The sequence below is a fragment of the Pygmaiobacter massiliensis genome, assembly GCF_900199435.1.
In the GTDB taxonomy this organism is placed as follows: domain Bacteria; phylum Bacillota; class Clostridia; order Oscillospirales; family Ruminococcaceae; genus Pygmaiobacter; species Pygmaiobacter massiliensis.
Genome location: NZ_OAML01000003.1, coordinates 748544 through 863159, shown reverse-complemented (window position 1 = coordinate 863159; position 114616 = coordinate 748544). Strand labels below are relative to the sequence as shown.

The 114616-nt window shown below is 50.5% G+C and carries 107 protein-coding genes and 1 riboswitch (2 of these 108 cut by a window edge); of the genes, 60 read left to right on the top strand and 47 right to left on the bottom strand.

Translation table 11 applies throughout. The features are described 5' to 3' along the window. The 5 genes from gltS (C1A11_RS08605) to C1A11_RS08585 all read right to left on the bottom strand — a co-directional run. Positions 1–1058, bottom strand: partial view of a sodium/glutamate symporter gene (gene gltS / locus C1A11_RS08605; protein ID WP_102050069.1) — the 5' portion only. Its footprint begins 184 nt before the window's first position; the window shows 1058 of its 1242 coding nt (coding positions 1–1058); the start codon lies at positions 1056–1058; its stop codon lies beyond the left edge, outside the window. Between the two features lie 374 nt (positions 1059–1432). Further along, positions 1433–2419 (bottom strand): ABC transporter permease, encoded by a 987-nt coding sequence (locus C1A11_RS08600; RefSeq protein ID WP_102050068.1) that lies wholly within the window; start codon positions 2417–2419, stop codon positions 1433–1435. Further along, on the bottom strand, positions 2419–3531 hold the full coding sequence (locus C1A11_RS08595) for an ABC transporter permease (protein WP_102050067.1): 1113 nt from the start codon (positions 3529–3531) through the stop codon (positions 2419–2421). The genes C1A11_RS08600 and C1A11_RS08595 overlap by 1 nt, the downstream gene beginning before the upstream one ends. Next, on the bottom strand, positions 3524–5068 hold the full coding sequence (locus C1A11_RS08590; RefSeq protein ID WP_102050066.1) for an ABC transporter ATP-binding protein: 1545 nt from the start codon (positions 5066–5068) through the stop codon (positions 3524–3526). Before C1A11_RS08590 ends, C1A11_RS08595 begins: the two co-directional genes overlap by 8 nt. A gap of 104 nt (positions 5069–5172) precedes the next feature. Then, positions 5173–6423, bottom strand: coding sequence for a BMP family ABC transporter substrate-binding protein (locus C1A11_RS08585; RefSeq protein WP_102050065.1), 1251 nt, complete (start codon positions 6421–6423; stop codon positions 5173–5175). Positions 6424–6592: 169 nt separating this feature from the next. Further along, positions 6593–6692, bottom strand: a riboswitch (purine riboswitch). 563 nt (positions 6693–7255) lie between these two features. Between C1A11_RS08585 and C1A11_RS08580 the strand changes: the two genes are divergently transcribed. From C1A11_RS08580 to C1A11_RS08560, 5 genes are all read left to right on the top strand, one after another. Then, the gene (locus C1A11_RS08580; protein ID WP_102050064.1) at positions 7256–8329 is read left to right on the top strand and encodes an ABC transporter substrate-binding protein; all 1074 of its coding nucleotides are present in this window, start codon (positions 7256–7258) and stop codon (positions 8327–8329) included. 102 nt (positions 8330–8431) lie between these two features. Next, positions 8432–9511: an ABC transporter ATP-binding protein gene (locus C1A11_RS08575; protein ID WP_102050063.1), complete on the top strand. Its 1080-nt coding sequence runs from the start codon at positions 8432–8434 to the stop codon at positions 9509–9511. Next, positions 9505–11163: an ABC transporter permease gene (locus C1A11_RS08570; RefSeq protein WP_102050062.1), complete on the top strand. Its 1659-nt coding sequence runs from the start codon at positions 9505–9507 to the stop codon at positions 11161–11163. The genes C1A11_RS08575 and C1A11_RS08570 overlap by 7 nt, the downstream gene beginning before the upstream one ends. A gap of 61 nt (positions 11164–11224) precedes the next feature. After that, on the top strand, positions 11225–11860 hold the full coding sequence (locus tag C1A11_RS08565) for an HAD family hydrolase (RefSeq protein ID WP_102050061.1): 636 nt from the start codon (positions 11225–11227) through the stop codon (positions 11858–11860). Then, positions 11857–13278, top strand: coding sequence for a phosphoglucomutase/phosphomannomutase family protein (locus tag C1A11_RS08560; protein ID WP_102050060.1), 1422 nt, complete (start codon positions 11857–11859; stop codon positions 13276–13278). Before C1A11_RS08565 ends, C1A11_RS08560 begins: the two co-directional genes overlap by 4 nt. A gap of 16 nt (positions 13279–13294) precedes the next feature. Here C1A11_RS08560 and C1A11_RS08555 read toward each other — a convergent pair whose 3' ends face one another. The 5 genes from C1A11_RS08555 to C1A11_RS08535 form a co-directional block, all read right to left on the bottom strand. Beyond that, positions 13295–14050, bottom strand: a complete 756-nt coding sequence (locus C1A11_RS08555; protein ID WP_102050059.1) for a response regulator transcription factor — start codon at positions 14048–14050, stop codon at positions 13295–13297. After that, positions 14022–15752, bottom strand: a complete 1731-nt coding sequence (locus C1A11_RS08550; protein ID WP_102050058.1) for a cache domain-containing sensor histidine kinase — start codon at positions 15750–15752, stop codon at positions 14022–14024. Before C1A11_RS08550 ends, C1A11_RS08555 begins: the two co-directional genes overlap by 29 nt. After that, complete coding sequence (locus C1A11_RS08545) at positions 15749–16777, bottom strand: ABC transporter substrate-binding protein (RefSeq protein ID WP_180950298.1); 1029 nt, start codon at positions 16775–16777, stop codon at positions 15749–15751. Before C1A11_RS08545 ends, C1A11_RS08550 begins: the two co-directional genes overlap by 4 nt. Before the next feature lie 279 nt (positions 16778–17056). Continuing rightward, complete coding sequence (locus tag C1A11_RS08540) at positions 17057–17776, bottom strand: LytR/AlgR family response regulator transcription factor (RefSeq protein ID WP_102050056.1); 720 nt, start codon at positions 17774–17776, stop codon at positions 17057–17059. Beyond that, positions 17773–19467, bottom strand: coding sequence for a LytS/YhcK type 5TM receptor domain-containing protein (locus tag C1A11_RS08535; RefSeq protein ID WP_180950297.1), 1695 nt, complete (start codon positions 19465–19467; stop codon positions 17773–17775). The genes C1A11_RS08540 and C1A11_RS08535 overlap by 4 nt, the downstream gene beginning before the upstream one ends. A 349-nt stretch (positions 19468–19816) precedes the next feature. On the opposite strand from C1A11_RS08535, the gene C1A11_RS08530 reads away from it, so the two are divergent. The 5 genes from C1A11_RS08530 to C1A11_RS08510 all read left to right on the top strand — a co-directional run bounded on the left by C1A11_RS08530 (position 19817) and on the right by C1A11_RS08510 (position 24400). Then, positions 19817–20860, top strand: a complete 1044-nt coding sequence (locus C1A11_RS08530) for a TAXI family TRAP transporter solute-binding subunit (RefSeq protein WP_102050054.1) — start codon at positions 19817–19819, stop codon at positions 20858–20860. Between the two features lie 86 nt (positions 20861–20946). Continuing rightward, on the top strand, positions 20947–21441 hold the full coding sequence (locus C1A11_RS08525) for a DUF1850 domain-containing protein (protein WP_102050053.1): 495 nt from the start codon (positions 20947–20949) through the stop codon (positions 21439–21441). Continuing rightward, on the top strand, positions 21434–23407 hold the full coding sequence (locus C1A11_RS08520; RefSeq protein WP_242965886.1) for a TRAP transporter permease: 1974 nt from the start codon (positions 21434–21436) through the stop codon (positions 23405–23407). Before C1A11_RS08525 ends, C1A11_RS08520 begins: the two co-directional genes overlap by 8 nt. A 221-nt stretch (positions 23408–23628) precedes the next feature. Next, positions 23629–24000, top strand: coding sequence for a DUF134 domain-containing protein (locus C1A11_RS08515; RefSeq protein WP_102050051.1), 372 nt, complete (start codon positions 23629–23631; stop codon positions 23998–24000). 1 nt (position 24001) lies between these two features. After that, complete coding sequence (locus C1A11_RS08510) at positions 24002–24400, top strand: NifB/NifX family molybdenum-iron cluster-binding protein (protein ID WP_102050050.1); 399 nt, start codon at positions 24002–24004, stop codon at positions 24398–24400. Positions 24401–24661: 261 nt separating this feature from the next. Here C1A11_RS08510 and C1A11_RS08505 read toward each other — a convergent pair whose 3' ends face one another. The 7 genes from C1A11_RS08505 to C1A11_RS08475 form a co-directional block, all read right to left on the bottom strand. Continuing rightward, positions 24662–25264, bottom strand: coding sequence for an SOS response-associated peptidase (locus tag C1A11_RS08505; protein WP_102050049.1), 603 nt, complete (start codon positions 25262–25264; stop codon positions 24662–24664). Between the two features lie 102 nt (positions 25265–25366). Then, a complete protein-coding gene (locus tag C1A11_RS08500; RefSeq protein WP_102050048.1) occupies positions 25367–26728 on the bottom strand; it encodes a transglutaminase-like domain-containing protein in 1362 nt (453 codons plus the stop codon). Positions 26729–26823: 95 nt separating this feature from the next. Further along, complete coding sequence (locus tag C1A11_RS08495) at positions 26824–28008, bottom strand: DUF819 family protein (protein WP_207653948.1); 1185 nt, start codon at positions 28006–28008, stop codon at positions 26824–26826. A 137-nt stretch (positions 28009–28145) separates the two neighbouring features. Continuing rightward, positions 28146–29237: a dipeptide epimerase gene (locus C1A11_RS08490; RefSeq protein WP_102050047.1), complete on the bottom strand. Its 1092-nt coding sequence runs from the start codon at positions 29235–29237 to the stop codon at positions 28146–28148. 16 nt (positions 29238–29253) lie between these two features. Then, positions 29254–30627, bottom strand: coding sequence for a dipeptidase PepV (gene pepV / locus C1A11_RS08485; RefSeq protein ID WP_102050046.1), 1374 nt, complete (start codon positions 30625–30627; stop codon positions 29254–29256). Between the two features lie 115 nt (positions 30628–30742). Further along, positions 30743–31072, bottom strand: coding sequence for a DUF3870 domain-containing protein (locus tag C1A11_RS08480; protein WP_102050045.1), 330 nt, complete (start codon positions 31070–31072; stop codon positions 30743–30745). 754 nt (positions 31073–31826) lie between these two features. Then, positions 31827–32741, bottom strand: a complete 915-nt coding sequence (locus C1A11_RS08475; protein WP_102050044.1) for a DMT family transporter — start codon at positions 32739–32741, stop codon at positions 31827–31829. Between the two features lie 118 nt (positions 32742–32859). Here C1A11_RS08475 and C1A11_RS08470 point away from each other — a divergent pair, with 118 nt between their 5' ends. Next, positions 32860–33777: an AraC family transcriptional regulator gene (locus C1A11_RS08470; RefSeq protein ID WP_180950296.1), complete on the top strand. Its 918-nt coding sequence runs from the start codon at positions 32860–32862 to the stop codon at positions 33775–33777. Between the two features lie 206 nt (positions 33778–33983). On the opposite strand, the gene C1A11_RS08465 is transcribed toward C1A11_RS08470, so the two are convergent. The 4 genes from C1A11_RS08465 to C1A11_RS08450 form a co-directional block, all read right to left on the bottom strand. Then, on the bottom strand, positions 33984–34721 hold the full coding sequence (locus C1A11_RS08465; RefSeq protein WP_102050042.1) for an amino acid ABC transporter ATP-binding protein: 738 nt from the start codon (positions 34719–34721) through the stop codon (positions 33984–33986). Continuing rightward, the gene (locus C1A11_RS08460) at positions 34711–35376 is read right to left on the bottom strand and encodes an amino acid ABC transporter permease (RefSeq protein ID WP_102050041.1); all 666 of its coding nucleotides are present in this window, start codon (positions 35374–35376) and stop codon (positions 34711–34713) included. The genes C1A11_RS08465 and C1A11_RS08460 overlap by 11 nt, the downstream gene beginning before the upstream one ends. A 98-nt stretch (positions 35377–35474) precedes the next feature. Beyond that, positions 35475–36293, bottom strand: a complete 819-nt coding sequence (locus tag C1A11_RS08455) for a transporter substrate-binding domain-containing protein (RefSeq protein WP_102051047.1) — start codon at positions 36291–36293, stop codon at positions 35475–35477. Between the two features lie 187 nt (positions 36294–36480). Next, the gene (locus C1A11_RS08450) at positions 36481–37215 is read right to left on the bottom strand and encodes a gamma-glutamyl-gamma-aminobutyrate hydrolase family protein (RefSeq protein ID WP_242965885.1); all 735 of its coding nucleotides are present in this window, start codon (positions 37213–37215) and stop codon (positions 36481–36483) included. Between the two features lie 682 nt (positions 37216–37897). On the opposite strand from C1A11_RS08450, the gene C1A11_RS08445 reads away from it, so the two are divergent. The 3 genes from C1A11_RS08445 to C1A11_RS08435 all read left to right on the top strand — a co-directional run bounded on the left by C1A11_RS08445 (position 37898) and on the right by C1A11_RS08435 (position 41000). Next, on the top strand, positions 37898–38905 hold the full coding sequence (locus tag C1A11_RS08445) for a tripartite tricarboxylate transporter substrate binding protein (RefSeq protein WP_242965884.1): 1008 nt from the start codon (positions 37898–37900) through the stop codon (positions 38903–38905). Between the two features lie 70 nt (positions 38906–38975). Next, complete coding sequence (locus tag C1A11_RS08440; RefSeq protein ID WP_102050040.1) at positions 38976–39485, top strand: tripartite tricarboxylate transporter TctB family protein; 510 nt, start codon at positions 38976–38978, stop codon at positions 39483–39485. Positions 39486–39497: 12 nt separating this feature from the next. After that, positions 39498–41000, top strand: coding sequence for a tripartite tricarboxylate transporter permease (locus C1A11_RS08435; protein WP_102050039.1), 1503 nt, complete (start codon positions 39498–39500; stop codon positions 40998–41000). Between the two features lie 91 nt (positions 41001–41091). Here the strand turns inward: C1A11_RS08435 and C1A11_RS08430 are convergent, their stop codons facing one another. Continuing rightward, a complete protein-coding gene (locus C1A11_RS08430; RefSeq protein WP_102050038.1) occupies positions 41092–42036 on the bottom strand; it encodes a LysR family transcriptional regulator in 945 nt (314 codons plus the stop codon). 40 nt (positions 42037–42076) lie between these two features. After that, positions 42077–44266, bottom strand: a complete 2190-nt coding sequence (locus tag C1A11_RS08425) for an ATP-binding protein (RefSeq protein WP_102050037.1) — start codon at positions 44264–44266, stop codon at positions 42077–42079. A 208-nt stretch (positions 44267–44474) separates the two neighbouring features. Between C1A11_RS08425 and C1A11_RS08420 the strand changes: the two genes are divergently transcribed. Continuing rightward, positions 44475–45170 carry a response regulator transcription factor gene (locus C1A11_RS08420; protein WP_102050036.1) on the top strand — a complete coding sequence of 232 codons (696 nt, stop codon included), beginning with the start codon at positions 44475–44477 and terminating at the stop codon, positions 45168–45170. Positions 45171–45218: 48 nt separating this feature from the next. Then, positions 45219–47489 (top strand): hydratase, encoded by a 2271-nt coding sequence (locus C1A11_RS08415; RefSeq protein ID WP_102050035.1) that lies wholly within the window; start codon positions 45219–45221, stop codon positions 47487–47489. Between the two features lie 459 nt (positions 47490–47948). Here the strand turns inward: C1A11_RS08415 and gltS (C1A11_RS08410) are convergent, their stop codons facing one another. Further along, positions 47949–49172 (bottom strand): sodium/glutamate symporter, encoded by a 1224-nt coding sequence (gene gltS, locus C1A11_RS08410; RefSeq protein ID WP_102050034.1) that lies wholly within the window; start codon positions 49170–49172, stop codon positions 47949–47951. Between the two features lie 775 nt (positions 49173–49947). Between gltS (C1A11_RS08410) and C1A11_RS08400 the strand changes: the two genes are divergently transcribed. The 12 genes from C1A11_RS08400 to C1A11_RS08345 all read left to right on the top strand — a co-directional run bounded on the left by C1A11_RS08400 (position 49948) and on the right by C1A11_RS08345 (position 59533). After that, positions 49948–50247, top strand: a complete 300-nt coding sequence (locus C1A11_RS08400; RefSeq protein WP_102050032.1) for a phage holin family protein — start codon at positions 49948–49950, stop codon at positions 50245–50247. Between the two features lie 224 nt (positions 50248–50471). After that, on the top strand, positions 50472–50702 hold the full coding sequence (gene acpP, locus C1A11_RS08395; protein WP_102050031.1) for an acyl carrier protein: 231 nt from the start codon (positions 50472–50474) through the stop codon (positions 50700–50702). 9 nt (positions 50703–50711) lie between these two features. After that, on the top strand, positions 50712–51596 hold the full coding sequence (gene accD, locus C1A11_RS08390) for an acetyl-CoA carboxylase, carboxyltransferase subunit beta (protein ID WP_102050030.1): 885 nt from the start codon (positions 50712–50714) through the stop codon (positions 51594–51596). Beyond that, complete coding sequence (locus C1A11_RS08385; protein WP_102050029.1) at positions 51593–52513, top strand: acetyl-CoA carboxylase carboxyltransferase subunit alpha; 921 nt, start codon at positions 51593–51595, stop codon at positions 52511–52513. Before accD ends, C1A11_RS08385 begins: the two co-directional genes overlap by 4 nt. A 106-nt stretch (positions 52514–52619) precedes the next feature. Continuing rightward, the gene (locus tag C1A11_RS08380) at positions 52620–53582 is read left to right on the top strand and encodes a beta-ketoacyl-ACP synthase III (RefSeq protein ID WP_102050028.1); all 963 of its coding nucleotides are present in this window, start codon (positions 52620–52622) and stop codon (positions 53580–53582) included. Continuing rightward, a complete protein-coding gene (locus C1A11_RS08375; RefSeq protein WP_102050027.1) occupies positions 53569–54504 on the top strand; it encodes a nitronate monooxygenase in 936 nt (311 codons plus the stop codon). The genes C1A11_RS08380 and C1A11_RS08375 overlap by 14 nt, the downstream gene beginning before the upstream one ends. Then, positions 54498–55562 carry an NAD(P)H-dependent flavin oxidoreductase gene (locus tag C1A11_RS08370; protein ID WP_102051044.1) on the top strand — a complete coding sequence of 355 codons (1065 nt, stop codon included), beginning with the start codon at positions 54498–54500 and terminating at the stop codon, positions 55560–55562. The genes C1A11_RS08375 and C1A11_RS08370 overlap by 7 nt, the downstream gene beginning before the upstream one ends. After that, positions 55559–56491 carry an ACP S-malonyltransferase gene (gene fabD, locus C1A11_RS08365; protein WP_102050026.1) on the top strand — a complete coding sequence of 311 codons (933 nt, stop codon included), beginning with the start codon at positions 55559–55561 and terminating at the stop codon, positions 56489–56491. Before C1A11_RS08370 ends, fabD begins: the two co-directional genes overlap by 4 nt. 4 nt (positions 56492–56495) lie before the next feature. Then, positions 56496–57251 carry a 3-oxoacyl-[acyl-carrier-protein] reductase gene (fabG, locus tag C1A11_RS08360; protein ID WP_102050025.1) on the top strand — a complete coding sequence of 252 codons (756 nt, stop codon included), beginning with the start codon at positions 56496–56498 and terminating at the stop codon, positions 57249–57251. 11 nt (positions 57252–57262) lie between these two features. Further along, entirely contained in the window at positions 57263–58510 is a 1248-nt protein-coding gene (gene fabF / locus C1A11_RS08355; protein ID WP_102050024.1) for a beta-ketoacyl-ACP synthase II, read from the top strand. Next, positions 58510–58974, top strand: a complete 465-nt coding sequence (gene fabZ, locus C1A11_RS08350) for a 3-hydroxyacyl-ACP dehydratase FabZ (protein ID WP_102050023.1) — start codon at positions 58510–58512, stop codon at positions 58972–58974. Before fabF ends, fabZ begins: the two co-directional genes overlap by 1 nt. 100 nt (positions 58975–59074) lie before the next feature. Further along, on the top strand, positions 59075–59533 hold the full coding sequence (locus C1A11_RS08345; protein WP_102051043.1) for a MarR family transcriptional regulator: 459 nt from the start codon (positions 59075–59077) through the stop codon (positions 59531–59533). A gap of 70 nt (positions 59534–59603) precedes the next feature. Here C1A11_RS08345 and C1A11_RS08340 read toward each other — a convergent pair whose 3' ends face one another. Further along, positions 59604–60548: a magnesium transporter CorA family protein gene (locus C1A11_RS08340; RefSeq protein ID WP_102050022.1), complete on the bottom strand. Its 945-nt coding sequence runs from the start codon at positions 60546–60548 to the stop codon at positions 59604–59606. Between the two features lie 732 nt (positions 60549–61280). On the opposite strand from C1A11_RS08340, the gene C1A11_RS08335 reads away from it, so the two are divergent. The 6 genes from C1A11_RS08335 to C1A11_RS08310 all read left to right on the top strand — a co-directional run bounded on the left by C1A11_RS08335 (position 61281) and on the right by C1A11_RS08310 (position 67942). Further along, positions 61281–62963 (top strand): peptide ABC transporter substrate-binding protein, encoded by a 1683-nt coding sequence (locus C1A11_RS08335; RefSeq protein WP_102050021.1) that lies wholly within the window; start codon positions 61281–61283, stop codon positions 62961–62963. A gap of 141 nt (positions 62964–63104) precedes the next feature. Next, the gene (locus C1A11_RS08330) at positions 63105–64046 is read left to right on the top strand and encodes an ABC transporter permease (RefSeq protein ID WP_102050020.1); all 942 of its coding nucleotides are present in this window, start codon (positions 63105–63107) and stop codon (positions 64044–64046) included. Next, the gene (locus C1A11_RS08325; RefSeq protein ID WP_102050019.1) at positions 64043–65098 is read left to right on the top strand and encodes an ABC transporter permease; all 1056 of its coding nucleotides are present in this window, start codon (positions 64043–64045) and stop codon (positions 65096–65098) included. Before C1A11_RS08330 ends, C1A11_RS08325 begins: the two co-directional genes overlap by 4 nt. 10 nt (positions 65099–65108) lie before the next feature. Continuing rightward, entirely contained in the window at positions 65109–66188 is a 1080-nt protein-coding gene (locus C1A11_RS08320) for an ABC transporter ATP-binding protein (protein ID WP_102051042.1), read from the top strand. Beyond that, positions 66185–67129 (top strand): ABC transporter ATP-binding protein, encoded by a 945-nt coding sequence (locus C1A11_RS08315; RefSeq protein WP_102050018.1) that lies wholly within the window; start codon positions 66185–66187, stop codon positions 67127–67129. Before C1A11_RS08320 ends, C1A11_RS08315 begins: the two co-directional genes overlap by 4 nt. 498 nt (positions 67130–67627) lie before the next feature. Then, on the top strand, positions 67628–67942 hold the full coding sequence (locus tag C1A11_RS08310; RefSeq protein WP_102050017.1) for a hypothetical protein: 315 nt from the start codon (positions 67628–67630) through the stop codon (positions 67940–67942). 191 nt (positions 67943–68133) lie between these two features. Here the strand turns inward: C1A11_RS08310 and C1A11_RS08305 are convergent, their stop codons facing one another. Beyond that, entirely contained in the window at positions 68134–69261 is a 1128-nt protein-coding gene (locus C1A11_RS08305) for a DUF4317 domain-containing protein (RefSeq protein WP_102050016.1), read from the bottom strand. A 332-nt stretch (positions 69262–69593) separates the two neighbouring features. Between C1A11_RS08305 and C1A11_RS08300 the strand changes: the two genes are divergently transcribed. Further along, positions 69594–70649, top strand: a complete 1056-nt coding sequence (locus C1A11_RS08300) for a GH25 family lysozyme (protein WP_102050015.1) — start codon at positions 69594–69596, stop codon at positions 70647–70649. A 114-nt stretch (positions 70650–70763) separates the two neighbouring features. Here the strand turns inward: C1A11_RS08300 and C1A11_RS08295 are convergent, their stop codons facing one another. From C1A11_RS08295 to C1A11_RS08285, 3 genes are read right to left on the bottom strand one after another with little or no spacing between them, the layout of a single operon-like run. Next, positions 70764–71951, bottom strand: coding sequence for a M20 metallopeptidase family protein (locus tag C1A11_RS08295; protein WP_102050014.1), 1188 nt, complete (start codon positions 71949–71951; stop codon positions 70764–70766). A gap of 21 nt (positions 71952–71972) precedes the next feature. Beyond that, entirely contained in the window at positions 71973–73385 is a 1413-nt protein-coding gene (locus tag C1A11_RS08290) for an amidohydrolase (protein ID WP_102050013.1), read from the bottom strand. After that, on the bottom strand, positions 73372–74802 hold the full coding sequence (locus C1A11_RS08285; protein WP_102050012.1) for a sodium/glutamate symporter: 1431 nt from the start codon (positions 74800–74802) through the stop codon (positions 73372–73374). Before C1A11_RS08285 ends, C1A11_RS08290 begins: the two co-directional genes overlap by 14 nt. A gap of 194 nt (positions 74803–74996) precedes the next feature. Between C1A11_RS08285 and C1A11_RS08280 the strand changes: the two genes are divergently transcribed. After that, positions 74997–76307, top strand: a complete 1311-nt coding sequence (locus C1A11_RS08280; protein WP_102050011.1) for a hypothetical protein — start codon at positions 74997–74999, stop codon at positions 76305–76307. A 289-nt stretch (positions 76308–76596) separates the two neighbouring features. Here C1A11_RS08280 and C1A11_RS08275 read toward each other — a convergent pair whose 3' ends face one another. Next, a complete protein-coding gene (locus C1A11_RS08275) occupies positions 76597–77559 on the bottom strand; it encodes a LysR family transcriptional regulator (protein ID WP_102050010.1) in 963 nt (320 codons plus the stop codon). A gap of 287 nt (positions 77560–77846) precedes the next feature. Between C1A11_RS08275 and C1A11_RS08270 the strand changes: the two genes are divergently transcribed. The 12 genes from C1A11_RS08270 to C1A11_RS08215 all read left to right on the top strand — a co-directional run bounded on the left by C1A11_RS08270 (position 77847) and on the right by C1A11_RS08215 (position 88546). Then, positions 77847–79157, top strand: coding sequence for a CitMHS family transporter (locus C1A11_RS08270; protein WP_242965882.1), 1311 nt, complete (start codon positions 77847–77849; stop codon positions 79155–79157). Between the two features lie 52 nt (positions 79158–79209). Then, positions 79210–79509 carry a citrate lyase acyl carrier protein gene (gene citD, locus C1A11_RS08265; protein WP_102050009.1) on the top strand — a complete coding sequence of 100 codons (300 nt, stop codon included), beginning with the start codon at positions 79210–79212 and terminating at the stop codon, positions 79507–79509. Beyond that, complete coding sequence (locus C1A11_RS08260) at positions 79506–80408, top strand: aldolase/citrate lyase family protein (RefSeq protein ID WP_102050008.1); 903 nt, start codon at positions 79506–79508, stop codon at positions 80406–80408. Before citD ends, C1A11_RS08260 begins: the two co-directional genes overlap by 4 nt. A 1-nt stretch (position 80409) precedes the next feature. Beyond that, the gene (gene citF, locus C1A11_RS08255) at positions 80410–81966 is read left to right on the top strand and encodes a citrate lyase subunit alpha (protein WP_102050007.1); all 1557 of its coding nucleotides are present in this window, start codon (positions 80410–80412) and stop codon (positions 81964–81966) included. A gap of 105 nt (positions 81967–82071) precedes the next feature. Further along, positions 82072–83136 (top strand): AbrB family transcriptional regulator, encoded by a 1065-nt coding sequence (locus C1A11_RS08250; RefSeq protein ID WP_102050006.1) that lies wholly within the window; start codon positions 82072–82074, stop codon positions 83134–83136. Between the two features lie 30 nt (positions 83137–83166). After that, the gene (gene citC, locus C1A11_RS08245) at positions 83167–84225 is read left to right on the top strand and encodes a [citrate (pro-3S)-lyase] ligase (RefSeq protein WP_102050005.1); all 1059 of its coding nucleotides are present in this window, start codon (positions 83167–83169) and stop codon (positions 84223–84225) included. A gap of 82 nt (positions 84226–84307) precedes the next feature. Then, positions 84308–84763, top strand: a complete 456-nt coding sequence (citX, locus tag C1A11_RS08240) for a citrate lyase holo-[acyl-carrier protein] synthase (protein WP_242965880.1) — start codon at positions 84308–84310, stop codon at positions 84761–84763. After that, the gene (gene citG, locus C1A11_RS08235; RefSeq protein ID WP_102050003.1) at positions 84720–85676 is read left to right on the top strand and encodes a triphosphoribosyl-dephospho-CoA synthase CitG; all 957 of its coding nucleotides are present in this window, start codon (positions 84720–84722) and stop codon (positions 85674–85676) included. The genes citX and citG overlap by 44 nt, the downstream gene beginning before the upstream one ends. 274 nt (positions 85677–85950) lie before the next feature. Beyond that, positions 85951–86610, top strand: coding sequence for a fructose-6-phosphate aldolase (fsa, locus tag C1A11_RS08230; protein ID WP_102050002.1), 660 nt, complete (start codon positions 85951–85953; stop codon positions 86608–86610). Positions 86611–86760: 150 nt separating this feature from the next. Then, entirely contained in the window at positions 86761–87057 is a 297-nt protein-coding gene (locus C1A11_RS08225) for an AbrB/MazE/SpoVT family DNA-binding domain-containing protein (RefSeq protein WP_102050001.1), read from the top strand. Further along, complete coding sequence (locus C1A11_RS08220; protein ID WP_102050000.1) at positions 87054–87902, top strand: ABC transporter ATP-binding protein; 849 nt, start codon at positions 87054–87056, stop codon at positions 87900–87902. Before C1A11_RS08225 ends, C1A11_RS08220 begins: the two co-directional genes overlap by 4 nt. Then, positions 87899–88546, top strand: coding sequence for an ABC-2 transporter permease (locus tag C1A11_RS08215; protein WP_102049999.1), 648 nt, complete (start codon positions 87899–87901; stop codon positions 88544–88546). The genes C1A11_RS08220 and C1A11_RS08215 overlap by 4 nt, the downstream gene beginning before the upstream one ends. Positions 88547–88613: 67 nt before the next feature. Here C1A11_RS08215 and C1A11_RS13810 read toward each other — a convergent pair whose 3' ends face one another. Together C1A11_RS13810 and C1A11_RS08205 are read right to left on the bottom strand one after the other, a co-directional pair. Then, on the bottom strand, positions 88614–88784 hold the full coding sequence (locus tag C1A11_RS13810; protein ID WP_180950294.1) for a hypothetical protein: 171 nt from the start codon (positions 88782–88784) through the stop codon (positions 88614–88616). 97 nt (positions 88785–88881) lie between these two features. Then, the gene (locus tag C1A11_RS08205; protein WP_102049997.1) at positions 88882–89178 is read right to left on the bottom strand and encodes a DUF2089 family protein; all 297 of its coding nucleotides are present in this window, start codon (positions 89176–89178) and stop codon (positions 88882–88884) included. A 205-nt stretch (positions 89179–89383) separates the two neighbouring features. Here C1A11_RS08205 and C1A11_RS08200 point away from each other — a divergent pair, with 205 nt between their 5' ends. Further along, positions 89384–90325 carry a DUF3658 domain-containing protein gene (locus C1A11_RS08200; protein ID WP_102049996.1) on the top strand — a complete coding sequence of 314 codons (942 nt, stop codon included), beginning with the start codon at positions 89384–89386 and terminating at the stop codon, positions 90323–90325. 128 nt (positions 90326–90453) lie between these two features. Here C1A11_RS08200 and C1A11_RS08195 read toward each other — a convergent pair whose 3' ends face one another. Next, positions 90454–92001: an ABC-F family ATP-binding cassette domain-containing protein gene (locus C1A11_RS08195; RefSeq protein WP_102049995.1), complete on the bottom strand. Its 1548-nt coding sequence runs from the start codon at positions 91999–92001 to the stop codon at positions 90454–90456. A 215-nt stretch (positions 92002–92216) separates the two neighbouring features. Here C1A11_RS08195 and C1A11_RS08190 point away from each other — a divergent pair, with 215 nt between their 5' ends. Then, positions 92217–93023, top strand: coding sequence for an alpha/beta fold hydrolase (locus C1A11_RS08190; RefSeq protein WP_102051040.1), 807 nt, complete (start codon positions 92217–92219; stop codon positions 93021–93023). 124 nt (positions 93024–93147) lie between these two features. Here the strand turns inward: C1A11_RS08190 and dhaM are convergent, their stop codons facing one another. The 8 genes from dhaM to glpK all read right to left on the bottom strand — a co-directional run bounded on the left by dhaM (position 93148) and on the right by glpK (position 100819). Then, positions 93148–93531: a dihydroxyacetone kinase phosphoryl donor subunit DhaM gene (gene dhaM / locus C1A11_RS08185; protein WP_102049994.1), complete on the bottom strand. Its 384-nt coding sequence runs from the start codon at positions 93529–93531 to the stop codon at positions 93148–93150. Further along, positions 93531–94148 (bottom strand): dihydroxyacetone kinase subunit DhaL, encoded by a 618-nt coding sequence (dhaL, locus tag C1A11_RS08180; protein ID WP_102049993.1) that lies wholly within the window; start codon positions 94146–94148, stop codon positions 93531–93533. The genes dhaM and dhaL overlap by 1 nt, the downstream gene beginning before the upstream one ends. 163 nt (positions 94149–94311) lie before the next feature. Then, complete coding sequence (gene dhaK / locus C1A11_RS08175; protein ID WP_102049992.1) at positions 94312–95301, bottom strand: dihydroxyacetone kinase subunit DhaK; 990 nt, start codon at positions 95299–95301, stop codon at positions 94312–94314. A 77-nt stretch (positions 95302–95378) separates the two neighbouring features. After that, complete coding sequence (locus C1A11_RS08170; RefSeq protein WP_102049991.1) at positions 95379–95741, bottom strand: DUF1667 domain-containing protein; 363 nt, start codon at positions 95739–95741, stop codon at positions 95379–95381. Next, positions 95738–97018 carry an NAD(P)/FAD-dependent oxidoreductase gene (locus tag C1A11_RS08165; RefSeq protein ID WP_102049990.1) on the bottom strand — a complete coding sequence of 427 codons (1281 nt, stop codon included), beginning with the start codon at positions 97016–97018 and terminating at the stop codon, positions 95738–95740. The genes C1A11_RS08170 and C1A11_RS08165 overlap by 4 nt, the downstream gene beginning before the upstream one ends. Further along, positions 97015–98475 carry an NAD(P)/FAD-dependent oxidoreductase gene (locus C1A11_RS08160; RefSeq protein WP_102049989.1) on the bottom strand — a complete coding sequence of 487 codons (1461 nt, stop codon included), beginning with the start codon at positions 98473–98475 and terminating at the stop codon, positions 97015–97017. The genes C1A11_RS08165 and C1A11_RS08160 overlap by 4 nt, the downstream gene beginning before the upstream one ends. A 109-nt stretch (positions 98476–98584) precedes the next feature. Continuing rightward, positions 98585–99298, bottom strand: coding sequence for an MIP/aquaporin family protein (locus C1A11_RS08155; protein ID WP_102049988.1), 714 nt, complete (start codon positions 99296–99298; stop codon positions 98585–98587). Positions 99299–99328: 30 nt separating this feature from the next. Then, the gene (glpK, locus tag C1A11_RS08150) at positions 99329–100819 is read right to left on the bottom strand and encodes a glycerol kinase GlpK (protein WP_102049987.1); all 1491 of its coding nucleotides are present in this window, start codon (positions 100817–100819) and stop codon (positions 99329–99331) included. Positions 100820–101161: 342 nt separating this feature from the next. Between glpK and C1A11_RS08145 the strand changes: the two genes are divergently transcribed. The 4 genes from C1A11_RS08145 (at position 101162) to C1A11_RS08130 (ending at position 103784) form a co-directional block, all read left to right on the top strand. Further along, a complete protein-coding gene (locus tag C1A11_RS08145; RefSeq protein ID WP_102049986.1) occupies positions 101162–101707 on the top strand; it encodes a sigma-70 family RNA polymerase sigma factor in 546 nt (181 codons plus the stop codon). A gap of 134 nt (positions 101708–101841) precedes the next feature. Next, a complete protein-coding gene (locus C1A11_RS08140) occupies positions 101842–102120 on the top strand; it encodes a zinc-ribbon domain containing protein (protein ID WP_102049985.1) in 279 nt (92 codons plus the stop codon). A 477-nt stretch (positions 102121–102597) separates the two neighbouring features. Then, positions 102598–103173 carry a TetR/AcrR family transcriptional regulator gene (locus C1A11_RS08135; protein ID WP_102049984.1) on the top strand — a complete coding sequence of 192 codons (576 nt, stop codon included), beginning with the start codon at positions 102598–102600 and terminating at the stop codon, positions 103171–103173. A gap of 92 nt (positions 103174–103265) precedes the next feature. Continuing rightward, positions 103266–103784, top strand: a complete 519-nt coding sequence (locus C1A11_RS08130) for an HD domain-containing protein (RefSeq protein ID WP_180950293.1) — start codon at positions 103266–103268, stop codon at positions 103782–103784. Between the two features lie 67 nt (positions 103785–103851). On the opposite strand, the gene C1A11_RS08125 is transcribed toward C1A11_RS08130, so the two are convergent. Beyond that, positions 103852–104304, bottom strand: a complete 453-nt coding sequence (locus C1A11_RS08125) for a spore coat protein (RefSeq protein ID WP_102049983.1) — start codon at positions 104302–104304, stop codon at positions 103852–103854. A 293-nt stretch (positions 104305–104597) separates the two neighbouring features. Between C1A11_RS08125 and C1A11_RS08120 the strand changes: the two genes are divergently transcribed. From C1A11_RS08120 to C1A11_RS08110, 3 genes are all read left to right on the top strand, one after another. Further along, entirely contained in the window at positions 104598–105914 is a 1317-nt protein-coding gene (locus C1A11_RS08120) for a dicarboxylate/amino acid:cation symporter (protein WP_242965876.1), read from the top strand. Positions 105915–105999: 85 nt separating this feature from the next. After that, positions 106000–107001 (top strand): aminopeptidase, encoded by a 1002-nt coding sequence (locus tag C1A11_RS08115; RefSeq protein WP_102049982.1) that lies wholly within the window; start codon positions 106000–106002, stop codon positions 106999–107001. Between the two features lie 295 nt (positions 107002–107296). Next, entirely contained in the window at positions 107297–108271 is a 975-nt protein-coding gene (locus tag C1A11_RS08110) for a LysR family transcriptional regulator (RefSeq protein WP_102049981.1), read from the top strand. 11 nt (positions 108272–108282) lie between these two features. Here C1A11_RS08110 and C1A11_RS08105 read toward each other — a convergent pair whose 3' ends face one another. After that, on the bottom strand, positions 108283–109095 hold the full coding sequence (locus C1A11_RS08105) for a carbon-nitrogen hydrolase family protein (protein ID WP_102049980.1): 813 nt from the start codon (positions 109093–109095) through the stop codon (positions 108283–108285). 111 nt (positions 109096–109206) lie between these two features. Next, on the bottom strand, positions 109207–110322 hold the full coding sequence (locus tag C1A11_RS08100) for an ABC transporter ATP-binding protein (RefSeq protein ID WP_102049979.1): 1116 nt from the start codon (positions 110320–110322) through the stop codon (positions 109207–109209). Between the two features lie 240 nt (positions 110323–110562). On the opposite strand from C1A11_RS08100, the gene C1A11_RS08095 reads away from it, so the two are divergent. The 3 genes from C1A11_RS08095 to C1A11_RS08085 all read left to right on the top strand — a co-directional run bounded on the left by C1A11_RS08095 (position 110563) and on the right by C1A11_RS08085 (position 112947). Then, entirely contained in the window at positions 110563–111225 is a 663-nt protein-coding gene (locus C1A11_RS08095; protein ID WP_180950292.1) for a helix-turn-helix domain-containing protein, read from the top strand. A gap of 216 nt (positions 111226–111441) precedes the next feature. Next, on the top strand, positions 111442–112173 hold the full coding sequence (locus tag C1A11_RS08090) for a glucosamine-6-phosphate deaminase (protein WP_242965948.1): 732 nt from the start codon (positions 111442–111444) through the stop codon (positions 112171–112173). Between the two features lie 345 nt (positions 112174–112518). Next, positions 112519–112947: an Lrp/AsnC family transcriptional regulator gene (locus tag C1A11_RS08085; protein ID WP_102051038.1), complete on the top strand. Its 429-nt coding sequence runs from the start codon at positions 112519–112521 to the stop codon at positions 112945–112947. Between the two features lie 250 nt (positions 112948–113197). Here C1A11_RS08085 and C1A11_RS08080 read toward each other — a convergent pair whose 3' ends face one another. From C1A11_RS08080 to rsmD, 3 genes are all read right to left on the bottom strand, one after another. Continuing rightward, positions 113198–113656 (bottom strand): ATPase, encoded by a 459-nt coding sequence (locus C1A11_RS08080; protein ID WP_102049976.1) that lies wholly within the window; start codon positions 113654–113656, stop codon positions 113198–113200. 38 nt (positions 113657–113694) lie between these two features. Continuing rightward, a complete protein-coding gene (gene coaD, locus C1A11_RS08075) occupies positions 113695–114180 on the bottom strand; it encodes a pantetheine-phosphate adenylyltransferase (protein WP_102049975.1) in 486 nt (161 codons plus the stop codon). A 102-nt stretch (positions 114181–114282) separates the two neighbouring features. Then, positions 114283–114616 carry the 3' portion of a 16S rRNA (guanine(966)-N(2))-methyltransferase RsmD gene (rsmD, locus tag C1A11_RS08070; RefSeq protein WP_278335978.1) on the bottom strand. The gene runs 209 nt beyond the window's last position, so 334 of the gene's 543 nt are visible here — the last part of the coding sequence; its start codon lies beyond the right edge, outside the window; its stop codon occupies positions 114283–114285.

Genomic DNA, 114616 nt, shown 5'->3' with positions numbered 1-114616 from the left:
CACAAACCAGCGCACATAACCGCTGCATCGTAGTTTTTGCCAAGGATGCGGAACACGATAAAGTAGCTGACCAGCACCATAAAAGTAACCTGGCAGATAAGAACGATAAGTACGCCGCCGATGAGGCCTGCAAGTTCCCAAAGTTTCAGCGTCATAAGTGCAATCGAGAGATAGAGCGAAAGCATCACTTCGCCGATACCGTCTACCAATGCAAAATCGAATTTATAGAAGTGGAATTTTTCGTTGAGGTTACGAAGAATAACGGCGATAAACATTGCGCCGACATAGGTGGGGAAGCTCATGTTGATGAGTTTGCCAATCCAGCCGGAAACCATGGTGCCAACTGCCATGCAAACCAAAATAGCTGTGACGTTTTTCATAATATCAAGGCCGCTGAGTTTTTCTGCCGCCGCAGCATTGATAGAGTTGATGTCGGCATCAAAGTCTGCACTTTCATCGGGTTTCAAGTTGTATTTGACGATGAGGCGCCGCCCTACCGGGCCGCCAACGAGAACTGCGCTGATTAGACCAAAGGTTGCAGCTGCCACGCCGACCAGCGGTGCCGGTGCATAGCCCATCTCAGCAAAAGTTGTGCCGTAAGCGGTTGCTGCACCGTGTCCGCCAATCATCGAAATCGCGCTGGAAAGAAGTGCGTAGGGAGTTTCCAGCCCGACCAGTTTGCCCACGCCAATACCGATGATGTTCTGGAAAACAGAAATCACGCCTGCGACGAGCCAATAGATAATAAGTAAAAGGCCGCCTTTTTTCAGCAGTTTAAAGCTGGCCCCCAGCCCTACCGTAGTAAAGAACGCAAGCATAAACGGTGCCTGAAAGTAAGAATCAAACGAGAAAGAGAACGTTTTGGTCAGATGCCCGATAAATGTAATAAACATGAATAGGAAACCGCCCACCACTGGTGCGGGGATGCAATACTTGACCAGGAATTTCAATTTACTTTTCACAAAGTAGCCAACCAACAGCAGCACCGCCGCAAGTGCAACCGTCATCACCGCGTCTGTATTGATTGTCAGGACATTTTCGATGGTTTCAAAGCTCATTCTAATTACCTCCTCAAATCGTAAAGTCTTCCTCTGTGGAAGTCTGGAGCCGCCCAGCTTCCCCTTGCTTGCAGTATAACAAATGCGCGTCCAAAAAACGCCCAATTTTTTCAGATGCTTTATATGAGCAGGAAAATTAGTTATTATGTCCTTTTTAGCGTCTAAAAAATGTCACTTTCGCCCTCAAAATCTTGCTTGTTTTGCTTTTAAAATTAGACGCTTTGTTTTTTTCTTAAAAATAAGCCATTTTATTTTTGCAGGTATGTCCACTCTTCTCCCTCTATTTTTCTCAATGCCAATGCAACAAAAAGAAAAAAGAGATGCCATTAAAACAGGCATCTCTTTTTTGTCTTTATATCTATTTTGCTGCGCAATTATCTTTCTTCTCGGAAGTAAGACACGCCGAGGTGTGCAGGAGGCTGGTTTTCGCGGCTTTCGCGCATGCTGATGACCACCAGCACAATGATGGTAACCACATACGGCAGCATTTTAAATATCTCTTGCATGCTGACACTGAGGTTGGGGATGTAGTTGTGCACGATAAAAAGGCCGCCAAACAAAATGGATCCCAAAATGCTCACGTTGGGGCGCCACACTGCAAAGATAACCAGAGCGATGGCCAGCCAGCCGCGGTCGCCAAAGCCGTTGTTTGACCAAACGCCGCTTGCATAGTCCATAACATAATAAAGTCCGCCAAGCCCTGCCACCACACTGCCTACACAGGTAGCCGCGTATTTGTACAGGCTGACATTAATACCCGCAGCATCGGCAGTCGCCGGGTTTTCGCCCACAGCACGCAGGTGCAAACCAATACGGGTACGGTTAAGCACGTAGGAGGCAAGCAGCGCGATGATAATGGCTGCATAAACCAAAAAGCTATATGAAAAGAAGATTTTGCCGAACCAGCCAAGGTCATTTGCAAACGGCAGTGTCTGGCGGAAGCAGTTGCTGGTAGCTGTCAGGCTGATAGAAGGCATATCGCTTTTTGCCAGCTTAATCAGCGAGCCGCCAAAAAAGTTGCCAAAGCCCACGCCAAAGGTGGTCAGCGCAAGGCCGGTCACGTTCTGGTTGGCACGCAGCGTAACCGTCAGTACCGCATAGATGAGACCCATCAGCAGTGAGCCAAGAATCGAGCAAAACAGCGGAATGAACACTGCGAGAAACGGGTTGATGGCTGCGGGGCTTGCAAGCGACTGCTCATAGAGAAACGCGCCGATAACGCCACTGATGCCACCCACATACATGATGCCCGGAATACCGAGGTTGAGATTGCCGGATTTTTCGGTGATGATTTCACCGGTGGAGCCGAGCAGCAGAGGGATGCCCTGCACAACGGCACGCTGAATAAAAGTAACGAGCATTATGCATTCTCCCCTTTCTGTACGGTACGCGCTTTAATCGCGTAGTTGATAAAGAACTCACTGCCGATGATAAAGAAGATGATGATACCAGTCAGAATGTCCGAGAAGGAATCGTTCAAGCCAAACGTGGTGGAAATCTCCACTGCACCCTTCTGCAAAAAGACAATGAGAAACGAGGTCAGAATCATATACAGCGGGTTAAATTTAGCCAACCACGAAACCATAATCGCGGTAAAGCCACGCCCTGCGACGGTGTCGCGGGTAATGGTGTGGTCGGTGCCGCTTACCAGCAACAGACCGGCAATACCGCAGATAGCGCCCGAAAGCAGCATGGTGCGGATAATTACCTTTTTTACGTTGATGCCGATATAGCGTGCCGTGTTTTCACTTTCACCTACTACCGAAATCTCATACCCGTGTTTGCTATGGCGCAGGTAAAAATACATAAACACAGTAAGCGCAAGAACGACTAAGATATTCAGCAGATAGCTGTGGCCGCCGATTGCAGGCAGCCAGCCGATTTTGGTGGCGCGGTTGATAACGCCAATCTGCCCAGAGCCTTTGGGGACCGACCACTGGTAAGTAAAGAAAGATACCAGCTGGATGGCGATATAGTTCATCATCAGGGTAAACAGCGTTTCGTTGGTGTTCCAGTTTGCTCTGAAAAAGGCAGGGATAACCGCCCAAACCATACCGGCAAGAATACTTGCCGCAATCATCACGATAAACAAAACAGGGGTAGAAAGCGTTTCGCTGAAAAGAATCATACAGGCTGCCGTTGCAAGGCCGCCCACCAGCACCTGACCTTCTGCGCCGATATTCCAAAAACGCATTTTAAAGGCCGGGGTCACAGCAACACCCACACAAAGCAGCATTGCGATATTTTGAAAAAGGCTCCAGATACGGCGAGTGGTGCCGAAAGCACCGTCGATCATGGTGGCGTAAACGCCGATTGGGTTGAGGCCGGTGAGCAGCACAGTAATGATGCCGCTTACGACGAGTGCTGTCAAAACAGCACAGCCGCGGATGAGCCAGGCTTTCCACCAAACAAGAGCATCGCGCTTAGCGATATGAAAGCGCGGTTCACGCTTGTGTTTTTCGTTGTTATGCATTGCTGTCCCCTTCCTCGGTTTTGGTCATCAGCAGGCCCACCTGCTCTTTGGTTGCGCTGCGTCCGTCCACAACGCCGGTGATTTTACCGGAGCTAATTACCATAATGCGGTCGCAAAGCTCAAGCAGCACATCAAGGTCTTCACCGACAAAAACAACGGCCACGCCTTTTTCTTTCTGCTGGTTGAGTAGGTTATAAATAAGGTAAGAAGAATTGATGTCAAGACCGCGCACCGGGTAAGCTGCCATCAAAACAGTCGGGGCGGAGGCAATCTCTCGTCCGACCAGCACCTTCTGCACGTTACCGCCCGAAAGACGGCGCACCGGGGTGTTGGCATTCGGGGTAACAACGTCCAGCTGGTCGATAATGCGCTCGGCAAGATTGCGCGGGGCCTTGCGGTCCAGCATTGCCGATTTGCCCGAGCGGTAGCTGCGGAGCATCATATTATCGACGATATCCATATTGCCGACAAGGCCCATGCCAAGGCGGTCCTCCGGAACAAAGGAGAGGCGTACACCCAGTTCACGAATTTGCAGCGGAGTTTTGTCCCGCAGGTTTTCCACCGCACCGGTTTTGGGGTTGTGATAAAGAATTTCGCCGTTTTGCAGCGATTGCAGACCCGCAATGGATTCCAGCAGCTCGCGCTGTCCGCTGCCCGCAATACCTGCAATGCCCAGAATTTCGCCGGAGCGTGCAGTGAAGGATACGTCGTTGAGAATCTTCACACCGCTGCGATCCACGCAGTTGAGATGCTCTACAACCAGGCGATCCTGCGGATTTTCGGGTTCACTGCGATCAATGTTCAGCGAAATTTTCTTGCCAACCATCATCTCGGTCAGCTCTGCTTCGCTTGTTTCCGCTGTCTGCACAGTGCCGATGTATTCGCCTTTTCTAAGTACAGAAACACGGTCAGAAAGAGAAAGAACTTCATGGAGTTTATGTGTGATGATAACGATAGCTTTGCCAGTATCCCGCATGCGGCGCAAAATTGCAAACAGATTCTGCGTTTCCTGCGGGGTCAGCACTGCGGTGGGCTCGTCCAAAATCAAAATGTCCGCGCCGCGGTAAAGCACCTTGATGATCTCGACCATCTGCTTTTCCGAAACTGACATATCGTAGATTTTTTTCATCGGGTCGAGGTCAAAGCCATACTGCTCGCTGATATCTTTGATGCGCTGTGCTGAACGCTTGATGTTGAAGCCGTCCTTTTCGGGAAAGCCCAGCACGATATTTTCGGCAGCAGAAAACACATCTACCAGCTTAAAATGCTGGTGAATCATACCGATTTTGTAATCAAACGCATCTTTGGGAGAACGAATCACCGCCTCCTCGCCGTTGATGAAAATCTGACCGGCATCGGGAAAATAAATCCCCGAAATAATGTTCATCAGCGTGGTCTTGCCACTTCCGTTTTCCCCAAGGATGGAAAGAATCTCTCCTCGGTTCACCGTCAGGCAGATGTCCTGATTGGCGACAACCGACCCAAACGTTTTTACAATATGTTTGAGTTCGATTGCAGCAGCAGTATGTGCCTCCATGTTTCCTCCTGTTCTCAGCGTTACACAAACGAATGCTGAAACGCAAAATTAAAAATAATTCTGGGCGGGACAGTTTCTGCCCCGCCCAGTGATTGCGAATAAAATTAGAACTTCTCGTTCAGGGTGTTGATGCCGTCGATGCGAAGATCGAAGTACGGAGCAGAGCGTTTCTCAGACTCGTGGAAGTAGCCATCTTCGATAACCTCGGTGTCCGGGGTGTAGTTAGCATCGGTGTCAACATCAGCCATATAAGAGGTCAGTGTTTCGCCTTTCACAGTGAAAGTAGCGGTATCAAACACGTGCAGCTCACCAGCAACCAGTTTCTCTTTGGCTTCTTTCAGTGCATCAGCGGTGCCGGCAGCAGCGACTTTCTCGTTGAGGTCGGTGAGAACAACAGAGCCCTCGTCGAGGCCATGAGACCAGTCAGCGTCGATTGCTTCGCCGTTGAGGAAAGAAGTGATGATGTACTCAAAGTACGGTTCCCAATCGATACGGGAAGAAACGATGAAGGTGTTGGGGCAAGCAGAAAGGGTGCTGCCGTTGTAAGAGATGTTGGGAACGCCTGCGGTTTCGCAAGCGGTGGGAGCGCCCATCGAGTCAGCATGCTGGCTGATGAGTTTGCTGCCACGGCCGATCAGCAGGTTAGCAGCTTCTTTCTCGGCGGTCTCGTCATACCAGCTGCCGGTGAACTGCACGTCCATCGTTGCAGTGGGGCAGACAGATTTTGCACCAAGGTAGAAAGCGGTGTAGCCAGAGATAACCTCGGCATAGGTATAAGCGCCAATGTAGCCGATTTTGGCTTCTTCAGCGGTGAATTCGCCATTTTCAATCATCTCGTTGAGTTTCATACCTGCGGCGATGCCTGCAAGGTAACGGCCCTCATAGATAGAAGCAAATGCGTTGTGGAAGTTGGGCAGGTCTGCGGTGTGTGCGGTGGTGCCGGTAGCATGGCAGAACTGCACTTCGGGGAATTCTTCAGCTGCCTGAGCAATGTACTGCTCGTGGCCAAAGCTATCTGCAAACACAATGTCGCAGCCGCGGTCAGCCAGGTCAGCAGCAGCTTCGTAGCACTCGCTGCTTTCGGGGATGTTGGTTTTGAAGATGACCTGGTCATCAGAAAGACCGAGTTTCTCTTTTACCGCTTTTGCAGCATCGATGAAGTTTTTGTCGTAAGTAGAGTTTTCATCGTGCAGGAAGATGAAGCCGATTTTGACATCCTTCGCAGCCTGAGAACCTGCGGCAGAAGTGGCACCGCTTGCAGAGGGGGCCGCCGAGCTGCTGCTCGCGCCGCCGCAACCGGTGAGAACAGACACTGCCATCGCAGCTGTCAGAAGCAAAGTGAGCAATTTTTTCATGTTTGTTCCTCCTGAAAATTTTTATGTAAAGATTACATACGGACGAAAATGTGTTTGCCATCCAGGCTTTGGGCACACCTCTACCAGTTTCTTTACATGGCTGTTTGGAACAAACAAAAAACAGACTTAAGTAACTTAAGTCTGTTGCCAGCATAATTCACCCATAACGGGCAAATTTCAAGAAACCAATAGTCGCAACTTACGGCGTGCGGTAGAAACATTTGGGCCAGATTATCCAAACCTATATTGGCAACGTTATATTCAATTGAGGTCTTCATCATAGCATATCGTCGAAAGAAAGTCAATAAAACCTGTCGAGTTCTGCGCTTTCTGCGAGCTGCTAAAAAAGTCGAAATTGCAAAGCCTGTTTTTTGTGTTTTTTGCCGGTAGTCTTAGGCTTTCTAAGGTTTCGTTGTATTACCTTGAGTTGATATCGCCAGGATTTTCGAACCGTATTACCATAAAATACCTCTTATCTCGTGGCACAGTTTTTTGTTGTTATTTACTTCTCATAAAAAGTACAACTTATATTACATCTATAGTATCCTGTAGCACCTTATGGAGAAGAGCACAGCAGGCCAATGCTTTTCTCTCTTGTCATTCACGTCTCCGCCGTTTTGCTTATCTTACAGTTAGTCCATCCCACATCACGTATTGTGCATATTGCACACATCTCATCTTATACTTTTTATTCCGCTGTGTATTATGGTCATTTTTGCAGATGAAATATCATTTTTGTCCTGTTCTCACCTCGCGACAGCTTTTCTATAATAGAAGCAAGAGAAAACACATTGGAGAAAATGTGTTACACAAAAAAAGGAGAGAAGATAACATGAAAAGGTTTTTTGCACTGTTTCTTGCTGCTACCCTTGCGTTAAGTCTTTCGGCTTGTGGCGGTTCTGCCTCCAGCACGCCTGCCAGCACACCTTCTTCCCAAGCGGCACAAAGTACCGCGTCCAAACCCTCCAGCGGAGAGCCTTCGGGCAAACTGGTGGTTTACAGCCCGCACGACGCTGACCCTTTGAATGACGGCGTGAATATGTTTATGGAAAAATACCCGGGCATTCAGGTAGAGGTAGTTGCCGCCGGTACCGGCGAACTTTGCAACCGTATCAAGGCCGAAAGCGCAGCCCCCATCGCCGATGTACTTTGGGGCGGCGGTGCTGACAGTCTGGCTGCTTTCAAAGATTACTTTCAGCCGTATGTCTGCGCCAATGACGCTGTCATCGACGAAGCTTACAAAGACAAAGACGACCTGTGGATTGGCGAAAGCCCGCTGCCGATGGTTATCTTTTATAACAAAGATTTGATTGAAAAAGCCGGTATGACCGTTCCCACCAAATGGTCTGACTTGATTGACCCGCAGTGGGAAGGCAAGATTGCTTACTGCCTGCCTTCCAAATCCGGCTCTGCTTATACGCAGCTTTGCACCATGCTGCTGGGCCACGGCGGTAAGGAAGACGGCTGGGATTTCATCGAAGACCTCTATGACAACCTCGACGGCAAAATCGTTGATTCTTCCGGTAAATGCCATAAGATGGTTGCAGACGGCGAATTCTATGTCGGCCTCACCATCGAAAAATCGGCCATCAAATATGCAGATGACGCCAGCGTCGGTTTTGTTTACCCCGAAGACGGCACCAGCGCCGTGCCCGATGGCGTTGCCCTTGTAAAAGGCTGCCCGAACGAAGAAAACGCAAAGCTCTTTATCGACTTTGTAACCAGCAAAGAGTGCCAGACTGTTCAGAGCGAAAAATGGGGTCGCCGCCCGGTACGCAACGATATGGAAGTACCCGCCGGCATGGCAAAACTCAGCGAGCTGAAACTGGTCGATTATGACTTTGACTGGGCCGCAAACGACAAAGAAACCATCATCGAGAAATTCAACGACATCATGGTGGGCTAATCCCCCTTGTTTCGCACCGCAAATCAGGCGGGGACATTTCAACACCGAAATGTCCCCGCTTTTCAAATTCAACTTTTCCAGTGATGAGAGAGGAACTTCTATATGAGTCATGCAGTAATTATTCAGGACGCCGTAAAGCGCTATGGCGATTTTCAGGCGCTGGGCGGGGTCAATTTAAGCATTCGTCCGGGCGAATTTTTCACTTTGCTGGGGCCCTCCGGCTGCGGTAAAACTACACTTTTACGGATGATTGCGGGCTTCAACACGGTAGACGGCGGCGAAATCCGTTTTGACGACACTGTTATCAACAATGTTTCTGCACACAAACGCGACATCGGCATGGTGTTCCAGAACTACGCGATTTTTCCGCACCTGACCGTGGCAGAAAACGTCGCTTACGGTTTAAAAGCAAAAAAGGTGCCAAAGGACGAAATTGACCGCCGCGTAACAGAAGCTTTGGAGCTGGTGCAGATTGAAAACCTTGCTGCACGTAAACCGAACGAGCTATCCGGTGGCCAGCAGCAGCGCGTAGCGCTGGCCCGCGCTTTCGTCATTGAACCCGCCCTGCTGCTGATGGACGAACCACTCTCCAACCTGGATGCAAAACTGCGGGTGCAGATGCGTTCTATTATCAAAAAATTGCAGCGCAGACTTGGCATTACAACCATCTATGTCACCCACGACCAGGAAGAGGCCCTTGCGATTTCTGACCGTATTGCTGTCATGAAATCCGGCGACATCATGCAGGTTGGCACGCCGGAGCAGATTTACAAAAAGCCGGAGAATCCGTTTGTTGCGGGGTTCATTGGCGTTTCCAACTTTATCAACTGCGAAATTGCCGCCGGGCAAGATGGCAAAGCCGAGATAAAACTTGCTCCGGAATACAGCGTATCTGCTCCCCTGCGCCGCGAATATACCGGCAGCGCTACACTCAGCGCACGGCCGGAGCAACTCTTTTTCCATGAAAACGAGGGGCTTGCCGGTAAAATCACTATGTCTGTTTTTTTAGGCGACTTTGTAGAGTACGAGATTGAACTGCACAACGGGCAAACGGTGCAGCTGAACGAATATACCAAAGATGTCAACGAAGTGCGCCCCGACGGTCAGGAGGTACATATTGGTTTTGACGCCGACAAAGTGAGCTTGTACGTACCCGAAACCGGGGAGGTGCTTTCATGCTGAAAAGCAAATCCGGTAAGCGGCTGGATTTTTGGTTCTGGGTCAAGGTCGCCGTAATTGGAGTTATGCTGATTTTTTTGATCTACCCATTTTTCACCCTTGTAAGCCGCAGCTTTTTCTCGCCCAAAGAGGCGGGGTTTACCTTGGCCAATTACATTCGCTTTTTCACCAAAAAATATTATTACAGCACTTTGGGGCATAGCCTTTTTGTTTCCATCACCACTACCCTGACTACTTTGCTGCTTGGTGTACCGATGGCTTACCTGATGACCCGCTATAATATTTTCGGCAAAAAATATATTCACATTCTCATCATTATGTGCCTGATGAGCCCGCCTTTTATTGGCGCTTACAGCTGGATTTTGCTGTTTGGGCGCGCAGGGCTTGTTACCCGGATGTTCGCTGCAATCGGCATCACGCTGCCCGCGATTTACGGCAAAGCAGGCATCATCACCGTGTTCACCTTTAAGCTGTTTCCGTATGTTTATCTTTACACGTCCGGCGCGATGGGCAGCATTGACTCAAGCCTTGAAGAAGCTGCCGAAAACCTTGGCAGCAGCAAGCTGCGCCGCCTTTTAACCGTAACACTGCCGGTTATTTTGCCCAGCATTGCGGCGGGCGGCATTATGGTATTTATGACGAGCCTTGCAGACTTTGGCACCCCGATGCTGATTGGCGAAGGTTACACTGTTTTGCCCGTGCTTGTTTATAACGAATATATGAGCGAAATTGGCGGCAACGCTAACCTTGCAAGTGCACTTTCGGTAATTGTGGTGGCGTGCAGCCTTTTGGTATTGTTTGTGCAGAACCGCGTGGTGGCGCGCAAAAACTATGTGATGACCTCGATGCGCCCACCCAAAGTGGAAGAACTGCACGGCGGAAAACGTTTTGCTGCAAGCTTTGTCGTCTGGTTTGTCACTTTCATTGGCTTTTTGCCGCAAATTGTGGTCGTTGTAACCAGCTTTATTAAATGCGACTTCACCGGTTTTAAAAACCAGTTCAGTTTTGACAGCTATACCACAATTGCCAAACGCCTTTCCACCAACATCCGCAACACTTTTACCTTCAGCACCATTGCCATCGTCATTATCGTGCTGCTTGGTCTGCTCATCAGCTATATCATTGTGCGGCAGCGCGGTGTGGCTGGTCAGTTGATGGATATGCTGATTATGTTTCCCTATGTCATTCCGGGCGCAGTGCTTGGCATCAGCCTGATTGTAGCCTTTAACAAACCGCCGGTTATCCTTACCGGCACTGCGTTTATTATGATTATCGCTTTTGTCGTACGCAAGCTGCCCTACACGGTACGCAGCGGCAGTGCATTTTTGCGGCAGATGGACCCCAGCGTGGAAGAAGCCTCCATTAACCTTGGTGTTTCTCCGATGAAAACGTTTTTTACAGTAACCAGCCGGTTGATGGCTCCCGGTATTTTATCCGGCGCCATTCTCAGCTGGATTACCTGCATCAACGAGCTGTCCTCCAGCGTTATGCTATACGGCGGCGAAACCAGCACGATCTCGGTTGCAATTTACACCGAGGTCGTGCGCAACAGCTATGGTACCGCAGCGGCACTGGCCTCTATCCTTACCATTAGCACCGTAATCAGCCTGCTTATTTTCCTTAAAGTAAGCAAGGGAAAAGTAAGCGTGGTTTAACCAAATAAAAGACGGCCCTGCCAACTGGCGGGCCGTTTTGCAAGAAAGGACTTCTTCTGACATGAAAATCAAAAATCTGGTGTTCGATATGGGCAACGTGCTCATCCACTACAATGCGATGCATTATGTGGAAAAGTATGCCGAAAACAAAGAGGATTGGCCGCTGCTGCTGCACGAGGTCTTTCAAAGTGTAGAGTGGATACGCATGGATCACGGCACCATTACCGAAGCCGAGGCTGTGGAAGCCTGCTGCAAGCGACTTCCACCACGGTTGCACCCAATCGCGGCCCAGCTTTACGCCCATTGGAACGAAGATATCCCGCCAATGGAAGGTATGGAAGAACTGATTGGCCGTGCCAAGGCGGCGGGCTATGGCATCTATCTGCTTTCAAACACCAGTGTACGCTACCACAATTTCCGCAAAAACATTGCGGCACTGCGCTATTTTGATGGCGAGTTTATCAGTGCAGACTGGCATTTAATGAAACCCAGCCCGAGTATTTTTCGCACTTTTTGCCTGCATTTTGGGCTAAACCCAGCCGAGTGCCTTTTTGTAGACGATCAGCCCATGAACGCTTACGGTGCCCAGTGTGCCGGCATGGACAGCATCATTTTCTATGGCGATATGCCGCAGTTTGAAGCTGCGCTTGCCGCACATGGCATCCAGCTTCCCGCCGCGCAGGAGGGCACTGTATGAGCCTTCGTTTTGGGACGGGCGGATGGCGCGCCGTGATTGGAGAGGAGTTCACCCGGCAGAATATTCGCCTGCTTTGCGCTGCCCTGGCAGAGCAGCTAAAAGCGGATGGCGCAGCGGCCCAGGGCTTCACGATTGGTTATGACCGCCGCTTCTTGAGTCGCGAGGCCGCCATCTGGTGCGCGCAGGTGCTCTGCGGCGCCGGAATTTCTGTGCAGCTGATTGATCGGGAATCCCCCACCCCGCTGATTATGTTTTGGGTAGAAGCGCAAAAACTGGGCGGCGGGCTTGCCGTAACCGCGAGCCACAACCCGGCCATTTATAACGGCATCAAAATTTTCTTACCCGGCGGTCGGGATGCAGACGAAGCTTACACATCTGCACTGGAAGCCCGGATTGCAGCGCTGGAATCTGCTAATCTCCCTATTAAAGAGCTGGATCCTGAGATTGCCCAGGCGCAAGGACTCCTTACGCTCATCGACCCGATGAACAGTTACATTGACAGCATTTTAAACGCGCTTGACCTTGCTGCTATACGGCAGCGGCGTCTTAAAATTGCGATGGACCCGATGTATGGTGTAAGCAAAACTGCGTTGCAAACGGTGCTGCTTACCGCTCGCTGCGATGTAGACGTTATCCACGACCGGCACGACACACTGTTTGGCGGGCGGCTGCCTGCGCCCAATGCCCACACTTTATTGCACCTGCAAAATTTCGTGCTCGAAAACAAATGCGACATTGGCCTCGCCACCGATGGTGACGCCGACAGGCTGGGCGTCATTGATGACAAGGCCGAGTTTTTGCACCCAAATAAAATACTGGTGCTGCTTTATTATTACTTATTACAATATAAAGGCTGGCGCGGCCCGGCAGTGCGCAACATTGCTACCACGCATCTGCTGGATGCGATTGCCCGGGACTTTGGCCAAACCTGCTACGAGGTGCGGGTTGGGTTTAAGAACATCTCTGCCAAGATGCTAAAAACAGATGCGCTAATCGGCGGTGAAAGCAGTGGGGGGCTCACTGTGAAGGGCCATATCCAAGGCAAAGACGGTATCTATGCTGCCAGCCTTTTGGTGGAGATGATTGCCGTATCCGGTCAGCGGCTTTCTTCTCTTTGGTCAGAGATTGAGCAGCGCTATGGGCATTACGAGATGACCGAACAGGACTTCTCATTTTCTGACGCACGCAAGGCAGAAATTGCCGCGCTGCTGCTCGATCAAAAACAGCTGCCCGATTTTGGGCGGCCGATTGCACACATCAGCTATGCTGACGGCTGCAAGGTTTATTTTTCTGACGGCGGCTGGATCATTGCGCGTTTTTCCGGTACAGAGCCTTTGCTGCGCATCTTTTGCGAGATGCAAACGATGCGCGAGGCATCAGCAACTGCGCGTTTACTGCAAGAATTTCTTGGGCTGTGACAAATGCAAAGGCAGCTTAGAGGCACCTATCTTGATACTCGCTGGGCGAAATGCCAACCGACTTTTTAAAAAGTGTACTGAAATAATTCGTATCGAGGTAGCCCACCAGCGGGGCTACCTCGTACACTTTCATATGGTGATCGCGCAAAAGGCGCATTGCCACATGAATACGGTAAGCTGCAAGATATCCATTAAAAGTATATCCGGTTTCTTTTTTAAACAGCCTGCTCAAATACCCTTCTGAAAGGCTGATGGCTTCGGCACAGGCACCTACCGTAATTTCTTCTGCATAATGGCTGCGTATGTAAGCGATGGCTTCTTCGATGTATTTACTTTTCGTGCCTTTCTCCAAGTTAAATCGAAACAAAGCAGGCTCTGTGTTTTGGCTCGTGCGCTCTATCAGCCGCTGGCGTATTTTCTGCACTGCTGCTTCCAGCTCGCTGTCATTTTCATAGGGTTTCAGCAGATAGTCTGCCACCCCCAGTTTTAAGGCGCTGTGCGCATATTCAAAATCACTGAATGCCGTAAGGATGATAAATTCCGCGCGGCATTCTTCTTTTTTCAGCTGGGCAATCATTTCCACCCCATCCATGCGGGGCATTTTCACATCGGTAAGTACAAAATCCGGCTGGGTTTCACGAATCACGCTGAGCCCCTGAAGGCCGTCTGCCGCTTCCCCTACCACCAGACAGTCCATTGCAGCCCAATCCACCGCAAGCACCAGCCCCTGGCGGGTCAGTGGTTCATCCTCCACAATTACAACTTTCAGCATTGCTTTCTTCCTTTCCGGCGGGCAGCCGTAACGTAACGGTGGTGCCAATTCCCGCTTGACTTGTGGCGTGTAGCCCATAATCCCGCCCGTAATAAAGTTGTACAATGCGCATGACATTGTACAGCCCCAAATGCCCTTGCAGCATTTTCGGCTCCGGGCTGTTCAGCCGCTCCACCATCTCGGTGGACATACCGCAGCCATCATCGGTTACCGACAAATTCAAAACCTTTTCGTCGCACTGGGCATAAATGTAGATATATCCGCTTTCACTTATTTCGAGTCCGTGTAAAATCGAGTTTTCCACCAGCGGCTGTAAAATCATTTTCGGAACAATGATATCTCGCAGATGTTCCGGCACATCAATGACGTATTGAAATTTGCCTGCAAAGCGGATTTTCTGAATATCGATATAATGCTCCACCAGCACCAGTTCCTGCCGCAGCGTAATAAACTGTTCGCTTGCAATGCTGCTGCGCAGAATACTGCCAAGGCCGCCTGCAAGCTGCGCCACTTCGGGCAGTTTGTGAATCTTTGCAAGCCATTTCATAGTATCCAGCGTGTTGTAAAGGAAATGCGGATTCAGCTGCGCCTGCATCTGGCGAATTTGGGCATCATTTAAGTCTCGCTGGTGCTGAACCCGTTCTTCTACCTGTGCCTTTAAACGGGTGGTCATCTCATTAAAGTCTTCGGTCAGCTGGCCAATCTCATCCTGGCGTTCCACGTCCACGTGGGCATCCAAGTCTCCTCTGCGCACCTGGTGCATGGCATGGCTTAGCCTTTCGATGGGGCGCGACAGGCTACGGCTGAGCAAAAACGAAATCGCGACGCACAAAATCAGCGAGATGGCCGCAGAGGCAAAACTGATGCTGCGCATCAGCCCCACGGCACCGGCGCTGAGTGCCGTCGGCTGACGAAGTATCAACAGGCAGCCGGAAACCGGCTCAGTGCGCAAAAAATAATTCTGATCCGGCTGTGTCGGCAGAGTGCCCGCCATCAATGCTTCGCGCAGCCGCTGTGCTTCTTCCTCTACACCGCTGCGGGAGGCATACATCAGCCGCCCTTGCGGGGTAAACAGAAAAAGCGGTCCACCCTCTGGCAAAAGCCCGGCAAAAGACTGGCGGAGCTGCTGCGCCGTTAAGCTGCACACCACATAACCGATACGCGAACCGTTGGCAGCATGTACCGATCGCACAGCGCGCAAACTGGGCAATCCCTGAGAAGCTGCATCCTGTTCCGGCTCGGCCAAATAGGCGGTACCGCTTTGTTGTGCCGCTTTATACAAAAGTCCCCAGTTTACCGGCAGCTGCGCTTGCGGCGTGCCTTCCTGCGTCGTGAATTTCAGCTGTCCGCCTGCATCATAAAGGGCAAAAGCAGCTCCGTTGCTCATTCCGTTGGTGGCCTGATAAAGTGCAAGGTAAACATCTTTCACCAGCTCGTCCGTGGTATGGTCCAGCAAAGAGCGCTGCACAAATTCATCTTCGCATAGCCGTTGCAGGGCCTCTTCTTCCCCTTGCAAAACCAAAGCAAACCGGTCGGTCAGTTTTTGTATTTGCTGCTCTCCTGTTTCGTGGCTTTGGCGCTCCAGCGTATCGGTAAAGATGCTTAGCATCAAAATACTGCAAAGCAGCAGCGGCAGTAGTGCCACCAAAAGGCTGCTGCCAAAAATGCGATATTTAAACGAAAGTTGTTTCAGCCGGTTCATTTTCTGTCCTCCTCGGCGGGAGCAAATTCTTTCGTCCACAGTGCCAAAAGAGAGCTTTTTTCTTTGGCCGCCCACTTTACGTCATATTCCATCAGCGGAATATTCTCCAGCTTTTGCACCCCTTTGGGTGAAAGTCCTTCACGCACGGCGTGGCGGTGCAGCTCCCCCGCAAGGTATGCCTGTGCATCTCGGCCCAGCACAAAATCTACAAATTGTCGCGCATTCTCCGGGTGGGGCGCCCCGGCCAGCACTGCAACGCCGTCCGGCACTGCGCTGGTACCGTCTTCCGGATAAAGGTAGGCAATATCCGCGCCCTCGGCAATCGTTTGCAGCGCATTACTCTCCAGTGTCACACCAACCGAATAGCTTCCATCTGCTACCCGTGGTGCAATCTCTCGGGATTCCTGCAAACAGCGACCTTTCAGGTTGCGGGCAAAATCAGGCAAATATTCTGTGCCGTACAGCTGCACAGCCGTTGCCAGCGCAGTGTAGCAGGACCCGGAAACCTGCGGATCCGCAAAAGCAATGCGCCCCTGCCACTTTGAATCCAACAAGCTCGACCATGTGGTTGGAGCATCCCGCTCGCTCACCAGCTTTGTATTATAAATGATGACGAGAGGCAGCGCTGAAAAGCTGGTCCAGCGGTCACGCGGATCAGAAATTGCAGCTATTGTCGCAGCATCCGATTCGCCGCTATGGTAACTGGTAAAGCAGGCACTGCACCCCTCTAAAGATTCTACGCCGCCGCCAAACATCACGTCTGCCGCAGGGGCGTCTTTTTCTTGCTGAATGCGATCCAGCAACTCCTGCGTGCCGCCGCTTATTACCCTTACCCAAACACCGGTTCGTTCCTCAAACTCTCGTATAAACGGCTCGTAAATCTCTTCTGGGTGGCTGGTGTACAGCACAAGCTGCTGTTCTGGCTGCACCGCGCAGTTTTGCCCCTTACTACTTGAGGCACTGCACCCCGTAAAGACAAAAACAGTGCAGAGCATTGCTGCCCCGATACGCTTCAAAAAAGACATTTTCTGCGCCCCCTTTACGAAGTACATGATGTGGAATATTTATCCATTTTTGTTTAGTATAGCATAGCAAAAAAAGCAAGTCACGCCTCATTTTCACAAGATATCTTAAGGAATAATCAAGAGTGTTCTCTCATGAAAAACGCCACATTTGAACAATAAGATTTTCAATTTATTTAGCACATAACTTTTCTAAAAAAGAACCACCCGCCGGGACCATTTGCAGGGTTTGGCAGGTGGTTCATTATATGTATACTCCGCGTAGCTATCGCTAAATGCAGGTCATAAATGCAGTCTTTGGCGCAGTTCTTTCACACGGTTGCGTCCAATCGGCAAAATGCAATCAAAGCCTTGCATATGCAGGGCGTAGCCGTTATTGGTCCAGCTGAAAATATCTTGAATCAGCCTTAGCTGGACAAGGCAGGTTTTGTGGATTCGAAAAAAGCCTTGCGATTTTAGACGCGCCTCATATTCACCCAAAGAAGACGTGGTAGTATAGGTTTTTTCTTTGGTGTAAAGCACGCATTGGTGGCCGGTTCCACTGGTTTCAATATAAACAATGTCTTCCAAATTTAGCAGCACCGTTCGCCGGTTTACCAGCACTGCAATTTTAGGCAGCGGCTCTTTGGGCGCGGGTGTTAAGGTGCGCGCTGTTTGGCACAGGGTTAACACCTGGCGCACACGGTCGGGGGCAAAAGGCTTAAGCAGATAGTTGTCGACGCCCAGCTCAAAGGCCTGCACGCCGTACTCTGCAAATGCTGTTGCAAAAATGATGCGGGATTCCGGCAGCAGCCGCCTGGCCAGCGAGGCAATCGTTGTACCCAGCATATCGCAAAGGTGAATATCCACAAACAGAATATCCAGCTTTTGCTGCTCAATGAGCTCCACTGCTTCCACACCGGATGACGCTTCAAAAACAGAAGCGTCGGGCATGATTTCCTTGATTTGATGAATCAGCTCGTCGCGCGCGTATCTCTCGTCGTCAATGACTGCAATTTTCATGCGGGTGCTCCCCTTTCGCGTTCCGTTTCTATGGGCAGTGAAAATTTTACGGTCGAACCGTTTGGTGTACTTTCCACCCGCAGGCGGCTTTCAGAACCATATTCGCTAAGCAAACGTTTAGACACATTAAAAAGTCCGGAATATCTCTTATTCTCCGGGTCATTCAAGTCTTTTAATACTTCGGGTGGGAATCCATGCCCTTCATCACGGATGGAAAACCACATGCGATCATTTTCCGGCCAAATGCGGATATGGATGCGCCGATCGGTTACCGTTGTGCCGCCATGCCGTACGGCGTTTTCCACAAGCGGCTGGATAATCAGCGGCGGCAGCCGAAACTCTTCTGCTTCAGGCGGCCACTCACAGCTTAGATGGATGGCGTCCTCAAACCGTGCGCGGGTGATGATTAAGTAATTCTGCACATTTTTCAGTTCGCTGGCGAGCGTCACAAACTCTTCGTTGACGCTTAAAGTATGCCGGTAATAATCTGCAAGGGTGCAAAGCAACCGGCGCGCCTCGTCGGGTTTGGTGCGGCAAAAAGCGGAAATCGTGTTTAACGTATTATAGAAAAAATGTGGGTTAATCTGCGCCTGAAATGCGCGAAATTCTGCTTGGTGACGCAGTTTAATTTGATAATCCACATTGTTCAGCTCTAGGATAGTAGAGAAGAACTTGGCGAGGGTAGTCGCAAAATGTACATCGCTTTCAGCTGCAAGTGGACTGCCCGCATCCGGTAAAAGCGTCATGGTTCCAATCACTGCTTCGCCTGCTCTCAACGGCATCGTAATAAAACCTTCTGCTGCGCAGCGTGGCAGCTGTTTTACTTCGACTTTTTTAGGATGCAAATCTATCTGCGGTGCCCCGGTCTTGAGGCATTCCATCACACTGGGTGGCAGCCCTTCCAAAATTTCTGCACCGCTGTATGCAAGAACAGTGGTGCAGTCGGTAAGCAGCACATGGTAACCTGTTGTGTTGTTGCGCACAATGTCCGAAACGACCGAAAGATTTTCGTGGTTATGCAGCCCTTCTCTTAAATAGGGCAGGCATTGGTCTGCAATATATAGCGCGCGGGTTTGGTACTGCACCAGTTCATCGGTATGGTTTTGCCGCAACCGATTAAATGTTTCAAACATCAACACCATGCCCACCGAGTTGACGAGGATTTTGGGTAAAAGAATGACTTTTTCCAGCTCGATTACAGCGGAAAGCGGGCGCGCCAGCAGCAACAGCCAAAACACCTGAAACAGCTCGCCTATAATGGTTACCGCTACAAGATAGATTTTTCGATGGCGTGTTTTGCTGTAATAATGCTGTGCCACCGCACCTACTACGCCGAACCAAACAGTACCGACACCGCAGGCCAGCGAGGTAAAGCTGCTCTGGTTGTAAAGGTAACGATGAAGTCCACCAATGCCGCCTGCAATCAATCCACCTACCGGCCCGGCAATCAGCCCCGCACCGGCGACGCTAACTACACGCGTATTTACAATAGCGCCCTGCACATCTACGCCAAAATAGGTAGAAAGGCAGGCCATGACGCCAAACAATAGCCCGATAATAATCTGGCAACCTAGGTCGTTTTCTCGATTTTGCACCACTTTACGGGTAGATTTAAACTCTGTAAGGAATGCGGAAGCACAGAGCAATAAGCTAATGTTCAAAAATAAAGAGGCCAATAGACTATCTGACATACTTGTTCCCCGCATTTCTTCCAATTTGTAATTATATTTTTAAGAATAAGGTAAAATCTTGGCAAAATCAAGACACTTTTTTGACAAAAACACTCTTTTTTCTCGTTTTGTCTATATTCTATTCATGCTTTTTTCACAACTGTTCGCGCGTCTTAATTAACCATACACGCAGTTTTCGTTGACATTGTTAAGAAATTGTTAATAATTATAACCAAACTCATGCATTTCAAATGCTCGGTTTTGGGCAAATTGACATATTTGATTTTCAGTATTCCCACTGAAAATTTTTGCGGTATATCAATTTTGCCTTAGTAAAATTATTTTGGTAGAAAGAAAGGAACAAGTACTTATGAAAAAAGCACTCGCATTGCTCATGGCAGCGGCACTGTCTTTGAGCCTGGTCGCCTGCGGCGGTTCTTCCGCTTCTTCGGCTGCTCCTGCCACTTCTTCCGGCACTGCATCTTCCACCGTTTCCGGTGCAGGCACATCTTTGCTTACAGACAAAGAGCGTGCAGACTCCTTTATCACCGTGGCAACCGGCCCGACATCCGGCATCTACTTCCCCATCGGCGGCGCATTTGCCACCGCACTTTCTGATTGGGGCTATACAACCACCGCACAGGCTACCGCTGCTTCTGCTGAGAACATCCAGCTCATCCTCGACGGCGACGCTGAAATTGCTATCGCCATGCAGGATTCTGTGATGCAGGCATACGAAGGCTTCGGCGCTTACGACGGCAAAGAGCCCGCAAAAGATCTGCGCGCTGTAATGCGTCTGTGGCCGAACTACGTCCAGCTGGTCACCACCGCAAATACCGGCATCAAAAGCGTTGAAGACCTGAAAGGCAAACGCGTTGGTGTTGGCGCTGCAAACTCCGGCGTTGAGCTGAATGCTCGCATGATCGTCGAGGCTTACGGCATGAGCTACAGCGACTTCACCCCCGATTACCTCGCTTACGGCGAAGCAATCGATAACATGAAAAACGGCCAGTGCGACGCAGTTTTCGTCACCTCCGGCCTTCCCAACTCCACCGTTACTGAGCTTGCTACCAGCTACGATATGGTCATTGTGCCCATCGACGGTGCAGGCCGTGACACCCTTGTTGAGAAATACCCGTTCTACGCACCCACTGTCATTCCGGCAGACACCTATAACAATAAAGAGGACGTACAGGGCGTTTTCGTTTACAACATCCTCGTTTGCAATGCAGACCTCCCCGACAACCAGGTTTATGACATGCTGACCGGTATCTTTGAGAATATCGACACCATCAAAGCATCTCACAACGCTGCAAACAAAAACATCTCTCTCGATGTTGGCGTTGAAGATCTTGCTATTCCCCTGCACGCTGGTGCAGAAGCCTTCTGGAAAGAAAAAGGCTTTGTTAAATAACGAGGCCCCATCATCCGGCAGAGCGGAACCCGCAGGGGTTCCGCCCTGTTTTGGTTGGGCACAGGAGAACGGGGTGCTGTAGTTCCATGAAAAAATGGCTTTACGCAATTTCGCTCACAGAGGCATGTGCTCTTGTTTTTGTGTTGGGCCTGCTGCTGTTTCCGTTACAGCCCTGCTTACAGGTGGCGTATCAAAAAACCGGAGATACCATTCTCAAAACGCCTGTAACACCGGGCGATGAAATTGCAGTGCGGCTTACTCATTCCTTCGAGCACATCCCCTGGAACGAATACTACCTGGTTACCCCAGACTTACAGTTTAACCTGAGCCGCATTGAAGTAGCCGGCTACGGCGCTGGCATACCGGCAGAGATGGACGTCCCCACCTATGTGGGAGAAGACGGCCTTGTCCACATGGATAATATCAATACGGTATTTGAGCGCTTTAACTGGATTACCTCGAGCACAAATATGAAAGACCTTTCGATTAACGGTGTATCCGTTTTAAATTTTTCCGACCTGCCGCACCACAGTTTTGTGCAGTGCGAAGTCATTTTACAAAGGAGGTTTCGCTTTGGCTGAAGAATTGAAAACCGCTGTTTGCGGTGAAATAAGCGAAGCAAAAGAACAGGCTGTTCTGGAAAAGCACGAGAAATCCGCCCGCGTACGCACCCTCTCGAACCAGACACTCGCAAGAAGCCTGACATTTTTCTGCTTTTTGTTTACCATGTATCATCTCGCCTATGCATCCGGCATTCGCCTTATGCAGATGGTCAACCTGAAGCATCATGCCATCCATGTAGGCTTGATTCTGATTTTAAGCTTTGTTCTTTACCCCATGTATGAAAAAGCATCCCGCAAAAAAGTTGCGTGGTACGATTGGATTCTCGTCGGCATTTCGGTAGCAGAACCGCTTTATGTGTTCTACCGTTACGATGCATTTATCTCTACCGGCTTTAAAATTTCGACCATGGACCTTGTTATGGGCACTCTTTTGGTGCTGCTGGTGCTCGAGGCTACCCGCCGCATTAGCGGCCTGGCATTGCCGATTTTGAGTGTCATCTTCTTAGTCTACGGTATGTATGGCCGTTATATCCCCGGCCTGTTCAAACACCGCGGATACTCCTGGTCCAAAATCATCACTTACCTTACCACCGACGTTTACGGCATCTATGGTTCTTCCATCAAGGTTGCCGCCACTTATATCGTTCTTTTCATCATCTTTGGCGAAATCATGAATAAGTGCGGCATGGGCCAACTGTTTAATGATATGGCTTCTTCGATTGCCGGCGGCACCAAAGGCGGCCCCGCAAAAGTTGGCGTTATCGCTTCCGGCTTGCTCGGAATGATCAACGGCTCGGCAGTTGCCTGCGTTGTTACCACCGGTGCTTTCACCATTCCTCTGATGAAGAAGAACCGTTACAGCGATGAATTTGCCGGTGCAGTTGTCGCCACCTCTTCGGTCGGCGGCCAGCTGATGCCACCCATTATGGGTGCAGCGGCTTTTGTTATGGCAGAAACACTGGGTGTAAAATATTCTGTCATTGTAAAAGCGGCAATCATCCCGGCTATCGTTTATTATGCTGGCATTCTGTTCCAGGTTCAGCTGCGCGCTACCAAAGACAAAATGCTTGGCCTGCCCCGCGACCAGCTGCCCCAGATTGGCCAGGTTATGAAAGAGCGCGGCCATCTGCTTATCCCTATCATCTTCCTTGTTGGTATGATGTTTGCTTCTGGCTGGACCGTTTTGAAAATCGCTTTCTGGACCATTTTGCTGACCATTGCCGTTGCACAACTTCGGCCAATTAGTCGCATGAGCCTGAAAGATATTTATGATGCGTTTGCAAAAGCAGCACGCTCCACCGTTTCTGTTGCGATCAGCTGCGCGTGCGTTGGCATCATTGTTGGTGTTGTCAGCCTCACCGGCTTTGCGCTGAATATTGCTTCTGCAATCATCAGCATCGGCAACAGCAGCCTTTTCCTCACCTTGCTCTTCACGATGATTACCTGCATGGTGCTTGGTATGGGTCTGCCCAGCATTCCTTCTTACCTCATCACCGCTACCATTGCTGCACCTGCACTGATTCAGCTTGGTATCCCTGATCTGGCTGCGCACATGTTCTGCTTCTACTTTGCAATGTTTGCAAACCTCACCCCGCCTGTTGCGCTTGCTTCTTTTGCAGCAGCCGGCATCTCTGGCGGCAACCCCATGAAAACTGGCTGGGTCAGCGTAAAGCTGGCGATTGCTGGCTTCATCGTGCCCTACATGTTCGTTTACAACCAGGGCCTTCTGCTTACCGATGTTGGCCTGCTTGGCGCACTGTGGGTAGGTGTAACTGCTTTTGTTGGCGTGTTTATGATTGGCGTTGCAACAGAAGGCTTCCTTTACACTAAAGTAAATTTTGTAGTGCGTGTCATTGCTGGCATCAATGCTTTGATGCTCATCAGCGCAGACACCACCAGCAGCATTATCGGTCTTGCACTTTGCGCAGCAATCATTGTATTCCAGCGCGTTTGTGCCAGAAAAGAAACTCCGCTGGCAGCTTAATTTATCACTCCGGATACGCTAACTCACTTTATCTACGTTTTTCTTCTTGATTTTCAGGCGTATCACAACAGTCACCGGGCAAAGCGAAACACGTGCTTTGCCCGGTGACTTTTTGTTTTTATCCGCCAGCAAAGATAATTCCGTATTAGTTATTGACATATGCCATTTAAGTGCTATACTCATACTTATAAATGACATATGCCAGAAATGAGGTGACAACTATGCCCCGGCCCTGTAAGCAACGCCGTATTTGTGCCATGCCGCGCTGTGCACGCTTCGGCCCTACCCATTCGCCAACGTCCGAATTGCCTAGCATCACCATGTCTTTGGATGAATTTGAAACAATTCGATTGATTGATTTAGAAGGAATGAACCAGGAGCAATGCGCTGCACAGATGAATGTGGCGCGCACAACTGCGCAGGCTATCTATACCAGTGCGCGTACCAAATTGGCAGAATGCCTTGTGCGCGGCAAAGAGCTGCAAATCGCAGGCGGAGAATATATTCTGTGCGATGGCAGCACGAGCAATTGCAATTGCAGCCACGGTTGCCGGCATCGCTGCCGCCAGGCTGACAACAAGGAGGAAAACTAATATGAGAATTGCAGTAACCTATGAGAACGGACAGATTTTTCAACATTTTGGCCACACCGAGCGTTTTAAAGTGTATGATGTGCAAAACGGTGCGGTAGCTACCGCTACCGTAGTAAATACCAATGGCAGTGGGCACGGTGCATTGGCAGACGTACTGAAAAAGCTCGGTGTCGATACATTGATTTGCGGCGGCATTGGCGGCGGTGCACAAAAAGCATTGCAGCAGGCTGGCATCCGCTTTTTCGGTGGTGCTTCCGGCGATGCAGATGAAGCCGTGCAGGCATTGCTGGCTGACCGCCTCGTATTTGACCCGGCTGCAAAATGTGACCACCATGGCGAACACCACCACGAGGGTGCCTGCGGCGAGCATGGATGCGGCGAGCATCACTGCCACGAATAAGCACTGTGACCTTTATGCTTTTGCTGGCTTCGGCGCTTCTCCATAGCGGGTACCAAATCCACCTTTGGTATTCGCCGCTGTAACTTAGTTACATCGGCTGCTGTTGTAAGCCAGCCAGAATCTAACCAAAATCAATATTCTTTCACAAAATAAAACCGCCTCCCCAGCTGGGTTGGCGGTTTTTATTTTTGCTATTATCCAGATAAAAGTCAGTGTTATTGCTGTTGTGCCTTTTAAACGCTGCACATAGCCGCTGCTGCGCTAAGCCAAGTCGTCCAAAGCCAGCTGACCATCGGTGCGGCTTTTCACCAGCATCGGCGGCTCTGCCGCCAAAATCTCCAATACTTTTTCCGGCTCAGTCAGCCAAGGGCCAACCTGTTCGGGCAGCAGTACCAGTGGCATACGGTCGTGGATTTCTTTCATCGAATCGTTAGGCGCGGTGGTCAGTATCACAAAGCTGTTGACTCCGCTTACATTATCATAAATGCCCGCCAGGTAAAGCACCGGCTCGTGCGGCAGGTGAAAATAATATTTATGCTTCGCGCCGTCCCATTCATAAAACCCCGCAGTGGGTATTACACAGCGACGATCGAACAAGCTGCGCCGAAACATCGGCCGCTGAGACACAGTTTCCGCGCGCGCATTGATTACAAGGCCACTGCGCAGGCCGGGCAGACCCCAGCTTTGCAGCTCTGGGGTCACGTTGCCGTTTTCACTTACCAGCACCGGCGCTGTAACAGAAGGGTACATCTCCTCCGGCATGGTAAAGCTGGCAGCCTTAGTGCCATACTTTTGCCGAACTTGCTCTGCGATTGCCTGTAGCTCTTTGCTGCCAGCCGCAGAAAAAAGATATCTTCCACACATAATAACCCTCCTGCCTTTTTCTTATTTTATCCAGGCTTTGCTGCCAAAATACCTTCCCAATTGTTTCATGGGGCGGCAAGCATTTTTTCTTGCGAACATTTATCACAGCAATTCCAGCGATAGAATCTCTTTCTTGCACTCAAATTCTTCGCCGCGCAGGCCACGCTCGGCAAACTCAATTTCGCCCAGCTGGTTGTCGTATGGGTCTACCCTCCAGTGGTCTTTCGGTACTGCGAAGTCTGCCTGAAACTCGGTATTTGCAGCCATGCGGTAATACTCAAGATTGCCAAAATAAAAGCGGCGAAGCGGCTCGTTGCCGGCGCGTACGGCCCCTGTGCCAAACGAGGTGTCGGCATAAAGCCACCCGTAGGGCGCTGCATAAAATTGCGCCCAGTCGTGCGCTCCGCTAGAGTCCGGTTCTACATACCAGCCACTCTCCCAGCGGGCAGGCACCCCTGCACAGCGGCAAAGCGTAATGAAAAGCAGCGCCATAACACCGCAGTCGCCACGCAGGTTGCGCGCGCAGCCTTCCGCAATATTCTCTATTCCAAAATAGGCGGGCTGAAATGCGTAGGTCACGTTTTTGGTGATGTAATCGTAGATTTTTCTCGCTTTTTCCAGCGGCTGTTCTACCCCGTCGGTCAGCTCGGCAGTGAGCGCGCGCAGGTACGGCGTAAACATAATGTGAGGAGCTACCTCTTCGGTATCAAAATCCGGGCGTTCGCTGGTAGTTGCGGGGTTCTCTAAATCATGGTATTTTGCAGTGCGGGTATAAGAAAACTCAACGGTGAACGGCGTATTCTCTTGCATTGTCTGCTCCCAGTAAATTACACGCTGGGGCGAATTTTCCGGCGTAATGCAGCTTGGCTTGGGGTTGGCATACTCGATGCAAATATCATTTTGGCTATCACAGGCCACCGGTAGCGGAAGGCAGGCGCGCACCTTTTCGCCCCTTACAAAAGCTTCTTCTTTGATGTGCAGCTCTGCACGGCAACGCACCCGTGCAGAAACTTCGCCCTTCTCTTTTACAAGTTTTACAGCTACTTCGCGCGGGCTTACAGTTCCCTCGTCCCACGGCTCTCCGGCACGCGCTGCAAAAACGTGGTCGGTTTTACAAAGAGACGCGAAAAAGCGGCTAAAAAAGTGCTGCTGCCCCTGGACATAAATCCAGTCTATGCGCCCCTCTTCGACCAAAGAGTCAAATTCGGTTTCGGTAAAATCTGCAATTTTGCTTTGTATTTGTGCAATTGCCGCGGCGCGAGAGTAAGGGTAATCTTGCGGGAGCCGAAGCAATATCTCACGCTGAACCGTTAAGCTGCGGCAAAGCGCTTCCGGCAGCTTGCCTTCTGCCAGCTTTTTATCTATGAGCCGTACTGCTCCATCAAAATCTCCGCATTCTTTTTTGCGGCGGATGTCGTCTGGCAAGCCCATGCAGAGAAAACGAAAATTATCGTTGATGTTCATTTTATGCTCCTTTAACTTTTCTTGTAAAAATAAATATCCCTTCTTCCATCATAGAAGAAGGGATACCAAAAATCAATGCTGTTTGTAAAACCGGGTTAAATGAGCGCCTGCATAATGTAGCCTGCCGCAAGGCCGCAGAAGTTACCGATGGCTGCGCCGAAGACGCCCATTAGTACGCCGATGCCGGCATACGAAGGATCGTATGCCGAAGCCACAATCGGGGCAGAAGCGCTGCCGCCAATGTTAGCAAGCGAAGCGGTCGAAACCATGCACAAGTCCCAATGGAACGCTTTGGCAAGCAGAAACATTGCAAGTGTGTGGATGACGAGCACGAACAAACCGGCGACGATCCACATCGGAGCAGAAATAAGGTCTACAAGGGTTGCGGTGGAAGCAAGCAACGAAACAACCGCATACAGGTAAACGTTCGAAAGTTCTTCCACAGCAGGCAGCTTGCCCAGCGGAGTCAGTGCACATACCAGGCCCAGCACCGTCACAAATACGGTAGTCAGCGTGCCTTTATCAAATACGCTTACGCCGACAGAAGAAAGTGCCGAGTTGAGGGTTGCGCCAACCCACTGCGAGAGTGCGGAGACAATGAGCGAAAGGCCGATGAGGAAAATCCAGTCTGCGCTGGTTGCTTTTTTCTTGTCCTTTGCAACCTCAGCATTTGCAGCATCTGCAACCGCCTGCAGTTTGGTGGTATCTGCTTTTACTGCTTTGTCCCACTTGCCCGAGAAGCGCACAGCAATCAGCAGCAGTGCAATCCACAAAGAGTAGTACACAGTATCTACTGCAAGCGCGCAGCCGTATGCACCCGGGTCAACTGGGAAGGCCGCCTGCATCGCTGCCATATTGGCGCTGCCGCCAATCCAAGATGCGCAGAGTGCCGCCATTGCGCCCCAGATGGTTTCGCCGCCGCCAAGTGTGCCTTTAAAGATAACAAAGGCCACAATAAACCCAATTAGAATAGAGGCAGCGCCGCCGAGGAAGATAGCCAACATGCGCCCGCCCAGTTTTGCCAGCTTGCGGAAATCGCACCGCAGCAGCATAACAAAGATCATTGCATACAGCAGGTTGTTTTTCAGCGCAGAGTAAACTGCAGAACAGGCCTCTGATTGATACATGCCCATGGTGCAAAAAATCATATTCAACACATAGATCCACACCAGTGGCGGAACGTACTCGAACCCTTTCCACCTGGTGTACTTTTCCGCAGCCAGCAACGCGCCAGCCAAAAACATTAGGAATGCTATGTAGGTAAAGCCGTTGGTAATCATAATTCTCGCTCCTTTTTTATATTTTTTAAGGTTGCGGTGTCCCCTCTCTTTTGTCATGTAGCCCCTTGCCCACACCCAGCAAAAAGCCTGACCTTCTACTCCCCCTTCCTTTTTATTTCTTTTCAGAGCTTTTCAGCTCAGTCTAAATAACGCAGGCCGGTAATACCGGTAATGCCAAGGCCGGGTGCATCCGAAACGGTAATTTCCCGCTCGTTGAACACAGCGCCGCCAATGATGGGGTCTTCGCTGCAAAGCACTGGGCCGTCAAGGTCAATTTTGGTGATAATCTGTTTTGCGCAGGCGAGATGTACAGCGGCGTTGACGCTGACTTTCGCCTCCAGCATACAGCCAATCATGCACTCCACGCCGTAAACTTCGGCGGCAGAAGCAATTTTCAACGCATTATAAATGCCGCCGCATTTCATCAGCTTGATGTTGATAAGGTCTGCCGCACCCATCTGCATAATTGTCATCGCATCCTCGGGCGAAAACACACTTTCGTCTGCAAGCACCGGCACGTAAGAGCGCTCAGTAACGTATTTCAGTCCCTCAAAATCATGCGCTTTCACCGGCTGTTCTACAAACTCGATATCAAGCCCTTTGTCCTGCATCTGGTTTAGCAGCCGGACAGCCTGTTTCGGTGTCCAGCCCTGGTTGGCGTCAATACGAATGCAGGGCTTGCTGCCAATGGCATTCCGGATTGCAACCAAGCGGGCCACGTCCAGCTCCGGGTTTGCACCGACTTTGATTTTCAGTGTTTCATATCCGCGCGCAATGGCATCTACTGCATCTCGTGCCATCTCCTCCGGGTCATTGACGCTGATGGTGATATCGGTGATGATTTTGTTGCGACTGCCGCCGAGCATCTTGTAAACAGGAATTTTGTAAAGCTGGCCATAAAGGTCCCAAAGTGCCATATCAGCAGCTGCTTTTGCGCTGGTATTTTTCAGCACACAGCTGTTTAACGCTTTCATTACATCTTCAAAATCGTCCACATCGCGGCCTACCAGCGTTTTGATGATATGGTCTTTCAGCGCACCCAAAATTGCACCGGTGGTGTCACCGGTAACCGCACCGGTAGGAGGTGCTTCGCCATAGCCCACCGCGCCGGTGTCGGTATGAATCTCGACAATGACGTCCTCGACACTGGATACGGTGCGCAGTGCTGTTTTAAATGGTACACGCAGCGGCACCGAAATTTTCCCGAGCCTTACTTCAGTAATTTTCATTGTAAACCCTCTTTTCTCATTTTGCCAATTCGTACATCGCAGCTGCGATAATTTTTGCGTTTTCGATAAGTCGTGTTACCTCGATGAATTCATCGGGTTTGTGCTCGCGTACCTCGTCCCCCGGGAAGATGGGGCCAAACGCCACAGTGTTGGGCATCATCTTGGCATAGGTGCCGCCGCCGATGGCTTTGGGCGTAGCCTCAAGCCCGGTGCACTCGTGGTAAACGCGGGTTAGCTTTTGAATCAGCTCACTCTCTGGCGGCAGGTACAAGCTTTTTTTATGCGAAAACCAGGTCTTTTCAAACCCAGCTTCCGCAAACTGCTGTTCCAGCGCAGGGCCGCAATCTTCAAAGCTTTTGGTAACAGGATAACGATAGTTCACCTTCACCTCAAACCCATTTTCACCGCCTTCCACAGTGCCAAGGTTCAAGGTCAGCGGCCCCGATATTTCGTCCTTCTGGGCAATTCCCAGCGATGCACCGTCATACTCGGTGCCAATGCGCGCGGCCATGAAATTCACTTTTGCGGCAAGCTCCGGTGCAAGCGGCAGGGCTTGCAGTTCCTGCATCAAAAGCCCAATGGCGTTGATTCCCTCTTGCGGGGTACCGCCGTGTGCGCCCTTGCCCAGCGCCTTAATTTCTATACCTGTTGCGGTACGACTGCGGCAGATTTCTGCTGTTTGCGGCCGCTGTAAAATTTGCTCGGCCAGCTTGGGCGGACACTGCAGCCAGACAATTGCTTCTGCCGGCACAATATTGTGTGCTGTGCCACCTTTTATGTAGGTTAAAACCAAATCGCCCGGCTGGGCGTACCGGCAGCGAAAAGCAGCATTTACAAGTCCTTTTTCACCGTTGATGACCGGGTATTCTCCGTCTGGCGTAAAACCAAATACCGGTGTTTGCTGCCCTTTCTGCGCATAGTACTTCATATCGGCGCTGCCGTTTTCTTCATTCAGTCCAAAAATCAGCCGAATCCGCTTTGTCGGTTTTGCGCCGCTTTCTTTCAGTGCTTTCAGGGCATATAGCGCAGCAACTGTGGGGCCCTTGTCGTCCATCGTGCCGCGGCCGTAAATTTTGCCGTCCTGCACCCTGCCTTCATAGGGGGGCATCTGCCAGCCATCCCCTTCCGGCACAACATCTAAATGCCCCAGCACGGCAACCATTTCTTCGCCTTCGCCCCACTCGCACCACCCCAAATGGTTATCCAGGTTGTAGGTGGCAAATCCCATCTCGGCCGCGAGGCTCAACATATAGTTTAAACAATCCTGCACTCCGCGCCCAAAAGGAAAGCCGGAGCCATCCTCTTCATATACGCTGCGAATTTGTACACAGCCGCGCAGACTCTCTATCAAATCAGGTGCAGATTCCTCAATCCATTGCTTGTAATTCACCGTTTTATCCTCCAAAAAAGCAAAAAACCAACAAAGGCCAGAAATAGGTTCCGGTCTTTGCTGGTTTTCGTTTTGTACTGTGATATATTGTGTATATCCCCCAAAAAGAAGCAGCTTATAAAGTATTCAATTTTAGTTTCGCAAACTGGTACTTTTTATAGGCATCCTTCATCGAAGCGAGCACCGCTTTTTGCGAAGAGCCATAGTATCGCCTGGTCAATTCTCTTTCCAGCTCATTATAATCGGTTTCGAGGGAATGGCCCATAAATATCTTGCGCAGAAAACGCTCGGTAATCTCCAGCGAATGGGTGCAGCCCAGATCAACTACCTTCCCAGTCTGCGCCTCCAGCTCAAACGCAATATAAAAAGAGCCATACATCTTGGTAATTGCATTATCCAGGTTAGTGCGCGACTCCCCTACAATGTATAAGGTTTCTGGTTCCATGTCGTGCCCTCCCTGCCAATGTTTGTTTCAACACTTTAATTATAGAAATTAATTCCACTTTTTGTCAATACTTTGTTACTCTTTTTGTGAATATTGGTGAGATTTTTATTTTTTATAAAAGCATTTTACCGATTCACCTCAACAAAGCATAGTGAAGTATGCGGCCTCTCCCCCTTATTAACATTCTGTCGGCCGATTCTGTTTTTGCTAGGTCTAGGCCTCCTTTCTTGGTTTGCCGCACTGCCGGGTAAAAATAAAAAAACCAGCCAAGGCAAAGCATGGGGCTTTGTCCTTGCTGGTTTTCATTTTTGAAACATAAGAGTGACCTTATGATTGTAGCAATGAAGCAGCGGTGATTCAATTGTGTCTTTATTTGGCTTCATTATAGGCAGACGGCAAAGCCCTGTCAATAGAAAAGCCCTAACTTTGTAGTACCCTACAATTTCAGCCCTTGCTTTTTTACACAATCACCTCGCAGAAAAGGTTTCACTAACCCATAAATCAAAAAATTGCACTCTGCTTTAAAAAGATAGTGATAGTGTCTTTTTAAATGAAAATTACTTTTTCAAAAGCCACACAGCGCCCCAAATTCAGCAGAGGGAAAGTCCGCTGGGTTTGGGGCGCCGGGGTAAAATGGAGTGAACTTATTTAATGTAATACAAGGCGAACCGTCGTGATCACTATCACATGGAAATCCTCGCTTTTGCAGCCGTGCGTAGCTGCATTATTAAAGCTAAATTAAAATGCGCTATGCTCATTCCGCTGCTGGGGTTTTTTTGCGCTCTTTTTTCAGCGTAAGCAAAAATACGGTAGATAAGATGCAGGCAAATCCAATCAAGTCTGCAAAGGTAAATACCGAGCCCAAAAGAAAAGCGGAAAGTGCCGTTGCCGTCACCGGTTCAATACAGGCAAAAAGTGTTGCTTTTACGGGGCCAATATCTCGAATGCACTGCAAAAACAAAGAAAATGCGCCCACAGTGCCCAGTAAAACGATACCGCAAACCAGCAGTGCCGCGGTCATGTCAAATCCGGCAGGCCAGCCCCATGCGCCTGTAAAAGCCAAGAGTGCAAGGCCACCCATCAGCATGCCATAGCCGGATACCGTGACACTGCTCCAGCGATCTACCAATCCGTCGGAAAGCAAAGAGTAACTGGAAGCACCAACGGCCGAAACGATACCCCAAAAAAGCCCGCGGGCAGAAAGCGACATATTGCGCGGGTCGCCCTGTGTCGCAATCAAAAAAACGCCCACAAGTGCAAGCCCTACCGAAAAGATTTGCACCGGCGGCGGCATCTTGCGGTTTTTGCAACTTACAAACACCGCCACCATGACGATGCTGATATTTTGCAGCACTGTGGCGGTGCCCGAGTTGGAATGCTGGATGGCTGTAAGGTAAGAAAACTGGCACAGCAGCAAACCGCCAATCGCAAACAGCACAAGGTGCGCCAGCTCTTTTGGCTGCTTAAGCACTGCAAATGCCGCTTTTTTTTGCTGCACCAGCGCAACTGCCAAAAGAATGGCACCTGCGGAAAGCATACGCACTACGGTAAGCCAGATGGAATCCACCGTGTAGTGCTGAAATAAAAATTGGCTGCACACCCCTGAAACGCCCCAAAAAACAGCGCCGAGTATGCCGCATAAAGTTCCTCGTTTTGCTCTGGCATCCATTTGTAGTTACCCCTTATTGCTTTTTCTTGTTAATTTTAGTATATTGAGAAAAAGCAGCAAAGTATATCATAATAGTCCCAAAAATTTATCAGAATATTGCGTATTTAAGGAGTATCGGATGAAAAACAACACCTGCCCGGTGCCGCTGCACCTTCTGAGCAACCAGCAAGAGTTGGTGCCCCAGCCAGTAAAAGGCCTGGGATTCAGTGCCTACTTAATGGAATTCAGGCAAGGCGCTTATGATTCGGTCAACTGGCATTGGCATATTGAAACGCAGTTTTGCATGGTTTTGTCCGGCAGTGTAGAATTTCAGCTGGAAAAACATCGCTTTTTTGTCCACGAAGGTGGTGGGCTTTGGATCAACTCTGGGATTGTGCACCGCTCGTTTCCGTTAGACTGTGACGAGGCGGTTTTCCTTTGCATTGATCTGCCGCTGCACACCCTTTGCTCGGCTGATGACGAACTGCTTTGGTCACGTTATTTCGCCCCAGTTTTAGAAAACGGCGGTATTTCCGGCTTTGAGCTACGCCCTGAAGCACCTGCACAACAAGACATTTTGCACAGGCTTTTACACCTGTGGCAGCTTTGCCAAAGCCAGCCCTGCGGGTTTGAGCTGCGCTGCCGCGCAGAACTTTTGGAGATTTGGGCTGTACTGGTTGCGCTGTTGCCTTTGCCGGATGCTGGGCAAAGCGACGCTTCCCTTCGACTAAAGCTAATTTTAGGTTTTATAGAGCAGCACTACGCGCAGCCGCTGACTCTTGCCGAGCTTGCAAAAAAGGCCGGGCTCAGCCGCAGCGAGTGCAGTCGCTATTTTCGCAAAGCCACTGGGCAAACGCTGTTTCAATATTTGATTCAATACCGTATTGAGCAGAGTGCCCGATTGCTGCGCGAAACCGAACACAGCATTGCGCAAATTGCCGCGGAAGTCGGGTTCGGTAGCCAGAGCCATTATACGGATTCTTTCCGCCGTGAAAAAGGCTGCACGCCGCTGCAATATCGCTTGGCAGCACGCAAAGAGCAATGTTTGGAAAAGTAGAAAAGCCTATTAGATATGTGTTTGTTTACAGATGCCTCTACCTGCACAAAAAGTAATCCGCCTCAACAAACCTCTACAATGTTGAGTCAGATCAGATAAATCCCATATTATCTGATAAACGCATCATAAAAAAGCGCCGGTACTTTGCAGTGCTGGCGCTTTTTGTTATTATATAAGGTAAGAGGGTTTATTTTAGTATACCACACTTACAGTACTTTACTTAAAAAGTCGACAGTGCGTGGCTCATGGGGATGATCAATCACTTCTTTTGCGGCGCCCTGCTCTATAATATACCCGCCTTCCATAAAAATCACTCGGTCTGCCACTTCGCGCGCAAAGCCGATTTCATGAGTTACTACCACCATCGTCATGCCCGCGCGTGCCAGATTTTTCATAACAGCCAGCACTTCACCCACCATTTCGGGATCGAGCGCGCTGGTTGGCTCATCAAAAAGCATAATGTCGGGCTGCATACAAAGCGCACGGGCAATTGCCACACGCTGTTTTTGTCCACCGGAAAGTTGTGCTGGGCGCACTGTCGCTTTATCTGCAAGGCCTACCCGCTGCAACAACTGCAAGGCGGTTTGCTCTGCCTGATGCCGATTTGCTTTTTTCAGCTGCACCGGAGCAAGAGTCATATTCTCTAATACCGTGAGATGATGAAAGAGATTGAAGTGCTGAAAAACCATCCCTACACTTTCACGTACCTGATTCATATCTGTGTGCTTTGCGGTGATGTCGGTGTCGTCTACCAGTATGGTGCCATCGGTAACGGTTTCCAGCTGGTTGAGGCAGCGAAGAAAAGTCGATTTACCGCTGCCAGATGGGCCCAACAGCACTACCACTTCCCCTTCGGTGATATCCAGCGTAATATTCTTCAGCACTTCCAGCTTTTCAAAGCTCTTTTTCAGACCTTGCACCGAAATTTTCACATTACTGTGCATACCTTACCCTTCTTTCTATGTAGCCTGACAGCTTACTAAGCAATATAATTACTACCATATACATCAGCCCGGCTACCATCCATCCTTGGGTATTCATCGTATTGGCCACAATGGTTTTTGTGGCATTGGTCAGCTCGGGAAACCCGATCGCGGATAAAATCGACGTATCTTTTAAAGTGATGATAAACTGGTTGATGATACTGGGTATCATGGTACGCACCGCTTGCGGCAACACTACTTTGCGCATGCTTGTAATGTAAGGAAGCCCCAGACTTCGTGCAGCCTCCATCTGACCGCCGTCTACGCTTTGAATACCGGCGCGGATAATTTCAGCCATATATGCGCCGCAGTTCAGTGCAAGCGCAATGGTTCCGGCCTGCAAACTCGTAAGGCGAAAGCTGCGATAGCCCAGCCCCTGTACAAATGCCGGAAAGGTAAAATAAACAAAAAATGCGAGTACGATAAGCGGCCATCCGCGAATCGCGTCCACATACACCATACCAATAAAATTACATACTTTATTCGGCACTACTTTCAACATGCCGAAAACAAGCCCAAGGATAGATGCGAAAAATAGCGATAACAGCGCAAGCAGCAATGTCTGCCCCATAGCCGTCATCAACATACCGCCATAGACTTGAACAATCTTTACCATGGCAGAGGTCCTCCTTTCTTGGTGGTATCAGCGAAAAGCAAAAGGCGCACAGGACACCCAGAGGGTTTTGCCGTGCGCCTTTTGACTTCACTCAGTCGCTAGCCTAAATATTTTTCAAGAATTTTGTCATAGGTGCCATTTGCTTTAATGTTAGCAAGGCCGGCGTTAAACATATCCAATAGCACCTGATTGTCTTTGTTCATAATGGCAAAGCCATAAGGTGCACCCTCGTTTTCAAATCCATCCGGAATTTTCAAAGCAAGGCCATGCTGCTTGATGTTAGCTGCCATAACCGGTGTATCGTCAAAGCATGCCACCGAGTTGCCCGCGATGACATCCTGATACATGGTCGGGGAATCCTCAAATTTGGTTACGGTAAATCCGTACTTATCCTTCATACTCTCGGCATAATCGCAGCCGATGGTGCCGTTTTTCACAGCTACATTTTTGCCGCTCAAATCTTCCCATTTTGCAATGTTAGAATCCGCTGCCACTGCAATGGTCTGGGTGGCATTGTAATAGCCTTCAGAAAACACCCAGCCGGAATCAATGCGTTCCTGCTTAATAGATGCACCCGCAATAATGGCATCGGCCTGCCCGGACTGCACTGCGGCAACGGCGCCATCCCAGCCAATCGACTGTAAATCATATGCAAAGCCCTGGTCTTTTGCAACCGCTTCCAGAATATCCACGTCGATACCAACGAACTTCCCGCTTTCGTCGGTATACTCAAACGGCATAAATGCGGTATCGGTTGTAATAATCCACACTTTGTCACTTTTTGCTGCGGCAGAAGAAGCGGTTCCCGTTCCGCTTTCTGCCTTGCTTGCTGCAGAACTGCTTGTTGCTGTGCTGCCGCATCCGGCGAGGCTGGCTGCCATCAGTAGCGCAGCTGCCCATGCAAGATATTTTTTCATACTCATTCTCTCCCTTTCCTCTATAAAAGCTCTGTTTCCCCTGTACTAAAAAGCGGCACCAAAGGATGGCTTTTTATAATCCATCGCCTTTGATGCCGCACAGAGGGTAAAAAAACATCAAACGCGAGCACGAAATATGCCATCGCCTTTGATGTTGGATTTATTATAATGTCCACTTTTTGCTTTGTCAATACCTGCTGCAATATTTTTTTTGACGGTTCTCAGCGCACGCATTTACAAAAGCCTGCGCCAGTTTTACGCTATCGGGATCTTTGCGAAAAGCAAACTCCGGGTGCCATTGCACCCCTGCTACAAAGCGCTTTTCCGGCAGATATGCGGCTTCTATCAATCCGTCCGCCGCGTGCGCCATCTCACGCAGGGCGGGTGCCAGTTTACTGATTCCCTGGTGATGGTAGCTGTTTACGCCCAGCTCTTTTTTCTGCAAAATTTCGCTCAGCAGCGTATCTGCCACAACCGTCACCTTATGTACCGCCCGGTCGTAAGGCGGTGCCATATGGTGCTCTACGGTGCTTCGTCGCTCGGTGGGCAAATCCTGATAAAGCGTGCCGCCCAGTGCAGCGTTCAAAAATTGAAGTCCCCTGCAAACGCCCAGTACCGGGCAATTCATTGCCAATGCGCGACGCAGCAATTCCGCTTCCATTGCGTCGCGCGAGGGGCAAACAGCCCCACATGTTTCTTGCATTTCCGCACCATAAAATGACGGAGCTACGTCTTGCCCTCCGGTAAGGAGCAGGCCGTCGCAAAGGGCAAAGCAGGCTTCTAACACTTCGGTGTTTGCCGTCAGCGGTAAAATCATCGGGGCCGCTCCGCACTGCTCTAAGATTTCTAAGTAACCGGGCAGCATCCAAAAGCTCTGCTTTTCTTCGTCATAAAGCGGGGTCAAGCCTATCGTAGGTCTCACACCGACATCCCTCCCAAATAAAAAAATAAAGGCACCTGTTCTTTTACCGAACAGACGCCTTTGTCTTGCCCAACATTATACTGCCGCGCCAAAGAAAATGCAACCACGATTTAAAACTTTTGCCGAGACCGGACATCAAAAAACCCGCCGCAAATTTGAGCGGCGGGGCTTTTGAGGAGGTCCCGTTTTCGCTGTGGCAGCAACGTAAGCGAGAGGGAGTATCTAGACTGTTATACTTATTATACCATACATTGTTTACACCCAAATAAAAATGTCTTAAAAAGATTTAAGATGTTTCTGAAAAAGCTTCCCATTTCTTAACGTCCTTTTGCGGAATGATGAAAAACTTCTCTGGCAGATTGACCAAATATTTTTGCTGTTTTATATTGTATCCGAAGCATCGTCGGTGCAAAACTTCGTCTGTAGCCGTCAGTTATCGCGGCAGCCAAAGGCGGCTTCGCGCAGGTAAAAGGTGCAAAAATGCCAGCACCAGCCACGCTGTTGGTCTTTAAAGAGCGCAGACAATCGCTATGCCTTACTTGCATTTGGTAAGTGCAGTTTATGCATTTGCAATTCTTTTTTCGGGGCGGCTATACTTGTGGCAAAGAGATGTTCTTAGCGAAAACTAAACATCTTGCCTTCCCGGCTAATTACCACAACAATATTAAAAGGAGAGAAAATCATGAAAAAGTTTTTGGCACTGGCGCTTTCGCTGACCATGGCACTTTCTTTGGCGGCTTGCGGCAGCAGCGCTTCCTCTGCGGCACCGGCAGCATCCGGTTCCGGCGCAGCAGAAGCCCCCGCATGGAAATTTGAACGCAACATCGAAATTGTTTGCCCGTGGGGCGCTGGCGGCGGCGCGGATACCACACTTCGCACCTTTGCGGCGGCACTTGAAAAAGAGATCGGTGTTAAGGTCGTCATCAACAATAAAACCGGCGCAGGCGGCACCACCGGTGTAGAGTACGCCATGCAACAACCGGCAGACGGCTACACCTGGCTGCTTTGCACCCAGAGCCCGCTGCTTGCGCAGCTGACCGGCGCTGCCACCACCGATGTAAAAGGCGGCATTACTCCGGTAGTTCGTTTGGTACACGACACCAACGTTATCGTAACCGGCAAAAACTCGCCCTATAACACTTTTGCAGAACTGCAGGAGTACATCAAAGCCAATCCCGGCAAAGTAAAAGCGGGTTGCATGTCCATCACCGGCCTTGACGGCGTTTGCGTACAGCAGGCGTTCAACGGCGATGTAGAAGCCGTTGCTTACACCGAAGGCGCACAGCTTAACAGTGACGTTATGGCTGGCCATATCTCTCTTGCAGTTGTTGGCCCCGCTGAAATTCAGGCACTTGTGGAATCCGGCGACGTAAAGCCAATCCTGATTTGCAGCGAAAACCGTATGACGATGAATGCTTTTAAAGACTGCGAATCTGCGGGCGACCTCGGCATCGATTGCTACTATGGCCCGTACCGTGGCATCTTCTGCGCAAACGGCACCCCGGCAGAAGCCATTGCAGCCTTTGAAGCCGCTGCTGAAAAAGCAGTCGCCAGCTCTGATTTCCAGAACTGGGCCGCTTCTCAGGGTCTCGACCAGCGTCCCGGCTGGCAGAACACTGCGGACTTTACCGCTACCTGGGCTGCTGACACCGCCGACCTCGAAAAACTGGTTGCAGAAATCAGCAAATAATCTGTAATTGCAGCAAAGAGGGGGCTTCCGTTGGAAGCCCCCGTGCTGTAAAGGAAAGTGAGTAAGAACCATGACGATTGAACTTATTTTCAATCTGGCAATGCTGATTTTCTTCGGCTATTGCTATTTTTACATTGGGGTTGCACTGCCCAAATCCGGCGCAAACGAGCTGGGCGCAGAACAGTGGCCGCAAATTATTTTGGCTTTGCTCTGCATCCTGTTGGTCGTTAATCTCTACAAAATCATCCGCGACCTCAAAGAGGTTCCGCAAGAGAAAAAGCTTACCGCACAATCGCTGAAAGCCTTTTTTACCAGCAAGCTGTTTATCGGCATTATCCTGGTTATGGTGCTTTCCGTTTTGCTTGGGTATCTTGGGTTTATCCCCACCTGTCTTTTGTTTCTCATGAGCTACTCTCGCCTGTTGGGCGAAAAGCGGATTGGGCGCAGCTTTATTCTCAGCCTGCTTATCACAGCACTCTTGTTCGTACTTTTCTATCTCGGGCTCAGCATCATGCTGCCGCGCGGCGTTGGTATCTTCCGCGAATTTGCGTTGATGCTGGAAACCGCGCTGACGTTTTAAGGAGGGGCTGATATGTTACAAACCTTGACAATGGGCTTTGGCATCGTCTTTCAGCCCGCAACTTTTTTGTTTATCCTTTGCGGCACCTGCCTTGGTGTTATCTTTGGCGCAATGCCGGGTGTTTCGGCATCTATGGCAGTTGCGCTGGCACTGCCGTTTGCTTATTCCATGAAACCGATTGTCGCTATCGCTTTTCTGGTTGCAGTGTACTGCGCAGCCATCACAGGCGGCGGCATCACAGCAATTCTGTTTAAAATCCCGGGCACCCCGTCCAACGCGCCGACAACCTTTGACGGTTACCCCATGGCACAGCGCGGTGAAGCCGGCAAGGCCCTCGGCGTATCGCTGATTGGCTCTGCTTTCGGCGGCCTGGTCGCTGCTTTCGCAATGGCACTCATCAGCCCGCAGCTTTCGGCTGTGGCACTGAAGTTCGGCCCATCTGAACTGTTTGCAGTGTCTTTCCTCGGTCTTTCCGTTTTAACCTGCCTTGACGGCGGCAATCTTGTAAAAACACTTATATCCGGCCTAATTGGCCTTTGGCTTTCTACCATTGGCATGGATCCGATGCTCGGGCTTGCCCGCTTCACCTGGGGGAATAACACCTTGCTTGGCGGCGTGGAGATGATTCCCGTCATGATTGGTATGTTTGCAGTGACAGAAGTGCTCAAACAAACAACAAATCCGCGCAAGATGGACGACACCGACAAAAGCGGCGGAGTCAAAACCGAGTTTCCGAAATTGAAAGAATTTCTTTCCATCAAATGGGTTATGATTCGCTCTTCGATTCTCGGCACTATCGTTGGTATTCTGCCGGGCGCAGGCGCAACCATCGCCTCTTTCCTCTCGTATACTACCGAGAAAAAGCTCAGCAAACATGCCGATGATTTCGGCACCGGCTGTATTGATGGTATCGCCGCCTCGGAATGCGCAAACAATGCTGCGACCGGCGGTTCGATGGTTCCCCTGCTCAGCCTTGGCATTCCCGGCGGCAACGCGGCTGCGATTATGATGAGTGCTCTTGTTATGATGGGCGTGCAGGTCGGTCCCCTCCTGGTGCGCAGCCAGCCAGAATACCTCGCCAGTGTTTTCTCCTCGATGCTGCTGACGAATGTTCTCATGGTTATCATCTCAATTTTCGTTGCACGCATTTTTGCCAAAATTCTCTCGGTTCCGTATAGCGTCCTCGGCCCCATCATCATCATGCTGGCCGTAATCGGCTCTTATGCGCTGAACAACAACACCGGCGATGTTGTTTTGATGGTCATCGCAGGCGTATTGGGCTACCTGTTCACTAAAATGAAGTTCTCTGCTGCGGCACTGGTGCTTGGTTTGGTGCTCGGCCAGATGTGCGAATCCAACCTGCGGCGCGCTGTCACAATCGCAAACGGCAACATTTTAGAAGTTTTCTCAAAACCCATTACCGCTGTAATTATGGTTGCCTGCGTGCTGATGCTCGTTGGCCCGGCGGTTGCTCCGCTCATTAAGAAAAGCCGCAAACAAGATACGAAAGTCTGACCGGACGAAAGCGTCTGAGCAGCTTCTGTTGCACAACAACAAGCAAGGCTGCCGTAAAGGCAGCCTTGCTTTCTTTTCTCCAAAACAAACTTTAAAGCAAAATAGGTTTTGTTTGGTAAAGGTACGGCAGCGTAGCACCGCACACTTTTGCAAATTCCCCCACCGCTGCCGAGCGAGCAAGGCGCTCTGCCCAGCACACCGCTACCGTTACGTTTGTATTCTGGCCGGGGATTCGGCAAATCTTGAGGGCATTTTTCTCTTGCCGGTACATTCGCAGCGAGCTGCGGGTACAAAGGGTTACGCCAAGGCCTGCTTGCGCAAAAGCCAGCGCGGTATGTGGGCTGCGCGTATTGTATTTCACCCGCGGGGTAATCTCTGCTTGTGCAAAAATTTCATCTATGCGCTGGCGCGAACGCTGCCCCGAAGCCATCAGCACAAAATTACGACGCGCTACCATGCTAAGCGGTAAAAATGGTTCCAACCCGTCACTGGCAGGGCGAGCCTCGTTGGCAGCTGGGTCCGTTTCGGGCAATACCAGCAGGTATTCATCCGCCGCAACCGGCTGTGCAACAACGCCCTCCAGCGCAAGCGGCAGGTGCAGCAACGCCACATCCGCCTCACCGGCAAGCAGCCGCTGCTCTACCGTCAACGAATCGGCTTCCTCGAAGAGCACTTCAATACCGGGGAACATTGTGCCAAACGTACGCAGCAGTGTGGGTAAAAGGTAGGTGCCAAGATAACCTGTTACGCCTACCGTAAGTCGCCCCGCTGCCAGATTGTTGATGCGCGAAATATCGGCCTGCAATTCTCGCTCCAGCTGTAAAATCTGCTGTGCGCTTGCGGTATAGCGGCGGCCAGCATCGGTCAAAATCAAGCCTTGTGCTGAGCGTACAAACAGGGCGCAGCCAAGCTCGCTTTCAATTTTCTGCACACTGCGGCTTAGGGTCGACTGCGACATTTGCAACTTTTGGGCTGCCGTCTGAAAGCTCTTTTCCCGTGCCGCTGTTAAAACATAGGTCAGTTCTCTGGTTGTCATGTTCCCTCTTCTTTCGGCTTTAGCGCCTTGCCGGCAGTGCTTACACTTGCAGCAGCTGCAGCAAGCGGCGGCTTACTTCTTCACACAAAATGGGTTTTAGCAGATAGTCATCTATAATCTCGCGGTGTTTGAGTTCAACAATATCTCGCTCAATGAGCCCTGTTAAAACAATAATGCGGATACCCGGCTGAATGCCTCGCGCAATCACTGCAAGGTTTGTGCCAAGCATGTCCGGCATCGAGTAATCGGTGACAAGCGCCGCGCAAAAATGGCCACGCAGATACTCCGCAGCTTTGGCCGGGTGATCAAACGAAGTGACTGAATACCCCTTCTCGGTCAGCCCACGCTCCAGCATTCTCAAGATACGCGGGTCGTTGTCGACTACCACAATCGGTGCCCGGTCTAAATCGGGTATTTCCTCTGCCGTAGGCTGCAAGGTTACATTTTCGTTGCTGACCGGCAGATAAACGGCAAACGTAGTGCCTACGCCCTGCGTGCTTTCTACCGTAATGCCTCCGCCGTGGCTTTCTACAATGCTTTGCGCCAGCGAAAGCCCCAACCCGGTGCCCTGCCCTGCTTTTTTGGTAGTGAAAAACGGTTCAAAAATTCGCTCCAGCAGCCGCGGCTCAATGCCGCAACCATTGTCGCTGAACTGCATTACCGCATATCTGCTGTACCCCTCACGCGGGGGTACCATATTGGGCAAACGTGCCGCGTCCATCAGCTCGCCCACAATCGCAAGGTGACCGTCCTCTTTTGTGCCAATCGCCCCAATGGCGTTGGCACAAAGGTTCAGCACCACCTGAGTCAGCTGCGTTTCGTTGCCCAGCACCCCGGCATGGTCAAATGCACATCTGACCTCCAGAGTTACATTCTGCGGCAAAATGGAACGCGTAATCTTTTCCACACGCTGGCTCAGTTTGCCAAGGTCAATCTGCGTAAAGGTATGCCCCACACTTTTGCGGGATAACATCGTAATTTGCTGGATGATTTCTTTCGCCTTTTCGGCGCTTGTGTAAATTTCCTGTGCATCTTCGCGCAGCATGCTGTCCTCCGGCAGCGTTTGCAACATCATGCCGGAATACCCCATAATTGGGGTCAGCAGGTTATTAAACTCGTGCGCAATGCCTCCCGTTAAGGTGCCTATGGTTTGCAGCCGCTGGCTGTGCTGTATCTGCTCTTCGCGGGCATGCAGTTCTTCCAGACTGCTGTTCACCTCACGCAGGGTACGGTTTTCTTCTGCCACACGGCGGCGGCTGTTTTGTAAGTAGAGCAGAATCATCAACAACCCGCTTGCCCCGGCAAAAACCATGACCACATCGCCAAGCATATGCCTCATTGAGGAGTGCAGTGGCTGCAACATGGCGGCATAATCGGTCACCGTACAAACAATCATAAAATCGTCCCGCAGCGGTGCAGGTGTGTAGGCACATAGTTTTCGCACCGGCTTTGCATTGCTTGGGCGCATCCAATCGTAGGACCAATAAACATCTACCCCGGTTTCGCCGTGCTTCTGGCGCTCCGCAACAGCGGCAAGCTCTGTAAAATCCCGGTCAGCGTAGCGAATGCGGCGGCCTTCCACCACGTCAATGCCAACTTCGCGCGAGGACGGATGCATCAAAATCAGCCCATTCGAGGCCATAATCATTACATAGCCGCTGGTACCCATGCGAATATCCGAACCAATGCGCTGGTACATATCGCTGATGTTAAGCAGGCAAACCAGCCAATGTTCCTGATAAACCGGCAGGGCAATGCCGATGCAATAAGAACCGGCGTCATCTTTAAAATAAAGCATCTGGGTGCTGGTATGTTCGATGGTACGCTTGGCATATTGTGCCGCCTGCGCTGTGCCCAGCACATACCGCCCGTTGTTATTTAGCAGGCAAAGCCCGGTTACCGTGCTGGGCCGCACTTCGGTATACTCCTCAAGGCAGTCTTTCAATGCGGAACCATCGCCCGTTTGGGTGAACTGCCAATAGCCTTTAACAAACTCCTCGCTGGAACGCAACACCGTCATGTCGGAAAGATAACCATTTATGTAAATGGAAATGCTGCTTGCGACCGATTTTGAAACCGCAAGCATCTGCTCTTCCTGCTGTGAGATAATCGTCTGCTGAAACTCAAAAAAAGTAGAAAGGATACGCAGAATCCCTACCAGCATAATCAGTATGACCAATGCACTTGCCAGCACCGCACGGCTGGTCAGCAGCTTCATCTTCTTTTTCATACAACGCTCCTTAGCAGCTTGTCTATACTTCTATTGTAACGTGAAACTTTTTTGGTGCAACCGACAAATTCTTAAAATCTTTTAAGAATCATGCTCCGGGGCGTTGCCTTCCTTGCTTTTTTCTTCTCATTCGATATACTTAAAGTAATCAGACGCTAAGAATCTGCTAATTCTGGTGTCGTTTTGAGAGGTAAGGGAGGGCTGCCGGATGGCGGACGAGAAAATTCTTGTAGTGGATGATGACGCAGCGGTACGTAAGATTCTGTTTCGTGTGCTCACGTCAAACGGGATGGACTGCACGCTTGCTTCCAGCGGAGAAGAGGCGCTTGTTTTTGCGCGCAAACAGCAGTACGACCTGATGATTATGGACGTGATGATGGGCGAAATTGATGGGTTTGAAGTTGTGCAGGCAGTGCGCGGTGCCGGCTGCGATACCCCTATCATCATCCTTTCAGCGAAAAGCGAAGATTACAACACAATTTACGGGCTGGACATCGGTGCAGACGACTATATCGTAAAGCCGTTTAACCCGGTATTGCTTGGTGCCAAGGTAAAAGCGCTGATTCGGCGTGACCGCAAAAGCACCGGCGGCAGCCTGATTGCAAGCGGACCGTTTTCTTATAACTGCGACACAATGAAACTGTTTAAAAACGGCACCGAAATTCCGCTTTCTTCTAAAGAAAGTATTATGATGCGGCTGTTTATGGAAAACGCTGGACGGCTTTTTTCAAAAGAGCAGCTTTACTCTCAAATCTGGGGAGATTCCATTGTGGATGAAAACGCCATTATGGTGTACATAAGCCACTTGCGCAATAAAATTGAGGACGATCCCAAGCGTCCTTCTTATATTCGTACCGTCTGGGGGGCGGGCTACCGCTTTGCTCCGGGCGAAGGCCACAGCTAATACCGGCACCTGTTTGCCGGTGTTCGCCTATCGTTTAAGGAGATTGCAATGATCAAACTTTATCAAGGTGGCATCTTTCTGGCAAACGGGTCAGAGATTTACGAAACACAAGCAGAACTGCTGCAAAAAACGGGCTATCACACAACGGCTGACGAAGCGAGAAAGGGCACCATTGCCTACGATATTTTAAACCGGCATAACCTTTCTGATGATATAGATGCGCTTCGGTTGCGGTTTGACAGTATGGCCAGCCACGACATTACATATGTAGGTATTATTCAAACAGCGCGGGCGTCTGGCATGACGCAGTTCCCGATGCCGTACGTGCTCACAAACTGCCACAACAGCTTGTGCGCAGTCGGCGGAACCATCAATGAAGATGACCATAAGTTCGCACTGTCTGCCGCGCATAAATACGGTGGCATCTATGTGCCCACCAACCTCGCAAACATTCACAGCTATAACCGTGAAACTATGGCTGGCTGCGGCAAAATGATTCTCGGCAGCGACAGCCACACCCGTTATGGCGCTCTGGGCACCCTTGCCGTGGGCGAAGGCGGCGGCGAGCTGGCAAAACAGCTCGTGGGGCGTACCTATGACTTTGCGCGCCCTGGTGTTATCGCAGTTTACCTGACGGGAACCCCGCGCCCCGGCGTTGGCCCGCATGACGTGGCACTCTCCATCGTCGGCGCCGTTTATAAAAACGGCTACGTCAAAAACAAGGTCATGGAATTTGTCGGCCCCGGCATTGCTTCACTGCCGATAGAATACCGCAATGCCATCGATGTAATGACCACCGAAACGACTTGCTGGAGCTCTATCTGGGTGACCGATGACGCAGTGAAAGAGTATTTTTATCTGCATGGCCGCCCGCAGGATTATAGCGAGCTGAAACCAAGCGAGGTCGCTTATTACGACGGCTGCGTTTTTATTGATCTTTCCACCGTGGAGTGCACCATCGCAATGCCGATGCATCCTTCCAACACCTTTACTATCCATGAGCTACAGCAAAACGCGGCAGAAATTCTGTATGAAATGCAGGAAGCCGCGAACAAGCAGATTCAGGGTGCCAAAATGGACCTGATGAGCAAGCTGCACGATAATGCCATTTGGGTGGATCAGGGCGAAATCGCCGGTTGCGCCGGCGGCACCTTTGATAATCTTTGCGCCGCCGCTGATATTCTGCGCGGCAAAAGCTGCGGCAAGGGCGCGTTTACCCTCAGCCTTTATCCCGGCAGTATGCCGGTTTACGCAGAGCTTGCTAAAAATGGGCGGATGGCAGATTTGGTTTCTGCCGGGGCGATTATGCGCGAATGTTTCTGCGGCCCCTGCTTTGGCGCTGGTGATTGCCCGGCAAACGGCGAATTCTCGATTCGCCATACCACCCGCAATTTCCCCAATCGCGAAGGCTCCAAACCCGGCGAGGGGCAGATGTCGGCAGTGGCACTGATGGATGCGCGCAGCATTGCTGCAACGGCCGCTAACGGCGGCCGCCTCACCGCTGCCACCGACATTGATGTTGCCTATACCAAAACCGATTATCACTATGACGGCGGTATTTACGAAAAGCGTGTTTACAATGGCTGGGGCCGCCCAGAACCCGAAACCGAACTGCGATTTGGCCCGAACATCAAAGACTGGCCTGAAATGCCTGCCCTCTCAGACGATTTACTCGTTAAGGTTTGCGCTTACATCACCGACCCTGTCACCACCACCGACGAGCTGATTCCCTCCGGCGAAACTTCGAGCTACCGGTCTAACCCAGAGCGGCTGAGTGAGTTTGCACTGTTCCGCCGTGACCCTCGCTATGTGCCGCGCAGTAAAGAAATGCGCCAGGCAGAGCGCGACCGCGAGATTGGCAAGCCTCTCTCCCCCGAGCTGCTGGCTGTTTATGCAGCGTTAGTGCAGGCGGGGCTTACCTGCAAACCGGAATCCACGGTAATCGGCTCCGCAATCTTTGCAAATATGCCGGGCGATGGTTCTGCGCGCGAGCAGGCGGCCTCTTGCCAGCGTGTAATGGGCGGCGCTGCAAATTTTGCACGCCAATATGCGACCAAACGCTACCGCTCCAACTGCATCAACTGGGGTATCACTCCGTTTTTGGTAGAATCTCCTGAGCTTTTCTCGCTCGGTGATTACATCTTTTTGCCGGACGTGCGCAATGCGGTGCTCGAAAACCGCCCCGCACTGAATGCTTTTGCCGTAAAGCCCGATGGCACAGTGACGCCGTTTACCGTCTCTACCGGAGCTCTGACCGAACCGGAACGGCAAATTCTTGCCGATGGCTGCCTGATTAATTATTACCGCGGCAGCTGCTAACCCTTTCACTTGTTCCAATTCTTCTTTTTCTTCTGGACGAACGCCATAAACTGCACCGGCATTGTGCTTTTTCTGCGTATAACTGCTGCTCATTATCACCGAAAAGATGCCACTTTTCCGGTGTGCTGCCGGTGCAGTTTTTGCTTCGTCCTCCTGCGAGAAGTTCAGGTTATCCACGGCCGGCAAATGTTGCCGTTTTTTATGTCAGCCAGAGAATCAAGCGGGGCCTTTGTGCCCAGCGCCGCGCAGTGTTTCCTCTCATACATTGCACGGCGGCCTAGCAGCGTTTTATTCTCTGCCTTAGAAAGTCGCTTTTATCTCTCATGGGAAAAAGCGGCTTTCTTTTTTACCATTTTTTCGCCTTGCGTTGCTCAAAAAAACAGACCTGCCCGAAAGCAGGTCTGTTTTTTGCCGTTTCCGGCCAACAAAACGGAACAAGACAAACGCCTTGTGTTACCGTTAAAGGACTCCGGCCAAAATCAAGTTCATATGGCCGACGATGAGAATCGCCATCGCGAAATCCATCAAAAAGCCGCCGACGATAGGCACGGTGAAAAATGCCTTTGGTGAGGGGCGGCCGTAGTGTTCTACCACAGCATTCATACTTGCCATTGCGTTGGGGGTTGCGCCCATGGCGTACCCATAGAAGCCTGCGGACATGACGGCTGCATCGTAGTCTCTGCCACAGAAGAAAAATACTACGCCTGCTGCAAAAATGGCCAGCAGAATCACCTGCCCGATCAGAATTACGAGCAGCGGCACTGCCACTTCTGCAAGTTTCCAAATCTCAAGGCCCATAATTGTCATGGCAAGGAAAATGTTCAAAAACAAGTTGCCCAGCGCATCAATCTCTTTGGTGCAGATTTCAATGTGCAGTTTTTCGCCGCCGTTGCGAATAATCGCAGCTGCGAAAATGGCACCCACATAAGCGGGGAACAAAAGTCCTGTTTTGCTGATGAGCAAGGAGATAATTGATCCAAAGCCCATGGCAATAACAATCTGAAAGAAAGCTTTGTGCATTTTGCTTACTTCAATGACAGTGGCTTCTTCATCTTCGGCAGTCAGGCTGGAATAATCCACCTGAGAATGGCCTGCTTTCACGGTGACAGCTTCGTTCAGCTTGCGACGCTCGATGAGGAACTTAGCAATCGGTCCGCTCACAAGGCCACCCATAACAAGACCAAATGTAGCAGATGCGATTGCAAACGGCAGACCGCCGACGGCGCCGTTTTGCTCCATCAGCGGTGCAAATGCGGCAGAAGAGCCAACACCGCCCATCAGTGAAATGGAACCTGCGCACATGCCCAGTAGCGGGTGCAAGCCAAATACACGCGCAATTGCAACGCCCCAAACGTTCTGGATGACGAGCATCACAGAAGAAACCAGGAACAAAATCACAATAGCGACGCCGCCTTTTTTAATGACTTTAAGGCTGGCACTGAAACCAATGGTTGAGAAGAAAGCAATCATAAAGAATTCTTTCATCGAGTAATCAAACGTAAAAGAATAAGTACCTGTCTGCACACCAATCAAATGAATGATGGCGAAAAGCAGACCGCCCACTACCGGCGCGGGAATGCAATAAGTATCCAAAAAGCGTACTTTTTTGACGATGAACTGCCCTACCAAAAAGACAACTACACCCAAGCACACGCTTTGGATTAAATTAAGGGAAATGACCATAACTCCACTCCTTTTGTATCTTTGTTTTCCAACGGACCTGAACCGCAACACCAAAACCCAAGGGGTAAAATAGGATCGACTTTGCACCTCCTGTTCAGAGAAACCTTCTGCCAGTACACTGCCTTCAGGCATCTTTAACATCTTTTCTTATACAGCAGCGCATGCCCTTATATTGCGCTGGCTGCCCCGCAGCCAGGGTCTCTGCGTTTTCTTTGTATGCGGTCAAAGAATGCTGCCATAAACCGAAAGCGGCAGCCGCACAAAATCTGGTCCTCGCGGGTTTATGGCTATAGATTATATAATTTTTGTTCTGCATTCCATGGATTTTGTGCACCATACACAAATACATATGGTGCATAATTGAGTTCTTATAAAATTTAGTCAATACGACCTAACGAGGCTTGTTGAAACTAACCGAAGCGTAAAAACATGCCTTAAAATGACAAGGTTCGCCCGCAAACGACTAGTATTTGTATGAGAAAAAACGTTTAGCAGTGCAACAATAATCCATTGTTTTGATTTTATGGTTTTGACTCTTGACGGATTCTTAGCGTCACCGTCCGCCGTTTTCGGCCCCAACGGGTGTGTTTTCGGCATAGTTTCTATGATTTTAAAAAATGCGAGCTTTCAAAAAATCAAAGTTTTTATCAAGTTCCCATGAAAACCCTGTATTTTTGTAAATTAAAAATAATACATATAAAAAGGATACAGACCGCAACCTTTTGGCGGTCGTTTTGTTTTGCAAGTATTTTGTGAAAGAAGAGGTGGACCATTGATGGAACTTTCCAATATTTCGGAATTTATAAAGCCCGAGTTGCTGGTGCTTGTCGCAGTCCTTTACATCCTCGGCATCATCTTAAAAAATGCGTCTTTCTTTCCTAATAATAAAATCCCGGTGGTTTTGGTAGGCATCGGTATTTTTCTTGCTGCCATTTGGGTTTTGTCCACAAGTACGCTGATTACCCGGCAGGACATCGCCCTTGCTGTTTTTACTGCACTCGTACAAGGCATTTTGGTAGCCGGTACTGCGGTACTTACCGACCAACTAATTAAGCAGGCGCAAAAAGCAGAATAAATTTTTGTGCCTAAGCGCCCCTAAAAGTGAAAATAGAAAGCTGCTGTTTTTGGCTCAAACAGCAGCTTTTTTTGATTTTGTTTGCGAGATTTTAAATTTTGTTCATAAAATACGCCTTGACTTCTTTGGTGCTATGGGTATAATTAGTTCAAGAATTTTAGTTAAAAATATTTACCTAAATTCTTTTATTTCAATTTCAAACATTTAGAACAGGAGTTACGAATATGGAACTGAACGAACTGAAAAAAATCATTGTTGAGGCACTTGGGTGCGAAGAAGAAAAAGTTACACTGGAGGCTTCCTTGATGGAAGACCTTGAGGCGGATTCTCTGGATATTGTAGAACTGCAGATGTCGCTGGAGGACGAATGCAGCTTGACCATTGCAGACGAAGAGCTGCGCCAAATGAAAACCGTGGGCGACATTCTTACTTATCTGAATACTCACACCGCTTAACGGCCGCCTATGAAAGAATTATTGGAAAAATTGACAGCCAGCCCGGAGGAAAAGACGTTTCGTCTAAAAGCCCGGCTAGAAGCTGCTGGCCCGATGACATTGTGGAGCAAACAGACCTTTCTTACCTGCCCACACTGCGAGCGCCGCGCCACCCGCCAGCGCTGGAGCGAAAGTCTTTATGTTTGCCCAAACTGCGGCACCTATCAGCCGATCGGCGGATATTACCGGCTTTCGTTATTGTTCGACCACGGCAGCTTTCACGAGCTTTCGGTAAAAACAATTCAGCAGGACCCGCTGCACTTCCCCGGTTATGCCGAAAAGCTTTCGCTGCAAAAGCGCAAAACAGGCCTTTCGGAAGCCGCCATTACAGCAACTGGCCGCATTGGCGGTATGCCGGTTGTAGCAGCCGTGCTCGATAGTCGCTTTTTTATGGGCAGTATGAGCGCTGGCGTTGGTGAGCGTGTAACACAGGCGGTAGAGTATGCCAGCGCAAAAAAATGGCCGCTGATTATTTTCTCTGCCAGCGGCGGTGCGAGAATGCAGGAGGGCATTTTCAGTCTGATGCAGATGGCCAAAACCAGCGCTGCCATTGCAGAATTTTCTGCACGCGGCGGGCTGTATATCAGCTTTCTCACCCACCCCACTACTGGCGGCGTGACCGCCAGTTTCGCCAGCCTTGGTGATATTATGCTTGCAGAGCCTGGCGCACTTATCGGTTTTGCCGGGCCGCGGGTTATCCGGCAAACGCTCGGCATCGAGCTGCCGGAAGGCTTTCAAACCAGTGAATATCTGGAAGAGCATGGCTTTGTTGATAAGATTGTGCCGCGCAGTGAACTGCGGGAAACCATGACCCAGCTGCTGCGTCTGCATACACCGAAAGGGCAAAAAGTATGATTCAAGACAGATTGCGCCGCTTGCAGGCGCTGGAAAACGAACAGCAAACCCTCTCCGGTACGCCCGACGAGGCGCAGCGCCGGGCAGAGATTGCCGAAGAGCGCAGCGCCTTGGTTGCTGGCTGTGCCGAGCTTTCCTCTGCTGAACGTGTTTTTTTGGCACGCCACCCCAAACGGCCGAAGATAGAGGAATATATCGAAGCGCTTTTTACTGACTTTTTTGAGCAAAAGGGTGACCGCCAGTGCAAGGAAGATGCCTCTATTTTAGGTGGAATTGCCTGCTATAAAGGCGTCCCCGTAACGGTACTTGGGCACCGCAAAGGTGCTAACCTTGCTGACAACATGAAGTATAACTTTGGCATGCCCGGCCCGGAAGGCTACCGCAAAGCACTGCGTATGATGCATCAGGCAGAAAAGTTCGGCAGGCCGGTCATCACCTTTATCGACACGCCGGGCGCTTACCCCGGTGTGGAGGCCGAAGCGCGCGGTCAGGGCGAAGCCATTGCCCGCAACCTAGCCGAAATGAGTCGCCTTACAGTTCCGGTCATCTCTATTGTCACCGGCGAGGGCAACTCTGGCGGTGCGCTTGCCATTGGTGTTGCCAACCGTATTTTGATGCTGGAAAATGCGGTTTACTCGGTGCTTAGCCCTGAGGGCTTTGCCAGTATTTTGTGGAAAGATGCCTCTCGCCATGCCGAAGCCTGTGACCTGATGCGGTTAACTGCCCAGGATCTTTACCAGGCAGGTATTGTGGACGAAATCATTCCCGAGCCGCTGGGTGGAGCACAGCTGGACAAAAAAGCTCTTTTCAGCTGCGTAGATATTGCGCTGGAGAAGAACCTTTCTGCGCTGCGCCGCCAAACTCGTGCGGCGCTAGCTTCCGGGCGATATAAAAAATTCCGCGAAATAGGCTGTTAACTGTCCGCCGCACAGTACCAGAGCGAAAACGCTGCCAGCGCGGCTGCGTCTTTCACTTTGCCAAAATTGTGTGGTATTGCGGCAGCCCCGCGTGATAAGGAGCAACATGAACGGATTACAACTAATTTCTACCGGCAGTGCACTGCCCCGCCGCAGCGTATCGAATGAAGAACTTGCACAGATGGTAGACACTGACGATGCGTGGATTACCAGCCGTACCGGCATTCAGCAACGCTATTTTTGCAGCGAAGGAGAAAGTGCAGTATCGCTGGCGATCGCTGCTGCAAGCGAGGCACTGCGCAATGCACAGCTTACCCCGCAAGAGGTGGATTGCTGCATCTGTGCCACCGTTTCGGGCGATTTTGCAACCCCCAGCGTCGCCTGTATGGTGCAGGCAGCACTCGGCCTGCGGGAGGATATCCCTGTACTGGATGTCAATGCAGCCTGCACTGGCTTTTTGTATGCAGCTTCGGTTGCGCGCGGCCTGCTTTGCGGCAACGGTGGCCGGTATGCCTTGGTCATCGGCTGCGAACAGCTTTCTCGCATCTTGGATATGACCGACCGAACTACCTGCATTTTATTTGGTGACGGTGCTGGCGCCGGAGTGCTGGAAAGCACCCAGGAAAGCCTGTATGCCGACCTTTTAGGCGCACGCGGCTCGCAGGCTATTTGTGCTGCCGGGCCGGGCAGTCAGCCCAGCCATATTCAAATGGAAGGGCGCGCTGTTTTTCGGTTTGCGGTAGAGGCGATTCCCCGCTGTATTGAAGGTATTCTTGCCAAAACCGGACTGACCCTTGACGACATCGACTGGGTCGTCTGTCATCAGGCAAACGAGCGCATTATCGACCACTGTATCAAAAAGCTTTCTGCCCCGGCAGAAAAATTCTATAAAAATATGAGCCGCTATGGCAATACCAGCGCAGCCAGCATTCCGCTGGCGCTCGATGGCCTGCGGCAAAGCGGGCAGCTGCGCCCCGGTATGCGGTTGCTCTGTGTCGGCTTTGGCGGCGGCCTCACCTGGGCCGGCACCCTGCTGACCTGGAAAGGAGACTCCCATGAAACTGCTTAACGAGTTGCTCGGCATCCGCTACCCTGTCATTCAAGGCGGTATGGCGAACATTGCCACCGGTGAATTTGCTGCTACCTGTTCCAATGCCGGTGCGCTTGGCATTATCGGCACCGGCGGTATGGATGCCTCGCGTCTGGTGGAACATATCCACCGCTGCCGTGCACTGACCGACAAGCCTTTTGGGGTCAACATTATGCTGATGCACCCGGAAGCGGACGAATTCGCCCGCATTGTGGTGGAAAAAAAAGTTCCCGTGGTTACCACCGGCGCCGGGAACCCCGGCAAATATATGGCCGCATGGAAAGCCGCCGGTATCTTCGTGATTCCGGTGGTTGCAGCGCCGATTTTGGCAAAGCACCTCGAGCGTGCCGGCGCAGATGCCGTAATTGCAGAGGGTACCGAAAGCGGTGGCCATGTAGGCGAAATGACAACAATGGCACTGGTACCGCAGGTCTGTGACGCTGTGTCCATTCCCGTAATCGCAGCTGGCGGTATTGCGGACGGTCGGCAGCTTGCCGCCGCGTTCGCGCTGGGAGCCTGTGGGGTTCAGGTAGGCACCTGCCTGTTGACCAGCACGGAATGTCCCATCCACGAAAGCTACAAAACGGCACTGCTCAAAGCGAAAGGCAGCGATACCGTTGTGACGGGACGTATCTCCGGCACGCCGGTGCGGGTGCTGAAAAACCGCATGAGCCGCGAGTACGTGCGGATGGAAAAAGCCGGTGCTGACAAAATGGAGCTTGAGCATTTTACGCTTGGCAGCCTGCGCCGCGCCGTATTTGACGGCGATACCGACGAGGGCAGCCTGATGGCTGGCCAGACCTGCGGCCAACTGCACGCGGTACGGCCGGTAGCTGAAATATTGGAGGAGCTTTCGCGCGATGCTGCGGCATGCATTGCTGGGCTGAACCGCCTATGTTAAGGCTTGGCAGCAAACAGCTTGCCCTGCCTGTGCTGCAAGGCGGCATGGGGGTGGGCGTTTCGCTCGGCGGGCTGGCGGGCGCAGTTGCGGCCTGCGGCGGTATGGGGTGCATCAGCACCGCACAAACCGGCTTTCGTGAGCCGGACTTTTTACAGCACACTGCCGAGGCCAATCTGCGCGCATTAAAAAAAGAAATTGCAAAGGCAAAAGCCTGCGCAAAAGGTGCGGGGCTGGTTGCCATCAATGCGATGGTCGCTACCCGCCAATATGCCGATGCGGTGCGTGCCGCGGTGGAAGCTGGCGTCGATGCCGTCATCTGCGGCGCAGGCCTTCCGCTCGATTTGCCCGGCCTTGTACTACCCGAAACACTCATTGCCCCTGTGGTAAGCAGCGCAAGGGCGGCACAGGTTATCTGTAAAACCTGGCTGCGCCGCTTTGCCCGTCTGCCTGATTTTATCGTACTTGAGGGCAGCGAAGCGGGCGGCCACCTCGGCTTTGAAGAAACTGAATTGCTGGAAGGACGCTGCGCCGCTTTGGACGAGCTGCTTCCTCCTTTGCTAAAAACGCTTGCGCCGTTTGAAGAAAAGGCTGGGCGAAGCATCCCTGTATTTGTGGCTGGCGGTGTAGACGGCGGTGCCGGGCTTAGCCACTACCGTAAACTGGGTGCCGCCGGCGTGCAGATTGCAACGCCGTTTATCGCTACCCACGAGTGTGATGCCAGCCCCGCTTATAAAGAAGCCCTGCTGCATGCCAAGACCGAAGATGTGCGCATTATGCACAGCCCGGTAGGCATGCCGGGGCGCGCACTCAATACGCCGCTCATTCAGCGGCTTGCTTCTGGGCTGCGTCAGCCGCCCGTGCACTGCACTGGGTGTATTCACGGTTGTGTACCTACCCAAACGCCATTTTGTATTACCGAAGCGCTTATCGCTGCGGTGCGTGGGGATTTAGAGCATGGCCTTTTCTTCTGTGGTGCCCATGTAGAACGGCTCACCCAGCTCACCTCAGTGCAAGAGCTTATGGACAAAATTGCACAAGATTGGAGAAACAGCCAATGAAACTGGCATTTTTATATGCGGGCCAGGGCAGCCAGCACGCAGGCATGGGCAAAGATTTGTACGACGCCTACCCTGCTTTTGGTGCAGCTTTCGATGCCCCCTCGCTTGATTTTGATTTAAAAGAAACCTGCTTTGATGACCCAAATGGCATCATCGGCGAGACGCAATATACCCAGCCTTGCATGGTGGCTTTTGCTGCCGGTGTTACTGCAGTATTGCGCGAAGCTGGCATTTGCCCTGACTACGCAGCAGGCCTTTCGCTGGGCGAATATTCTGCACTTTGCGCTGCCGGTGCCTTTGATGCAAAAACGGCAGTAGAGCTTGCGGCGTTTCGCGGCAAAGCCATGGCAGACGCGGCCATCGGCATTGAAAGCGCAATGTACGCGGTGTTAAACCTTGACCGCGCAACCCTTGCTGATTGCTGCAAAGCGGCCGCCGCAGAGGGTGTGGTAGAAATCTGCAACTACAACTGCCCCGGCCAGCTTGTTATCGGCGGCGAAAAATCGGCGGTAGAAAAAGCAGCCGCGCTTGCAAAACAAGCAGGTGCAAAACGCTGCCTGCCCCTTGCCGTAAGCGGACCATTCCACACCACATTGATGCAGCCGGCTGGCGAAAAGCTGTCCGCAAAGTTCGCACAGATGACCTTCGCTCCGCTTGGCTGCCCGGTGCTGTTCAACTGCCTTGGGCGCGAAAATACCGAGGCACTGCCCGTAGCAGAACTATTGGTGCGCCAGGTACAAAGCAGCGTTTATATGGAAGACACAATCCGCCGTCTTGCAGAGCTGGGCGTGGATACCGTCATAGAAATCGGCCCCGGCAAAGCCCTTTCCAGTTTTGTCAAAAAAACGGTCGGCGATGCTATCCGCTGCCTGCCGGTAGAAACTGCCGAGCAGCTGCAAGCTGCTATCGCCGCGCTGAAAGGAGCATAACGCAATGCAGAACACACAACAAAACGTCCGCCCTGTCGCTCTGGTTACCGGCGGCGGGCGCGGTATCGGCCGCGCCATCTGTACCCAGCTTGCTGCACAGGGGTTTGACATTTGCATCAACTATGCTGGCAATGCGGCTGCGGCAGAAGAAACCGCCGCACTCTGCACTGCTTTTGGTGCTGCGGCATTCACCGTAAAAGCAGACGTTGCAAAAGCCGAAGAGGTAGAGCAGCTCATCGGTGCAACAGTTGCGCAGTTCGGGCACATTGATGTACTCGTAAACAATGCCGGTATTACCCGCGATGGGCTGATGATGCGCATGAGCGAGCAGGATTATGACCAGGTGCTGGACACCAATCTAAAAGGTGCCTTCCTTTGCTGTAAAGCCGTATGCCGCCCCATGATGCGCCAAAAGTTTGGACGCATTATTAATTTGAGCAGTGTTGTTGGTGTGCGCGGCAATGCCGGCCAGGCCAACTATGCCGCCAGCAAAGCGGGGCTGATTGGCCTGACCAAAAGCCTTGCCAAAGAGCTGGCTGGTAAAAATATCACGGTAAATGCAGTCGCGCCCGGCTTTATTGAAACCGACATGACCCATGCCATGCCCGAAGCTGCGCGCCAGTCTACCCTTGCTTCTATCCCGATGGGACACACCGGCTCTGCCGAAGATGTGGCACGCGCCGTAGCATTTTTTGCAGCAAAAGAAAACAGCTATATCACCGGCCAGGTGCTTTGCATCGACGGCGGTATGGCGGTATAAAGGAGAACGATATGGAAAAACGCAGAGTAGCAATCACCGGAATTGGCCTGGTAACCCCCATTGGCAACGATGCGGCGGAAAGCTGGGCATCTGCCAAAGCAGGTAAATGCGGCATTGCGCCTATCACAGCGTTCGACACTACAAACTTTAAAGTAAAACTGGCAGCTGAAGTAAAAGACTTTGTGCCAGAAAATCGCCTTGATAAGCGCGAGGCAAAAAAGATGGCACGCTTTACCCAGTTTGCACTTTATGCCGCCAACGAGGCTCTGGAGGACAGCGGCCTTGCAGCTGAGCAGACCAACGCTGGGGAGATCGGCGTTATCGTTTCCAGCGGCATTGGCGGCTTACCGGTCATCGAAGAAGAGCATGCCCGCGGCGAGCAAAAAGGCTTTGAGCGGGTCAGCCCTTTCTTTGTGCCGATGGCCATTACCAATATGGCGGCGGCTCAGATTGCCATTTCCCACGGCTTTAAAGGCATCTGCACCTGCCCTGTCACTGCCTGCGCAGGCGGCACCAATGCAGTAGGCGACGCTTTTCATCGCATTCGCGACGGATATGAAACAGTGATGGTCTGCGGCGGTGCCGAAAGCTGCATCAGCGAGCTGGGCATCGGCGGATTTTCCAGCATGAAAGCGCTCTCTACTTCCACCGATTCTGCCCGTGCAAGTATTCCGTTTGATGCTGAGCGCAGCGGCTTTGTCATGGGCGAAGGCGCTGGTATTCTGGTGCTGGAAGACCTGGAGCACGCAAAGCAGCGCGGTGCACATATTTATGCTGAACTTGTCGGTTACGGCACTAACTGCGATGCTTATCACTTCACTGCACCCGCTCCCGGCGGTGTAGGCGGTGCCGATTGCATCCGTTTGGCACTTGATGACGGCGGCATCTCGCCCGAAGAAGTTGATTATATCAACGCACACGGCACCTCTACCCCACTCAACGACTCCTGCGAAACGGCTGCCATTAAAGCAGCCCTCGGCGAACAGGCAAAACATGTTTGGGTATCCAGCACCAAGTCTATGACCGGTCATCTGCTTGGCGGGGCCGGCGGTGTAGAAGCCGCGTTTACGGCACTGGCCCTACACGATGGTTTTGCGCCGCCGACAATCGGCTATCAGCAGCCCGACCCCGACTGCGACCTCGATTATCTGCCCAATGAGGGGCGCGCGGGCACACTTGGCGTAGCTATCAGCACCAGCCTTGGCTTTGGTGGGCACAATGCCTGCATCGTGATGAAGCGTTACGAGGAGGAAGCCTGATGGAAACAACCGAGCGCACTCCTCGCCCGCTGAACTGCGAGCAAATTGAAACTATTTTGCCTCACCGCTATCCATTTGCACTGGTGGACCGCATTACAGACCACGAACCCGGCCAGTGGGCTACCGGCATTAAGTGCGTTACGGTAAACGAGCCGTTTTTTTGCGGCCACTTTCCCGGCAACCGGGTAATGCCCGGCGTGCTGATTTTGGAAGCACTGGCTCAAACCGGCGCAGTGGCAGTGCTTAGCCTGCCTGAAAACAAGGGCAAACTTGCTTTGTTTGGCGGCGTAAAAAATGCCCGCTTTAAAAAAAAGGTTGTACCCGGCGATGTACTGGAGCTTTCCTGCACGCTTACCCGCAGCCGTGGCGCGGTGGGCATGGGCGAAGCCGTGGCGAAGGTAAACGGCAAAACCGCCGTGGTGGCAGAGCTGACATTTGCGGTAGTGGATGCAGTAAAGGGCTGACCCGTTGCATACGCCGCAAAAGATGTTATACTATATAAATGCAGGTACAACACACAGCAATATATCTGCTGCAAAAAATCATTCTGTGGGGGTTTCAGCAATGCTCGATCAGGCATTCAGCGAAGTATATACAAAATTCAAGCTGCATTTTTACCAAAAGGTGTTCGGTCGTTTCGCCAATCGGGAAGCAACGCTGACAACTGTGGAATCATTCAGCATGGAAGTAATTATGGCGCTGAAAAACCCGACGATTGCAGAGTTTTCCCGCATGATGCAGATTTCCACACCCAATGCAGCTTATAAAATCAACAGTTTAATTCAAAAGGGCTATGTGGAAAAAATCCGCTCTGAAACAGACCGCCGCGAATATTATCTGCGGCCCACCAAAAAATATATTGATTATTACAGCATCAGTTACGCCTACCTGCAAACCGTAGTGGACCGCGCAAAACAGCGTTTTTCTGCGGAGGATATTGCAAAGCTTGATGAAATGCTGATGATTGTAAGCGAAGAGCTCATGCCGGAAATTGATCTAGGGCGCCCTGCACCCAAGCAGTAGGCCTCTTCTTTTCAAAATAAAAAGCAGTCTGCCACCTAGGCAGACTGCTTTTTTTGTTCGAGATTTACTTTTATTTGAACATTTTCAATTTCACAAAGATAAGTGTGACCAGCACCGAAAGCCCAACCGAAATGCCAATGATGGCCAAAAAGCCAAACGGATGCTGGGTAAACGGAACCCCGACCATATTAACGTTCATACCATAGGCGCTAAAAATCATAGTGGGAATTGCCATAACAATGGTGATGATGGCCAGTACCTTCATCACTATATTTAGGTTGTTCGAGATAACCGAAGCGAACGCATCCATCATGCCGCTTAAAATGCCGCTATAAATATTCGCCATCTCAATTGCCTGCTTGTTTTCAACGATAACATCCTCGAGCAGGTCGGCATCTTCTGGGTACTTTTTAACCAGCTCAATGCGCAGCAGTTTTTCGAGCACCATCTCGTTAGACCGCAGTGAGGTAGTAAAATACACAAGGCTTTTTTCGAGTTTCAGCAGCTCAATCAACTCACGGTTCTGGGTCGATTCGTGCAGCTGATTTTCGATTTGGTCGCTTTTTTTATCAATCTCACGCAGGTACTGCAAATAAAGTGTTGCAATACGGTACAAAATCTGCAAAATAAAGCGGGAACGCATTCCGGTATGGAACTCCCTTACTTTCCCCTGCTCAAACCCGTGCAGCACCGGGGTGCTCTCACTGCAAACGGTGATAATGGCATCCTCTGCCATTACAATCGCAAGCGGGATGGTATTGTACAGCTCTTTATCGCTTTTCTCTTCTACGGTGGGGATGTTGACAAGAATCATTGTACCCGCATCTTCGGTGTCGATGCGCGAGCGTTCGTCGGTATCCAACGCAGCGCGCAGCGTGTTAACATCCAGCCCATAATGCACGGCGGTCTGCTGCAGCTCACTCTCTGTAGGCGCAACCATCGAAATCCAGCAACCCGGTTTGGGGGTGCTCAAGCTTTTCAGACAATCGCTTTCGGTGATGTAATAGTTTACCATAATAAAAAACCCTTTCTCGGCAAAAGCGCTGCCGAAAAAGAGCAGAGCCTATGCCTTGCTTTGATAATAGAACATTATTCGTGGCTTGGGGCAAGGCTCCGGGGCCATAACAACACGACCTTCCTGCTGTATGTACAGCAAATAAAACAAATATAGTTTTTTTACCTCCAAAACAGTACATTGTAAACTGCCTTTGTAAGGTGTACTGTTGGGCAAATAAAAGATGCTTACCCTTGGCATTTTTCTTTGTTTATTAAAGGTAAAAAAGCACTTTGGGCGACTCATATTATACGGTTCGTAGAAAGCTTTGTCAATAAAGCAGCGGTATTTCTACCCGGTAAATTGTCGCAATCGCATTTATTGCGGTTTTTTATACATAAATATCGATTTCGAGCATTTTCTACTAAGCATTCTCATACATTAATTTAAAATAAAATTAAGAGCAATTGACTTAAAAATATTTTTTGTTTTCGCCACAAAAACACTATCTATTTTGTTTTCAAAAACCCGTGTTTGTCCCCGTCATAATCGCCCAGAAACGGTTTCGTCGCTTGGCCTGATTTAGACAAAAGAGAAAAAATACATTTTGGAAATTGACTTCTTATAAACCGAGTGCTATTGTATGTTCAACGACAAAGGCGTCCGGTAACAGCAAACTGCAAGTGCAGAGGTCTGTGCTGCGCTTTTTTTATTAAACTGGTCGCTTTAGTGAATTAGAGGGGAGAAGTGTTTATGAAACTTGTGAAACAAGTTGGTGCTACGCTGCTTGCGGGCGCCATGGCGTTCAGCTTAGTCGGTTGCGGGTCATCTGCGGCACCGGCAAGTTCTGCTGCAAGCGCCGCGCAGTCTGCGGTGGCTGCGGCATCCAACGTCCTAAATGTTATGGTAGAGGTCGAGGTTGCCAGCCTGGACCCGCAGATTGCTACCGATGGAACCAGCTTTGAGGTGATTGCGGATTACACCGATGGCCTAATGCAGATGGATGCTAACGGGAAAGCCGTCCCTGCAATTGCCGAAAGCTGCGACGTCAGCGAAGATGGCCTTACTTACACCTTCCACCTGCGTAAAGACGCAAACTGGTCCAACGGCGAAGCCGTAACCGCAGATGACTTTGTTTTCGGCTGGCAGCGCGCAGCAGACCCTGCAACCGCCTCCGAATACTCTTACATGCTCAGTGATATTGGCCAGATTAAAAACGCCGCCGCTATTATTGCTGGCGAAAAACCCGTTACTGACCTGGGCGTTAAAGCTGTAGATGAAAAAACGCTTGAGGTAACGCTTGAAGTGCCGGTCTCCTACTTCTTGGGGCTGATGTACTTCCCTACTTTCTACCCGATTAATCGCAGCTTTTATGAAGGCCTTGCCACCGGCACCTTCGGTACCAGCCCGGAGACTGTGCTGAGCAACGGCGCTTTCAAGGTAGAAAGCTACGAGCCCGCTGCACTTTCGTTCAGCCTGGTCAAAAACCCGGATTACTACGATGCTGCAAAAGTCAGCCTGGATGGTCTGAACTATCAGGTCATCAAAGACAGCCAGCAGGCATTTATGAGCTACCAGAACGGCGATCTTGATATCGTCAAACTTTCGGGCGATCAGGTTGACCAGGTTGATGGTGATCCCGAGCTGAAAGTGGTTGGCGCAGGCTACCTGTGGTACCTCACTATGAACGGCCATGACGTACCGGCACTGGCAAACGCCAATATGCGCCTTGCACTGAGCAATGCAGTCAACCGCGCTTCCATTGTTGAAGACGTTGTAAAAGACGGCTCTGTTGCAACTTACACCGCTGTACCGCCTCAGTTTGCAACCGGCCCGGACGGCTCTGACTTCAGCGCAGACCAGACCCGCTTTGCAGAGGTTTGCTCTGACGATGCAGAAAAAGCCGCTGCTTACTACAAAAAAGCCTGCGAAGAACTTGGGCAGGACAGCTTTACCTTTGAGCTTTTGCTGGAGGACCAGACCGAAACCCAGAACGTTGCCGCAGTGCTGAAAGAGCAGATTGAAGGCGCATTGCCCGGTGTTTCCATCAACCTCAAAGTAGAGCCGAAAAAACAGCGTGTTGAGGATATCCAGAACGGCGTTTATGAAGTTTGCCTCACCCGTTGGGGACCCGACTATGCCGACCCGATGACCTACCTTGGCATGTGGATTACCGACAACAACAATAACTACGGCCTGTGGAGCAGCAAAGACTACGATGCAATTATCGCAGATTGCACCACCGGTGCCTACATTACCGATGCGGAAGCCCGCTGGGCTGCCCTGTACGATGCTGAAAAGATCGTCATGGATGAAGCTGTTATTGCACCGCTTTACACCAAAGCAGATGCAAACATGATCAAGGCCAACATCAAAGGCATCGAATTCCACCCGGTCGCTTTGAACCGCGTGTACAAAAATGCCACCAAAGGCTAAATAAGGCAGCAGGCTCTTTATTAGAAGGTTCTGCTTCACCAATGGCGCGCAGCGGCTTTTTTGCAAGGCTGCTGCGCGCTTTTTGGTATCTAAAAGAATAAAAAATACAATGGAAGCGAAGGAAAGGGGGATACCTTCACCATGCATAAATACATTTTAAAGCGCATTTTCCTTTCGGTTTTTACCCTGCTTGCAATTACGTTGGTGCTTTTTACCCTGTTGCAGTTTATGCCCGGCTCGCCTTTTAACGACGAAAAGCTCACCGATGACCAGCGCACTGTGCTAAATGCCAAATACGGCCTTGATCAGCCCGTATATGTGCAGTTTGGCAAGTACGTCAGCAATATGGTCCAGGGGGATTTTGGCGTAAGCTATAACATCAGTAAAAACACACCTATCAGTCAACTGATTCAAACCCGCTTGCCCGTCAGCATCCGTATCGGAGGCATGGCAGTAGGGCTAGGAGCAATTGTAGGACTTATCTTTGGCGTGATTGCCGCACTTAACCACAATACTTTTTGGGATACGCTGTGTACCGCGGTATCGGTGCTCGGTGTATCGGTACCAAGCTATGTTTTCGCACTTGCATTAAGCTACACGTTCGGTTTTCGGCTAAGCTGGTTGCCAATGCTATATTCCAGCAAAGCAGAGTTTGCCAGCAGCGTTATGCCAAGCATTGCGCTTGGTATGTTCACTATGGCCTCCATCGCCCGCTTTACCCGCACCGAAATGCTCGAGGTGCTGGGCAGCGACTATATGCTGCTTGCCGAAAGCAAGGGCATCAGCGGCGCCCCGCTGATTTTGCGCCACGCACTGCGCAACGCGATGATTCCCATTATCACTGTTCTTGCCCCGCTCATCGTAGATTTGATGACCGGCAGCCTGGTGGTAGAAAAAATCTTCTCGATACCTGGTGTTGGCAGCCTGCTCGTTACTGCCATTCAGTCCAACGATTATAACGTTGTTATCTCACTCAGTTTTATTTACAGTGCCATGTACATCGGCATTATGCTGGTGGTCGATTTGCTATACGGGCTGATTGACCCACGTATTCGCATCACAAAGGAGGGTGGCAACGCATGAGCGAACTTTCTGTTTCTCACCCCCTTACCGGTGATGCTTTTTTGCCCGATGATTTTGAGCTGCGCGGCAGCACACCCGCGGAGGTAGATAGCAATTTTGCAAGCCAGAACTATTGGAAAGATGTTTTTAAGCGCTTTGTAAGCAACAAAGGCGCGATTGTTTCACTGGTCGTGATTCTGCTGCTTTGCCTACTGGCGGCGTTTGGCCCTAAAATGACCGGCTATACTTACGCCACCCAAACCTTGAGCGAAAAGAATTTTGCCCCCCGTGTGCCCGGGCTTGAAAAGTTTGGTATTTTCGATGGCAACGAAGCGTTGCGCACCACCAGCGGTGTAAAAATCATCAACGGCTACACGCAAAAAGGGCTCACTGACACCTACTACTGGTTCGGCTCTGACACGCTCGGCCGCGACATTTGGACCCGTGTATGGGAGGGCACCCGCATTTCTTTAAGCATTGCGGTGCTCGCCGCTGTCATTGACATGATCATCGGCATGAGCTATGGACTCATCAGCGGCTACTTCGGCGGCCGGGTAGACAATATTATGCAGCGCATCGCCGAAATCATCAACGGCATCCCGCGACTGGTGGTAGTTACCCTGCTGATGCTCGTGCTGCCGCGCGGCTTTGCCACGATTGTTTTTGCGTTACTGATTACCGAGTGGATTGGCATGAGCCGCATTGCCCGTGCCGAAATGCTTAAACTGAAAGAGCAGGAGTTTGTTTTGGCAAGCCGCACTTTGGGTGCCAAAGATTTCACCATCATCTTCCGCGAAATTCTGCCCAACATCATTGGCCAAATCATCACCCAGCTCATGTTCAGCATCCCCACCGCTATTTTCACCGAGGCTTTTCTTAGCTTTGTCGGTCTTGGCATTCCGGTACCGATGTGCAGCCTGGGCAGTTTGATCAGCGACGCGTTTAACAGCTTCACCACCCACCCTTATCAAATCATCCCGCCCATTGTGGTGCTTGCCTGCCTGATGCTTTGCTTTAATATGCTGGCAGACGGCCTGCGGGAAGCATTTGACCCGAAACTGAAAGAAATGTGAGGTGACGGCTATGACAACGAAAACCAGAGAAAAAGTGCTTGAAATTCGTGACCTTTCCATTTCTTTTTCAACCACAGCCGGCACCGTAAACGCCATACGCGGTGTAGATATGGACCTTTACCGCGGCGAAACACTGGCGATTGTGGGTGAGAGCGGCAGCGGCAAGTCTGTCACCGCAAAAGCAACGATGGGTATTCTTGCAAAAAACGGCAACGTAGAAAGCGGCAGTATCCTTTATACCTACCAGCATGAAGGCGCCCCCAAAACAGTACAGATTCTCGAAATGAAAAAACGAGATATGCGCCGCCATATCAACGGCAAGCGAATTGCGATGATTTTCCAGGATCCGATGACTAGCCTTGACCCCACTATGCCGATTGGCAAACAGATTATGGAGGGCATGATTTGGCACTATAAAACGACGAAAAAAGAAGCCTACGAAAAAGCCGTAGAGCTTTTGACCGAGGTTGGCATTGATGAGCCGGAAAAACGCATGAAGCAGTACCCACATCAGCTTTCGGGCGGTATGCGTCAGCGTGTTGTAATTGCCATTGCCCTTGCCTGCGACCCCGAACTGCTGATTTGCGACGAGCCGACCACTGCGCTGGATGTGACGATTCAAGCAAAAATACTTGAGCTAATTCAAAAAATCCAGCAAGAGCGCGGCATCAGTGTCATCTATATCACCCACGACCTCGGCGTTGTGGCAAAGGTAGCAGACTACGTGAATGTTATGTATGCCGGGCGCATTGTAGAAAAAGGCACCATTGATGAAATTTTTCTTGACCCGCGCCACCCTTACACTTGGGGTTTGCTTTCTGCTATGCCGGACCTTGATATGGAAGACGACCGGCTTTATACAATTCCCGGCTCGCCGCCCAACCTGCTGCACCCCGTACAGGGCGATGCATTTTCACCGCGCAACGTTTATGCGCTAAACATAGACGACCGACGCGAGCCGCCCATGTTCCAAATCAGCGAAAGCCACTATGCCGCCACCTGGCTGCTGGATGAGCACGCGCCCAAAGTAGCATTACCACCGGAGTTACAGGTTCGCATTGACCGGATGAAAAAGGAGGGCGTACGATGACAGCTACCGAGACACGCACACCTCTTTTGGAGGTACGCGGGCTAAAACAATACTTTAAAACCAGCCATAAATTTACCGTTCGGGCCGTAGACGGGGTAGATTTCGTTATCTACCCCGGCGAAACTTATGGTCTTGTTGGAGAATCCGGCAGTGGCAAAAGCACCATTGGTCGCAGCCTGATTCGGCTTTACGACCCAACCGCAGGCAAAATCATCTTTGATGGCACTGAAATTTCCGGCAGACTTTCTGCTAAACAAAACGATGTGCTGCGCACCCAAATGCAGATGATCTTCCAGGACCCTATGGCCTGCCTGAATCCCCGCAAAAAAGTAGAGGATATTATTGCACAGGGCCTGGATATTCACCACCTGTGCAAAAACCACGAAGAGCGTAGCCAAAAGGTGGCCGAGATTTTGGCCAAAGTAGGGCTTTCGCCTGAGCATGCCTCCCGCTATCCGCATCAGTTTTCGGGTGGACAGCGGCAGCGCGTTGGCATCGCCCGCGCCCTTATTATGAACCCCAAGCTGATTATTGCAGATGAATGCATCAGCGCGCTGGACGTTTCAATTCAGGCGCAGGTGGTTAACCTGATGAAAGATCTGCAAAAGGAAACCGGCACAGCCTATCTTTTCATTGCACATGATCTTTCTATGGTGAAATACATCTCGGACCGCATTGGCGTTTTGCACCTAGGGCATCTTGTAGAAACCGGCACCACTGCCGAAATTTTTGCAAACCCCATTCACCCTTACACACGCAGTTTGTTGTCTGCTATTCCGCACCCTAACCCGCGCACCGAGCGTACCCGTGTGGCGCAGACTTACGATTACAAAGCCGAAGGGGTAGATTATCACCTTGGCACTCAGCATCTCGTAGAGGGCAGCCATTATGTGCTGGCGACCGATGCCGAGTTGGCAAAATGGACCGCCGCGGTAAATTAGCAGGCCGGTGCGTTGCCTTCCCCCGGTGATGCCCTGTTTGATTTGCTGCAAATATGAGAGCCTGCCCGCTGCGGGCACTTTGTAGAGCTTGTTTCCCCTGCTCTGCATGACAAAAATCTCTGGAACATACTGTGTTTCGGAGATTTTTGTTGTTTTTCGACCGCTTATTCCTATTTGTATACTTTTTCAGCTTTAATCAATAAGTTTTATAGAGGGAAACAGTAAATAGAAAAATGGAATTTCTTTGGCTTTTTACCCATAAAATACAAAAATGGAAAATAAAAAAATATTTGGTTTAAACTTCCAAGAGCCGTCCATAATAAGGCCAGATCCTCATCCTTTCATCCCCCACTTCCGGCACCCGCAGCTTCCCCCCCTAAAATTTTCAGCAAGGTTTCGTCTTGCCTGCTGACCTGCAGGGCTGCGTGTGCTACATAACATAGCATGGCTCACAAAGCGGTTCGACACCGCGAGCCACCACAAAGGAGTTGCTTTCAAATGCAGACTGATCGCTGTACCCCGCTTTCTCGTGCTGAAGCTGAAGGTCTTTCTCATGGGCCTTACTACGCAGGTGCCTACCTGTTTTGCGACACCAGGCGAAACAAACGCTACGTACGTATTCCGTTTGTTTCGTATGATCGCCACGACCCCAATGATTCCAGCACACGCGAAGGGTGGGACAATTACCTTTATAAAATGGCGACCGATGCCGTAACACTGGAGCTGGGCCGTACCCCAAGCGATGAGGAGGTGCGCAGCTGGTTAAACGCCAACCAAGAGATGGCGCAAAAACAGCTGCAGCAAGGTGAGTGATTATTGCTGCTCTCCTCTTCCAACTACAAAATTCAAATTCTACAAAGTACGTCTGTAAAGGCAGTTCCCCTCACTGCTTTTTTGGGTGTGCCAAAGGGTTCCGTTTTGTGCGGATACCCGTTTATCAAGTAAAAAACCGCAGCTGCCTCATCAAGCAGTTGCGGTTTTTTCTTTTTCTCTTCTGTGGCAGATCAAATATGGATGTTCACGCCGTTGACCTCTACGCCCTCGTTGGCACAGATTAAAATATACTTGGTTCCGTTAATCACGCGCGTTTCAATCAAATCGCTGCGCTCGGGGCTAACTTTGATAATAATATCCGGTGTGCGCAGCTGAAACTGCCGGTTGTCGATAATATTTTTAGGGCTCAGCTCAATGTCAGCGCCGAACTCTGTGTCAAACCGCTCTTCAAAGGCGGCGATATGCTCTGATGTTACCCCGCAATTTTCCAGTACCTCGGTCATCTCTCGTTTAGAGAATGCCATCGGAACAGCATCTTTGTTTGCTTTGTGTTCTTCGATACGCTCTGTCAGCTGCTCGTGCACGGCTTGTACAACTTCAAGGCTGCACTCTTCCGCCAGAGTATCCGCCAGCACGCTTTGAAACGTTTCTTTCTGCACTTCCGCCGGGGGCGGCAGCTCTACGTTAAAGATGGCATCGGTAAACTCGGTGTAGCTCTCTGCCGTGTCCTTAGTGTAGTAAAGCGCATTATAGATGTTGGTGCTGCGGTCGTCAAAAGTCGGGAACATAAAGCCCAGCTCCGGCGCTGCTACCAGCCATCCGCCCTCTCGGTTATGGAATTCGTTTTTCGAAATAGAATAGCTCAGTGCTGCTTTGCCCAGTTTTACCGGGCAGATGCTGCAAAGCATATATGTAAACATTTCGTTGGAGGCATCGGCCATACCTGCATCATCTTTTCCGCGGTAAGGCACATCATAGCTATCTAAAGCAACCAAAATGAGATAATTACCCTCAAAGTGCAATGCCTCGATTACCCGCTGATAAAATGCCTGCAAAGCCGTTTCGTCTTTCAAGCCGCTTTTTTTCAAGTCCATCAGCAGCCTGTGCTCTTCGCTGTCTGCCACTTGTGCCGTGCGGAATGAAACATCCAGCAAATTTTTATTCAGTGTGCCCGAGAGTGTTTTCTTCAGCAGGCTAAGATAAGTTTCTGTTTCGTCCTGCGGCATCAGCGATACTGACTCGTCAAAAACAGAAATAACCTCTTTTTTCTCGTTGACATAGCAGCCATAAATGTGAGAGATGTTGTGTTTTTCCGGCCGCAGGCGGCGGCGGATCTCTGAAATTTCTTTTTCGTTCATAGTATCCTCTTTTACCATCTTGAAATTTGCGCCACCCCTGCTTTTACTGCCAGGTGGTAAGTAAACCGCAATAGTTGCATTATAGCATACAAGCCTTTGGGTTGGTATCAAAAAAAGCAGCATGGACAGAAAAAAATATTTTTCTGCCCATGCTGGGGCTATCGCTTTTCTTTTTCGAGAAAAATATCCGCTTAATTTCGACATTATTCTTTATTTTTTGTTTTATTTCCGTGCCCCCCTTGTTTTTCAATGTTCTGCACTGTTCGCCTATGTTTTCACGCACCTTTAACGCTGTTGCATAAACTATAAATGAAAGTGAGGTGACTTTTACAATGAAACACAAATTTCTACCGGTGCTGCTTTGCTGCCTTTTGTTGCTGTGTGGCACCGGTATACAAACGTTTGCCCTGGGGGCCGAATCTAGCACAATTTACAATGGCGTGGACGTAAGCCAGTATCAAGGTGACATCGATTTTGCACAGGTAAAAGGCGCAGGGTTTAAGGTAGTGTACATTCGTGCCGGGTGGGGTGATAACAACACCGATCCGTATTTTGAGCAAAACTATAAAAAGGCTTCGGCTGCTGGTATGCAGATTGGTTTTTATTATTACGTTACCGCAACTACTGTAGAAGAAGCCAAATCTCAGGCACAATATTTTGGCAGCTTACTTGCTCATAAAAACTACGATGGGCACCCGGCGATGGACTTTGAAGAGTTTGGCAACCTTTCTGTCGCTGAAATTCAAACGATTGGCCTTGCTTTTTTACAAGAATTGCAAGCGGCAACCAACGTGGTACCGATGATTTATACCGATGCCTCAAACGCCACCGACCTCTGGGGAGATGCATTTGCTGATTATCCGCTCTGGATTGCCGATTATACTGGCAACGCTCTGCCGGATAACCCTGTTTGGGATGCTTGGACTGCCTACCAGTATGGGCAGAGCAATACCGTAAACGGTATTGGAGATGAAGTTGACGTGGATTATTTCTCTGAGGGAACATTTTTGTCTGATGATGAGATTAAATCAGTGAATCAGCAACGTATCACTGCCGGCGTGACTTCCGTGATCCACGTAATCCGTCCAGGTGAATCTTTCTGGGCTATCGCGACACAATATGGCATTAACCCATATTTTCTTGCCGCTACCAACAGCCTGTGCATTTTCCAAGTCATCCACCCCGGGCAACCACTGGAAGTCTACTTAGAGGAAGAGCCGGGCGTTAACGTTGTGTCTTACATAGTACAGCGTGGAGATACCCTCTGGGCTTTAAGCCGCAAATACAAGGTATGCATCCCCAATATTGCCGGATACAATAATATTGCCAACCCCAATTTGATTTTTGTGGATCAGCAGCTCACAATTCCTATTAATCCGCGCGGCTAATTTGTCCAGTGTATTGTTCGGTGCAACCATTTCTCCTTTATATTACATTATAATATAGGAAAAGCTAAAAAAGGTGCTGCAATTATGCAGCACCTTTTTTAATGTGAGAAAGTTTTAGGCCTCTTGTGAACCATCCGCAGTGACATCCAAGGCAAGCTGTGTAAGCAATGCCGCACCACGCCATAAAATGTCCTCATCCACATGGAACTTCGAGTTATGTAATGGGTAGGAAGTTTCGCCTTCTATGCCGGTTCCCAGCCACAGAAAAGCGCCGGGCTTCTCATTCAGATAAAAAGCAAAGTCCTCGGCACACATTGATGGCATCTCGTGGCTGTGGATTGCCTGTTTGCCAAACAACTTTTCCACCGTTTCGCGAGCCTGCTCTGTCATCTGCGCGTCGTTCACGACAGCCATATAGCCGCGCTCGTAATTCAGCGTGCCTTTGGCGCCGTAGATAGCACAAATGCCATCAAGTGTTTTTTGCAGCTGTGCTTCAATGAAATCCCGCACCTCGTTGTTGAGGGTGCGGCAGGTTCCTTCCAGCTCACAGGTTTCGGCTACAATGTTGTATCGGGTGCCCGCAGTAAATTTGCCTACCGTAATTACGGCAGACTGCAGCGGGTCGGTACAGCGGCTGATGATGGTTTGCACTGCGTTTATAAACTGTGCACCTACCACCACAGCATCAATGCCTTCGTCCGGCTTGGCTGCATGGCTGGCACGGCCCTGTATCGTCACCGAAAAGTGATCCGACGCCGCCATGAGCGGGCCGGCGATACAGCCTACCTCACCATGTGGCAGGTCGGGCCAAACGTGAAAGCCAAATACGGCATCCGCGTCGCCAAGTGCACCCGCGGCAATCATTGCGCGGGAACCGCCATTTGGCGAAAGCTCCTCTGCCGGTTGAAAGATAAGCCGTACTGTGCCGCACAGCTGCGCCTGCTGGCCAGCCAGCAAATGTGCGGCCCCCAGCAGTGCCGTGGTGTGAATGTCATGCCCACAAGCATGCATCACACCCGGGTTTTGCGATTTGTACGGCACATCGTTTTCTTCTGTGATTTGCAGCGCGTCCATATCGGCGCGCAATGCCACCGTTTTGCCGGGTTTTGCCCCCTGCAGCACAGCAACTACGCCATGGCCACCCATCTGCTCGGTCACCTGCCAGCCCGGGATGGTGCGCAATTCTGCGGCTACCCTAGCTGCGGTTTCTTTCTCCTGTCCGGATACTTCCGGATGACTGTGGAAAGCATGCCGCAGCTCTATAAGATGATCGTTCAAACTTTTTGCTGTTTCTGCAATCATGGTTTTGTCCTTACTATAAAATTATTTTGCGTTGCTATTGGGTTTAATTTCGGACGGGATGGGGCATTCATAAGCTTTTCCGTCGGTGCTCTTGATAAACTCTTCGCGTGCAGCTTGTGCGATGCTCGGGTCGTCTACGATTTTCTTTGCCGCATCTGTGAGTACATCCGCCGCATAAAGCATGCCTTTTACGGCAATTTCAGATTTGCCCTGCGCAACCATCTGCCATGAGTGTGCGGGGGTGCCCGGCGTATAGCACGCTGCTATAAACTGGGCAGTAGGCACTACGTGGCTGGCGTCGCCCACATCCGAAGAACCAGGAATGTTGATTTCGAGATGCCGATGCTCCAGCACAAAATCAACCATGGGCTTTGCGGCATACCGCGCGATTGCCTGTTTTTTCTCCTGCCCTTGAAGCATCATTAGCGAAAGGTCGCCTGCAACATCCTGTTCGCTTACCGTTGCTTTAAACTGCTCTGCGTAAGCCAACTCTTCTTCGGTATACCGCGGCATGGGGATTTGAATCATGCTGTCGTAAAGAAGCTGCTCCAGCACGCTGTTAGAGATGATATTGGAGCACGCTTTGTCAAAAACAATTTCCACCTGGGTTTCGGTCATCAATGCCGCACCGCGTGCAACATTACAAACGCGTTCATACAGTTTTTTCACCTTCTCGGTTTCTGTAGAACGCACGAGGTAAAGCACCTCTGCATGGTTTTGCACCACATTGGGTGAGCTGCCGCCGGTATCGGTGACTGCATAATGAATACGATCGGTTGACTCCATATGCTCACGCATATAGTTGACGCCCACATTCATCAGTTCCACCGCATCCAGCGCGCTGCGCCCCAAATGGGGAGCAGCGGCCGCGTGCGAGGAAGTGCCTTTGAAACGGAAGTAGGCTTGGCAGTTGGCCTGCAGCGAACCCGTCATTACGGCATTGCCACTGCCGGGGTGCCAGGTAAGTGCCACGTCGAGTCCGTCAAAAGCACCTGCTCTTGCAAGATATGCTTTGCCGGAGCCGCCTTCTTCTGCCGGGCAGCCGACGAGTACCACAGTGCCGGGCTTTCCGGTTTCCTGCAAATAATCCCGGAGCTGCAAAGCAGCACCAAGGGCAGCAGTGCCCAGCAGATTGTGTCCGCAGCCATGCCCGCAGGTGACACCTGCTCGGGGCATCCGCATCGCAACATTGGCCTGCTGGCTTAAACCAGAAAGCGCATCGTACTCTGCGAGAAACCCGATAACCGGTTTTCCGCTGCCCCATTTTGCAAGGTAGGCAGTTTCCATGCCTGCAATCCCCTGCTCTACGCTAAAGCCCTGCTGAAAAAGCAGTTTTGCCATAGCGTTGGCAGAGCGATGCTCTGAGAATTTGATTTCTGCGCTGTCCCAGATTTCAGCATTTAACTGGGTTAAAATTTCGCTATACTTTTCCATTTGCTCCTACGCCTTTTGCTGTACTATTTCCTGTAAAGGATTTGCCAAAGCAGACACGGCTAGCGATACCGCCCGCTGCGAGGCAAACGATGCCAAGCACCAGTGCAATGACCGCGGCCATACCTGCACCGAGATTAATCGGCAGGTTGATAAACATGTTCAACAGTGCAAAGTAGATAACACTGGTAACCGTGTATGAGAGCGAGTAGTTTGCGAGTGCCGGACTCTCAAGTTCGGGGTCGCAGATGCGAAGCAGCAAAACGCCGGTGAGGAATACGCCGGTGCTCATGCCCAGGGTGCCAATCATCTGCTCAAACCAGTAGCCTTTGAGGAAACGTTTGCAGAAGAAAAAGAGAACGCCGGTGGTTACAATGTAGCCAAGCACAACCATGATAAGAATCGGCACAATGTAAGCAGCAACTGCTTTGATGGGCAAGCTGGCGATTGCAGCGATAACGGCAAACTCAGTAAACGCGCTGGAAACTTTGCTCTTTACTTTGCCGTCTACCAGATAATCAATTTTGAGTTTGCACATGATGCCCCAGATGATGAACATGACAATCATGCCGTAAGCCCAAACAGAAATGCTGGACAGGACGGGGATACTGAATGCTTTTGCTGCTTTCAGTACCATGTAGGCAAGGCCGCAAGCAACAAAGATAAGTGCAGAGTGGAATGCAAAGGTATCGATGGAAGAAGACATTGTGGTCTCACGGCCGCAAGATGCCTGCTTTGTAATGTCTTTTTCGAAACCGACACGCAGAGGTTCGGGGATATCAGCCGGTTTTTTCAGCAGTGCGGTGTGGCCGTGACGTGCTGCCCAGTTGATAAGAGCGATACCAATCAGAATGCCGCCAACGATGCCGAAGGTTGCAGTGGTGGTAGCAACGCCCTGTGCAGTCTCCCAGTAAGGCAGGTTCATCTCCGAGAGCATATTGCCCAGTGTACCGGCAGTGCCGTGGCCACCTACGAAGCCAATGCCCAGCTCGATACCAAAGGTGTCATACAGACCTTCGCCGCCGAACCCTGCGTGAACACCGTAGCCTACTGCAAACTGAAGAATAGAAACCCCAAGGCCAACGCCAATCAGGGGAATGATATTTTTCATTATGCTTGCATTTTCGCCGCCGGCAGATTTGCCGCCGCCAATGCGCAAGCCGAGGGGAACCGCTGCAACAACGGGTACAATCAGTACGCCCGGCAGCAGCGAGTAAACAGAGAACCATTCACTCGGTACGGGAAGTACGTTAAAGCACTGGGGACCAAGAATCAGTAATAAAAAGCCGCCAATTACGGACGCAGGGATAAAAGTTTTCTGAAAAACCTTTACCTTAGCTCGCAAAAACACACCAATAAGCAAAAATGCGCCTAAAAGCCCGAGGCTTTTCAGCAAATCTGTAAGTAACGCGCTGGTCATATGAAATTCCTCCTCATTTATTAAAGGACACATTTTATTCAAGTCCTTTATTGTGTTTTTACAGTAGCATATTTATCTACTAATTGTCAATGCTTTTAGGATTTTTTTGTAACTTTTTTGACCATTGTTCCAAAATGTGGTACAATGCCCATACTCAAATTATCAATTTTCGGGCTTATTAAAGAGGTAGTACAATGATTTCTGTTGCCATCGTCAGCCCCGAGCTTTCGCTTGGGCCCATTAATAAAGTAATTGAAAGCCGCGATTTTGGCTGCGAGTTTCATCGATACGTTTATAATCAGCTGGATGATATTAAGTGGATTTATGAAGATTGCAAAGATAACTGCGATGTTATCTTCTTTAGCGGAGAGCTAGGATATCACTACATTCTCAACCACATTCCAGACATCGAAATCCCCTGCAGTTTCATCTTTTATGACACCAAACACATTCTTTCCATCCTGCTTAATTTCGTGTTGGAAACGCCAAACATTCCACTGCAGCGCGTTTTGGTCGATTTTTTAACCCCCCTGAACAATTTCATGAACCTGAAATCTTACCTCAAGCCGGAGTTTTGTCCTTACTGCTACGAGAGCTTTGTATATGACTACGCCCACATTACTCGCCGCGCCTGCGAGCTTTGGGACGCCGGTAAAATCGACCTCGTACTCACCCGCAGTATCAACAATATCCCCACCTATGAAAAGCTAGGTATTCCCTACCTTGCCATTTTCCCGACCGAGGACATGATTGCAGAATCGATTGGTTCGGCACTGAAAGAAGTACGTCTTTCGATGAAAGAAAACTGCGATCAGATTACCGCAATCATCAAGTTGATGCTGGAGCCTTCACTTGCCAATACCGACCGTGAATACCTCGAAGCTACCTTATATAAACTGCTTGTCGATTTTAGAAAAGACAAAAAGCTGGATTACAGCATTCAGCCTTCGTTTGACCGTTTTGAATTGCACACCCAGGCAGGCGCCCCCAGCGATATGTCTGGTATTCTGCAAGAACTGGTCCGTTATCTCCAAAAATACTTTGATGCATCGTTCCGGATTGGCATCGGTGTTTCTCCTTCGCTGGACCAAAGCCACTATTACGCCGAAAGTGCGCTGCTGGAGTCTTTGCGGTACGGGTGTAACGATGCGTTTCTCATTACCGGCGAAGATGCCTTGCTCACCGGGCCACTTTCTCTCTCACGTCAGCTGACTTACAGCTATACCAACCACAAAGCGTCTTCCTATGCAAAGCAGGTTGGCATTGACGAAAGCAATTTGGTGCGTATTATTGGTCTGTTCGAGATGGACCCCGGCACTGCGCTTACCTCTGCAATGCTTGCCAAATGGCTGAACATCACCTCCCGCAGCTGTAATCGTATTCTGCAGCAGCTGTTGGACTCACAACTAATCTACGAAACCCCTTCTCAGGGACCCGCACGCAAAGGCAGACCCGAGAAGGAATACCATTTTGACGCAAATAAGATGCGTGAGATTTTGCTTTAGGGCGTTTTCACCCTTGATGGGGCAGTTGTTTTATGAAAAAGCGTTAAGACTTGATGCAGTTTTGATGCGCAAAAGATGATTTTACCGCCGCATTTCTTTGACAAAAGACAACAAAAAAGGACGGGCAACTTACGTTGCTCGTCCTTTTTTATTCTGTTTTAGGTGCTTTTCAAGGTTTGCTCTCGCTAAGAAGCTGCAAAGCTTACAAGAGTCCTATCCGTCTTTTTCAAAAAAATGACCCTCAAAAGCTGCCGCGGCAGGCCCCTTCGCGTTTAGAATCTGCTAAGCTTCAGGGGTAGTTTTTTGCAATTCCGTCCTCGGCCCAGTCTTGCACCAGCGGGTGCGCATGGAACGGAATGTTCTGCGCTATCTCACAAAAGGCTGCCAGGTACTTGGTAATGTAGGCACCCTTTTTGTATGCAAGGTAGAACTCGCGCGTATATTCTTCCCCTTTAATAAAGTAATAACTTTCTTGTATAGAGGAGCGAGGCAACCGGTTTGTCACCAGCGTTTCCGGGTAGAGCGCTACCATATCACAGCTGAGCGCAAGGTTTTTTGCAAGAACCACGCTCTCGGTTTCAAGGAAAATCTTCGGTTCCATCCCCAGCTCAAAAAACATATGGTCCTGCATACTGCGCACGCCGTGGCCCTTTTTTGCCAGCACAAAAGTCTCGTTTTTTGCTTCGTCTATGCTGATTTCCGAGAAGGGTGGAATCCGCTTTGCAAGGTCGGTATTCTTGCCGGCATACAGCACCATACGCTCCTTACAAAGCCTTAAATACTCTATTTGATGGGTTTTTTCCTGCACTGAAATCAAAAAAGCAAGATCCACCTTACCATTTAACAGCATCTCTTCCATTTGGGTGGAGCCGGTTTCTACCAGCTTTATTTCAACGCTTGGATATTGGCGGTGAAACTCTGGCAAAATACTGGGTAGAAACACTGCGCCGCGCAGGGTGGAAACGCCGATGACCAGCCGCCCGCTTTCTTCTTTTTTAATTTCTTCCAGCTGCAGCGAAAGGTTATGGTTCAGCTCCATTAACTGCTTTGCTGCTTCCAGATAGCGCTCACCTGCATAGGTCAGCGAAATAGGCACGGTGGTGCGGTCAAAAATGCGCGCCCCGATTTCCTTTTCTACTACTTGTATGGCGTGGCTCAGTGCCGGCTGAGAAACGTATAGTTCTTTCGCCGCTGCTGAGATACTTCCACATTCATAGACTTTCAATATGTAACTTGCTTGCTGAAGATTCATATCGGCCCCCTATAAATGTTTTTTATAGCACGTATGCTATTTTTTCTATTTGCTTTATATCAATCATTATACTACACTGAACACGAGGAAAACGCAAGGCAAAAAATGTGCAATATCACAGAACTTTGTTTCATCTGGAAAATAGTTACATTTGTTGCCTGCACTAAAATGATTTGATCTTTTGCTGCGAGTTGCTAGCATCGCAGCAAAGAGAAAATACAGGGCAGCCGTGTTACAGGCTGCAAGAAGAATAAGAAGAATTGTTTTTGTTATGGGAGGAAAACATCATGCTGACTTTTCTCGGTTTTGCAATGATCGTCGTGTTCATGGCATTGATCATGACGAAAAAGCTTAGCCCCTTCACCTCGCTTATCCTCGTCCCCATTGTCTTTGGCCTGATCGCGGGATATGGCTGGGACACCTTCGGCTACGCAATGGATGGTATCAAAAGCGTAGCATCGACCTTCGCGATGATGACTTTCGCGATTCTTTACTTCGGTGTCATGCTTATCTCTGGTATGTTCGACCCGATGGTAAACAAGGTTGTGTCCTGGTGCAAAGGCGACCCCCTGAAGGTGCTTGTTGGCACTGCAGTGCTCGCTGGCTTCGTTTCTCTGGACGGTGACGGCACCACTACTGTTATGATCTGCTGCACCGCTCTGCTGCCCATCTACGACAAACTGAAGATCAAAAAGATCTATCTTGCAACCCTTATCATTCTGCAGAACTGCATTATGAACCTTATCCCTTGGGGCGGCCCGACTGCTCGCGTTATGTCTGTACTTAACCTCGATGCAGGCGTTATCCTTGCTCCGCTGGTTCCCGGCATGGCACTTTCTGTTGTTTATGTGCTTGCTGTTGCTTACTACCTTGGCCTTAAAGAGCGCAAACGCCTTGGCGTCAGCAGCGCTGAAGCCGGTGCTATTCAGGCAAATCTCGTCGAGATTTCTGAAGAAGAGCAGGCTTGGAAACGTCCGAAGCTGATCATCTTCAACCTGCTGCTCACTGTTGGCATCATCGTCTCTCTGGTTATGGGCCTTGCTTCTTCTGCTATTCTCTTCGGCGTTGGCACCGGCATTGCTCTGTGCGTCAACTACCCCAACCAGAAAGTACAGCGCAACGTCATCAGCCACCTTGCTCCGGATATGATTAACGTTGTTATGATGGTTTTGGGCGCAGGCGTTCTTATGGGTGTTCTTAACGGACCCGAAGACGCAGGCATGTCCAGCGCTATCGCACAGTTCCTCGTTTCCATCATTCCGGAATCCCTCTCTCGTTTCTTCGCGGTTATTATCGCAATTATCAGCGCCCCCGGCACTTACCTGCTCAACAACGACGCATTCTACTATGGCGTGCTGCCCCCGCTGGCTGCAACTGCTGAAACCTACGGCTTTACCGCTCTTCAGGTCGGCTTTGCATCCCTCATGGGCCAGGCGTTCCACTTCCTCAGCCCGCTGGTTCCCTTCATCTATCTGCTGATGGATCGCACCGAGATTACCCTCGCTGAGTATCAGGCTTATATCGCCAAGTGGTGCGTAGGTATCTTCGTCATCTTCATGGCAGTGGGTCTTGCTCTTGGGTACTTGCCTATCCTGTAATTACTATTATAGGAGAAAGCGGCGCAAACCATTGGAAGGAGAACTTTGATCTATGGAAATCTTAAAAGCGGCTATGGCCGGCACCTTGGAGTCTAGCGACGCTCAGGTGACGGTTGAGCCCGGCAACCAAGACATCGAATTGTCTATCGAAAGCAGTGTTATCAACCAGTTTGGCCGACAAATCCGCACAGCGGTGCTGGAGACCCTTGATCGGCTTGGTGTCACTGCTGCGAAGGTCACCGTGGTGGATAAAGGCGCACTCGACTGCACCCTGAAAGCACGGGTAGAGTGCGCGGTCTACCGCGCCAATGGCATCACAGAAAATTTCCCCTGGGGAGGTGACATCCGATGATTCACCCGAACAAAAAAAGGCTGAGACGCAGCATGATGTTTTTGAATGCGCAGAAGCCCAGCCTCATTAAAGACCCGTATGTTTACGGTGTTGACTCGATTATGCTCGACCTCGAAGATGCTGTTGCGGAGAATCAGAAGGATTCCGCTCGCTTCTCGCTCTATCATGCATTAAAAGAGATTGACTACCATGGCATAGAGCGCGTTGTTCGGATCAACGGCCTGGATACCCCCCACTGGAAAGAAGATATCCGTGTTTGCGTGGCAGGTGGCTGCGATGCGATTCGCATTGCAAAAACCGAAAGTGCCAAGGATGTCCAGATCGTCGAAGAACACGTACTCGCTGCCGAGCGGGAGTTCGGTCGTCCCGAAGGCAGCACCTTGCTGATGGCTGCGCTTGAGTCTTGCCGTGGCGTACTTAATGCGCTTGAAATCTGCGAATCCTCTGACCGTCTGTTTGGCATTGCGCTGAGCGGCGGCGACTATACCAAGGACCTGCAAACACACATCACCGGCACCGGCATAGAGCTGGCTGGCGCACGGCAGCACATGATTATGGCTGCCCGCGCTGCCGGTGTGCAGTGTTTCGATACCGTCTTTACCAACCTGGATGACATGGAAGCCTTTGAAAAAGAGGTCGAAATGATTAAACTGATGGGCTTCGACGGCAAATCTCTCGTCAACCCCCGCCAAATTGCGGTGGTGCATCGCATCTTTACCCCGACCCCCAAAGAGATTATCTTTGCGGAAAAGGTAGTGCGTGAGATTGACGAAAAGAAGGCACAGGGCATCGGTGTATTCACTGTTGACGGCAAGATGATCGACATCGCCTTCTATGACGGCGCAAAACGGACGATTGAACTCGCAAAAGCGTCCGGCGTATATGAGGGGGATTTGTAAGATGAAAAACGCAGTAGGCAGAGAAATTCCGGAGGCAGTACTCGCTGCAACCGGTAAAGATATCTTCCGCGGCACCTTCGCTCAGGAGGGCCGTGAATACAAAAAGGCAGCCCCCACCGTCCGCGCCTGCATGGACCCCACCCGCAGCAAGCTGATCGCTTCGATTCACGATGCACTGGTGGCCTGCGGCATCAAAGACGGTATGACGCTGTCCTTCCACCATCACTTCCGTGATGGCGACTATGTTTTAAATATGGTCATGGAGGAAGTCCGCCAGATGGGCATTAAAGATATTACCATCTGTGCTAGCTCTATGGGCAAAGCCAATGACCCTATTGTTCCTATGATTGAAGAGGGTGTCGTCACCGGCATCCAGTCTTCCGGCGTGCGCGGCAAGATCGGCGAAGCCATCTCTGCCGGTAAGCTAAAAAACCTGGCTATCATGCGCTCGCATGGCGGCCGTGTACGCGCCATTGAAAGTGGCGAAGTGCACATTGATATTGCATTTATCGGTGCCCCTACCTCTGATGAGTACGGCAACCTGCGCGCTGTCGGCGGCAAAAGCGACTGCGGCGTGCTCTCTTATGCAATGTCCGATGCGCAGTATGCAGACAAGGTCGTAGCAGTCACCGATTGCCTCGTGCCTTCTCCTAACCTTCCGGCCAGCATCTCGCAGGTGGATGTAGACTATGTTGTTGTGGTAGACGCAATTGGCAACCCTGCCAAAATTGCTACCGGTGCAGCAAAGCCCACCACCGATATGCGCAAGCTGCTGATGGCCGATTACTGCACCCAGTTCGTCATTAACACTCCGTGGTTTAAAGACGGCTTCAGTTACCAGACAGGGGTGGGCGGTGCTTCCATCGCATCTACCCTTTCGCTCGGCAAAATCATGAAAGAGCGAGGCATAAAGATGAAGTTTGGTGTGGGCGGCATTGCCGGCCCCATGTGCCAGCTTCTCGAAGACGGGCTCATCGAAACACTCGTCGACACCCAGGACTTTGATGTCGCGGCTATCGATTCCATCAAAACCAACCCGCGCCATTTTGAGATCTCGGCATCCGAGTATGCGAACCCGTTCAACAAGGGCGCCTATGTCAATCAGCTGGATTTTGTCATTCTGGCTGCCCTTGAGGTCGATGTCCACTTCAATTGCAACGTCGTGGTCGGCTCTGACGGCGTCATTACTGGCGCACAGGGTGGCCACCCCGACACCGCCGCCGGTGCAAAATGCACTATCGTAATCGTACCGCTGTTGCAGGGCCGCATACCTGCAATCTGCAGTGAGGTTACGGCAGTCACCACCCCCGGCGAAACGGTAGACGTAGTGATCACCGATTACGGCATTGCAATCAACCCGGCACGTAAAGACCTGCTGGAAGCCATGAAGGACGTCAACTTGCCCTTCTGCACCATTGAAGAACTACGCGACAAAGCGTATGCCATCACCGGTGCACCTGACCCTGTCCGGTTCGAAGACCATGCGGTGGGCATCATTGAGGCCCGCGACGGCACGGTCATGGATGTGGTATATCAGGTAAAGCCCTACCAGTTTTAACCCATCTACTACTCACCTTTTGTTCTCGGGGCCCAACCGCAAAGTGCCACTTGCGGTTGGGCCCCAACCTCTTTATACTTAATATTGCTGGTTTTATCATCCTATATGTCAGGAGCGAGCGCTATGTTCAGGTTTATAATAACGCTTTTTATCGCAATTTCGGTAGGCTATGCAGCCTACCGTGTGAAAATACCCGGCGGCTTTATGGTCGGTGCGGTGCTTGGCAGTGCAGTGCTAAGTATCTTTACCGGTGTTGCCTATATGCCGGGCTGGACCAAAATTGCCGCACAGGTAACCGCCGGTGCATTCATCGGCTGTGGCATTAGCAAAAGCGACCTTGCCGGGTTTCGCAGCCTTCTGCGCCCTATCCTGACTTTACTTTCTATGATGCTTGCACTCAACCTTTTAATGGGCTATCTCGTCTACCGGTTTAGCCCGCTAGACGCGGTAACCGCCTTTATGTGTGCTGTGCCGGGCGGTATGAGCGATATCCCTATTATTGCAGCCGAAATGGGGGCAGATGCCGCCAAGGTAACTGCGGTGCAATTTTTGCGCATGGTGGCGGGGATTGCTATTTTTCCCTCCGTAATCCGCGCTATGACCCGTGGCGAACCTCAACCGCAGCCTGCGGATGCCCCTGTTGCTGACAGTGCTCTTGCCGAAAGCAGCAAACCACGGCAAAGCTTTTTTCTTACCCTGCTTGTGGCCACGGCAGGCGGTCTGCTGGGCCGTGCGCTCGGTATTCCTGCCGGTACGCTGGCCTTTGCCGTTATCGCTTCGGTACTGTTTAAGCTGACCACCGACCGCGCTGTTTTGCCCATGTGGGCAAAACGAATGGCGCAGGTTCTTTCGGGCGCCTACATAGGGAGCAGTATCAGCGCGCCAGATTTGATAGAAATGCGTCAGGTTCTGGTACCTGCCCTGCTTATTTTAGCGGGCTACGCAGTAAACTGTTTTTTAACCGGGCTACTGCTTCACCGCGGCTGTCACTTTACCCGCCGCGAGGGTATGCTGGCCGCAACCCCCGCCGGTGCGTCAGACATGGCCCTGATTTCGGCAGATCTCGGTGTAACAAGCCCCAACCTTGTTGTGATGCAGACCCTTCGCTTGCTTGCGGTAGTGATTATCTTTCCGCAGGTGGTTCATCTGGTGCTGCTGCTTTTGCATTGACCCGTAACTGAGAAAGGAGAATGGCCCGCCATGTCGGACTATCATTTTAGCGAAATACGCCCCGGTGACCGCCGCGCAGTGCGCGAGATGGAAACCTTGCTCAAAGCAGAGGGCATCTCAAAAGATGGCAACCTTGAATTTTCTGTCGGCTTGTACGATGAAGACTATCAGTTGGTTGCCACCGGCTCTGCTTTTGCCAATACACTGCGCTGCCTTGCAGTAGACAGTGGGCACCGCGGAGAAGGCCTAATGGGGCAAATCGTGAGCTATTTGGTAGACTGGCAGTTTCGGCGCGGCTATTCTGACCTTTTTCTATACACCAAAACCAGTACCGCCCACTTTTTTACCGACCTCGGTTTTTATGAAGTGGCGCGCGGCGGTGACAAGGTTGTGTTTTTAGAAAATCGCAAAAACGGCTTCGCCCGTTATCTTGCCCGCTTGCAGGCAGAAACCGAAGCCTCTGGGCTAAAAGGTAGCCGCATAGGTGCGGTGGTGATGAACGCAAACCCTTTCACGCTGGGGCATCAATACCTGCTGGAAACCGCCGCCGCTGACTGCGATATCCTGCACCTCTTTATGGTGTCGGAAGATGCTTCTCTTGTGCCGTTTGCAGTGCGAGAGCAGCTTGTGCGCGCTGGGTCTGCGCATTTGGGCAACATTGTGTATCACTATACGGACAGCTACCTCATTTCGTCCGCTACCTTCCCTTCTTACTTTTTAAAAGACTCCGAAACAGTGATTCGCTCGCAGGCTGCGCTGGACACTGAGCTATTTACCAAAATTGCACAAAAGCTTGGCGTGACAGTGCGTTATGTGGGCGAAGAGCCTTTCAGCGAGGTAACCAACATCTATAATGAGGTGATGGCCGAGCGGCTGAGCGCTGCCGAAATCGCTTTGCGGGTGACACCGCGCAAAGCGCAAGACGGCAAAGCCATCAGTGCTTCTCAGGTGCGGCAAGCCATTCACGATGGCAATTTGGAAGTACTGCGCGGATTGGTGCCGGAAACAACTTATAGCTATTTTGCATCGGACGAAAGCCGCCCGGTGCGCGAAAAGATTCAGCAGGCTGTGGAGGTGATTCACTATTAACCCGGTTACTTCAGTTTTTCCCGAAGAAGTTACACTGCTTGAAATGCTGGAGGCGCGAGAGCAACGCGCGCAAAAGCAGCAAATGTTGTTAAACGGGCACAAGCAACCTGTAATTTCACTTACTTTAAATATCCCCGGCCCTACCAAAGTGTTCAGCGGCGTTGCGGAAGCCTTTTGTGAGGGCTGCCGCAGGGTGGAAACCCTGCTTGCCCAAGAAAATCTGGCGATTAGCGACCAGAAGGAAACACGCGCCAAAACCGGCTACGAAATGCTTTACAGTGTAGCTGCCGAAGCAGCTGCACTAAAAGCGCTGATGGTAACGTTGGAAGAACAGGATGCGCTTGGGCGTTTATTTGATATTGACGTGCTGGATGCAAACGGGCGCCAGATGAGCCGTACCGATATTTGTGCAGCACCACGCCGATGCCTGATTTGTGAATCCCCTGCCCATGCCTGCGCCCGCAGCCGGCAACACAGTGTGGAGGAATTGACCGATGAAATACACCGAATCCTGTGCGCAGCCTTTTCTATGCAGTAACACGGCCGTAGAAATGCCTTTAAAAGGACATGCCGAACTGTGCCGTGCCCGTTTTTTGACGAAATTGGAGCAGGCACTTATTTTCGGCCTGATGGAAGAAGTGCGCACCACGCCAAAACCAGGCCTGGTAGACCTGGCAGACAATGGGGCACACCGCGATATGTGCTATGATACGTTTGCATCCAGTACCCGCGCCATTACGCCATACCTCACTGCAATGGGCGCCCTGGGATACGATTTTGACGGTGCTTCAGACGTATTGTTTCCGCACCTGCGCCGTTTGGGCGCCGAGGCCGAAAAGGCAATGTTTGCAGCGACAGAGGGCGTCAACACGCACAAAGGCGCCATTTTTTCGCTTGGGCTTCTCGCAGCTGGCATCGGTTATCTGTTCCGCCGCAAGGGGTTCTTTTCGGCGGGAGAGCTTTTCGAGCTTTGCAGCGCAGCAGCAACCCCCTGGCTGAAAAAAGATTTTGAAGAAATGCGTTGTCGCCAGCCTGTAACACACGGCGAAAAGCTGTTTGCTCAATATGGCTTCCGCGGCATACGCGGCGAGGCACTGGACGGATTCCCGGCTCTGCGCTGTGTGGGGCTGCCAGCATTGGCAAAGGCAAACCGTACCCAGCCCTGCGCCAACAGTGCACAGCTTTTTATATTGCTTACATTGATGGCACAGGTGGAGGACACGAATGTCTTAAACCGGGCGGGCCCCAGTGCACTCAAACAAGTACAGGCCGAGGCCCAGCAGTTCATCGCCGATTTCGCCGTCATCGACAACCACGCGCTCTCAGCACTGGCCGAAATGAACCGGCGTTTTATCGAGCAAAACATCAGCCCCGGCGGTTGCGCAGATTTACTTGCCGCTTCGCTGTTTTTAGGCCAGTTGGAAGAGGCTGGCATCTTACGACTGATATAAGCATTGCTTCGCTCATCTCATGCCCCCTCAAATTTTATAAATCTTTCTCCTCTTATCCCCCAACCCTTCTGCTTTTGACCAACCGTTAGAGCAGGAGGGTTTCTTTTCGCCCTGCCGTACCGGCACGCAGTTGATTTTAGCTTATTTTGTGCTATATTAAAGAGGTAACTATTGCTGGGTTGCCTTGTTTTAAGGCAACCCATACCGCCGCGCTTTTTAAACTGCCAAGCGGTGAAATCTTCAGCCTTTTGACCGGATAAGAAAGGAAGATAGCATGAAATTTTTTATTGATACCGCTAATGTGGAGGAAATCCGCAAAGCAAATGACATGGGTGTAATTGCAGGTGTTACCACAAATCCCAGCCTCATCGCCAAAGAAGGGCGCGACTATGCAGAAGTTCTGCGTGAAATTGCCGCCTTTGTAGATGGGCCGATTTCGGGTGAAATTAAAGCAACGACCACCGATGCCGAAGAGATGGTAAAAGAGGGCGAAGCGATTTATGCGCTGGACCCGAAACACATGGTCGTGAAAATCCCGATGACCACCGAAGGCTTAAAAGCCATCAAAGCGCTCAGCGCAAAGGGCATCCCGACCAACTGCACCCTGATTTTCAGCGCAAACCAGGCGCTGCTTGCCGCCAGAGCCGGCGCTACTTTTGTCAGCCCGTTCCTGGGCAGATTAGACGACATCAGCCAGCCGGGCATTGAACTGATTGAAACCATTGCAGCGATGTTTGACAACTACCCGGACATCACTACCGAAATTATCGCGGCTTCAGTGCGCTCCCCCATTCATGTGACCGACTGCGCTCTTGCTGGTGCGCATATCGCCACTGTTCCGTATGCGGTACTTGAGCAGATGACTCATCACCCGCTGACCGACCAGGGAATTGAAAAATTCAAAAAAGATTACCTCGCGGTGTTTGGCGCATAATTTCGCTTATTATTGCTGTTTATAAAAAGAGCCCTGAAACCCAATGCAAAACGCTTTGGATTTTGGGCTCTTTTTTGTTGCATTTTTCTAAAAGCACGTGTATATTAGTTATACAAGTATAACTTTTAATACCAACTGGAGATGAAATAGATGAAAAAGCAACCAACGCATTTTATGGCAACAGTGAAAGTTGGGCCTAAAGGGCAGGTCGTTATTCCCAAAGAGATTCGAGAAATGTTCGGCATCGAGCCGGGAGACAGTGTCATGGTTATGGCAGACAGCAGCCGTGGCATCGCTATTCATAAACAAAGCGTTATGGAAGACATTGCAAAAGCAATTTTTGAAGGTAAGTCGCAGACATTTGACCCCGATGGCGATTCTGCCGATCTTACCGGTTTTGCCAGCGCGATTGAAGAAACAAAGGAAAAAGGCCAGGTGAGCAAATGAGTGCAGAAGTGTTAACGGTAAAAAACCTTTGCAAGATCTACCCTGCTTTTACGCTCAAAAATGTTTCTTTTTCGCTGGAAAAAGGAAAAATCACCGGCTTCATCGGCCGCAATGGTGCCGGTAAATCCACTACGCTAAAAGCATTGTTTCATTTCTTGCACCCAGACAGTGGTGAAATCCGTTTCTTTGGTGATTCAATTACCGAGCATGAGCTTGCTATCAAGCAACGGGTGGGCTTTGTTTCGGGCGGGATTGATTATTACACTAAGAAAAAAATAAAGACAATCACTGCCGTAACCAAAGCCTTTTATCCCGCTTGGGACGATGCTGCATACCAAAAATATTTGAAGCTGTTTGCTTTGGACGAAAACAAAACGCCAAGCCAGCTTTCGGCAGGTATGCGGGTAAAATACGCCCTTGCGCTGGCGCTTTCGCACAATGCAGAACTGCTTATTCTGGACGAACCGACCAGCGGCCTTGACCCAATATCGCGTGACGACCTGCTGGATGTCTTGATGGCTTTGTGCGACGAGGGTAAAACGATTTTATTTTCTACCCATATCACTTCTGACCTCGACAAATGCGCTGACCAGATTATTTACATCCAAAATGGCGAAATTTTAGCCAATTCTTCGATTCAGTCATTTGTGCAGGGGTATAAAACTGTAACGCTGGCAGAAAAGTGCCCCTTAGAAAAAGAGGCGCTGCTGATTGGAACCAAGCGCAGCAAAAATGGCTACACCGCTCTGGTAAAAACCGAAAATGCTGCAGCACTCGGCTTGCCCTGCACTGATGCAGACCTGGAATCTATTATGATTCATCTTGAAAAAGAGGTGGCAGAATGAAAAACGTACTTAAAAAAGAGCTGCTGCTTGCGCTGCATCCCACTGCACCATTATTTTTGCTGCTTTCTGCAATGTTGCTTATTCCCAACTATCCTTACTATGTAGTGTTTTTTTATAATGCACTGGCAATCTTTTTCACCTGTTTGCTGGGGCGCGAAAACAACGACGTTTTTTACTCGCTTACTCTGCCTATTCCAAAGCGGGACATTGTAAAGGGCCGTTTTGCTTTTGTGGTGCTGTTGCAGGTGGCTCAGCTTGTTATCGCGGTTCCTTTTGCTTTGCTGCGCCAACAAATGCCGCTGCCAGGCACCCAGGTTGGCATGGATGCAAACATTGCCTTATTCGGGCTTTCGTTGATATTAATGGGATTGTTTAACCTTGTTTTCTTCGCCATTTACTATAAAGATATCAACAAAGTCGGCACTGCCTTTGCCTGGGGCAGCGCAGTGGTTTTTGTTTATATCTGCATTGCCGAAGCTGCCGCACACGTGGTGCCGTTCTTCCGCGATGTACTGGATACCAAAGACCCCCAAAATCTTTCTGCAAAACTGCTTGTTCTCGCAATTGGCGGTTTGCTTTACGCAGCTTTCACGCTGCTTGCATATCGCAGAGCCGTCCAAACGTTTGAAGTGCAGGACCTTTAAAATATAGCAGCCTTGCTTTATCCATACAAAAAGGGGTACCGTTTTTCGGTACCTCCTTTTTGTTCGCTTACAGGTCTGCAATATTCATTTTTTCAATTTCTGCAAGGCTTTCTCTTTTTTCTTTTTCGAGCATTTTATTTACAAAGTAAATCGCAAACAAGATTGCTGCCTCAAAAATTGCCGGGATGCCAACTATAATAAATCCGCACGCGGCTATAATGGGCAAAATGAGCGCCATTTTAGAATGTCTTTTGCAGAAAAAGACCTGAAGCCCGATTAAGAGCAAGAAAATGCCCAGAAAGATAAAAAGCCCCACACTCACAATCAACATACATCTATTCTCCTTTTACTTTTTTATAGCCTTGTATCAGCAGTTTTGCTGTGTCAAAATCAATTTTCTCATTGACTGCCAGCCGTTTGACCAGCGCTATATATGGATCGCCAGAAACTTCTTCGCTGATTTGTATTTTCTGAATCAGCTTATCCAGCCGCAGCCTTACTGTAGGATAAGTAACGCCATACTGCTGCGCAATTTCTTTTAAAGAGCCAGATGCAAGCACAAACTTTTTCATAAAAGCCAGGTCTTCTTCTTCCAGCCCTGCCATCCACTCCGGAATCATTTCTATTGCCATAGCCACCACTCCTTTAATAATATTAAATATAAACTATAATTTTATTAAAGTCAATGTGTAATTATTTCTTTGATTTTAATTTTACATGTTATTTATATTATTCTTGTTCTGCGCTTACCTTTGCAAACACCAGGCTAGGTTGGTATAATCAAGCTAATAACTACTGCTAGATTTTCTGGGTGTGCAGACACGAAAGGATAAAACGATGCTGGAAGTTTGTTTTAGTGATTCGGTCAAAGGGGCTTTGCATTATGCGCAGCACTGTAAAAACAGCATTGGCGGAGCCAGTTGCATTGCCGTCATTGGTCGCGGTAAGCTAAGCTGGTGGCAGCGCAAAAAAGCAGAGGCAAAAGCCCGGGCCAGGCAGCAAAAACTGCAAGCACAGGCCGTACCGCTGGGTGGCTGCAAAGAAGACCTTGCCTCACTTTCGTTTGATTTTTCTATTGGCGATATTGCCGCACCTTTCGGCGATGAAAACTGCCCGCGGCAGCAACTGCTGCAACAGTGGCTCACCGCAGACCCTTGGGGTGAACTGGAACAGATGGAAGCCACCGCCACAAAGTTTTGGCAAGATTGCCTTGTCGACCTTGAAAAACTAAAAGCCCGCGCGGCGGCGGGAGACGCAATCCGAATCTGGGCAGACGATCTGCCCTCCAGTGCTTGCGGGCTGCTGTTTGCGGCAGATATTTTGCAGCACTTTAATACGCCTGTTACGCTGGTACCGCTGCCGAAAGAATATACCATGGGCGATGACGCAGTCGTTCAGCCGATTGGCTGGGGTGATATAACACCCGAGCTTTACGGTGTTTTTGCCAAAGATGCCGTGCCCGTTTCTGCGTCGCAGTTAAAAGAGATGGCCGCACGCTGGCAGCAATTGGTGCGTGAAAATGCCCCGCTGCGGGTGGTCGAAAACGGCCACGTCATCAGTGCGCCGATAGACTATTACGATGCTGCCATATTAGAAGAGTGCCCGCCAGAAGGCTGCCGGGTATGTGAGCTAATCGGCAAGGTTCTGGGGCGCCGCAGACTTGGCATCAGTGACTGGCTTGTGGCCCAGCGTATTCGCGCACTGCTTGACTCAGGTGTATTCACCATGCAAAAGGATGACCCACGCCGCTTTTATAATGCGGTTATTGCCCGCACATAGCGTTTAATTTAAAATGCAAAATAAAAAGGCCTCTTCTTACACAGAAGAGGCCTTTTCTTTTGTAAAGCACAAGCAGCTGTAAACCAGCAAGCTATTTTCGCCTTTTATTGTATCTCAATTTGCTTTGTCTAAACGATTTTTGTTGTCCAGTCTTCCAGGTTCCAAACATCAGTCACAAGGTCGCTGTAAAACTCCGGCTCGTGGCTGACCAATATCACTGTGCCCTTAAACTCTGCTACAGCCTGTTTTAAGGATTCTTTCGCATACACATCCAAATGATTGGTCGGTTCGTCAAGCACCAGCAGGTTCATGCCGCGCAGCATCAGCTTGCACAGCCGCAGCTTAGCATGCTCGCCGCCGCTTAGCACCCGCACCTGGCTTTCAATATGCTGGGTGGTCAGTCCACAGCGGGCCAGTGCACCGCGCACCGCTGCATTGGTCATCGAGGGGAATTCTTGCCACACCTCTTCCAGCGCGGTGTTTTTACTCGCTGCATGTTCCTGCTCAAAATATCCTGTTTCTACAGTGTCGTCTACTGTTACTTCGCCAGCAAACGGCGGAATAATACCCAGCATCGTTTTCAGCAAAGTGGATTTACCAAGGCCGTTCACACCTTTGATGGCAATCTTCTGCCCTCGCTCTACCACAAAGCTCAGCGGTTGGGTCAGGGCTTCGTCGTAACCCAGCACAAGGTCTTTTGCTTCTATAATAAACTTGCCCGGCGTGCGCGAATAGGTAAACCCGAAGGTTGGCTTCGGCTTTTCTTTTGCAAGCTCGATGACTTCCATCTTATTCAGCTTTTTCTGTCGGCTACGCGCCATATTTGCGGTAGCAGCACGTGCTTTGTTGCGGGCAACAAAATCCTCCAGCTGAGCAATCTCTTTTTGCTGCTTTTCGTACGCCTGCTCCACCTGCCGTTTTTTCAGGTCATACATCGCCAGAAAATTATTGTAATCGCCCTTATAGCGGGTTAATACGCCGTTTTCCACATGGTACACTACATTAATAACGTTATTTAAAAACGCTTCGTCATGCGAAACAAGCAAAAATGCATTTTCATAGTTCTGCAAAAAGTTGGTCAGCCAGACAATATGGTTTTCATCGAGATAGTTGGTCGGCTCGTCCAAAATTAAAATCGTCGGATTTTCCAGCAGCAGTTTGGTCAGCAGCACTTTAGTGCGCTGCCCGCCGGAAAGCTCTGCGACGTCACGGTCAAGTCCAATTTCGCCAAGCCCAAGGCCGCCGGCATACTCTTCCACGCGGGAATCAATGCTGTAAAAGCCGCTGTGGTCGAGGATATTTTGCAGATCGCCGACCTCTTCGAGCAGCTCGTTCATTTCGTCTTCGCTGGCATCGCCCATTTTTTCGTACATGGCCAGCATTTCTTGTTCAAGCTGGAACATGGGAGCGAATGCATCGCGCAGCACATCGCGGATTGTTTTGCCCGCGGTGAGGCTGGTGCGCTGGTCAAGGTAGCCTACCGTGACATGCTTGCCCCAAGTAATGGTGCCTTCGTCGGGCGGCAGTACCCCGGTGATGATATTTAAAAAGGTGGATTTGCCCTCGCCATTCTCCCCTACCAGGCCCACGTGTTCGCCTTTGCGCAGGCGAAAGGAAGCATCGTCGAGGATACAGCGCGCGCCATACCCATGTGTTACGTTTTGCACATTCAGCATCTGAGGAACCTCCGGTAAAATCTCTTACAAAAGCAAAACCCCGATGCATCACATCGGGATTTTCAGCTTTTCTATTATATCCAATTTTGCGCCGGTTGTCCATTGGCAAATATGCGCTCGCTGTGCTTTTGCAGATGACACACCAAAACAAATATGGTAAAATTCAGGTACTGCAAGCTACTGTGGCTTTTTCGGCCACCCTGCCAGGAGGGCTTATGCTTTATCATGCAAAAAATTGCACCGTTTCTATCGGCAATACAGATATGAACTATATTACATTTGGCAATGGCCCTAAAACGCTGGTGATGATTCCAGGCTTGGGCGATGGGCTGAAAACGGTAAAAGGCATGGCCGTTCCATTTGCGTACCTGTACCGTGCTTTTGCAAAAGATTACCGGGTATTTGTGTTCAGCCGAAAAAATGAAATGCCGCAAAATTATTCGCTGCACGACATGGCCGAAGACCAGGTTGCCGTGATGAAAGCACTTGGACTTTCTGACGTTTGCCTTTTAGGCGTTTCTATGGGTGGTATGATAGCCCAACACATTGCGCTTAACCATCCCGAAATGATAAAAAAGCTGGTTTTGGCAGTTACCGCAGCGCAGCAAAACGAAACTTTGCAAACTGTGGTTTGCCGGTGGATTGCAATGGCCGAACGCGGCGATTATAAAAGCCTGGTCATTGATACGGCTAAACGGTCTTACAGCGAAGCCTACATCAAAAAGCACAGCGCCTTTCTTCCACTTTTGGGGATAGTGGGTAAACCGAAAGACTTCAGCAGATTCCGCATTCAAGCAAACGCATGCCTTGGGCATAATGTGGCAACACGACTGCCCGAAATAAACTGCCCCACCCTTGTGGTTGGCGGTGACAGGGATCATGTTGTCGGCACCGCCGCATCTACCGAAATCTCAAATAAGATTCCCGGCAGTAAGCTCGTGCTCTACAACGGGCTTGGCCATATGGCCTACGAGGAAGCACCTGATTTTAACCAGCAGGTATTGACTTTTTTAGATGACTGAGCTTACAGCGGCCGCTTTTTCACCTAAAAAAGTCCTGCACTTGCCCTTTGCGGCCAGCATATTTTTATAGAAAACAAAGTAGCCCGACACCTTAACAAGTGCCGGGCTGTTTTGCTTTGCATGCTTAATTCAGTTTTTGCTCGCCGCGCACAGCTTCGGCGGCAGCGAGCACTTCTTCGGCCGAAGCGCCAAAACCTGCGGTAAGGGTGGCCGCAATCGCCCCTTCCACAAATGGCGCATCCGCCAGCAGCAGCTGGGTTTGCGGCAGTGCTTCCTGCACCATCTCGGCGGTCATCACTGCACTGCCCATATCCATCAGCAGCACTGCGCCATCGCCATCATCCGCTTGCCGCACCGCCTCATACAGCGCATCATAAGAGGTGCCAAAGCTGCCGTCTGGCAGGCCGCCCGCAAAGGTGACGCGCGCGTCGGGCGCCATCATTTTGGCAAGCCCGGCGACGCTTTGCGCCACCGCACCGCTGTGCGAAATCAGTACAATGCCCACCATCAGCCAAGCACCTCCTGCGCAATTACCTGCAATATCAAAAGCGAGCTGGCGGCGCCGGGGTCGGCGTGGCCAATGCTTCGATTGCCGAGATAGCTTGCGCGGCCCTTGGTTGCAAGGATGGTTTTGGTGTATTCGACGCCGGCTTCGGCTGCTTTTACGGCACGCCGCAAACCGTTTGCAAAGTCCGGATCTTCCCGCAGTGCATTGAGTGCGGGAATCAACGCATCCAGCATCGTCTTTTCGCCCTGCTGCGCTTTTCCGCGCATTGCGATACCTGCAATGGCGGCATCAAAGGCACGAATAAAGTCGTTGCTGTCCATCTCTGTTTTTTCGCCTACCGCCGCGCCTGCCTTTAAAAAAGCTGTGCCGTACAACGGGCCAGAGGCACCCCCCACGGTAGAAACTAGTGTCATTCCCGCCATTTTAAGGATTGCCCCAACGCTGGCATTCGCCGCTTCATCCAAACGTGCTGCAACTGCACCAAAGCCACGCGCCAGGTTAATGCCGTGGTCACCGTCGCCAATGGCACGGTCAAGCGCTGTCAGCGCATCTTTTTCCTGCTCTACTGCCTGCGCAATTTTACGCAGAACTTCAGCTACCTTTTTGCTGTCTGCCATAACTATGGCCCTTCCTTTCTTGGAAACTGTGCCGCGCCCGGCTTTGCCAAGCTATATAATACTATTAAATAAAGAAAGCGGCACAATACCGAAACTTGAAAGTGCTGCCTTTCAAGTTTTCTACTTTTCTATTTGCCGCGAGCGCAATGTCGCCGAGGCTGCTTTAGTTTTTCCAGGCCGGTGCATTGCAGGGTGCATCCAGCAGCTGCTTAAGTTCATCATCCAGCCGCAGCAGCGAAATCGAAAATCCCGCCATTTCAATCGAGGTCATATAGTTGCCCACCATCGTTTTGTAAACTTGAATTCCGCGCTCTGCCAGCAGGTCCTGTAATTTATTGTTGAGCAAAAACAGCTCCATCAGCGGGGTGCCACCTGCACCGTTTACAAGCACTGCTACTTCACTGCCCGCGTAGTCGATATCCGCGAGAATCTTTTCGGTCAGCATCGTCACAATTTGATCGGCCGGGGCAAGTTTTTCGCGGTGGGTGCCCGGTTCGCCGTGGATGCCAATGCCGATTTCCATCTCGTCATCCGCAAGGTCAAAGCCAGGGGTGCCTGCTGCCGGTACGGTGCAGGGCGAAATTGCCATGCCCATGGTGCGCACGTTGTCAATTACTTTTTGTGCCACTCGCTGCACCTGGTCAAGCGGGGCCCCCGCTTGTGCTGCGGCGCCTGCAATTTTGTGGACAAAAATGGTGCCTGCAACGCCGCGGCGCCCGGTGGTGTAAAGGCTGTCTTCAACGGCCACGTCGTCATTGGTTACAACCGAGCGCACCTCAATGCCGTCCATCGCCGCAAGCTCTGCCGCCATTTCAAAGTTCATAATATCGCCGGTGTAGTTTTTCACAACCATCAGCACGCCTGCCTCGGTGGCAATCGCGCGGATGCCTTCATAAATCATATCCGGTGTGGGGGAGGTAAACACTGCGCCTGCAACTGCCGCGTCCAGCATTCCGGTGCCTACAAAGCCACCGTGAGCCGGCTCGTGCCCGCTGCCGCCGCCGCTGATGAGTGCAACTTTACTTTCTTTTTTCTCGGCTCGTACCACTACATTTCCGCAATCCAATTTACGCAGCATATGCGGATAAGCTTTTACGAGACCTTCTATCATTTCGCGCTCGACATTTTCGGGCTGGTTGATAAGTTTTTTCATAAGTAACGCCCCTTTCGTATTGGCAGGGTTGTTTTTCAACATTGTCTTAAAACTTGTGTGGAAAGCTTGTGGAAAACTCAAAGCACCTCACTGGTTGCAATCAAATCCACATCCGTATCGCAGACATGCGGCAGAATCACTTCCCCGATTTTCACCGGGCGCAGTACCGAAACTGTAGCAGCTGCACGCAGGCAGTCAAAAACCAGTTTTTTATCAATCGGCTTTGAGGTTTTTACCGAGAGCGGCTCTCGCCCGCCGGAAAGACGCACCAGTGCCGTCACCATGCGCTTTGGTGCAGTCAGCTCTTCTTTTGCGTAATTCTCGCCCACTTTGCAGGTAAACCCGGCAAGCGAAAGGATGTGCCCTTCCTCATCCAGCTCTGCTGAGATCTGGCAGCCCATCGGGCAACCAATACAGGTAAGCTCTTTTTTGTTGCTCATACCTGCTCGCCTCCTTCCTGCGGCAATACCACCCGAACAGTAACTTTTTGCGCCTCCGGGTGTTCTGCCGCCCATGCGGGCAAAAATGCCATGCGAACCATCTCGCCCGGCGTAAGGATGCGGAATTTGCGGCGCGCTACCTCTGCACCGTCCAGCTCTATGGCTACCGCGGCATTTGGATATACACCGCGCGAGCGGAACATCAGCTGCACCGGCTCGGCAAGGGTTTTGGACATGCGCTGCGGTACAACTCCGCCTGCGCCAAAGCCGCTTTCTACAACCATCTGGTTTTCTGGCTGCGGCAGCTTGCCTTCTGCATAATGCAGCGCTGCCAGCCCGGCTTTTGCAGCTTCTTCCGAAACAAAGTCCACCAGGTCATGCACATGCAGTACGTTACCGCAAGAGAAGATGCCCGGAACGCTTGTTTCCAGTTGTTCGTCTACCAACGCGCCGCTCGTCGCGGCAGAAAGCTCGACCCCTGCCATCGAAGAAAGCTCGTTTTCCGGAATCAGTCCCACTGAGAGCAGCAGTGTGTCGCAGTCAAAAATCTGCTCTGTGCCGGGGATGGGGCGCAGTGCTTCGTCCACCTGTGCCACCGTTACACCGGTAAGCCGCTCTTTGCCTGCAACGTCTACCACGGTATGGCTAAGCAGCAGCGGAATGTCGTAGTCGTTGAGGCATTGCACGATATTGCGTTTGAGCCCCGAAGAATATGGCATAAGCTCAACCACACCCAGCACTTTTGCGCCGAGAAAGGTCATGCGGCGCGCCATGATCAGCCCAATGTCGCCAGAACCCAAAATCACCACACGTTTGCCCGGCATCATCCCTTTGCGGTTAACCAGCTTTTGTGCTGTGCCAGCCGTATAAATACCGCTGCACCGCCAGCCCGGAATGCCCAGCGCACCGCGCGGGCGCTCGCGACAGCCCATTGCCAAAATCACCGCACCTGCCTCAAACTCCTGTACGCCTTCGCTGCGGGAAACGGCAGTCACCACCCGCTGCTCAGAAATATTTACTACCATCGTGTCGCATTGGTACGGAATACCGTATGCCTCTACCTTCTCTATGTAACGCGCGGCATACTCGGGGCCAGTCAGCTCTTCACCAAAGGTGTGCAGTCCAAACCCATTATGAATACATTGTTTCAAAATGCCGCCTAGTGCTTCCTCCCGCTCTAAAATCAGCAGGTCTCTGCAACCGGCTTCCCACGCGGCCACGGCAGCAGCAAGCCCGGCAGGGCCGCCGCCTACAATGACAATCTGCACTTTTTTCATTCCTGCTCGCCCCCTTCTTCCTCTGCATTGGGCAGCACATCGCCCTGTACAAGGTACGAATCACCGCCGCATTTGGTAATTTCAGTTGGGTCAAGCTCCAGCTCTTCGCAAAGCAGCTCAATGGTGCGGGGCGTGCAGAAGCCTGCTTGGCAGCGCCCCATACCGGCGCGAGTACGGCGTTTGATGCCATCTACTGTGCGCGCACCTACCGGGCGGCGAATCGCTTCGCGAATTTCTGCCTCGGTCACGGTTTCACAGCGGCACACCACCTTTGCATAATCGGGGTTATGAGCAATCGCGCGGGCGCGCTCTTCCATTGTCATCTCGCGAAACTTCGGGATGCTGTGACGAATCGGGTCAAATGCTTCGTTGCGCGCGGCACCCAGCTTATCGGCAATGCTCTCTGCAAGATATTGCCCGATGGCCGGCGAAGAAGTAAGACCCGGAGATTCGACACCGCCAGCATTAAAGAAGAGCGGCGCATCGGCCGGTTCGCCCAATATAAAGTCGTCTTTATCGCTATGCGCGCGCAGGCCCGAGAATGTCGTGATAAAGTCTTTACGCGGAATGTTCTCCCAGGTCAGGCTGCCATAACGCAGCGCTTTTTCCAGCCCCTCTGCTGTGGTGCGGGTATCGGCTTTGTCGTCGATATCCTCCGCAGTAGGTCCGATGAGCACTGTGCCATCTACGGTGGGCGAAACCAATATCCCTTTACCCATCTTGGTCGGCAGTTGGAACATCGCGGCGTGGAAAACATCTGCGTATTTTTTATCCACAATGTAATATTCACCACGGCGCGGGTGGATGTGGAATTCATCCTCCGACACCATATTATTGATGCGGTCTGAGTAAAGGCCTGCCGCATTTACGACAGCGCGGGTACGATAAACAGCATCTTTGCAAGCCACTCTCCAGCCGCCCTCGGTTTTTGCCACCGAGATTACTTCGGCATTGCGGCGGAACTTCACTCCATTTGTTGCGGCATTTTCTGCAAAGGCCGCCGTCAGCTCATACGGGCACACGATGCCTCCGGTCGGCACCAGCAGTGCCTCGGCCGCGGTGCGGCCTACATTCGGCTCACGGGCACGCAGCTCATCCTGCCCGATAATGCGCAGATCCGGTACGCCGTTCACTGCGCCCTGCCGCAACAGTTCTTCTAATTTGTCATGGTCGTCAAACGAAAATGAAACCACCAGTGAAGTGTTCCACTTGCGCGGCACGTCGAGCTCTGCACAAACAGACTCGTACATTTTATTGCCAGCTACGTTGAATCTCGCCTTTTGGGTGCCGGGCTTGGCATCATACCCGCCATGGATAATGGCAGTGTTTGCTTTGCTTTGCCCATTACAGATATCGTCTGTCTTTTCCAGCAGCAGCACCTGCAGTTTAAACCGTGACAGCTCTCGCGCAATGGCGCAGCCGATAACACCGCCGCCGATAATAATGACGTCCAGCATAGAAAACTCACTTCCTTCAAAAAAATGCGAGAGGCAGACGTTGTCTGCCGACGTGTCTGCCCCTCGCGGGTGCGCGGCTGATTGCCGCAAATGAATAGCGCGCTATGGTTTAGAACGGAATCGCATTAAACAGCAATGCTGCCACGATACCGCCGATGATGGGGCCAACGACCGGCACCATTGCATAACCCCAGTTGGAGTCGCCTTTGCCCTGGATGGGCAGCAAAGCATGCGCAATACGGGGGCCAAGGTCGCGGGCGGGGTTGATGGCATAACCGGTGGTGCCGCCAAGGGACATACCGATTGAAACGATCAGGCCAAAGACAAAGAGTTTATCCACTGCAGAGGCCGATGCACCAGCAACGTTGCCAAAGCCAAGAATAGCGAAAACGAGGATAAAGGTGCCGACTGCTTCGCAGAAAATGTTGCGGGGCAGGTTTTTAACTGCCGGGCCGGTAGAGAAGCAGCCAAGTTTTGCTTTCGGGTCGTCGGTGGCATCAAACTGGTCTTTAAAGAACATAAAGACGAGTGCTGCGCCTACCATAGCACCGAGCATTTGGGCAATGATGTAACCGGGAACCATACTCCACGCAAAGTTGCCGCCGAGCGCGAGTGCAATGGTGAGAGCCGGGTTAAAGTGCGCACCGGAAGCCGCCCCGAAAATGCATGCTGGAACAAGAACCGCAAGGCCCCACGCCAGCGTGATTTGGATAGAGCCCGCACCCTTCATGCCGGATTTATTGAGCGAAACGTTTGCGACAACACCGTCGCCGAGCAAAACAAGAATTGCTGTGCCTAAAAATTCGCCAATGTACGGTAACATGAAATCCACCTCTTCCTTTCTAACCTTTGCTTATTTGCTCCAGCCGAACGAGCATTTTACGGCCTTGCTCCAGCCTGCCAGCTTCTCTGCGCGTTCCAGGTCCGCCATGGCAGGGTCAAACACTTTAGAAATCTGCCAGTTGTTCACAACATCTTCTTTGCTCTTCCAATAGCCCACTGCAAGCCCTGCCAGGTATGCAGCACCCATTGCTGTGGTCTCAATGCAGACAGGGCGATGCACCGGCGCGCCGATGATATCGGACTGGAACTGCATCAGGAAGTCGTTTGCGCAAGCACCGCCGTCAACTTTCAGCGCAGCAAGCTCAATGCCAGAGTCTTCCTGCATTGCATGCAGCACGTCGTAAGTCTGGTAGGCCAGGCTCTCCAGCGTTGCACGGATGAGATGGTACTTGTTGACGCCGCGGGTAATGCCAACGATGGTGCCGCGGGCGTACTGGTCCCAATAAGGTGCGCCAAGGCCGGTAAAAGCCGGCACAACGTAGCAGCCGTTGGTGTCTTTTACTTTTTTCGCGTAATACTCAGAATCCGGCGAAGAATCGACCAGCTTCATCTCGTCGCGCAGCCACTGAATAGCGGCGCCTGCCACGAAGATAGAGCCTTCCAGCGCATAGTTGACCTTGCCGTCAAGGCCCCATGCGATGGTGGTGACCAAGCCGTTTTTAGAGAAAACAGGGGTTTCACCGGTGTTCATCAGCATAAAGCAGCCGGTGCCGTATGTATTCTTTGCTTCGCCGGGATGGTAGCAGGTCTGGCCAAACAATGCTGCCTGCTGGTCGCCCGCAGCGCCGCCGATGGTAATCGGGCCGCCGAACCACTCTGCATCTGCATCGCCGTACACGCAGCTGGAGGGTTTGGGCTCCGGCAGCATGCATTTTGGAATGTCGAGCTCTGCAAGAATCTCTTCGTCCCATTTCAGCGTGTTGATGTTAAACAGCATCGTGCGTGAAGCGTTGGAATAATCCGTAACATGCACGCGGCCTTTGGTCAGTTTCCAGATCAGCCAGGTATCAATGTTGCCAAACAGCAGCTCGCCCGCTTCTGCGCGCTCCCTTACGCCGGGCACATTGTCCAGAATCCATTTCAGCTTGGTGCCGGAGAAATAAGCATCAATGGTAAGGCCGGTCTTTGCACGGAAGGAATCCACAAGACCTTTTGCTTTTAAGCTGTCGCAGTATTCTGAAGTGCGGCGGCACTGCCAGACGATGGCGTGGAATACCGGCTCGCCGGTTTCTTTATCCCATACAACAGTAGTTTCGCGCTGGTTGGTAATGCCGATTGCCGCAATATCCTCTGCTGCAACGCCCAGCTTTTTCATTGCCTCCCTTGCAACAGAAAGCTGTGTTTCCCAAATTTCTTTGGCATCGTGTTCTACCCAGCCCGCCTTCGGGAAATACTGGGGGAACTCTTTTTGTGCAACGCTGCACATTTCCCCTTTTTCATTAAAGAGAATGCAGCGGTTGCTGGTTGTGCCTGCGTCCAAAGCCATGACATACTTTGCCATACTATAGAACCTCCTTCATTCTTTTCCCGTAGGGCGGCTACGGGTTGCCTTGCAAAAGCATTTGCGCTTTTGTCTGTGTTAGGACAATCTTATTCGGCGTCAAAATCGAATAGACTGTCCGCTTTTGAAATGAGCCCCCAAAAGTAATTGCATATTTTTTGTGCAATCGGTCAAAAATGGCTTTGACTCCCCGTAACTACTGCCAAAAAAAGGTTAATTTCATTGTCATTTTTATTGAATATTTCAAAAAACTATTGACAAACAGCTATTCGATTTATACAATATAATGGATTATAGATATTAACAGCGAGATATTATTGTTGTTATCGCAGCGAGGTTTGTATGACACAACCGATCGATCCGCTTCGTCTCGAAAAGGCCCAAAGCGGTGATGAGGCAGCCCTTGCAATCTTAATTGCACGGTTCATGCCTACCATTCGCAGCCTCGCAAAACGTGCTGAAAGCCCGGGTCTTGATTTTGACGATGCCGTACAAGAAGGCTATATTGGCCTTTTTCATGCCGTTAAAACCTATGACCCCGCCAAAGGCACTGCCTTTGCTACCTATGCCACTACCTGCATCCGTAATTCCATTGTTACGGCCATGCGCGCTGCCGGACGTAAAAAACACGCTCCTCTGAACAGCTCTGTCCCTTTGCGAGAATCCGCTACCGTACCTGGCCCGGAAGAGCTCGCAATTTTAAAAGAACAGTACCGCGAGGCGGTTCGGGGCATCAACACAAAGCTTTCCGGCTTTGAAAAAGAAGCCCTGCTGCTATCTCTGCGTGGGCAAAGTTACAGCGAAATCGCTAAAGCTTTATCCCGAACACCGAAAGCAGTCGACAACGCTCTTGTTCGCGTGCGACAAAAATTAAAGCCGCACACCTAACCTTGGTATAAGCCATTCCGGCTTATATATATTTACACATGCCCCTGTAGCTTATAAACAGAGCGTTGGTCCTTACCAAAAGTATCAGTTTAGATCCTTTCGCGGGCAAATACTATTTTAGAGGAGACTCACTTATGTACCAGGACAAAACTTTAGTATGCAAAGATTGCGGTCAGGAATTCGTATTCACCGCCGGCGAGCAGGAGTTCTACGCAAGCCGTGGTTTTGAAAACGAGCCCCAGCGCTGCAAATCCTGCCGCGATGCCCGCAAAAACGCAGGCCGTGGCCAGCGTGAAATGTTCACTGCTACCTGCGCCGGCTGCGGTGCAGAAGCACGCGTTCCTTTCAAACCCCGTGAGGACCGCCCCGTTTACTGCAGCGAGTGCTATGCAAAAATGAAAGACGCTGAGTAATTTCAGCTTTTTCGGCCGGTAGCAGCTTCGCCTTTTCGGTGTGGTTTTACCTGCTAACCGCATTGTTGCAATCCAAACAGCAGATCTGGCTTTGGCTGGATCTGCTGTTTTTATTTTCTTAAGCAGCTTTTCTCTTCACTCAATACTAATTTTATGAGTCCGGCAACCGTAACGCTTAGATTTGTTTTATTGTTTTTGACATAACACACTGGGCCACCGACAAAATAAATAGGGGGATGTCAAGCGCATTATTCGGTCACAAAAATCAGTAACAGTAATTTCACCTTTTTATTTTTTCTTTCTTTTTTGTTACCTTTCAGCTATAATAGATATTGCAAAATATATAAAGTAAGTCTCACGCTTAGGGAAAGTCTTTTTACAGTTACATTTTCCCTTCTATTCTTTTATTTGCGCCGCGGCATGCGCGGGGTTTCAGGTGCGTCGAGGCTTTAGGCTTGAAAAGAAAGGAAGAAAGTTATGCGCAAAAATTCTATCCATCGTGAAGACATCATGGAAGCAACAATCAAACTTTCTGCTGCGGTCAGCCTTGAGAATGTTACCACCCGTAAGGTAGCTGCACTGCTGGAAATTTCCGAAGGCTCCATCTTCAACTATTTCCCCTCCAAATCAGAGCTGCTGCTCTCCTGCTTTTACTACATCGATGCCTATGCAGAAGCTGCCGTGCTCGAAGTTTCGATGGAAGGGGAAGATTTTTTCGGTGGCTTCAGACAATTGCTGAATGCCTATGTCGATTTTTTCCTTCAACATCCCGACTACACCAAATTTTACTGCCAGATGCGCCATTCCGCTTATTTCGAATCTTACCGTCTGGCGCAGGACGCCCCTTCTTTTGCAGCATTGCTTGGCCGTATGGCAGATTATGACCCGCTGCTCGCCCCGGATTCTGCGCTTAGTCCCATGATTGGTGAAATCGCGTTGGGTCTGGCCTTGCAGATAGTGTGCGGTGTAGTGCCCAGTTCACAAGAAGTGCGCGATAAAACGTTTTCTCTGCTCTGCTTTGGGTTACAGGGACCTTACGCCACGCATCTATAATCTTCTGGTCTTATCTTTAAATATTTACAATTTATTTCTTGATTTTGTAGGCCCCCACAGCATATACTAAAAAGCGAAAGAAGGTGGGGCCCATGGCTCATCAAGAAAATGAGCTGGCCTTTTTTTACCGCTGCGCCGGCAAAACTTTAACTCGGCACGAAGTGCAGCAGATGGCACAATATGTCCAGCATGGCAATACTTCCACATTAACCCATTGCCTTGCTGTCGCTTGGTATAGCTATAGGCTTTATCGTTTTCTTGGCTTTCATGGACAGGAGCGCTCGCTGATTCGTGGAGCCCTGCTGCATGATTTTTATCTTTACGACTGGCACGACCCCGGTCATGGGCGTTGGCACGGCTTTTACCATCCCGGTATTGCCGCACGTAATGCTCAGGAATGCTTTGGGGTCAACCCTCTAGAGCTGGATATTATCGAAAAGCATATGTGGCCGCTGACGGTCATACCCCCGCGTCATCGCGTTGCGGCCATTGTTTGCCTGGTAGATAAGCTATGCAGCCTGGCCGAAATCTGCCGCATTCCTTATGCTCAGTTTTTGCGCCAGCTGGCACAGCAATCACACCCGCCAGTCAATTTTCCTCTGGCGTCATAAAATTGCATTGTACGACAACAAAAAAGCCGCCCTTTCGGCAACGAAAGGACGACTTTTTTTGTTCTCTTTATGCGTTGTAAAGACCATGACTCGACATATAGTCATAAATCTGTTTACCATGTCCCTGCTCTTCGCCTTGGATATGGTTCAGCGCGTTGCGCAGCTCCGGCTGTGCAAATTCAAACACACTGGTATCGTAAACGGAAGACACATGTTTCTCGGTCGACAGTGCATCAGCGCAAAGATACCCATCCTGCTGGCTGGGGTTTTTGCGCGCGCGGTTGCCGGTAGGCGGTGCTTGCTTTTTACGTCCGCCTTTTTTCAGTGTCGGAACTCCGCCCGCCATCATCAGGTTGATGGTATCCAAATGATGCTGTTCGGTTTGTCCGATGGACTCGAACAGGTTGGATAACATCGCATCCTCTGCATCAGCAGCGTATTTGGCATATTTGTCCACGCAGAGCTGTTCTTCCGCTTTGAGATCCCGCAGCAGAGAACGTTCTTTTTCGGTCAACTTCATACAATCACCTCGATGATAGGGTGTGCGCGGTTTTTACAAATATTCATGGGCTTTGGCTCGGCTTTTTACAGCGTTTCAGAGCCTTGCTTGAAAGGAGTGATTTCATAACCCTCAACTTATACCCCATACCAATGTGTATATAATGTCCAAAACACATTGACTGCTTCTCCAAGTTTGTGTAGAATATGACCATAATCTCATGAGATACGAAACGAGAAAACAGATTGATCTCCTGTTTTCACCCAACAACAACAAAACGGAATTCGCAACGCTTTTAAAAGGAGGGTATCAAATTGGACTCTGCGGCAAACCAGAAACAGAGCAAACCGGCTAAGAAAAAGATGCCGCTGCACATTAAAATATTTGCAGCCTTGGCAGCCGGTATTCTCTTCGGATATGTCTTAAACATCCTGGGTGGTGTTGATAATCCCATCATTGGCAGTTATGTCCTTCCGTTCTTGCAGTTTATCGGCGACTTGTTCCTGAAACTGATCAAGATGGTCGTCGTTCCCTTGGTTTTCTTCTGCATCATCGATGCAGCGCTTTCGCTGGGCGATATTAAAAAACTACGCAGCGTAGGTCTCAAAACCATTCTTTGGTTCCTCGGCAGCTCGGCAATCGCTTCCACCATCGGCCTTACCTTGGCAAACCTCATTCAGCCCGGCAAGGGCATCGTGCTTGGCAGCGCCGTAACAAGCCCCGAGGTGAAAGAACTGCCCGGTATCTATCAAACCATTCTGGATCTTATCCCTGCAAACCCGTTCGCTTCTTTGACCAGCGGCGACATGATGCCTATCATCGTCTTCTCGCTGTTCATCGGCTTTGCGATTATCAGCCTGGGCAAACGTGCAGAGCCCCTGGCACAGATTATTACCTTGCTTTCTGAAACCATGTTTAAAATCATCAACCTCATCCTGGGCATTATCCCCTACGGCGTTTTCGGCCTGATGAGCGTTGCGCTTGCCAAATACGGCCTGCAGATTTTTGGACCTGTCTTCAAATTTATCGCAACCGACTACCTGGCAAACGCCATCATGGTTATCGTTGTGTATGCAATCTTCCTCAAATTCGTGGCACGCGTCAGCCCCATCATGTTCTGGAAAAAGGCTTTCGAGCCTTGGATGCTGGCTTTCAGCACCTGCACCAGCAGTGCTGCACTGCCCGTTTCTATGGAAGTTGCTCCCAAAAAGCTCGGTGTTCCCCGTGATATTTCGAACTTTGTTCTACCGCTCGGTGCTACCGCCAACATGAACGGCACCTGCATCTACTTCGGTATCATCGTTCTTTTCGCATCCCAGCTTTACGGCATTGAACTTTCTCTCCAGCAGCAGATCATGCTGGTGGTTCAGGCCACCTTCTTGAGCGTTGGCTGCGCTGCTACCCCGCAGATTGGCCTCGTTATCAGCATCACCTTACTTACCCAGATGGGTCTTCCTCTGGAAGCCATCGCTCTCGTTTCCGGTATCTATCGTATCATCGACCAGGCACACACTTCTACCAACTCTTCCGGCGACCTCGTTACCAGCGTTTGCATTGCTGCTCTGGAAGGCGACCTCGACCGCGATGTATTCCACGACCCGAACGCGGGTAAATCAGAAGTGGCTGCCTAGCCAACCTTAATCGCACCCTACTGATGCCGCTACGGCGGCTTCAGAATTCACACTATTCTACATAAATTTAAAGGAGCTACTTATCATGGAAGACAATCGTATTATTGAGTGTATTGAACGCGCTGACTATCTGCTGAGCAACCTTATGGCTGTTAAGCCGGGCGAAGAAGTTTTGATCGTTATCGATCCGCAGACCGATATGCGCATGGCAAACGCTTGCGCTGCTGCTGCTCTGAAATGCGGTGCTGAGTATGGCATCTACATGATGCCCATCCGTGGCAAAGACAAAGCCACCATCTTCCCGAAATCCCTTGAGCTCGGCATGGATGCTTGCGATGTTTTCATCGGCATGACCACTTCTTCCGGCGCTGCTATCTACAACAACCACCTGAAAGAGCTCGTCAACAAAAAATCTCTGCGTGAGGTTTCCATCTGCCTGCGTCACATCGACAACTTTACCCGTGGCGGCGCTCTGGCTGATTACGAAGCTGTTTATGCAGACGGCGAGAAGCTGCAGGCTGTCTGGCGCGGCAAGAAAAACGCTCATATCACCACCCCGGCAGGCACTGATCTGTACATGGAAATGAACCAGATGGAACCCATCATCGAGTGCGGCATTGCCCGTAACCCCGGCGATGCAATGGCATGGTCTGACGGTGAGGTTTCTCTCGGACCCGTGATTGGTTCTACCCACGGCAAACTGGTCATCGACGGCCCCATCTGCTACTACGGCAAACCGTCTGTACCCGTTGAGCTGCGCATCGAAGGCGGCCGCATTGTTGAGGTTGTCGGCGGCGACAGCAACGTCTGCCGCGAGATTCGCCGTCAGCTTGCTGAAGTTAAAGACAGCGATAACATCGCAGAGATCGGCATCGGCCTGAACCCGGCTTGCCTCTTCAACGGCGACTTCGAAGAAGAGAAAAAAGCACGCGGCACCTGCCACATTGCTATGGGCAACGGCTTCTACTATGGCCAGCCGGCACGTTCCACCGTTCACATCGACATGGTTCAGTACAACCCGACCATCGAATTTGACGGCGAGATCATCGTAAAAGATGGCAAACTTACCTGCCTCGGCGAAGTCTAATCTTCCAAACTCCTTTCTCATTTATAAATAATTACATTTCTTTTCTCCAAAAATCTCCAAGTTAATACTTACTTTTTACGTCACAATAATGCCTATGAGCGCCCTGCGGCTTTCGATTTCACCGCAGGGCGCTCATTTTATGCGTTGTTATTTCAGTTTTAGGGCCGTTATACTTTCTTTCGTTTTCATTTAACCAACACTGTGCTACGCTGCTTTGCTAAATTTTTTGTTGTCATCGCAATCAAAAAGAAGGTATAATAGAAAATGGAATATTAAAGACAAAGGAGGATGGCCCTTGCTGAACGAAATGAAATATGTTTATGCCGTATATCAAGAAAAGAGCTTTTCGAAAGCGGCAAAGAAGTTGTACATTACTCAACCAGCCCTAAGCGCAATGGTGAAAAAAGCTGAAAAAAAGATTGGCTGCCCGATTTTCGATCGCACCACTGTGCCCCTTCGGGTGACGGAATACGGTGCTTATTACATCGAAAACATTGAGAAAATTCTGCTGGCCGAAAGCAATGTGCAGGATTATTATCAAGACCTTTCCACACTCGGCAAAGGCCACCTTTCGCTGGGCGGGTCTTCTTATTTTTGCTCTTATGTTCTCTCCAGCCTGATTGGTGAGTTTCAGAAAGAACACCCCGGCATTACCATCGATTTGTTGGAGGGTAATTTGGCTGACCTAAAATACGGTCTGCACACACAGGCGCTGGACCTCATTATTGAAACTGCGCTGACCGAAAAAGATGAATCGCTGACCCGCTATATTATGGGGCATGAAAACATCATTCTTGCAGTCCCCTCCTGCTTTAAAGAAAATGCGCGAGTGAAAGATTATGCACTCACCTTCCAGGATATTAAATCCGAGCGTTTTGTTTCACCGGATGTCCCCGCCGTGCCATTGCATGAGCTACACGACATTCCGTTTTTGATGATGAAACCGGGCAATGATATGTACAAGCGTGGCATGTCCATCTGTCGCAACGCAGGTTTTACTCCTCAAATACATATGTCATTGGATCAGATTCTCACCTCGTTCTTCATCTCGCGCAACGGCGCTGGCGCTGTATTTATGCGTGCTGCACTGTTTCGCTTTTTGCCCGAAACAGACAACATGGTTTATTACAAGCTGGATGACCCCTTAGCGGTCCGTCCTGTTTATCTGGCAAGCAAAAAGGGCCGGTATATGTCGCGTTCCGCACAAGCGTTCCTGGACCTCTGCGGGGCGGAAGAGCTGCCCGAAGAATCCTGCGCTGAATTCGAGTAGCTATATGCTGTCTAATAAGTTTTCAAGGCATCCATCGTAAAAGTTTCCGGATTGAAATCGGTCATGTAAGGAATCTTGGCGCGCTGCTCTTCAATCTCGGCAAAATCTATGGTAGTGATAAGCACCGTTTCTTCATTATGCACTGTTCCTATCACGCGCCCGTCTGGTGCAACCACCCGCGAGTGTCCGCAACAGTACTGGTCTGCAATATTAACGCCTGCTACAAACAGCAAATTACACAGCGCATTGCAGGAAAGCTGCAGCTCCCACCGGCTTTGCCCGGTAAAGCTCCAGTTTGCTCCCACCAGAATCAGCTCTGCGCCCTTCAGCGCCTCGATACGGAAGGTTTCGGGGTATTCGGCATCATAGCAGTTCAGGATGCCAATGCGGCCCAGCTTGGTGTTTACGACGGGCAGGCGATGCCCCGGCGTAAAGCGCTGTTTTTCTCTGCCCCAGAGATATATTTTTCGCATATTTTCAAGAATTTTGCCCTCGTCATCAATCAGTACGCAGGAGTTATAGAGAGCCTCCTCGCCTGTCGGCGCTTCTGCATAGCCACACAGCAGATGAATATGATGTTCTGCTGCAAGTGCCTGCAGCTTGGTTACAAATGGGCCTTCTATCGGCTCCGCAAGGGCGTTTAGAGTTTCTTTTTTCATATAGAAGCCGCACTGTGCCAGTTCGGGGAAACACACGATTTGTGCGCCTGCCTGGGCGGCCTCCGCAGTCATGCGGCAGATGGTTGCAAGGTTCGGGGCAACTTCGCCATGGGTCACCGTCATTTGTGCCAGAGCAATTTTCAAAGTAGCGTTGCGCTTATCCATTCCATGTTCCTCACTTTCGCCGCAGCGTGCGGCACCTTATTGCCTTTATTATAACAAAAACGCGCCTTGAGGGTAAACTCAAAGCGCGTTTTTTTGTTATAAAAGCCAAATTTAGTTGAGAATAGCTGCCTCAGACTCGCTGTCGAACAGGTGCATTTTGGTGGTATCGAAAGCAACCTTGATTTTAGAGCCGGTGCGGCTGGTGGTGTTCGGTGCCACACGAGCGGTCATCTTGCTGCCACGGCACTCAAGGTACAGATAGACTTCACTGCCCATGAGCTCAGAAACATCGACTGCTGCTTCAAAGTTGGCATCGGCATGTGCAGCCAGGAAGGCTTCGTCATCTTTGATATCTTCGGGGCGAATGCCAAGTTTGACATCTTTGCCAACATAAGCTTCGATGCCGGGGTTGGCTGCGATTTTCTCAGCGGGGATGGACATCTTCTGCTCGCCGAAATCGCAGTAATAGGTGTTGCCCTCTTTAATCAGTTTTGCATCGAGGAAGTTCATCTGCGGGCTGCCGATAAAGCCTGCAACAAACATATTGCAGGGGAAGTCGTAAAGGTTTTGCGGGGTATCAACCTGCTGTACTACACCGTCTTTCATAACAACGATACGGTCACCCATCGTCATAGCCTCGGTCTGGTCGTGGGTAACGTAAACAAAGGTAGTGCCAAGTTTTTTATGCAGCTTGATAATCTCGGTGCGCATAGCAGTACGCAGTTTTGCGTCAAGGTTGGAAAGAGGCTCGTCGAGCAGGAAGACAGCCGGGTTACGCACCATAGCGCGGCCCAGTGCCACACGCTGACGCTGGCCACCGGAAAGTGCTTTCGGGCGACGATCCAGCAAGTGCTCAATATCCAGCACCTTCGCAGCTTCGTGAACGCGGCGGTCAATTTCGTCTTTCGGTGTTTTGCGAAGTTCCAGACCGAAAGCCATGTTCTTGTAAACCGTCATATGCGGATACAGTGCATAGTTCTGGAACACCATTGCAATGTCGCGATCTTTCGGGGGGACATCGTTTACAAGGCGGTCGCCGATATACAGCTCGCCTTTGCTGATTTCTTCCAGGCCTGCAATCATACGCAGGGTAGTGGATTTGCCGCAGCCGGAAGGGCCGACCAATACGATAAACTCACGGTCATCGATTTCGAGGTTAAAATCACGGACAGCGGTAACGTCGCCCGGATAGATTTTAAAGATGTGCTGTAAAGAGATACTTGCCATAATAAACCTCCACAAACTATAAAATATTGATTATATTGACTAGAAATTTATCTACTACTATAATAATAACACAGTTGTCTCGTTTTAAAATAGTAATTTATTGATGTGTGGTGAAAAATTTTGATTTTCGACCCTTCTAACCTTTGCTTCTTTTCCAATTTTTTTAATTTTACTGGGTTAGCACCTTTTGTAACGCATAAAGGTCTGTGGCTTTTTTTCTGTGCGCGAGGTCAGGCTGCAGTGACCGCCGAAGAAGACGCGCCTTTTTTGGTGCGGGACGGTGACCTGTTACTGACCGCCCTACCGCTTCAGTTTGCACCAGTGGAAGAAACAGAGCTTTACGGCGTAGCGCTAAGTGGCAGCGCTATTTCATTGCTATCAGATGCACTCAAGAGTGTTCTGGTGCAAAAAGCTGCCTCATTACCCGGCCTTGCCGAACAAATTATAGAAGCTGCAAAAGCACAAAGCAGCCCTTCGCCAACCTTTTGTTTTTCGCTGTTCTGCCGGCTCGCCTCTTTTGACGAAGCAGCCGAGCCCTTGCCAGAGCTGGCTGCAGAAGCGGTACGGCTAATTCAGTCACGCTATGCTCATCTTTACGGAGTAGAGGAGCTGGCTGAGGTACTGGAAGTCAGCAAAAGTCATTTGGTTCGCAGCTTTAAAGCCGCCACCGGCAAAACGCCGGGGCAATATCTCACTGAAATTCGTATCGAAGCTGCCAAACAACTGCTAGCTGCCGAAGACTGCCCCTTAGAATTGCTTGCGCAGCTGACCGGATTTTCAGGGGCGAATTACTTCTGCAAAGTGTTTCGCAGCAGCACCGGTATGACCCCTGCCGCTTACCGCCGCAGTGTGCGGGTACCAGCCACGGAAAACAGTTTGGTACCTCGTAGCCTTTACCTGTAAGGCCGCAAGCGAGACAAAAGTGTATAAAAAATGCCAGCTTTATGGCTAGAATTAACCGTCTTAGACGTTTATAATAAAAGTGTAATCCTTTGAGCGACACAGCAGCGACCTTGTCGCTCTTTGCGTCGCTCTGCAATTGCAGAAATTTTCTGTCTGCTAGTGGAATGGAACAATAGAAGGATGCACCGAAAACAAAAGGAGGGTCATGTCTTGAATGTGATCGTTACGAAAAGTTATGAAGACTCCTGCCAGCGCGCAGCAGAACTCATCGAAGCCGCTGTTTTGGCTAACCCGCAGGCAAAGCTGGGCCTTGCTACCGGCGGCACACCGCTACCCATTTACCGCAGACTGATTGAAGACTGCAAAGCCGGTAAAATCAGTTTTGCCAAAGTCCGTACGGTCAACCTTGATGAATATTGCGGCCTTAACGGCAGCAATACACAAAGCTATCGCTGGTTTATGGACCACAACCTTTTTAATGAGATCGATATAGACAAAACCAATACTTATGTCCCCAGTGGGCTGGGTGACCTTGCTGCCAACTGCCGCGAAGTTGATAAAAAAGTGCGTGAGAACGGCGTGCCAGAGCTGCAACTATTGGGCATCGGCAATAACGGGCATATCGGATTTAACGAAGCTGCCGACCTGCTGCATACCGAAACACATATCGAACAGCTGACCGAAAGCACCATCGCGGCAAATGCACGCTTTTTTGATAAATCAGAAGATGTGCCGACACAGGCGATTACCATGGGGCTTTCCAGCATCCTTGCCGCCAAGTCCATCGTGCTGGTAGCAACAGGCGCTGCTAAGGCCGCGGCAATTCGAGGGCTGCTTTGCAACGATGAGGTGACCACACAAAATCCCAGCACTTTTTTAAAGCTGCACCCCAATGCCACGATAATCATTGATGCAGCGCTTGCAACTGCTGCCGGTTACGAAAATTAAACCAAAGCATTTTCGCGCGCAGACTAACAAAGTCTGCGCGTTTTACATCTTTTACTTTAAACATAAAAAGAAAACAGCCGCCCGGGAATGGCGGCTGTTTTCCTTATAGAGGGGTGGGAAAGTATCAATAGATTTCAAAATCTATGCTACAAATACTATCATATCTGAAACATTAAAAAAGTCAAGCAAACCCAACGAGCCAAAAAACACAAGGGGCTTTACAAACCCAAAAATATTTAATATAATTTAGTGAATGGGTATAAAAATAAAAAATACAAAATGTATCCTTATTTTTTTAGCCGGGAACTAAAAAAAGAAAAAACTATGGAGCGTGAGGGTAAACTTATGGATATGTTGGACAAACAAATTCTTGCATTGCTTGAAAAAAATGCACGCATGACGGTAAAAGAGCTTGCACAGCAAGTTTCGCTGACTCCGCCTGCCGTATCGCAGCGTATCCGTCGTATGGAGCTGGAAGGCATCATTGAAGGATACACGACCATCATTAATCTGGAACAGGCCGGACGCAGCATTCGCGCGCTAATCAGCCTTTCCGTTCCGCCAGAGCGGCGTGAAGAGTTCGAACAGCTGGTAGAACAGCAGGCAGCCGTTTTGCAGTGCCACCATGTTACGGGTGCGTACAGCTTTATTGTAAGTGTCGCTGCTAAAGATATGTCCTCACTGGAAAAGCTTATTAATCGCTTTCAGAAAATCGGGCAAACCAGCACTCAGATCATTCTTTCGAGCACCAATGCCAGTGTGAAGCTGCTGTAAGCCTCACTTGATGCATAGCGGCTCCTAGTCCCATGTTTCAGACAGAGGCAAGGTCCCGTCTAAAAAAGGAATGTGACAAATTACAAACGCAGAAGATGCTATGGTATCTTCTGCGTTTTTTTGCGGCATAAAGCAAGGTTCCTATAGATAGCTTTCCCCTGCCGCGCCTATTTTCGCGTTAAGAAAACGGAATAAATAAGCGGGAGCCTTTTTTCCAAGGCTCCCGCTTTTATGTAACTTCTAAAAGTTCTTATTGGTTTTTGCTGGTCTGGCGCAGGGTTTGGCGCACATTTTTCACTTCAGCGGCACCTCTTGCAAGAGATTCCTCTGTTTGGCGCAGCATATTTTCGCAGTAGTCGGTAATCGTTGTACGCATCTCACGCGCCTGCTGCTGAGATGCACCCAAAAGCTCAGCGGCACGCTGCTGGGCTATCTTCACAATCTCTTCCTGATCTACAAGCGCACGGGCGCGATCCTCTGCTTTTTTGATGATGGCCTCTGCTTCTCTGCGGGCAGCCGCCACAATATCTGCACGGTCGTTAACAATTGCTTTTGCCTGTTTAATTTCGGTGGGCATCGCAAGCCGTACATCATCGATGATGTCACGGATTTTGTCCACATCTACCATGCGTTTTCCGCCTGTCAAGGGCAAACTGGGCGATTCCTCTAAGGTCTCATCCATCAAATCGAGCAATTCATCCATATTCATGGCGTTCACCTCTCTCTTGTTATCTTCTTATTGTATCGTTATTCGGGCTGTTTGTACAGCCTTTCCATAATTTCTTCACATAACTCTGGTGGCACAAATTCTGCAATGTCACGCCCTTCGGCTGCAATTTGTTTTACCATGCTCGAAGAAAGGTACATATATTGCGGTGCGCAGCTCATAAACATCGTTTCCATATCTTCCAGCTTTTTATTAATCAGCGCCTGCTGAAACTCATACTCAAAGTCGGTTACAGCGCGCAACCCCTTAACGGCAACGTGCGCCCCATGCTCTTTGGCATAGTCCACAAGCAAGCCTTCAGACGAATCCACTGAAACATTCGGCATGTTAGCGGTTGCGCGGCGAATCAGCTCTACGCGTTCCTGCACGCTAAAGCTTGGTACTTTAGCACGGTTTACAAGCACCAAGACTATTACTTTATCGAAAATTTTCGCGCTGCGACGGATGATATCCATGTGGCCCAGCGTAACGGGATCATAACTGCCGGGACAAAGTGCAATATTCATGAGGAGATCCTTCCTTTCGGGATCGGCGGTAACAGCTTGTCCGCAGGCAAAGCTGCACGGTAGCGAACGGCGGGCAACAGGGTTACCCGCACGCGGTCAATCTTACTCTTTTTCGTAACGGGTCACAAGCACTGTGCCATATTTGTACTGCTTTTTCAGCACAAGTCCATCTACCTCTTGGGGCATCTGTGCACCTTTTTCGCTCTCTGCCAGCACAATGCCGCCCTCTGAAACAACTGCGGCCACCTGAGGAAGAATTTCTGCCAGTGTGTTATGCCGATAGGGCGGGTCGAGCAACACAATGTCAAACGCATCGCGTGTACCTGCAAGGTAGGAAAGTGCGTTCATATTGGTAACGACTGCCTTGGTAAACAGGCCTGCTGCTTTCAGGTTTTTGGTCACAACGCCCACAGCTTCGCGGGATTCATCTACAAAT

What these genes read in the sequence shown, in the direction of transcription:
- citD (WP_102050009.1), top strand. Translation starts at nt 79,210, where the DNA reads ATGGAAATCTTAAAAGCGGCTATGGCCGGCACCTTGGAGTCTAGCGAC.
- C1A11_RS08375 (WP_102050027.1), top strand. Translation starts at nt 53,569, where the DNA reads ATGAAACTGCTTAACGAGTTGCTCGGCATCCGCTACCCTGTCATTCAA.
- C1A11_RS08510 (WP_102050050.1), top strand. Translation starts at nt 24,002, where the DNA reads ATGAGAATTGCAGTAACCTATGAGAACGGACAGATTTTTCAACATTTT.
- C1A11_RS08455 (WP_102051047.1), bottom strand. Translation starts at nt 36,293, where the DNA reads ATGAAAAAATATCTTGCATGGGCAGCTGCGCTACTGATGGCAGCCAGC.
- C1A11_RS13810 (WP_180950294.1), bottom strand. Translation starts at nt 88,784, where the DNA reads ATGGCGCTCATTTTGCCCATTATAGCCGCGTGCGGATTTATTATAGTT.
- C1A11_RS08420 (WP_102050036.1), top strand. Translation starts at nt 44,475, where the DNA reads ATGGCGGACGAGAAAATTCTTGTAGTGGATGATGACGCAGCGGTACGT.
- C1A11_RS08425 (WP_102050037.1), bottom strand. Translation starts at nt 44,266, where the DNA reads ATGAAAAAGAAGATGAAGCTGCTGACCAGCCGTGCGGTGCTGGCAAGT.
- C1A11_RS08525 (WP_102050053.1), top strand. Translation starts at nt 20,947, where the DNA reads ATGAAAAAATGGCTTTACGCAATTTCGCTCACAGAGGCATGTGCTCTT.
- C1A11_RS08590 (WP_102050066.1), bottom strand. Translation starts at nt 5,068, where the DNA reads ATGGAGGCACATACTGCTGCTGCAATCGAACTCAAACATATTGTAAAA.
- C1A11_RS08385 (WP_102050029.1), top strand. Translation starts at nt 51,593, where the DNA reads ATGATTCAAGACAGATTGCGCCGCTTGCAGGCGCTGGAAAACGAACAG.
- C1A11_RS08340 (WP_102050022.1), bottom strand. Translation starts at nt 60,548, where the DNA reads ATGGTAAACTATTACATCACCGAAAGCGATTGTCTGAAAAGCTTGAGC.
- C1A11_RS08200 (WP_102049996.1), top strand. Translation starts at nt 89,384, where the DNA reads ATGCTGGAAGTTTGTTTTAGTGATTCGGTCAAAGGGGCTTTGCATTAT.
- C1A11_RS08575 (WP_102050063.1), top strand. Translation starts at nt 8,432, where the DNA reads ATGAGTCATGCAGTAATTATTCAGGACGCCGTAAAGCGCTATGGCGAT.
- fabD (WP_102050026.1), top strand. Translation starts at nt 55,559, where the DNA reads ATGAAACTGGCATTTTTATATGCGGGCCAGGGCAGCCAGCACGCAGGC.
- C1A11_RS08195 (WP_102049995.1), bottom strand. Translation starts at nt 92,001, where the DNA reads ATGCTGAATGTGCAAAACGTAACACATGGGTATGGCGCGCGCTGTATC.
- C1A11_RS08165 (WP_102049990.1), bottom strand. Translation starts at nt 97,018, where the DNA reads ATGAAAAAAGTGCAGATTGTCATTGTAGGCGGCGGCCCTGCCGGGCTT.
- C1A11_RS08495 (WP_207653948.1), bottom strand. Translation starts at nt 28,008, where the DNA reads ATGATTACCAACGGCTTTACCTACATAGCATTCCTAATGTTTTTGGCT.
- C1A11_RS08370 (WP_102051044.1), top strand. Translation starts at nt 54,498, where the DNA reads ATGTTAAGGCTTGGCAGCAAACAGCTTGCCCTGCCTGTGCTGCAAGGC.
- dhaM (WP_102049994.1), bottom strand. Translation starts at nt 93,531, where the DNA reads ATGGTGGGCATTGTACTGATTTCGCACAGCGGTGCGGTGGCGCAAAGC.
- C1A11_RS08490 (WP_102050047.1), bottom strand. Translation starts at nt 29,237, where the DNA reads ATGAAAATTACTGAAGTAAGGCTCGGGAAAATTTCGGTGCCGCTGCGT.
- fabG (WP_102050025.1), top strand. Translation starts at nt 56,496, where the DNA reads ATGCAGAACACACAACAAAACGTCCGCCCTGTCGCTCTGGTTACCGGC.
- C1A11_RS08470 (WP_180950296.1), top strand. Translation starts at nt 32,860, where the DNA reads ATGAAAAACAACACCTGCCCGGTGCCGCTGCACCTTCTGAGCAACCAG.
- citF (WP_102050007.1), top strand. Translation starts at nt 80,410, where the DNA reads ATGAAAAACGCAGTAGGCAGAGAAATTCCGGAGGCAGTACTCGCTGCA.
- C1A11_RS08565 (WP_102050061.1), top strand. Translation starts at nt 11,225, where the DNA reads ATGAAAATCAAAAATCTGGTGTTCGATATGGGCAACGTGCTCATCCAC.
- C1A11_RS08285 (WP_102050012.1), bottom strand. Translation starts at nt 74,802, where the DNA reads ATGACCAGCGCGTTACTTACAGATTTGCTGAAAAGCCTCGGGCTTTTA.
- C1A11_RS08160 (WP_102049989.1), bottom strand. Translation starts at nt 98,475, where the DNA reads ATGCTGGACGTCATTATTATCGGCGGCGGTGTTATCGGCTGCGCCATT.
- citX (WP_242965880.1), top strand. Translation starts at nt 84,308, where the DNA reads ATGTTGTTAAACGGGCACAAGCAACCTGTAATTTCACTTACTTTAAAT.
- C1A11_RS08145 (WP_102049986.1), top strand. Translation starts at nt 101,162, where the DNA reads ATGACACAACCGATCGATCCGCTTCGTCTCGAAAAGGCCCAAAGCGGT.
- C1A11_RS08475 (WP_102050044.1), bottom strand. Translation starts at nt 32,741, where the DNA reads ATGGATGCCAGAGCAAAACGAGGAACTTTATGCGGCATACTCGGCGCT.
- citC (WP_102050005.1), top strand. Translation starts at nt 83,167, where the DNA reads ATGTCGGACTATCATTTTAGCGAAATACGCCCCGGTGACCGCCGCGCA.
- C1A11_RS08430 (WP_102050038.1), bottom strand. Translation starts at nt 42,036, where the DNA reads ATGACAACCAGAGAACTGACCTATGTTTTAACAGCGGCACGGGAAAAG.
- gltS (WP_102050034.1), bottom strand. Translation starts at nt 49,172, where the DNA reads ATGGTCATTTCCCTTAATTTAATCCAAAGCGTGTGCTTGGGTGTAGTT.
- C1A11_RS08190 (WP_102051040.1), top strand. Translation starts at nt 92,217, where the DNA reads ATGCTTTATCATGCAAAAAATTGCACCGTTTCTATCGGCAATACAGAT.
- C1A11_RS08460 (WP_102050041.1), bottom strand. Translation starts at nt 35,376, where the DNA reads ATGGTAAAGATTGTTCAAGTCTATGGCGGTATGTTGATGACGGCTATG.
- C1A11_RS08080 (WP_102049976.1), bottom strand. Translation starts at nt 113,656, where the DNA reads ATGAATATGGATGAATTGCTCGATTTGATGGATGAGACCTTAGAGGAA.
- citG (WP_102050003.1), top strand. Translation starts at nt 84,720, where the DNA reads ATGAAATACACCGAATCCTGTGCGCAGCCTTTTCTATGCAGTAACACG.
- C1A11_RS08300 (WP_102050015.1), top strand. Translation starts at nt 69,594, where the DNA reads ATGAAACACAAATTTCTACCGGTGCTGCTTTGCTGCCTTTTGTTGCTG.
- C1A11_RS08170 (WP_102049991.1), bottom strand. Translation starts at nt 95,741, where the DNA reads ATGAGCAACAAAAAAGAGCTTACCTGTATTGGTTGCCCGATGGGCTGC.
- C1A11_RS08415 (WP_102050035.1), top strand. Translation starts at nt 45,219, where the DNA reads ATGATCAAACTTTATCAAGGTGGCATCTTTCTGGCAAACGGGTCAGAG.
- C1A11_RS08505 (WP_102050049.1), bottom strand. Translation starts at nt 25,264, where the DNA reads ATGTGTGGAAGATATCTTTTTTCTGCGGCTGGCAGCAAAGAGCTACAG.
- C1A11_RS08325 (WP_102050019.1), top strand. Translation starts at nt 64,043, where the DNA reads ATGAGCGAACTTTCTGTTTCTCACCCCCTTACCGGTGATGCTTTTTTG.
- C1A11_RS08535 (WP_180950297.1), bottom strand. Translation starts at nt 19,467, where the DNA reads ATGTCAGATAGTCTATTGGCCTCTTTATTTTTGAACATTAGCTTATTG.
- C1A11_RS08205 (WP_102049997.1), bottom strand. Translation starts at nt 89,178, where the DNA reads ATGGCAATAGAAATGATTCCGGAGTGGATGGCAGGGCTGGAAGAAGAA.
- C1A11_RS08465 (WP_102050042.1), bottom strand. Translation starts at nt 34,721, where the DNA reads ATGCACAGTAATGTGAAAATTTCGGTGCAAGGTCTGAAAAAGAGCTTT.
- C1A11_RS08585 (WP_102050065.1), bottom strand. Translation starts at nt 6,423, where the DNA reads ATGAAAAAATTGCTCACTTTGCTTCTGACAGCTGCGATGGCAGTGTCT.
- C1A11_RS08220 (WP_102050000.1), top strand. Translation starts at nt 87,054, where the DNA reads ATGAGTGCAGAAGTGTTAACGGTAAAAAACCTTTGCAAGATCTACCCT.
- C1A11_RS08570 (WP_102050062.1), top strand. Translation starts at nt 9,505, where the DNA reads ATGCTGAAAAGCAAATCCGGTAAGCGGCTGGATTTTTGGTTCTGGGTC.
- C1A11_RS08100 (WP_102049979.1), bottom strand. Translation starts at nt 110,322, where the DNA reads ATGGCAAGTATCTCTTTACAGCACATCTTTAAAATCTATCCGGGCGAC.
- C1A11_RS08135 (WP_102049984.1), top strand. Translation starts at nt 102,598, where the DNA reads ATGCGCAAAAATTCTATCCATCGTGAAGACATCATGGAAGCAACAATC.
- dhaL (WP_102049993.1), bottom strand. Translation starts at nt 94,148, where the DNA reads ATGGCAGACAGCAAAAAGGTAGCTGAAGTTCTGCGTAAAATTGCGCAG.
- C1A11_RS08320 (WP_102051042.1), top strand. Translation starts at nt 65,109, where the DNA reads ATGACAACGAAAACCAGAGAAAAAGTGCTTGAAATTCGTGACCTTTCC.
- C1A11_RS08315 (WP_102050018.1), top strand. Translation starts at nt 66,185, where the DNA reads ATGACAGCTACCGAGACACGCACACCTCTTTTGGAGGTACGCGGGCTA.
- C1A11_RS08480 (WP_102050045.1), bottom strand. Translation starts at nt 31,072, where the DNA reads ATGGAACCAGAAACCTTATACATTGTAGGGGAGTCGCGCACTAACCTG.
- C1A11_RS08445 (WP_242965884.1), top strand. Translation starts at nt 37,898, where the DNA reads ATGAAAAAGTTTTTGGCACTGGCGCTTTCGCTGACCATGGCACTTTCT.
- C1A11_RS08115 (WP_102049982.1), top strand. Translation starts at nt 106,000, where the DNA reads ATGGAAGACAATCGTATTATTGAGTGTATTGAACGCGCTGACTATCTG.
- C1A11_RS08545 (WP_180950298.1), bottom strand. Translation starts at nt 16,777, where the DNA reads ATGTCTTTTTTGAAGCGTATCGGGGCAGCAATGCTCTGCACTGTTTTT.
- C1A11_RS08330 (WP_102050020.1), top strand. Translation starts at nt 63,105, where the DNA reads ATGCATAAATACATTTTAAAGCGCATTTTCCTTTCGGTTTTTACCCTG.
- C1A11_RS08345 (WP_102051043.1), top strand. Translation starts at nt 59,075, where the DNA reads ATGCTCGATCAGGCATTCAGCGAAGTATATACAAAATTCAAGCTGCAT.
- C1A11_RS08530 (WP_102050054.1), top strand. Translation starts at nt 19,817, where the DNA reads ATGAAAAAAGCACTCGCATTGCTCATGGCAGCGGCACTGTCTTTGAGC.
- C1A11_RS08550 (WP_102050058.1), bottom strand. Translation starts at nt 15,752, where the DNA reads ATGAACCGGCTGAAACAACTTTCGTTTAAATATCGCATTTTTGGCAGC.
- C1A11_RS08380 (WP_102050028.1), top strand. Translation starts at nt 52,620, where the DNA reads ATGAACGGATTACAACTAATTTCTACCGGCAGTGCACTGCCCCGCCGC.
- C1A11_RS08260 (WP_102050008.1), top strand. Translation starts at nt 79,506, where the DNA reads ATGATTCACCCGAACAAAAAAAGGCTGAGACGCAGCATGATGTTTTTG.
- C1A11_RS08305 (WP_102050016.1), bottom strand. Translation starts at nt 69,261, where the DNA reads ATGAACGAAAAAGAAATTTCAGAGATCCGCCGCCGCCTGCGGCCGGAA.
- fabZ (WP_102050023.1), top strand. Translation starts at nt 58,510, where the DNA reads ATGGAAACAACCGAGCGCACTCCTCGCCCGCTGAACTGCGAGCAAATT.
- C1A11_RS08500 (WP_102050048.1), bottom strand. Translation starts at nt 26,728, where the DNA reads ATGAACATCAACGATAATTTTCGTTTTCTCTGCATGGGCTTGCCAGAC.
- C1A11_RS08155 (WP_102049988.1), bottom strand. Translation starts at nt 99,298, where the DNA reads ATGTTACCGTACATTGGCGAATTTTTAGGCACAGCAATTCTTGTTTTG.
- C1A11_RS08130 (WP_180950293.1), top strand. Translation starts at nt 103,266, where the DNA reads ATGGCTCATCAAGAAAATGAGCTGGCCTTTTTTTACCGCTGCGCCGGC.
- C1A11_RS08280 (WP_102050011.1), top strand. Translation starts at nt 74,997, where the DNA reads ATGATTTCTGTTGCCATCGTCAGCCCCGAGCTTTCGCTTGGGCCCATT.
- C1A11_RS08295 (WP_102050014.1), bottom strand. Translation starts at nt 71,951, where the DNA reads ATGATTGCAGAAACAGCAAAAAGTTTGAACGATCATCTTATAGAGCTG.
- C1A11_RS08435 (WP_102050039.1), top strand. Translation starts at nt 39,498, where the DNA reads ATGTTACAAACCTTGACAATGGGCTTTGGCATCGTCTTTCAGCCCGCA.
- C1A11_RS08085 (WP_102051038.1), top strand. Translation starts at nt 112,519, where the DNA reads ATGGATATGTTGGACAAACAAATTCTTGCATTGCTTGAAAAAAATGCA.
- C1A11_RS08105 (WP_102049980.1), bottom strand. Translation starts at nt 109,095, where the DNA reads ATGGATAAGCGCAACGCTACTTTGAAAATTGCTCTGGCACAAATGACG.
- dhaK (WP_102049992.1), bottom strand. Translation starts at nt 95,301, where the DNA reads ATGAAAAAACTTATCAACCAGCCCGAAAATGTCGAGCGCGAAATGATA.
- accD (WP_102050030.1), top strand. Translation starts at nt 50,712, where the DNA reads ATGAAAGAATTATTGGAAAAATTGACAGCCAGCCCGGAGGAAAAGACG.
- C1A11_RS08560 (WP_102050060.1), top strand. Translation starts at nt 11,857, where the DNA reads ATGAGCCTTCGTTTTGGGACGGGCGGATGGCGCGCCGTGATTGGAGAG.
- C1A11_RS08215 (WP_102049999.1), top strand. Translation starts at nt 87,899, where the DNA reads ATGAAAAACGTACTTAAAAAAGAGCTGCTGCTTGCGCTGCATCCCACT.
- C1A11_RS08400 (WP_102050032.1), top strand. Translation starts at nt 49,948, where the DNA reads ATGGAACTTTCCAATATTTCGGAATTTATAAAGCCCGAGTTGCTGGTG.
- C1A11_RS08600 (WP_102050068.1), bottom strand. Translation starts at nt 2,419, where the DNA reads ATGCTCGTTACTTTTATTCAGCGTGCCGTTGTGCAGGGCATCCCTCTG.
- C1A11_RS08250 (WP_102050006.1), top strand. Translation starts at nt 82,072, where the DNA reads ATGTCAGGAGCGAGCGCTATGTTCAGGTTTATAATAACGCTTTTTATC.
- coaD (WP_102049975.1), bottom strand. Translation starts at nt 114,180, where the DNA reads ATGAATATTGCACTTTGTCCCGGCAGTTATGATCCCGTTACGCTGGGC.
- C1A11_RS08580 (WP_102050064.1), top strand. Translation starts at nt 7,256, where the DNA reads ATGAAAAGGTTTTTTGCACTGTTTCTTGCTGCTACCCTTGCGTTAAGT.
- C1A11_RS08595 (WP_102050067.1), bottom strand. Translation starts at nt 3,531, where the DNA reads ATGCATAACAACGAAAAACACAAGCGTGAACCGCGCTTTCATATCGCT.
- C1A11_RS08125 (WP_102049983.1), bottom strand. Translation starts at nt 104,304, where the DNA reads ATGAAGTTGACCGAAAAAGAACGTTCTCTGCTGCGGGATCTCAAAGCG.
- C1A11_RS08555 (WP_102050059.1), bottom strand. Translation starts at nt 14,050, where the DNA reads ATGCTGAAAGTTGTAATTGTGGAGGATGAACCACTGACCCGCCAGGGG.
- fabF (WP_102050024.1), top strand. Translation starts at nt 57,263, where the DNA reads ATGGAAAAACGCAGAGTAGCAATCACCGGAATTGGCCTGGTAACCCCC.
- C1A11_RS08310 (WP_102050017.1), top strand. Translation starts at nt 67,628, where the DNA reads ATGCAGACTGATCGCTGTACCCCGCTTTCTCGTGCTGAAGCTGAAGGT.
- C1A11_RS08515 (WP_102050051.1), top strand. Translation starts at nt 23,629, where the DNA reads ATGCCCCGGCCCTGTAAGCAACGCCGTATTTGTGCCATGCCGCGCTGT.
- C1A11_RS08270 (WP_242965882.1), top strand. Translation starts at nt 77,847, where the DNA reads ATGCTGACTTTTCTCGGTTTTGCAATGATCGTCGTGTTCATGGCATTG.
- C1A11_RS08275 (WP_102050010.1), bottom strand. Translation starts at nt 77,559, where the DNA reads ATGAATCTTCAGCAAGCAAGTTACATATTGAAAGTCTATGAATGTGGA.
- C1A11_RS08140 (WP_102049985.1), top strand. Translation starts at nt 101,842, where the DNA reads ATGTACCAGGACAAAACTTTAGTATGCAAAGATTGCGGTCAGGAATTC.
- C1A11_RS08540 (WP_102050056.1), bottom strand. Translation starts at nt 17,776, where the DNA reads ATGAAAATTGCAGTCATTGACGACGAGAGATACGCGCGCGACGAGCTG.
- glpK (WP_102049987.1), bottom strand. Translation starts at nt 100,819, where the DNA reads ATGGCAAAGTATGTCATGGCTTTGGACGCAGGCACAACCAGCAACCGC.
- C1A11_RS08440 (WP_102050040.1), top strand. Translation starts at nt 38,976, where the DNA reads ATGACGATTGAACTTATTTTCAATCTGGCAATGCTGATTTTCTTCGGC.
- C1A11_RS08225 (WP_102050001.1), top strand. Translation starts at nt 86,761, where the DNA reads ATGAAAAAGCAACCAACGCATTTTATGGCAACAGTGAAAGTTGGGCCT.
- C1A11_RS08335 (WP_102050021.1), top strand. Translation starts at nt 61,281, where the DNA reads ATGAAACTTGTGAAACAAGTTGGTGCTACGCTGCTTGCGGGCGCCATG.
- fsa (WP_102050002.1), top strand. Translation starts at nt 85,951, where the DNA reads ATGAAATTTTTTATTGATACCGCTAATGTGGAGGAAATCCGCAAAGCA.
- acpP (WP_102050031.1), top strand. Translation starts at nt 50,472, where the DNA reads ATGGAACTGAACGAACTGAAAAAAATCATTGTTGAGGCACTTGGGTGC.
- C1A11_RS08290 (WP_102050013.1), bottom strand. Translation starts at nt 73,385, where the DNA reads ATGGAAAAGTATAGCGAAATTTTAACCCAGTTAAATGCTGAAATCTGG.